The following is a 110,952-nucleotide window of genomic DNA, read 5'->3' as shown; positions in this document are numbered from 1 at the left end:
AGTGTCCGAGCGGGAAGCGATGCACGAACCACTCTTCGTGGCAGTAGAAGCGCACTTCGGCGGCGTCCGTTTCCGCGAGCCATGCCTGCATGAAGTCCGGTCGCCAGGCAGGTCAGAGTCACTTGACACACGTACGCCATCGCGTACCATAAAGCCTCTTTGGAGGTGCGCGAAATGAACACACTTACCGCCAGCGAAGCCCGGGCAAATCTTTACCGGCTCATTGATCAAACAGTTGAGTCTCATGAGCCAATCATCATTACCGGAAAACGCAACAGTGCCGTGCTTCTCTCCGCAGAAGACTGGAGCGCGATTCAGGAAACTCTGTACCTGCTAGCCGTACCTGGCATGCGTGGGTCCATCAAGGCTGGCATGGCCGAACCTCTCGCAAAAAGCTCGAAGGAGCTTAAGTGGTAAGTTGGGAAGTCGTTTATGCCAGGCAAGCACTGAAGGACGCAAAGAAACTTGCTGCAAGCGGTCTTAAACCAAAGGCGCTAGAACTGCTCGCGATTCTTGTTGACGACCCATTTAAAAATCCACCTCCCTTTGAAAAATTGGTCGGTGATCTTGCCGGCGCATACTCTCGTCGCATCAATATTCAACACCGCATCGTGTACGAAGTCTTTGCCAACGAGAAAACGGTTCGCGTTCTGCGCATGTGGACGCACTACGAATGAGCGGCCCAACCCAGCCATTCCACCGGCCCTGTCAAGTGGCTAGCCTGCGACAGCCCACCCATCATTCGAGCGAACCTACGCGAAAAGTCGCCCCGGCCGCTCAATTCAAACGCTATACCGCCGGCATCGGCAGCCCGCCCGCGACGAGGAACTGCCCGAGCGGGAAGCGATGCACGAGCCGCTCTTCCTGGCAGTAGAAGCGCACCTCGTCGGCATCCGTCTCGGCGAGCCACGCCTGCATGAAGTCCGGCCGCCGGGCGGCCAGCGCCATCGGGGTGAATAGCGCGACGTTGAGGCCGCCGGCGGGGTCGCGCGCCGAGACGTATTCGAAAGCTTCGACGCCGGCTTGCCGCATCGCCGTGCCGAGTCGCTGGGTCGCGGTGTAATCCACGCGGTCGGTGAGCTGCTCGCGCCAGTGGTCGAACGGCGGGGACTGCAGTTGCACGCCGCGGGCGCAGCGCCACGGCGCGCCGAACAGCGTGTGCTGGGACGCCAGCGGCGACGCCGGCGCGACCGCCATGCCATGCCAGAAGACGAAGCGGTAATAGGCCGATTCGGCCAGCACCGTTGCCGTGTCGAACGCCGCGTAGAACAGGCCCGGCTCGAAGTGCCCGCCGAAACGCGAGCCGTGACGCAGCGGCGGATAACGGAACGGGGTCGCGAGCAGGTAGTGCAGGCCGCGGGCCGCTTGCGGCAGCGGGGGCTTCGAGCTTTCCAGCAGGGATTCGAGGAGCGCCTGTTCCTCGAGCGTATCGACGAGGCGGTTCGTCGCGATCTGCTCCTGGCTCTCGACGAGCCGCACGAAGTCGCCGGCGAGCTCGACGACCGGCGCCTCTGCACCGACCGCCGCCCAGATGTCCGTCACAGCCGGCCGCGGATCGCGTCGAGGTATTCGACGACGCGCAGCAAACCCTGGACGGTGCGAATCTGCTCGGCCGGGATGCCGCCGACGTGGAGGTTGTCGGTGTGCATCCAGTGCTTCATCTGCGCGGCGTCGCCGCCGACGAGCGCGAACAGCGCGCGATACGCCCGGATCAGCAGCAGCGCGAGTTCTCCGGCCTTGCTGTCGGGGTCGACGCCGTTGCGGCTGATCGCGGTCCGGTCCTTGCCGATGACCACGCCCACCGCCGCCTGCGTCAGCCCCATTTCCTTGCCGGCGTTGAGCAGGGCCTTGGTGACGACCTGCGTCGCATCAGGTTTGCGAAGGGTGGCAACGCTCATGGCTGGTGATCCTCAACAAGGTGCGTAAGCTCATTTTGATATCACTTTGATGTGTTTGCAACATCAAAGTGATATCAAGCGGGGTCAGCCCGGATCGAGCCGAAGAATCCGTCCGTCGCTTTCGTCGAGCAGATATAGCTTACCGTCCGGCCCCTGCCGCACGTCCCGGATGCGCTTGCCCAGTCCGGTCAGCAAGCGTTCCTCGTGCGTGATGCGAGCGCCGTCCAATTCCAGTCGTGCCAACAGCTGCGCGCGCAGGGCGCCGACGAACAGACTCCCTTTCCACGCGGGAAAAGCGTCCCCGGTGTAAAAGGCCATCCCCGACGGCGCGATCGACGGGATCCAGTAATGCACCGGAGGTTCGATGTCGGCACGCTCGCTGCCTTCGCCGATCTTCGTGCCGGTACCGTAGTTGCGGCCATAAGTGATCACCGGCCAGCCGTAGTTGCGTCCCGGCTGGATGACGTTCACTTCGTCGCCGCCCTGCGGACCATGCTCGTGCGCCCACAGCACGCCGGTTTCCGGATGCAGTGCCGCGCCCTGCACGTTGCGATGGCCGTACGACCAGATCTCGGGCTGCGCGCCCGGCTTGCCAACGAAAGGGTTGTCTGGCGGCACGCTGCCATCGGGCCGGATGCGTACGATCTTGCCGAGATGGCTGTCGAGATCCTGCGCCTTGTCGCGATACGAAAAGCGTTCGCCGAGCGTGACGTAGAGCAGCCCGTCGCGGTCGAACACCAGCCGCGACCCCCAGTGATTGCGCCCCGAAGGGTCGTCGTTCTGCGCAAAGATCACTTTCACCCGGGAAAGGCTCAGACCTTCGACATCGAGCTCGGCACGGGCTACCGCGGTACGGGCCGCGCGCCGCGTCGGTTCGGCGTACGAGAAGAAGATCGTGCGGTCGTCGGCGAAGCGCGGACTCAGCACGACATCGAGCAGGCCGCCCTGCCCGCCGGCCTGGACTTCGGGCACGTTCTTCAGCGGCGCCGACAGCTTGCCGTCCGGGGATACGACGCGCATGCGCCCGGGCCGCTCCGTCACGAGCATCCGGCCGTCTGGCAGGAACGCCAGGCTCCACGGGAGCTCCAGCCCGCGCGCAACCTCGACGATTTTCACCGGTCCGGCTTCGCTGCGGACAGTTTCCTGCGCCAGCGCGGCATGGAAGTTCGCCGCGAGGCCGACGAACGCGACGAACGACGACACGGACGCGGAAATGACGAGCAGGCGACGGATCGGAAGCATCGGATTCTCCTCGTGGCTGGCCGGACAACGCCCCGCGTGGGGGTTTCCATCGGATCGGAAAGGGCGCTGGCTCGATAAATGACATCGTCGAGCTCGGGCGAGTTCAGAAATCCGTGCGTACGCGGCGGTCCGATCGCCGTGGCGGTGGGAACGCGACGGGCGCGTACTTGTCATGTTATTTGATCGAAGCAACAGTCGGATGGCGACGATTGATGCATATCAATGAGGGCAGCAGCGCGGACAGTGATGCTTGCCCAACTCCACAAAGGCGGAAAAACCGGTGAGGATGCGAACATGAAAGGACGTCTGGAAGACAAGGTCGCGGTCGTGACCGGGGCGAGCAGCGGCATTGGTCGCGCGATCGTCGAGCGCTACGTCGCCGAAGGGGCGAAAGTGGCCGCGTTCGGCCGCAACACCGATGCGCTCGACGCGCTCGCGGCCGCGCACCCGGGGAAAGTCGTCACCGTCAACGGTGACGCCACGTGCGCCGAGGACCTGCAGCGCCTCGTCGACGAGACGCTCAAGGCGTTCGGCGGCGTCGATATCGTCGTGCCGAACGCCGGCATCGCCCGGGTCGTGTCGTTCGAGAACAGCACGCGCGAAGCGTTCGAGACGCAGTTCTCGGTGAACCTCTTCGCCGCAGCCGAAACAGTGCGCCTCTTCCTGCCGCATACCCGCCGCGGCGGTTCGGTGCAGTTCATCACCACTTTCCTGACGCAGGTCGGTTTCCCCGGCCTCGCGATCTACAGCGCGAGCAAGGCAGCGCTGAAATCGTTCGCCCAGACGCTCGCGGCGGAGCTGGCGCCGAAAGGGATACGCGTCAACTCGATCGCGCCGGGACCGATCGCCACGCCGCTGTGGGGCACCGTCGGCCTGCCGCCGGACGTGCTCGGCGCAGTCGCCGGGCAGATCAACTCGCGACTGATGACGGGCGAGTTCGGCAAGCCGGAGGACATTGCCGAGACCTCGGTGTTCCTCGCGTCGGACGGCGCGAAGAACATCTACGGCCAGGACATTGTCGTCGACGGCGGCTACACCATCGGTTAGGAGACGTCATGGCAATTCCGCACGCCGCTTCCGGCGAACTGATCGACATCGCGCCCCTCGGCGAACGCGTCCGCGACACGGTCTCGTCGACGCTCATCAGGGCCGAGCACTTCGAGGTCTTCCGGCTGGTGCTGCCCGCCGGCAAGTCGACGCAGGAACACCGGGCCGCCGGCCTTATCACGATCCAGTGCCTCGAAGGTGTCGTCGAACTCGACGCGCACGGCCAGGCGCAAACGCTCACCCCCGGCACGCTGGTCTATCTCGCCGATGCCGAGCCACACGCGGTGACCGCGCTCGAGGACGCCTCGCTGCTGATCACGATGCTGCTGCATCGCGCTTGACGCGCCACCCATGATGCCCCACCCGTCGGCGGCCGGCCGAGCCGTGCCGCCGACGCCATTTTTCTCGAACCCACGATTCCCTGGAGCAGCAATGCAATTCCCCGATTTTTACCGCGCCGTGCCGCGACTCAAGGTGCGCGACGCGCTGGCCGCTTTCCTCGGCGCTGCCGAAGACGGCGTCATCGAATACGGTTACGAGGACGCCGTGAAGCTCGCCGGGCACTCGTGCCCGACGGTCGGCTCGGCCTATCTCCTCACCCGCCATGCGCTCACTGCGCTGTACCCCGACGGACTACCCGAACGCGGCGGAGTGCGCGTCGAGTTCCGCAACCGCCTCGAAGACGGCGTCACCGGCGTGATCGCGAGCGTCGTGACGCTGCTGAGCGGTGCGGCGCAGGACGGCGGTTTCAAGGGCCTCGCCGGGCGCCATGTACGTCGCGGGCTGCAGCAGTTCGCCGTCGACCTGCCGCTCGCACTGCGTTTCACGCGCCTCGACACCGGCGCGGCTGTCGACGCCGAAGCAGACCTGTCGACGGTTCCGGCCGATCCGGCGATGCCGTCGCTAATGGCGCGCTGCTTGATGGGCGAAGCGGATGCGGACGAGCAGCGGCAGTTCGGCTTATTGTGGCAGGACCGCGTGCGCCGCATCCTGCTCGATCACGGCAACGATCCGGAGGTGTTCCGCATCCGTCCTTCGTCGGCATAAGCTTTCGGGCAGCGGCCGACTTCCCATGGAGGCCGGCGCGGGTGTCCTGCCCGGAAAACCCGTGACGGAATTCCTGCTGAACTGCGAGTCGCCGAACGGTGGGCAGAGTCACCCGTCGACGATCACCGTCAGCGCCGGATCGAACCGCGGGTTCTCGTTCACGCCGTCCTTGCCGTAGCCACGCGGGTTGCACAGCACGCGCGTCACACCGATGCGGTAGTCGTGCGAATCATGGACATGACCGTGGATCCACAGCGCCGCGCCCGAGGCGGCGACGAGTTCGTCGAGATCGGAGACGAACGCCGGCGTGATCGGCGAATCGGCGTATTTGGGGTGCACGCTGCGCGTGCACGGCGCGTGATGGGTGACGACGACGGTCGTTCCGTCGTGGGGCGCCTGCAGCGTGGTGCGCAGCCACGCGGACGCGCGATCGAACAGCTCCGCGGACAGTGCCGGCGTGAACAGATCGGGCGCGTCGTCATCGATGCGGACGCGCGAAAAATCGTACATCAGCCGCGTCGCTTCGGCTCTCGATTGCTGCTGCCGTTCGGCCTCCGCGAACAGCCGGAAATCGCTCCACAGGGTGCAGCCGAGAATGCGCACTCGGCCGAACACCCCGCCGCTGCAGTCGAGGATGCGGACGTTGCTCCCTTCGGCCGCGGCCCGCAGCTTTTGCCCGACGCCCGACAGGCTACCGCCGTAGTACTCGTGGTTGCCGGGGATATAGACGACCGGCTGCGGAAATTGCCGCGCCCACGCGATCGCCCGCTCCGGGCGTGCGATGTCGCCCGCGAGGATCACGATGTCGGCATCGGTGAGCGGCGGCGCCATTTCGGCAACGTTCAGATGCAGGTCGGACAGGATCTGTATTTTCATCGCGCTCTTCCTCGATGCGGCCGCCTTCCCCGCACCCGGCGGGACGGCTGCCGCGGGTTCATGTTACGCGGCGAGCGGGTCCGCCGGCTGCGCGTCGGCCGACTCGAGCTCGGCACGCATGTCGCGGACGATGTGAATCGCCTGCGCCAGCACCCGGTCGGCTTCCTCGACGTCGAAATCGCTGCGATAGCGCTTTTTCACGCCGTGCTCGTGAAGCAGCACGTGGCGCGTCGGCACGACGCCGCGCTGCGCGAGGCTGTTCTTCACGCATTGCAGCGCGCAGCCGTCGAGCGCGAGGATCGGGCGACCCGAGCGGGCGGTGCGGACCAGCGGCCCGACATCCCCGCCGACGCCGGCGATGCACGACATTTCGGCCTCGTCGCGCCGGTCCAGCTTGACGGCGATGTAGTTCGCCATCTGGGCTGCGCTCGAGCAGCCCGAACATGAATAAACGAGCGGAAGATGCGGATCGCGACGGCTCATGGGAATACTCCTGAAACTCTGCAATGACGACGAATCGAGTGTAACCCTCTGGCCGAAAAGCACAATTCACTGAAGCAGAACAAGATTGTTTCCACTGGCGCTACAATCTTCCCATGGAACATCTTGTCAGCATGGCCGTGTTCGCCCGCGTCGTCGAAGCAAAGAGCTTTTCGGCCGCCGCCGTGCGTCTGGGCATGTCGAAGTCCGCGGTCAGCAAGCAGGTTGCGCGTCTCGAGGCGACACTCGGCGCTCGGTTGCTGAACCGCACGACGCGGCAGATGAGCCTCACCGAAGTCGGCGAAGCGTTCTATGTCCATTGCGCGCGCATGCTCGCCGAGGCGGAAAGTGCCGAGCAGATCGTCGGCCAGCTGCGCGCCGCACCTCGCGGGCAGCTGCGCGTGTCGTGCCCGGCCGCGTTCGGCCATCTGCACATTGCCCCGGCGATCCCCGCGTTTCTCGCACGCCACCACGATCTGAAGGTCGATCTCACGTTCACCGACCGGCCGGTGGACCTCGTCGAGGAAGGGATGGATTTGGCGATTCTCATCACCCGGGCACCGGCGCCGGGCGTCATCGCCCGTGCGCTCGCACCGCTGCGCTGGGTGGTGTGCGCGACGCGGCAGTATCTTGAGCGCAGGGGCGAACCTGCCCATCCGTCGGATCTCACGAGCCACAATTGCCTCTCGTACGCCTTCGAAGGCCATGACGATGCGTGGCATCTGCAGGACGAACACGGCGAGGTGAAAATCGCCGTCAGCGGCGACTTCCGCGTCAACAACGGGGAAGCGATCCGCGAGGCGGCGCTCGCACATCATGGCATCGCGCTGCTGCCGCGCTTCGTCGTGTGGCGCGACCTGCAGGCGGGGGCGCTGCGACAGGTGCTGCCGCAATACGAACCGCGCGGTGGCTCGGCGAGCAACATCTACGCGGTCTATCTGCCGAGCCGTTACATCCCGCTGAAAGTGCGTGCGTTCGTCGACTTCTACCGCGAGCAGATCGGTACGCCGGCATACTGGGACCGCTGATCGGCCGCCCGCTGCGCACGGAGATGCCATCCGTGAAGTCTGCGCGATGACGGCGGCCGGCGTGCGCGGAATATGCTAGCCTCGGCCGGTACGCGCCCTCGCGCGATGATCGACTGGCCCTCTTCCCGATGAACGACCAACCGCTTCCCGAACTCCTCGTCGCCTGCCTGTGTGCCGACTGGTGCGGCACCTGCCGCGACTATCGCGCCGGCTTCGAAGCCCTCGCGCGCGAGTGGCCGCAGGCCGGGTTCCACTGGGTCGACATCGAGGACGACGCCGACTGGCTCGGCGACCTGGACGTCGAGAACTTCCCGACGCTGCTGATCCAGCGCGGCGAGCTGGTGCTGTTCTTCGGCACGATGCTGCCACAGCACGTATTCCTGCAGCGCACCCTCGAAACTCTCGTAGCCTTCGACGACGACGAAGCGCGTGCGTATGCATTCGCGAACGAAGAGCGTCGCGCGTGGCAGCGTGACTGCAACTTCCGCGCAGCGCTGCAGCGCCGCAGCGCCGGGCACGACGCGTGACACGCGGCGCCGCAAACCGATGACCAGCCAGCCGCTCGACCGCAAACGCTGCCTGTCCTGCAAACGCTGGGGCGGCAGGCGCCGTCCCGGGAGCGAGCCCAGTAGCGTCGAATACGACGAGAACGACGACAAGGGGCCGTGCATCGAAGGACCGTGGCACGGCTCGCTGCGCGGCCCGCGCAATGCCTGCGGCCAGTGGGTAATGTGGGCCGAACTCGAAGCCGCCGAGCCAGCGCCCTGATCCTGCCTCCGCGACCCGTCAGTAGTGCGGCGGGATTTCGTCGCGCAGGTCGCGCGGGCGATCGCCCGGCGTTGCCGCGGCGAGTTGGCGGTGCAGTTCGAGGATCTGCTGCTGCAGCCGGTCGATCTGCTGCTGCTGGCGATAGACGGCGAGATTGAGCTCTTCGAGCAGGTCTTCGGACAGCGCGATCTTGGTCTCGATCTTCGTCAGGCGTTCTTCCATGCGTGTTCCTTCAGTTGCGCTGCGTCGCGGCATGCCGCAGCAGGATGAATCGGTGCGCATCAAGCGGCGCGGCGGCGCTCACACCCCGACCGGCGCGCCGAGCAGCGCAGTGGCGAGCGCTTCGGCGACGCGGATGCCGTCGACGCCGGCCGACAGGATGCCGCCCGCGTAGCCCGCCCCTTCGCCCGCCGGATAAAGACCTTTCACGTTCAGGCTTTGGCAGTCGGCGCCGCGCGTGATGCGCAGCGGCGACGAAGTGCGCGTCTCGACGCCGGTCAGCACCGCGTCGCGCATCGAGAACCCCTTGATCTGGCGCTCGAAAGCCGGCAGCGCTTCGCGCACCGCGTCGATCGCGTAGTCCGGCAGACTGGTCGCGAGGTCGCCGAGCTTCACGCCCGGCTTGTACGACGGCTCGACCGAACCGAGCACCGCCGACGGCTGGCGCGCAATGAAGTCGCCGACGAGCTGCGCCGGGGCGACGTAGCCGCCGCCGCCGAGCTCGAACGCGCGCGATTCCCAGCGACGCTGGAACTCGACGCCGGCGAGCGGCCCGCCCGGATAGTCGGCCGGCGTGATGCCGACGACGATGCCGGCGTTGGCGTTGCGCTCGTTGCGCGAATACTGGCTCATGCCGTTGGTGACGACGCGCTCCGGCTCGGAGGTCGCCGCGACCACAGTGCCCCCCGGGCACATGCAGAAGCTGTAGACGCTGCGGCCGTTCTTTGCGTGATGCACGAGCTTGTAGTCGGCGGCGCCGAGCAGCGGATGGCCGGCGTTCGGACCGAAGCGCGCGCGGTCGATCAGCGACTGCGGATGCTCGATGCGAAAGCCGATCGAGAACGGCTTCGGCTCCATGAACACGCCGCGCGCATGCAGCATCTCGAACGTGTCGCGCGCGCTGTGGCCGAGCGCGAGCACGACGTGGTCGCAACTGATCTCCTCACCGGACGCGAGCGTCAGTCCGCGCACGTGGCCGTCTTCGATCAGCACGTCGGCGACGCGCTGCTGGAAGCGGATCTCGCCGCCGAGCGCCTCGATGTCATGGCGCATCGCCTCGACCATGCCGACGAGCCGGAACGTGCCGATGTGCGGCTTCGCGACGTACAGGATCTCTTCCGGCGCGCCAGCCTTGACGAACTCGGTCAGCACCTTGCGACCGTAATGCTTCGGGTCCTTGATTTGGCTGTAGAGCTTGCCGTCCGAGAACGTCCCCGCGCCGCCCTCGCCGAACTGGACGTTCGATTCGGGGTTCAGCACGTTGTTGCGCCACAGCCCCCAGGTGTCCTTCGTGCGTTCGCGCACCGCCTTGCCGCGCTCGAGGATGATCGGCCGCAAACCCATCTGCGCAAGGATCAGCCCGGCGAAGATGCCGCACGGGCCGAAGCCGACGACGACCGGCCGGTTCGCGAAGCCTTCCGGCGCGCGGCCGACGAAACGGTAGTTCGTGTCCGGCGTCGGCACGACATGGCGGTCGCCGGCGAACTTGCGCAGCAGCGCGGCCTCGTCGCGCACGACGACATCGACGGTATAGATCATCGTCATCATTGCAGCCTTGCGGGCGTCGTAGCTGCGCCTGAAGACTGCAACCTGGCCGAGGTCGTCCGCGGCGATGCCGAGGCGCTCGACGATCGCAGCGCCCAGCGCCTCGGGCGGATGATCGAGCGGCAGCCTGAGTTCGGTGAGTCGCAGCATCGGGGATTCCAGTGTCCAGGTTGTATCGGGCCGGTGAAGGAGCCGGGATCACCACGCGGGGGGTCGCCGGGAGGGAGCGATTCTAAACGGGATCGCTGCGGGCCAGAACGTCGCGTGTTCCAGCCAGACCGAGCAGCACCCTCCCATGCGCATTCGCTGCTCTCGGGATTGGCGAACACGGCAGGTTTGGCATACAGTGCGCGGTCGGGGCACCTACCACTTTAGTCACATGGTTTCTGCCGGCTTGGCGCCCCCGGACTACAGTGATGACGACGTCTGCCCGCTCTGTCGCAGTCGTGTCGTGGAGGTTACGAGATGCGCCCTCAGGCTCCGCGCCGCCGCACGATCCGTTCGACGGTCGTACTCCTCGTCGTCGCCTGCATCCTGCCGGCCTGGCTGCTCGCTGCAATCGTCATCTACCTGTCCTACGAACGGGAACGAGCCGCCGTTCTCGACCAGACGCGCGAGGCCACCCACACCCTGCTGCGGCTCGTCGAACGGGACATCGCGGCAAACCAGGCTGCCCTGGAAACCCTCGCGGCGTCCGAGGACATCGACCGCAGCGACCACACCGAGTTCTACCGCCAGGCAAAGGAGGTTCTTCGCCACACCGCCGGGTTCACGATCGTGTTGACGGACGCTTCGGGACGGCAGCTCCTGAACCTCCTGCAGCCTCTGGGTTCGCCGTTGCCGCAGCATGCCAATCCGGCATTGCTGCGCCGCGTCTTCGAAACCGGCATGCCCATGGTGTCGGGCGTCTATGTCAGCAGGGTAACGCAAACGCCTGTCGTGAGCCTGGAAGTCCCGGTCATCCGCGACGAGAAAGTTCTCTACAGCCTGGGCCTGCGCATCGAGCTGAAACATCTCGGGGAGCTTATGCAGCAGCAGGGACTGCCCCCCGGACGGGTGGCAGTCCTCCTCGACAGCGAAGGCCGGCGACTCGCGCGAAGCCCCGCGGACGAGAAAGTGATCGGGCAGAAGACGTTTCCGGCCCTGCTCGAGGCGAGCCAGCGTCAAACGGAAGGCTCGATCGAGGCGGTCTCGCGGCTGGGCATACCTTTCGTGAGCTTCTTCTCGCGTTCCACCCCTTATGGGTGGACCGCCGCGGTCGGCGTTCGGCAGAGCGCGCTGACGGCGGGGCTGGGAGAATCGCTGCGCCAGTACGCCGTGGGCGCGCTCGTGCTGCTGCTCGGCGGACTTGCGCTCGCGGGTCTTCTCGGCCGCAGGATCGCCCGCCCGATGCAGGCCCTCGTCGCTCCGGCGCTGGCGATCGGCAGGGGCGAACCGGTTTCAGTCCCGCCGCTCGCGCTCGAAGAAGCCGACGAAGTGGGCCGCGCGCTGGCCCAGGCGCAGGAACTGCTGCACCAGCGCGAAGCAGACCGCGCGCAAGCGGAGGAGAAGCTCGCCCTCGCCGCGACGGCGCTCGACTCTGCGGTGGAGGGCGTGGTGATCGCGCGCGGCGGGCGAATTGCGACTGTCAATCGCGCGTTCACGTCGATCACCGGGTATCGGTCCGCGGAAGTGATCGGCCAGCCGCTCGCGATACTCCTCGCGGAAGCCGAAAAGACGCACCGCAACGACCGGCGCCGCGCGATGTGCGAAACCGGGCAGTGGCAGGGCGAAGTCCGCGGCCGGCGGAAAAACGGCGAGATGTATCCGGCGTGGAGCAGCATCAGCAGGGCCGCATACGGGTCGAGCGAGATGATCCTCGTCTGCGTTTTTTCCGACATCTCGGCCGCGAAGCAGTACGAGGCCCGCCTGCAGCACCTCGCGCATTACGACGCGCTGACGGAACTGCCGAACCGCCTGCTGTTTCGCGAGCGCCTCGCCGACATGCTGGTCCGCGCCGAGCGGCACGGGAACATGCTCGCGCTGCTGTTCATCGACCTCGACGGCTTCAAGCCGATCAACGACACTCTCGGGCACGAGGCTGGAGACGAACTGTTGCGGCGCGTGGCGGAACGCCTCGGCGGCTGCGTGCGCGCGAGCGACACGACGGCCCGCCTCGGTGGCGACGAATTCGCCGTCCTGCTCGACGAGCTGCGCTCCCCCGAGGAGGCCGGCATCATCGCCCGCAACATCCTCGATGCCCTCGAGCGGCCCTACATCCTGGCCGGGCAACCGCAGTGCCAGTACATCTCGGCGAGCATCGGCATCGGCTGTTATCCGTCTGACAGCCTCGACGCGGAAACGCTGCTGCGGCAAGCCGACATGGCGATGTACCGCGCCAAACAGGAAGGCAAGAACCGTTACCGCTTCTTTGCGCCAGAAATCAACGCCCAAGCGAGCGAACGGCTGTTCATGGCCAACAGTCTGCGCACGGCGCTCGACCGCGACGAACTCAAGCTGGTGTTCCAGCCCTGCATGGACCTCGCGACGCTCGAAGTCGCCGGCGTCGAAGCGCTGGTGCGCTGGGAGCATCCGCAAAAAGGGACGATTCTGCCGTCGCGCTTCATCTCGCTCGCCGAAGAGTCCGGGCTCATCGAGCCGATCGGCGAATGGGTGCTGCGGGAAGCGGCGCGCCGCGTGCGCGAATGGAAGAACGCGGGAATCTTCGCCGGCAGGGTCGCGGTGAACCTGTCGCCGCGGCAGTTCCGTCGCAGCGATCTTGCGAGCCGGCTGCTCGCGATGCTGGGCGAAGCCGGTCTCGCGCCCCGTGACCTCGAACTCGAGGTCACCGAAGGGATGATCATGGAACATCCCGAGCGCGCGGTCGTCGTGCTTACCGAACTCGTCGCAGCCGGGGTGAGCATCAGCATCGACGATTTCGGCACCGGCTACTCCTCGCTCGCCTATCTCAAGCGCTTCCCCGTCCACAGCCTCAAGATCGACCGCTCGTTCGTCAGCGGCCTGCCCGCCGACCGCAACGACCGATCACTGACCCGCGCGGTCGTGGCGCTTGCGAAAAGCCTCGGGCTGGCTGTCGTCGCCGAAGGCGTCGAGCACGCCGAACAAGCCGATTTCCTGCGTCGGATCGGATGCGATTTCGCGCAAGGTCACTATTTCTCCCGGCCGCTCGATACGGCCACGCTCGGGGCTTTCCTGCGCGAAGCGCGGACGCAGGAAGTGCATTCCTGACCCGTAGACTGACGAACTTCCCCCCTGCACCCTCCGCGCGGCTCGCCGGGCAACTCCGCGACATGCTCCTATACTGGAAAACCTGCCCATTCATTCCAGGAGGAGAAGACGATGCCAGATCAGAACCACGTCTACAAACTCGTTGAACTCGTCGGTACATCGCCCGTCGGCGTCGACGATGCGATCCGCAACGCGATCGAGCAGGCGAGCCAGTCGTTGCGGCACCTCGACTGGTTCGAAACCACCGAGATACGGGGGCACATCGCCGACGGCAAGATCGCGCACTTCCAGGTAAAGCTGAAAGTCGGGTTCCGCTTCGAATCCTGAACCGCGTACGGCCGCGCCACGTGCGGCCTGGCGATCCCGGATCATTCCGAAAACATCACGGCCGCACAGGATGCGGCCGTGATGTTTTCGGAGAACGACGGGCCTCAGGCGAACTGCATCGGCTTGGCCTGCAAATAGAACAAACCTATCGATTACATTCTCACATTCAATTTCTCCAATCGTCCCGCGCTGCGTAAGATGACTTCAACGCAACCAGCGAAGAAAGGAGAAAGAAGATGACAAACCCCTTCCACAACCCGCAATCGATCACGATCCAGAACCTCGAAGCGGCGTTCGCCGGCGAGTCGATGGCGCACATCAAGTACCGCTACTTCGCGAAGCTGTGCCGCGAAATGGGCGACGAGGAAACCGCGAAGGTTTTCGAGGCGACTGCCGACCAGGAAGTGATGCACGCGTTCGGCCACCTCGATCTGCTCTATCCGAAAGCGAAGATGACGCCGGCACGCGCGCTGCAGTTCGCGATCGAAGGCGAGACCTACGAATACACCGAGATGTACCCGGGCTTTCGCCACGCGGCCGTCGAGGAAGGCCATGCCGACGCGGTCAAGGAGATCGACGAGCAGATCGTCGAGTCGAAGGAACACGCCGAACAGTTCAAGGCAGTGCTCGAACGCGCCGCGAAACGCTTTGCCGCGCTTGCCAAGGTCGAAGAGCGTCACGCCAATCACTACCAGGAAGCGCTCGACCGGATCTCTGCCTGAGCCCGGTCGCGCCGAATCGACAAATCAAGCTTGAAAGGAAGAACATCATGAAGACTTGGCAATGTGTTGTCTGTGGTTTCACCTACGACGAAGCGGCCGGAATGCCGGATGAGGGCGTCGCCCCCGGCACCCGCTGGGAAGATATTCCCGACGACTGGTCCTGCCCCGACTGCGGCGTCGCGAAAGCCGACTTCGAGATGGTCATGATCTGACGCCGTATCGCCTGCTCCCGGCCCCGGGAGCAGGCTACCCGTTCGGCGACCCCGCCCCCCGCCGACAAGACGAACAACAGAGAGGCAACCCATGACTCCACCCCTCGTCATCATCGGCAGCGGTCTCGCCGGCTACACGCTGGCACGTGAACTGCGCAAGCTCGACCGCGACGCGCCACTCGTCATCCTGAGCCGCGACGCGGCCGGCTTCTATTCGAAGCCGATGCTGTCGAACGCGTTTTCGGCGAACCGCAGCGCCGCGAGCCTGGTGATGAAGCCGGCGGAACAAATGGCCGCCGAACTCGCTGCGACGATCCGCGCCCACGTCGAAGTCGCCGCGCTCCACCCGGCCCGCCGCGTCGTCGAACTCGCCGGCGGCGAAGAGATCCCCTATCGCGACCTCGTGCTCGCGCCCGGCGCCGATCCGATCCGCCTGCCGCTCGGCGGGGACGCGGCCCACGACGTGCTGTCGGTCAATGACCTCGACGACTTCGCCCGCTTCGCCACGCGGCTCGACGGCGCGAAGCGCGTCGCGGTGCTCGGCGGCGGGCTGATCGGCTGCGAATTCGCCAACGACCTGCTCGCCCGCGGCATCACCCCGACAGTCATCGACATCGCCCGCTGGCCGCTCGGCAGGCTGTTGCCGGAAGACGCCGGACAGTGGTTCCGGCAGCGGCTCGAAGCGGCCGGCGTGAGCTTTCACCTCGGCGTCTCCGCCGCGTCGGTATCGCGCCACGCCGGCGGCTACCGACTCGCGCTCAGCGACGGCTCGACGCTCGACGCCAACGTCGTGCTGTCGGCAGTCGGCCTGCGACCGCGCACTGCGCTCGCCGCCGCAGCGGGGCTTGCCGTCAACCGCGGCGTGCTGACGGACCGCCGGCTGACAAGCTCCGATCCGAATATCCACGCGCTTGGCGACTGCGCCGAAGTCGACGGCCTGACGCTGCCGTACGTGATGCCGATCATGCACCAGGCGCGCGCGCTGGCGGCGACGCTCGCCGGCACGCCAACCGCGGTCAGCTATCCGGCGATGCCGGTCGTCGTCAAGACGCCGGCCTGCCCCGCGGTCGTCTGCCCGCCGGCGATCGACGCGCAGGGCAGCTGGCAGATCGTCGCCAGCGACGAGGCCGGCGGCGGCATCGAGGCGCAGTGTCTCGACGCAAACGACAAACTCCTCGGCTTCGTCCTGCTCGGCGGCGCGACGGCGCGCAAGCAGGCGCTCGCCAGCCGCGCGCCCGCGACGCTCGGCTGAATCCGCGGAAGGCCGCGGCGGCGGCGGTTTCCGGCTCGCCGCGGCCCCGCCCCACCCTCGTCCGGAGGACGCCGGAAGCGCTCACCCGCCCGCCGCGCGCAGCGTTACAATGCGCCCTCCCTGCTGCACTGCGGAGAAGCGCGTAATGCCACTGGCTCAAACCGAAAACCTCAATATCGTCGCCGTCGACCCGATGCCCTCGCCCGAGGAGATCAAGGCCCGCGTGCCGCTGACCGAGCGCGCCGCGACGTCCGTCGTCGCCGGCCGCCGCGCGCTCCACGACATCCTCGACCGCAAGGACAGGCGCCTCTTCATCGTCGTCGGCCCCTGTTCGATCCACGACCCGGTCGCCGGCCTCGATTATGCGAAGCGCCTGAAGGCGCTGGCCGACGAAGTGGCCGGGACGATGGTGCTGGTAATGCGCGTGTATTTCGAGAAGCCGCGCACCTCCACCGGCTGGAAAGGCTTCATCAACGATCCGTACATGGACGACTCGTTCCACATCGAGGAAGGCATGGAGAAAGCCCGGCGCTTCCTGCTCGACGTGAACGAAATCGGCCTGCCGGCCGCGACCGAAGCGCTCGACCCGATCGCCCCGCAGTACTACGGCGACCTCATCGCGTGGACGGCGATCGGCGCGCGCACGTCCGAGTCGCAGACGCACCGCGAGATGTCGTCAGGCCTGTCGACGCCGGTCGGCTTCAAGAACGCCACCGACGGCGACCTCGACGTCGCGATCAACGCGATCGTCTCCGCATCGCATCCGCACAGCTTCCTCGGCATCAACGGCAAAGGACAGTCCGCCATCCTGCGCACGCGCGGCAACCGCTACGGCCACGTCGTGCTGCGCGGCGGCGGCGGACGGCCGAACTACGACACGGTGTCGATCTCGCTCGCCGAACAGGCACTCGCGAAGACGAAGCTGCCGCTGAACATCGTCGTCGACTGCTCGCACGCGAACTCGTGGAAAAAACCCGAGCTCCAGCCGCTGGTCATGAAAGACGTGGTGCATCAGATCCGCGAGGGCAACCGCTCGGTGGTCGGGCTGATGATCGAGAGCTTCCTCGAAGCCGGTAACCAGCCGATTCCGGCCGACCTGTCGCAACTGAAATACGGCTGTTCGGTCACCGATGCGTGCATCGACTGGGCGAGCACCGAGGACACGATCCGCAAGGCCGACAGCGTGCTGCGCGAAGCATTGCAGCAGCGGAGCGAGGCCGCATGAATCTTGTCCTGCAGGGCGAGGATGTCGATTCGGTCGCCCTGAAGAATCTCGCCAAAATCACCGGCGCGAGCGCCATCGAGCAGATCACTCCCCAGGCTTTCCGGCTCGTGGGGGGGCACGACCGCGAAGACGTCGACCGCCTGTGCGCCGAGGCCGGGCTCGATTGGGCTTGGGTGCCGACCGGGCGCAAACTCGCCGACTTCGGCCTGTTCGTCACCGACATGGACTCGACGCTGATCAACATCGAGTGCATCGACGAAATCGCCGACATGCAGGGCCTGAAGCCGCAAGTCTCAGCAATCACCGAAGCGGCGATGCGCGGCGAAATCGACTTCCGCGAATCCCTGACCCGCCGCGTGAGCCTCCTCGCCGGCCTGCCCGAAGCGGCGCTCGCCGAAGTCTACGAGCAGCGGCTGCAGTTGAATCCGGGCGCCGAACGCCTGATGCGCGGGCTGAAGGCCGCGGGCCTCCACACCGTGCTGGTATCGGGCGGTTTCACGTATTTCACCGAGCGCCTCAAGGCGAGGCTCAGCTTCGACGAAGCCCACGCGAACGAACTGGAAACGCACGACGGTCACCTGACAGGCCGGGTCCGCGGCCCGATCGTCGACGGCGCCGCGAAAGCCGCCCATCTGCGTCACGCGCGCGAGCGCCTCGGCCTGAAAGCCGACCAGGTCATCGCCGCCGGCGACGGCGCCAACGACATCCCGATGCTGACCGAAGCGGGCTTCGCCGTCGCCTACCGTGCAAAACCCGTGCTGCGCACCGTCGCCGACTGCCGCCTTGATCACGTTGGGCTGGACGGGCTGCTGAACCTCTTTGCGTAAGGCCGACGGGGCCGCCGAGGGCGAAGAACAAACGTTTGCTGATGAAGATGCCTGATCCCTTCCCGGAGAAGCTCTACGGTAACGATTTTTTCCCATGCGCAACTCATGTCCAAATCCATTCGATTGCCGGCTACTAGAGGGCACCTCGAATAACCCGAGGTTTTCAATGAACCCCGGTGCGACACGATGACCGCGACCGAATTCGGTTCAGTTCCTTCGGCAAATCACCGCTTCTTCCCGCGGTGTCGCTCAGTTTTTGCCTCGAATCGCCTCGGACATCGGCGATGCGGCCCATTTCGGGCGTCAGAAGGCCTCGATTCCGGCCTTCCTGAAATAGACCAGCCGCTTCAGGTTGTAGCAGGCAGCCATCATCGTCATCGCAAAGTTCGCCCGCGCCTGACCGATGGTGCGCAGCAGCTTGCCGCCCATCTGCTCGATGGCCCCGAACACGTGCTCGACCCGCGCACGCGTCTTGGCGATGCGTTTGTTGCGTCGCTGCTGGCACTCGGACAGCGGCTTGTTGCGCTTGCCCTTCCGCTGGATCTGGTTGCGAAAGCCGTTCTCCTTGAGCCTGGCTTCACGCTGCTCGGACGGGTAGCCCCGATCGGCATAGACATCGCGGCTCGTGTTGCGCGTGTCGAAGACGTTGTCAAAGTGCTGGCTGTCGTGCGTGCTGGCAGTATCGGTCTCGATTCGGCGGATGATCTTGTACTTCTTGTCGATGTTGATCGACAGCTTGTAGCCGAAGTAGCTCTTGCCGTGCTTCCTGGTCCAGGTCGCCTCAGTATCCTTCTGGCGCCGCTTCGCCGGGCGCCACGAGGCGGGCATTGCGCCTTGCTCGATCAGTTCCTTCTCGCCGCGGCGGTTGTGCTGCTTGGGCGCCGGCACCAGCGTCGCGTCGATGATCTGACCGCCGCGCGCGATGAACCCCTTCTTGAGCAGCTGCGTCGAGACCCCGTCGAACAAGGCCTTCGCCCCCGCTTCACCAATCCGGTTCTCGAAGGTCCACACCGTGGTGCGATCCGGAACGTTCGTCGCATTCGCCAGTCCGCAGAAGCGCTTGTAGCTCATGCGGTCGAGCAACTGGTACTCCATCTGCTCATCGGACAGGTTGTACAGACGCTTCAACACCAGGATGCGCACCATCGTCTCGGTCGGGTATGGCGGGCGCCCGCCCTGCGCACTCACGAGTCGCGGCGCAATCATATCGACCTCGGCCGCCAGCGCGGGAAAATCGATATGCGATTCGATCTCGACCAGCGGGTCACCCAGCGTGTCGATCTTCTTGCAGTGGGCATCAAAGGCAAACAGGTCGGTCTTGATGGCGCTGCGCGGTTTCATCGATGTCGGCTGTGGCGAGATTGAGGACGCTGTAATTTTACCAAGGGTGGGCGAGTCGAGGTTTTTCGAGGCGCCCTAGACTCAGAACACTGGACACCCGGGTGTAAAACCCCGGCTTCCATCCGAATAGAAGTACTTCAGGCAAGTAGAAACTTCGCCATCTTCACTATGGCTTCTCCAAACACTAATCCCACCTCCCGTCAGAGAAACAATTTCTCCTGAAACATAGGAATCTTCGGGAAGGTCGAATTTTTTGTAGCTATTGTCCACCAATTCAGGCAAAGAAAAGTCAAGCTTCAAATCCGGGCCGTTGGCCCGTCTGAGCAATAGCCCTGCAGTTCCTGGATTAACACGAACGTGCGTCCCGAACATGACTCCCAGACCCACCAATTTCTTACCATAAGATTCACGGCCTTGCGGAGCCTCGGAAAACCTCAAGCTAATGGAATCCTCCTTGTCGAGCGGCAAGCTGGGAATCATTTTCCTATCAGGATAATCTTTAAGAAAATCCTCCGAACGATCAACCAGATCTTTGCGAACATAATAAGGCCTTCCCGGAACCTGGAAGTAATTATCATCAACGAGGCCCTGCACGCATCCAGCATAACTATCCCAAGAATATCTATCCCAGACCATCCATTTATCGATGAGCATGACTTTTGGTTTCGATTCTCTTATTTGCTCGCATGCATCAATAACCACGCCAAATTTTGGATTCTTATTGTATTTTTCCTGCCAAGGAAGATAGAAGAAATGACCAGAAGCAGGCAATCTATTAGAAGCTAAATACTGGAAATTCTGAAATGAAAAGGCAATAATTCTGTCGTCTTTGGTTGTAAACTCCTGGACAAACCGAGAAAACTCCGTTTCATTAGGTATCGTTTGCGACAATATTTTCTGCTTATCCCCAGGAATGAGCAAGGATATCTTGAGAATTGAAAGCAAAACAAAACCCATCGCTACGTATTTTGATTGCGATAATAGCGTCTCAATCCCGATAAAAGCAGGAATAAATAATGCAAAAACAGAATAAAAATACGGCATGCCCTGAAAACCCGCGCCACGCATGAGCAGGCTACAGATCCCCGCCACCAGCAGCAACGTTCTCCACGGCAAACCCTTCTCTTTCACAGCCAGAACAGCTGCGCTCAGGAACAGAATTATCAAGGAAAAAAAGTGCGCGACATCCGATGTAGCTACTTTCAATGCATTGATAATTAACTCTCCACCGGGCTGCAAACCTACATATAGAGGGAGAATTGTAGCGTTAAGGTATATATGGAAAGCAAAGAACCCAGGAAACGAGCCATAAACACCAAGGAAAATAGAATTTAATGCAAGACCCAAGAAACTCCCGATAACCGCAAACCTGAAATATCTGGCCCTCAGAGAGCAAAAAAACAGTAGAACTGTAATTGGCAAGTAAGTTACAGCCAAGAACGGAAGAGATGCGATTAAAGCATTGCAGAAAGCAACCCTGGAAGAAGTCAAGACTTCCGGGCTAAAAATCGCCGGGAGCGCATACTGGGACAATATTATCACCAGTAAAAGCCCGGCAATCGTCTGGTATTTGTACATATGCCCGAACAAATCCGGCATGAATACCAGTATCATGGTTGCAGCAGCAACAGAAACAACAATTCTGCGCACAGTCGTGCTTATTATCGGTGTTTTATATATTGAAATTACGGCAATTATCTGAAGCAAGGCGATCGGGACCCGATGCCCATTTACCCCGTAATTTCCAATTTTCTCGACTATTATTCCCGGAAGAAATGTTAGAGGTCCATGATGATTGAAGACCTCAGAATAGAGCCTCATCCCTGCTGCCATCATTTTGGCGGCAACAATTGTTTCGGATTCGTCACCCCACTCTCTGTAGCTTAGGAGCAAAGCTTGATAGCGGAAGCCCAGCAAGGCAAAAATAAAGAACAGTGCGTAAATCGCGTAGTTCAAAAACCGATCTTGCACCGTGACAACCTCTTCATTTCCCCTATTAATCTGCTTAACCATTGTATTTTCCTGCGCAAGCTCGCAGCAAGGTCGCCAGCACGGAAAAATTTCCTTTTAGACCGCTGATTTTTGTCGGCACCTCACCCACCGGATACCGTCTTATTGTTGGCAATTCTTTACATACATAGCCTAATTGAGGTGCACGACATGATAAATAAGCAAGCAGTTCATAAGTGACGAACACATCCCTGAATGGTGCAATTCTCGGATCAAGCAACATTTTCCGGCTATAAGCTCTGAAGCCCTGTGTCGTATCTGTCCACTTAAATCCCGATGCAAGACTAAGGCAGGGCGCATGAATGTACCGAATGGCAAAATCTCGAGACTTCGGGGTGTTTTCCGCAATCCCACCCGGAAGGAACCGCGACGCTTGCACGAAATCGGTTCCTTCGTTTAGTGCTTCGATGAATCGCGGTATAGCTTCAGGATCGTCCTTGTCATTTCCATCAATGGTGACGATTCCCTGATAACCTTGGTCAAGAGCAAACGCATAAGCACACCTAAGCTGAGCGCTCAGCTTCCCAGGGGCTGTCTTTACGATAAGGCCTCGCACGTTCATCTGTTTAAGCGCCTCAGTCGCTAGCGAACCGTCTGTACTCCCACCATCGACGATGATAATGTCAGCTATTGCTGATATCCTGTTTGCCTCCATACGCTGGAGCAAATTCCCGATTCGCTCACCTTCGTTTATAACAGGAATCACAACGCAGTACGGATGCTGTTTTCCCTGCCACAACGGCGCCTCCATGTCAGGAACTTGCCACTCCGCCCGGTCTATCGGGCATTTTTTTTCGGTTGTTTTCATCTGATTCACGCAACGCGCGCTGTGATGAGGACTACCCCGGCAATTACAAGCGATATGCCGGCGATTGTTGTCCAGTGGAATGGTTCACGAAAAATGAAAATTGAAAATAGTGCGACAGTGGCGACCGCCCCGGAGGTCAAAATCGGGTGTGCGACGTTCAAGGGCAATCGCGCGAGTGCGGCGGCATAGAGTAGAAACGCCATCCCATACAATCCCAGCCCAAGCCAAAAAGGCCAATTGACAAGCGCTGTCAGTGGATCAGCAAGGGACGGAAACTTCCTAGGCGGGATCATCGAGATCTTGACCAGAACGCTGGCGGAGGCGTTGGCAGCGATACCAAGTATCAAGATGAGCCACTTCATTCCGCGGCCCCAGGTATCGAGCGGTAATACTTAACCGCGCGGGAAAGAGCTCGCTCGATGGAAGCAAGGTGCGGTTCGTTTTTTGTTGCCACCATTTCGATAGAGACCACATGATGTGGAACGTACCTCAACAGTGCCTCATGTAGCAGTCGATGGTCCGTTCCACAATCACCGAGGGGAACGAGGTCTGGCTCACTCGCATGGACATGACCTATGAGATGCGCGCTGTCAGCCAGCACAGCCTCAGCCGATTCTCGGTTTATCGTTAATGCTCCGGTATCTAATTGCATACGAATAGCTCCGTGGCCAACGGAATTAACAACGTGAGCTGTTTCCGTACTCGACGTCATGAAGTTGGCTCCATAGCACGGAGGGTTAGGCTCCAAGCACATAACAACCCCTTGTGCCAGAGCAACATCACCCAAACGTTGGAAGAAGCCTACTGCTTCGTCTAGCGCCTGCTCATCGCTTAAGCCTGAACGATCACGGTTTTTCGGTGACCCAAATACTAATCGACTAGCCCCAAGGCCCGCGGCAATACGGCAAACTGCCGCCAGATGTTCGAGCAGGGCGTCTTTAACCTCAGGGGCGCCGAATACGTTCAGCCCGGCCCGCCCGAACAGCAGTGCCTGCATCCCGGTAATTTCGATCCCGCGCTCGGCCCACCAGCGCTTCACTGTTACTATTTCCGCCTCAGTAGCCTTTCCGGGATCTGGAAAGTACTTGCCCGGAGCAATATCGATCGCATCGATATGAAATCTGTTCAGCAGCTTTACGACATCTTCGTTCTCTGAAACGTCCCAAGCGATGTTCGATATGGCAAGCCTCACGGCACCGCTCCCGACTCGGGCTTCAAAGTAACCGGTTCCGACTGAGCATATGCCCGAATCGCCTGGATTGTTTCACGCGCACTATATTGATGCCGACCTTGAGACCCGAAATATTCGGCGTAACGTGTCTGCATATCGTAATGAGGATGCTCATTCGCAATTACTTGCGTGAAAGGCCTTCCGAAACCGCGAAGAGAGACATCTGCAACACTGATGGGTTCGGCAGTAAGATGTACTAGTCGAAGTTTTTCCTGCACAGCCGTCTGGATGTCGTACCAAAAATTCACCATCGGGTAAAATTGGAATATCCCTCGACTCTCGATTGCGTGAACGTTATTTGAGTTATGAAAATCGAAGATCACGTTCTTGCGTAAACCCGGGCCGACCAGTCCTGGCAAACGAACAATCAGGTGGTCGGAAATTTTATCCTGGACAAACTTTTCGAGAAGTCTCCGATGAAATCCGTAGGGATGAAGGCCAGCCTCATCGACTGGCGTCGCTTCGTCTACCCCGATTGGTGTCTTGAAAACATCGACCGTGCTTATCAATATGAACGTCCTGCACCGGATGGTTTTCAGGTGCTCGACAAGTCGATCTATCTTTTGCCGATCATCACCAGGATTACGATTGGCGATCCACTTCTGCGCCGGGGCCCCCGCGCAAACAACGAGATCGAACTCGCGGTTATCAATTTCATGGATGTTGGTCGAGCGGAAAAGTGCATTAAAACGGGTTTGCTTGAGAAGGGTGCTACCCACGAAACCTGAAAATCCAATCAGTGCGTTTTCCATCATTACTCCAACGTACTCCTGAACTCTTCAGTTTCGAGTTTTTCAAGAACATCGTATATGTTGTCGATTTTCCCGCCCAGTATGGAATAGCACCCAGGCAACTCGGCATGCTTCTCGAACAGGATAGGACGTCCATCGTCTCCCTCGTTCTTGACTAGCACAGTTTTAACCTCGAAGAGTGATTCAATATAGTTGGCCTCAAGAACAGAGGGAAGGTATCGCGCTACGTCTCTAACCATACGATCTGCCCGGCTTGCCCGGTCGTATTCGCTCAGCTTTCTGTATGGGTCGGTCCCCGGTTCGTCCTTCCAGCTAAAGTGTGGCGTATAACGGACGTGTGAAAGAGTATGCAAGTCGCGCGCGGGAAACGGCATAATCGAAAAGAATGGACCATCCATGACCGTAACCCCAACGTCTTGAAGTGCTTCCGGCATTCGCATTAAGGCCATCTCGGTCACTTCCTGCTTAAGTCCGGTCTGAGTGCCGGGAAATTCACCCAAAAACTGATTAAGTCCGCTATAGGTGCAATTGAAAACATAGCGGCAGTTTAATGATTCCGTATGCCCGTTCTGATCCATAACTGTCACAAGCAATTCATTTCTGAGTGATCGTGAGATTGCCGTTGCCCTAGTTGAAACCCGCAGTACAACGCCGTTGTCACGCAGCTCTTCTTCCGCCCATTGGGCGAGCCGCGTCGCATCAAATACATATTCCTCGACTAAAAATACATCTTCGATCAGCCCGGGGTCAAACAGTCTCTTTAAGCCTGTTTCTGCTGGATTGACCCTTGCCCCGATGTCGTGACAAAAACGTTCAAACTGCCTCGCAGTCACTTTTGAATTTCGTTTTGCAATCGCATAGAGTTTCATGAAATCCTGCGTGACTGCCTGCGGCCAGTCACGCAGGAACTTCGGCAAGTTGACTCGACTACGAAAGGCGGTGGTGAAGCTTCGAGGGTAGTGATAGCCGTTATGCACACGCGCCTGGTTGTGATATGAAGCGCGACGGAGAAGTTTGGGCTCTCTTTCAACAAGGGTGATTCGGCGTAATCCGCGCTGCTTGGCCAAATAGATGGCTATGGTCGCCCCGTAGAAGCCGCCGCCGATGATTAGTGCATCTACGACATCATTACTCCCGGTCATGCATTGATTCGCTCAGAGATATTGGAGACCCTCTCGGATTGAGAGGTGACAACCTCAATGTTCAGTTTTTCTTTTCGGATCATGCGCGCGCTCGTAAACTCTTGACCGACGTGGTAAAGCGGACCCTCATTTGTCAAGCTGGCCATGTGCAAGATGTACTCACCGAGCACCAAGAGCACGAGCGAGATGAGGAAAAACATTCCTGACTGCTGGAGTGACATGCTTACCCAGCCCGGTGCGACATCGGACTTGAATATTCCAACGGCTACCACGTAGATCGAATAAAGCAAGTTCGCTGCAGCCCCGAACAACGACAGACTGGTAACCACTCGCATCGGTGCTTGAGTTGTGGAAACAAGAAGGCGCATCCCCCGATCGATGCTTTCTCCCAGTTTTTTGACATTTTCTGCAGTTGGCGTAGCGCTGTATTCCATGTTCACACGAGCAAATCCGCCCGTTGCGGGTAAGTGCCGATAGGTTATCGAGGGTTGCGGATGGTGAAGGATGAAGTTAATTACGCGCTTGCTAAGTAGCCTGTAACTCGGCGCATCCTTCGCAAGGTGAATTCCGTTAAATATCTTATAAATGTAATTAAAAACTCCGCCCGCCACTCGATAGGCATAGCTTTGTTGGGGTTTCTGCTCATTGTTGGCGAAAACAACATCTGCCCCGTTTACCGCCTTATCGAGCATTTGTGACAGGAAGGCAATGTCGTCGACAAGGGGATCGATGACAACAACAAAATCGCCTAAGGCATTTTCAAGGCCGGCCCATGCCGCCGTGTCGCCGCCAACCTCTTTTGTAAGCGCATATATTTGAAGATTAGGTAGGCCGTTTGGGGCGGTGAGCGTCTTCAGAACCTTGACGCTATCATCATTAGAGGCGTTATCGACAATGATCAGCTCATAATCACTGACGTAGGAAGATATCTGTGAAGATGCATTTCTAAGGATCCCTTCTAATTGGGAGCCTTGGTTGCGCACGACAAACACAACCGACAGAAAGACAGGAAAGAAAGTCATAGTCGATTTCTCCGAATACTTATGTCACGGCGAGCACCAGCCGTGGTGGCGAAAAATCTGTTTATTTAGTCCGCTGGAGGCACGTCACCCTCTTTGTCCTATTGTTGGCGCCCTCTTCTCACAAAGTTCCGCCCCTAAAACCGTTTCGTCACGCAACTCGGGTGGTGATCGTCCCGCTTATTTGAATCCTGCCGTGAGGTCCATGACGTACTGAAGGTCAGTCCGGATCGTCTTCACGGTGCGCTCGCGATCGCCCTTGCACGCGAGAAAACCGCCGAGCATCACTGCCAGCCATCCGGATTGCTGTGTTGAGCGTCGGGGTCTCGGGCGGCCGGAGCGTTCTGAAGATGGAGGCCGTCTCCGGCTCGTCGCGTTCCGGCAGCAACCCAGCTTCCAGTTCGGGGCGGGTACGCGACTGCTCAGCAGCCGCCACTTATTCAGTCAGACGTGAGGTGCGCCGTTCAAAGTATGACACGGCTCGCCCGCGGCGGTCTCGCCCCCCGTTCAACGTCACGTGCCGACCCGCACTGCTGTCGCGCCGCCCGCGCCTTCTGTCCGGTGCGAGAAGGGATCGGGAAGCGGATTTCACGGGGCGGCTCCGAGGCCCAACGCGGGGCCGCAGGTTGTCGCCGCCGGGCAGCGCGCAGTCGTGCTTCCGACGCAACAGCCTGTCGGCCGAACAGTCCCGGTCGCGGCACGGACCCTCGAAGCGACGACATCCGGTATCGTCAAATTGGAAATATCTGGAGCTTACGCAAGGACGTTTGCGTTATGTGTAAGGGAATGATTCCTGCTTCCTCCGGCAACCCGGGTCCGGAGCGGCGACAGATTCATATTCACGCGTAGCTTCATGCGGAGGCCGGCATGACCTCGCGTCTTTCGGCCCATTCTGCCGCCTGACGAAGCCTCTGCTTGATGTCAGTTCAAAAATGTCTTGAACCATTCAAGAGAACGACAAAACCTGGGTCGCAATCGATTCGATCACCTCGGTCAGCCCTCCAGATGCGCAAGGATCGCGTTCAGCATCGCGCCGCCCAGTCGCTTGCTGCGCGCGCCGCTCCAGCCGGTGAGGCCGTCGGGGACGTTGGCGTTGTCCTTGAACGGCATCTCGAGCGTCAGCGACACGCAGCCGAAGCGGTGCGCGACCCACTTGCTTGCGAGCGTCAGCAGTTCGTCGCCGAACCGGCCGGACTTGTAGCCGTGCCGCGTCTGGAAATCCGGGCTCGCCGCGGCCAGCGCGGCAATGAGGCGCGCCTGCTGCTGCGCCATCTCGGCGGTGAAGCCGGGCACTTCCTCGGCGGTCGAGAAGAACACATAGGGCAGCGACTCGTCGCCGTGGATGTCGAGGAACAGGTCGCAACCGCTCGCTTCCATCGCTTCGCGCACGCAGAACACTTCGGGACTCGCGACCGGGTCGGGAGCGCGCCATTCGCGGTTCAGGTTGCGCCCGGCGGCGTTGGTACGCAGGTTGCCGTGGACGGCACCATCCGGATTCATGTTGGGGACGACGTGCAGTACGGCCTGTTCGCGGATCCTGCGCGCGACCGGGTCGGCGGCGTCGAGCAGGCGTTCGAGCAGGCCTTCGACGAACCATTCGGCCATCGTCTCCCCGGGATGCTGCCTGGCGATGATCCACACCGGCCGGTGTCCGGGGCTCGGGCGCCCGACGACGACGCGGTCGATGTCGCGCCCTTCGACGGTCGTGCCGAGCGTGTCGACCTGCGCGAACGCGGACATCTCGGCCCAGCCGAGCAGATCGAGGTGGCGTTCGAGCGAGTACGGCTCGAAATACGCGTAGTAAATGCTGTTGCGCTCGGGCGTGTGCTCGACCATCAGCTGGCCGTTTTCGTACGACGTGCCTGCGACGCGGAACCAGTTGCGCCGGTCGTACGACGCGACGCAGCGATAGCCCGGCCAGCCTTCGGCGAATGCCGCGCCGGCCGCGTTCTCGAACGTCATGCGAAGGGGCAGGCCCGCGGCGCCGTGCAGACGGAAATAGAACCACTGGTGCAGGTCCGCGGCATTGTCGGCGCGCAGGCGCAGGCGGATGTCCTGCGGGTTGGCGATGCTGACGACCTCGATCGCCCCGGCGTCAAAGTTGTGACTGATTTTCATGCTGTCCCCCACGAATCGCGGTGTGGTGAGCGTCAGTCGGTGCGGCGCCGGAACACGAGCGTGTCGGCGTCCGAAACTTCCGGCGCGAAGCCGTAGCCTTCGGCGTCGAAGCCCTTGAGCCCTTCGACGTCCTCGACCCGGTTGCGGATCGCGTAGCGGCTCATCAGGCCGCGTGCTCGCTTCGCGTAGAAAGTGATGATGCGGTAGCGCCCGCCTTTCCAGTCCTCGAACACCGGCGTGATCACCTGCGCGGCGAGCTTCGCCCGCGCGGCTGCCTTGAAGTACTCCTGCGACGCGAGGTTCACGAGCACCGCGCTGCCGCCGGTGTCGCGCTCGGCGGCGAGCAGCCGGTTCAGCGCTTCGGCGAGCGTGTCGCCCCAGTAAGCGTAGAGGTTCGCCCCGCGCGGATTCCCGAGCCGGGTGCCCATTTCCAGCCGGTACGGCTGCATCAGGTCGAGCGGGCGCAACATCCCGTACAACCCGGACAGGATGCGCAGGTGCTGCTGCGCCCAGGCGAAGTCGTCTTCCGACAGGGTCGGCGCGTCGAGCCCGCCGTACACGTCGCCATTGAACGCGAGCAGCGCCTGCTTCGCGTTGTCGCGGGTGAAAGGTCGATGCCAGCTCTCGAAGCGCGCGACGTTCAGCGCCGCGAGCGGGTCCGACAGGTGCATCAGCTCCGCGACCTCGGCCGGGGTCTTCTGCCGCAGGATGCCGATCAGTTCCTCGGCTTCGCGCAGATAATCCGGCTGGCTGGCCGCAGCGGTGACCGGCGGGGTTTCGAAATCCAGCGCCTTGGCCGGAGAGATCACGAAAATCATGGATTGCGCTTGTTGTCGTTGCCGGGCCGACGCATGGTAACAAAACGCCATGCCTCGCGTCGCGCGGGGGCGAGGCGTGGCGGGGCGTTTGACATGAACAGCCCGATTGCGCGACATTCCCCGGTCCCACCCGGCCGGAATCCCCCGATGCACGCCCCATCACTGCTCGAACGATCCCTCAGGAGCGTCTGGCACCCCTGCACGCAGATGAAGCAGCACGAAGCGCTGCCGCTGGTGCCGATCGTGCGCGGCGAAGGCCCGTGGCTCATCGATGCCGAAGGGCGGCGGCTGCTCGACGGCATCAGTTCGTGGTGGGTGAATCTGTTCGGGCACTGCAACCCGCGCATCAACGCCGCGCTGCGCGCGCAGCTCGACACGCTCGAACACGTCATGCTCGCCGGCTTCACGCACGAGCCGGTGGTCGAGCTCTCCGAACGGCTCGCGGCGCTGACCGGCCATCGCCTCGGGCATGCGTTCTACGCGTCCGACGGCGCGTCCGCGACCGAGATCGCACTGAAGATGAGCGCGCATTACTGGCGCAACGTCGGCCTCGTGGAAAAATCCCGCTTCGTCAGCCTCGCCGGCAGCTATCACGGCGAAACCGTCGGCGCGCTGGCGGTCACCGACGTCGCGATTTTCCGCGACGCGTACGCGCCGCTCGTCCGCGCCGGCACGACCGTGCCGACGCCCGATGCCCGCCTCGCCCTGCCCGGTGAATCGGCCGCCGACGTTGCGCGCCGCGCCGCCGCCGCGCTCGAAGCGCATCTCGCCGAGCACCACGCGCAGACCGCCGCGCTGATCGTCGAGCCGCTCGTGCAGGGCGCCTCCGGCATGGTCATGTACGACCCGGAATACCTGCGCCTCGCCCGCGCGTTGTGCGACCGCTACCGGGTGCATCTCATCGCCGACGAGATCGCGGTCGGGTGTGGGCGCACCGGCAGCTTTTTCGCATGCGAGCAGGCCGGCATCTGGCCCGATTTTCTGTGCCTGTCGAAAGGCATTTCGGGCGGCTACCTGCCGCTGTCGCTGGTGCTCGCGACCGACACCGTCTATGCGGCGTTCTACGACGACTCCGCGACCCGCGCGTTCCTCCATTCGCACTCGTACACCGGCAACCCGCTCGCGTGCCGCGCCGCGCTGGCGACGCTGGACATCTTCGAACAGGACGACGTGCTGGCCATGAACCGCGTGCTCGCCGGGCAACTCGGCGACGCCGTCCGGGCGCGTTTCGGCGCGCATCCGGCGGTGCGGCAGCTGCGCCAGCGCGGCATGATCGTCGCGTTCGACGTGGCGACCGAGTGCCCCGACTTCGCGCGCAACTTCTTCCGCACGGGGCTCGATCATGGCGTGCTGCTGCGCCCGATCGGCAACACCGTGTATTTCATGCCGCCGTACATCCTCGATGCCGGTCACGTTGCGCATCTCGTCGACGGCGCCGCTGCGGCGCTCGCCGAAGCGCTGGATCCGGCATCGAACTGACCGCGATGCTGCTTGACCGCCTCAAGGCCGATCTCGCCGAACTCGATACCCGCGCGCTCCGCCGCACGCGCCGCAGCGTCGCGACCCCGTGCGCCCCGCATGTCCGCGTCGACGGGCGCGACATGCTTGCGTTCTGCAGCAACGACTATCTCGGACTTGCCGCCGACCCTGCCCTCGCGCACGCGCTGCAGGTCGGCGCCGCGTACTGGGGCGCAGGGTCGGGCGCGTCGCACCTCGTGAGCGGCCACTACGCCGTTCATGATGAGCTCGAAGCGCGGCTCGCGACGTTCGTCGGCTGCGAACGCGCCCTGTATTTCTCGACCGGCTACATGGCGAACACGGGGACGATTCCGGCGCTCGTCGGACGCGGCGACGCGATCTTCGCCGACCGCCTGAACCACGCGTCGCTCGTCGATGGCGCGCTGCTGTCGCGCGCCGAGCTGCACCGTTATGCGCACGGCGATCCGGCGGCGCTCGAGCGTGCGCTGGCAACGAGTTCGGCCAAGCGCAAGCTGATCGTCACGGACGCAGTCTTCAGCATGGACGGCGACGTCGCGCCGCTCGCGACCTTGCTGGAACTGGCCGAACGCTTCGACGCGTGGCTGATGATTGATGACGCGCACGGCTTCGGCGTGCTCGGCGCGGGCGGGCGCGGCGCGGTTGCCGAAGCCGGTCTCGCGTCGTGGCGGCTGATCTACGTCGGCACGCTCGGCAAGGCCGCCGGGGTGTCGGGGGCGTTCGTCGCCGGCAATGCCGACGTCGTCGAGTGGCTGATGCAAAAAGCCCGCACCTACATCTTCACGACCGGCGCCCCGCCCGCGCTCGCCGAAGCGCTGCTCGCGAGCCTCGGCCTGATCGAGCACGGCGACGAGCGCCGGGAGCACCTCGCCGCACTGGTCGCGCTGCTGCGGCGCGAACTCGCCCTCGCCCGCTGGCAGCTGCTGCCGTCGCGCACGCCGATCCAGCCGGTGCTGATCGGCGACAACGCCGAGGCGCTCGCCGTCGCCCGCGCGCTGTGGGACGAAGGCCTGTGGGTGCCGGCGATCCGCCCGCCGACGGTGCCACAGGGCACCGCGCGCCTGCGCATCTCGCTGACCGCTGCGCATTGCGCCGACGACGTACGCTGTCTCGCGCACGCGCTCAACCGGCTCGAGGCGCGGCAATGAAGGGCCGGGTTCTCGTCCTGCTGCATGGCTGGGGACTCGGGCCGCAGGTATGGGCTCCGCTGATGCCGCACCTGCCGGCCGGACTGTGCGTCCGCACGCCGGCGCTGCCCGGTCACGGCGGCACGCTCGCGTGCAGCCCGACCCTCGAAGCCTGGGGCGACGCGCTGCTGCCCGAACTGCCCGACGGCGCGGTCGTATGCGGCTGGTCGCTCGGCGGCCTCATCGCGCTCGATCTCGCGCAGCGTTATCCGCGCAAGGTCGCGCGGCTGGTGCTGATCGACACTTCCCCGTGTTTCGTCACCCGCCCGGAAAATATCGCCGCGCCTTGGCCGCACGGGCTCGCCGCCTTGACCGTCACCGGCTTCATCGACGATTTCGCGCACGATCCGGCCGCGACGCTGCGCCGCTTCGTCGCCCTGCAGGCACTCGGCGACGCACGGCGGCGCACGGTCTCGAACGCGTTGAACGCCGCGCTCGTGAATCTCGAACAGTGCGATCGCAACATGCTCGCCAGCGGCCTCGAACTGCTCGCGGACACCGATCGGCGCGCCGCGCTCGACGACGTCCGCCAGCCGGTGCAGCTGATCCACGGTGCCGGCGACGCGCTGATGCCGCTCACCGCCGCCGAATGGCTCGCGACGCGACTGCCCGACGCCCGCCTCGCACGATTCGACGATTGTGGCCACGCGCCTTTCCTGTCGCGCCCGGAAGACTGCGCCGCGCTCATCGAGGACCTCGTCCGTGGTTAGCCGCACCGTGCCGAAACACGTGGTGCGACGCGCGTTCGATCGCGCCGCGGCGACTTATGACAGCGCCGCCGCGGTGCAGCGCGAGATCGGCGACCGGCTCGCGGAGTTCGTCGCACCCCGGCTGGCGTCGGCACCGCCGCTGCAGCGCATCGTCGATGCCGGTTGCGGCACCGGCTACGGCCTCGATCTCCTCGCCCGGCTCTGTCCGCAAGCGACGCTGATCGCGCTCGATTTCGCACCGGCGATGCTCGCGCGGCTCGCTATCGCCGGGCCGGGCCACCCGCAGCCGGTGCCGCTTTGCGCCGACCTCGAAGCGCTGCCGCTCGCCGGCGGCTCGATCGACGCCGTCTGGTCGAGCCTCGCGCTGCAGTGGTGCGAGCCGGCGCTCGCGCTCGGCGAGTTTGCGCGCGTCCTGCGCCCCGGCGGCGAAGCGTGGATCGCGACGCTCGGCCCGCGCACGCTGTGGGAACTGCGCGACGCATTCACCGCCGTCGACGATGCCGAACACGCGATCCGCTTTCACCCGCGCGAACGCTGGCTTGCAGAAGCCGTCGGGGCCGGCTTCGAGCCGATTGCCGCCGACAATTTTCCCATCTTCGCCGTCGCCCCCGACCTGCGCCAGCTGCTGCGCGACATCAAGTCGATCGGCGCGCACAGCGTCGGCGCGCAGCGGCGCCGCGAGCCGCTCGGCCGCGCCGCCTGGAAAGTGCTCGAAACCCGCTACGAGACGCATCGCCGCGACGACGGCCTGCTGCCCGCGACCTACGACCTGATCCTGCTTGCGCTGAAAAAACCCGCGCAAGCGGCGAGTTGCGGCGCGGGCAGCGCGGCGGCCCCTGAAGGAACGACAAATGACTGAACCCCGCGCCTGGTTCCTCGCCGGAACCGATACCGAGATCGGCAAGACTTTCGTCGCCTGCGCGCTGCTGCACGCGGCACGGGGCAACGGCCACCGCGCGCTCGGCATGAAGCCGGTTGCGGCCGGCGCCGAGCGCGTCGCCGGCGAATGGCTCAACGAGGACGCCGCGCAGTTGCGCGCGGCTTCGAGCTTCGACCCCGGCCTCGACCGGCTGAACCCGTACTGCCTGAAGATGCCGATCGCGCCGCACATCGCCGCCGCCGAGGAAGGCGTCGAAATCGATCCTGCGCGCATCCGCGCAGCGTTCGAGAGCCTGCGCGCGCAGGCGGATGTCGTCATCGTCGAAGGCGTCGGCGGGTTCCGCGTGCCGCTCGGCGACCGTTACGACACGGCGGACCTGGCACGCGAACTCGGGCTGCCGGTGATCCTCGTCGTCGGCATGCGGCTGGGCTGCATCAACCACGCGCTGCTGACCGTCGAGGCGATCGCGGCGCGCGGCCTGACGCTCGCCGGCTGGATCGCGAACCGCATCGACCCGGCGATGCTGCGGGCGGACGAGAACATCGAAGCGCTGCGAAACCGTATCGATGCGCCGCTGCTCGGCGTCGTCCCGCACGTCGCGGGCGCCGACCCGGCGCAGGTCGCCGCGGCGCTGCGACTGCCCTCCTGCTAAGGCGCCAATCAAATACAACCGTTCGCCCTGAGCTTGTCGAAGGGGATTGGCAGGGCTTCGACGGGCTCAGCCCGAACGGTATTTGGCTGCCGGGTTAATAACTTTGCCGCGCTCCGGCGTCGCGCTATCCCGCGCGGCGCTGGCGCACCTGCTCGAACAGGCACACTGCGGCCGCTGCTGCGACGTTCAGCGACTCGACCGCCCCCGGCATCGGAATGACGACCGTGTCGGTCGCGAGCGCCGCAACGGCCATGGACAGCCCCCGGCCTTCCGCGCCGAACAGCCACGCGACCGCTCCGCGCAAGTCCATTTCGTACAGCCCGCACGCTTCGGCGCCAAGCCCCGTCGCGAGGATCTGTCCCGGGTAGCCCTGCAGCAGCTCCGCGACGTCGGCATGCTCGTGGAGCCGCAGGCAGAAGTGCCCGCCCATGCCGGCGCGCAACACGCGGGGCGACCACGCCTGCGCGCAGCCCGGCGTCAGCAGCACGTCGCGCACGCCCGCGGCCGCCGCAGTGCGCAGGATCGTGCCGAGGTTGCCGGCGTCCTGCACGCCGTCGAGCACCAGCAGCGATTCGGTGAATACCTGTGTCGACGGGGGTGCCGGCAGGTCGATGATGGCGAGCAGGCCCGACGGCGTGTCGACCGGGCTCACGTGCGCGAACAGCGCATCAGTGAGGTGGATCGCCGGCACGCCAGCGCAGCGATCGAGCAGGTCCGCAATCTCGGCGCGGCCGAGCCCCTGGTCGCTCGCGACGAGTTCGCGGAGCGCCCAGCCGGCGTCGAGCGCTGCCCGCACGAGATGCGCGCCGTCGAGCAGCGTGCGGCCTTCGCTGCGTCGCTCGCGCGCCGAACGCGCGAGCGCGTGCAGGCGCTTGACGGCTGGGTTGTCGCGGGAAGTGATCGTTTTCACGGCGAACGGCGCGCCCGACTCTTACAGCCCGAGCCCCAGCGTCGCGATCGCGATCGTGACGAAGCCGAGCGCGAGATTGAACGCGACGCGCTGGCGGATGCGGTTCAGCGCGACCGCGCCGCCCGCCCAGTTCTCGCCCGCCACCGCCGACTGCAGCGCGCGCCATGGCCCTGCCCAGATCCACACGAACACTGCGATCATTACGAAGCCGGTGGCGAGCATCAGGTGCCACGCAACCGGCGCCCGCGCGAAACCGGTGTCGACCAGCCTCACGACGCCGCTCGCGGCGATCAGCGCGACGCTCGCCCACACCAGCGGGAAAAAGCGCGCGAACACCCCGGCCCACAACGGCAGCCGCTGCGCCGGAGGCAGCGCGGTCGCGGCGGGGCGCAGGCACAGGTACGCAAACGCCATCCCCCCGACCCAAACGACGACGCCGACGAGGTGCAGGAACAGCATCAGGTGAGAAAACGTCATGTCAGCGTCCCCGCAGGCCAGAGTTCGGGATTGTCGAGCAGCTCGCGCACCGGCGCGAAACTGCGGCGGTGGCACGCGACGACGCCGTGGCGGCGCAGCGCGAGGAAATGTTCGGGCGTCGGGTAACCCTTGTGGCTCGCGAAACCGTATGCGGGATACTCACCGTCGAGCGCGACCATCTGCCCGTCGCGCACCGTCTTCGCGAGGATCGACGCCGCGGCGATCGCCGGCACCTTTGCATCGCCCTGGACGACCCCTTCGGCCGGCACTGCGAGCGGCGGGCAGCGGTTGCCGTCAATCCGCACGAGGTCCGGCACGCAGCCGAGCGCGGCCACCGCGCGCTGCATCGCCAGCATCGTCGCGTGCAGGATGTTCAGGCGGTCGATCTCCTCGACGCTCGCTTCGGCGACCGCCCACGCGATCGCCCGCTCACGGATCAGCGGCGCGAGCCGTTCGCGCGTCCGCTCTGTGAGCTTCTTCGAGTCGTTCAGGCCGTCGATCGGGCGGGCCGGGTCGAGGATCACCGCGGCGGCAACGACCGAACCCGCGAGCGGTCCGCGCCCGGCTTCGTCGACGCCGCAGATCAGGCCGGTTGCCGGGATGGCTTCCATTCGGAACTCCGGTTCAGGTAAGGAAGGATCGCGGCGGCGGCGCGCCCGGCAGTGTCCTGGCGCAACTCGCGGTGCAGCGCGTCGAAGCGCAGCGCGAGCTCGGCACACGCGTCCGGGTCGTTGAGCCAGCGGTCGAGCGCGTCGGCCAGTGCCTGCGGCGTCGCGTCGTCCTGCAGCAGCTCGGGCACGACGCTGTCGTTGCACAGGATGTTCGGCAAGCCGACCCACGGCAGGTAGGCCATGCGTTTCATTAGCCGGTACTGCCACTTGCCGATGCGGTAGCTGATCACCATCGGGCGCTTCAGCAGCGCCGCTTCGAGGCTCGCGGTGCCGCTCGCGACGAGCACGACGTCGGCTGCCGTCATCGCCTCGACCGCGTGGCCGAACAGCAGGCGGATCGGCAGCTCACCGGCGTCGGCCGCGTGCAGCGCCTGCTCGAACAGCGCGCGCGTCTCGCGCGTCGCCAGCGGAACGACGAAGCCGATGTCCGGGTGGCGCTCGGCGAGGAGGCGCGCCGTCTCGATGTAGGTCGCGGCGAGATTGCGCACTTCGGACTGGCGGCTTCCCGGCAGCAGCGCGACGATCCGGCAGTCGGTCGGGAGGTTCAGGAGTTCGCGCGCCGCGGCGCGGTCCGGCGCGAGCGGGAACACGTCGGCGAGCGGATGGCCGACGTAGCTCACCGGGATGCCGGCTTTTTCGTACAGCGCCGGCTCGAACGGAAACAGGCACAGCATGTGCGACACCGAGCGCGCGATGCCCTTGATGCGCCCGCCGCGCCACGCCCAGATCGACGGGCTGACGAAATGGATCGCCGGAATGCCCGACGAACGGATCCTGCCTTCGAGCCACAGGTTGAAGTCGGGCGCGTCGACGCCGATGAACGCGTCCGGCCGATCGGCGCGCACGCGCCGCAGCAGCGCCTTGCGAATGCCGGCCAGCTCGCGATAGCGCTTCAGCGCATCGACATAACCATGCACGGCGAGGCGCTCGCACGGCCACAGCGCATCGAAGCCCTCGGCCTGCATCTTTGGCCCGCCGATGCCGTAGAACTTGGCCTCGGGGATTTCCTGGCGGATCGCGCGGATCAGGTGGCTCGCGAGCAGATCCCCCGAGGCCTCGCCCGCGACCATCGCGATGCGCGTCGCCATCGGTTCAGCGCACGACGCCGCGCGGGGAAGCCGAAAGGAAGGCGCCGAACGGAGCGACTTCGGAGTGGTCGGCTGCGATCTCGGCAATGCGCGTGCGGGCTTCGTCGAAGCTCAGTCCGGAGCGGTACAGGGCGCGGTACGCGCGCTTGATCGCCGCGATGCCTTCGGCCGAAAAACCGCGCCGCCGCAGGCCTTCGCTGTTGATGCCGTGCGGCTTCGCCGGATTGCCGGCGACGGTCACGAACGGCGGCAGATCCTGCAGCAGCACGGTGCCGACGCCACAGAAACTGTGCGCGCCGACGCGCACGAACTGATGCACGCCGGTGAAGCCGCCGAGGATCGCCCAGTCGCCGACGTGCACATGTCCGGCGAGCGTCGCGTTGTTGGCGAAGATCGTGTGGTCGCCGACCACGCAGTCGTGCGCAACATGGACGTACGCCATGACCCAGTTGTTGCTGCCGACGCGGGTCACGCCGGCGTCCTGACTGGTGCCGACATTGAACGAACAGAACTCGCGGATCATGTTGCGGTCGCCGATCTCGAGCCGAGTCGGTTCGTCGTCGTATTTCTTGTCCTGCGGCGCCGCACCGATCGAGCAGAACTGGAAGATCTCGTTGTCGCGCCCGATCCGCGTACGGCCTTCGATGACGACGTGCGGCCCGATGCGCGTGTTGTCACCGATCTCGACGTGCTCGCCGATGATCGAATACGCGCCGACAGTGACGTTGGCTCCGAGCACAGCGCCCGGGTGGACGATGGCGGTCGGATGGATCATGACAGCGTCTTGAGCGCGCAGGTCAGCTCGGCTTCGGTCGCGAGCTCGCCGCCGACGCGGGCGACGCCTTTGTACTTGTAGATGTTGCGCTTGCTCTGCGTGATGACGACATCGAACAGCAGCTGGTCGCCGGGGACCACCGGGCGCTTGAAGCGCACGTTGTCGATGCCGGCGAAATAGACCACCGAGTTCTCGTCGGGCTTGACGCCCATGCTCTTGAACGACAGCAGCGCGGCGGCCTGCGCCATCGCCTCGACGATCAAGACGCCCGGCATCACCGGGTGATGCGGGAAGTGGCCGGGAAAGAACGGCTCGTTCATCGTCACGTTCTTCAACGCGAGGATGCGCTTGCCTTCTTCGATCTCCAGCACGCGGTCCACGAGCAGAAAAGGATAGCGGTGCGGAAGGTACTGGAGAATTTCGTTGATATCCATGGCGCTCACCGGGCTTTGCGTTCTTTGCGTTCTTCGAGGGCGCGTATTCTATCGACCAGCGCATCCAGATGGCGCAGGTGGGCGAAGTTTTTCACCCATTCGGCGTGGCCCTGCACCGGCAGGTTCGCCGTGTAGACACCGCGCCGGCGGATGGATTTGGTCACCAGCGTGCCCGCGGACACCACGACGTCATCGACGATCTCGAGGTGGCCGATGATGCCGGCCTGGCCGCCGATCATGCAGCGCGCGCCGATCGTCGTGCTGCCGGCGATGCCGACGCAGCCCGCGATCGCGGTGCGCTCGCCGATCTTCACGTTGTGACCGATCTGGATCTGGTTGTCGAGCTTGACGCCGTCGCCGATGACCGTGTCGTCGAGCGCGCCGCGGTCGATCGTCGTGTTGGCACCGATCTCGACGTCATCGCCGATGACGACGCGGCCAACCTGCGGAATCTTGACCCAGCTGCCGTCGCGCTCGCGCGCGAAGCCGAACCCGTCCGCGCCGATGACTGCGCCGGCATGCACGATGCAGTCCCGCCCGACTACGCAGTCATGATAGATCGTGACATTGGCATTGAGCCGCGAGCCCGCGCCGATGCGGGCGCCGCGCCCGATGCGGCAGCCCGGGCCAATGACGACGCGTTCGCCGAGCTCGACGTCGACGTCGATCGACGCCCCGGCCGCGACGGTCACCGAAGCCGGAATGGGACTCGCGACGCTCGCGGCGGGATGCACGCCCGGCACGAACGCTTCAGGCGGATTGAACAGCTGTGCGACGCGCGCGAAATAGATGTACGGATCGGCGGTGACGATGCGCGGCAGGACGGTCAGGTCGCGCGCAGCGGGCGCGAGAATGACCGCGGACGCGCCGCACGCGGCGAGGCGCGACTGGTATTTCGGATTCGCGAGGAACGCGAGATCGCCTTCGCCGGCCTGCTCGAGTGTCGCGACGCGGCGCACCGCCGTTGCCGGGTCACCCAGCAGTTCACCGCCGAGGCGCTCGACGAGTTCATCCAGGCGGAACATGGAACGCTGCGGTTACTTACTGTCCGCCAGCGCCTTGATCACCTTGTCGGTGATGTCGATGCGCGGGCTCGCGTACACGGCTTCCTGCAGGATCACGTCGTATTTCTCGGCTTCGGCGATCTGTTTGACGGCGCGGTTGGCGCGGTCGAGCACCGACGCGAGCTCCTCGTTGCGGCGCTGGTTCAGGTCTTCGCGGAACTCGCGCTGCTTGCGCTGGAAGTCGCGGTTCAGGTCGTTGAACGATCGTTCCTTGTTGCGCCGGTCGGCCTCGGCCATCGTCACGCCGTTGCGTTCGAGATCCTCCTGCAGCGCCTGCAGTTCCTTGCCGAGACGTTGAAGCTCCTGGTCACGCTTCTCGAACTCCTTCTCGAGACGCTGCTGCGCCCGCACTGCCGGCGCGGCCTCGCGCATCACCCGATCGGAATTGACGAAACCGAGCCTGGACTCGGCCAGGGCGGCGGGCGCGGCAACGCTCAGCAGCGCAGCAGCAAGAACGGTCAGGGTCGTAACTTTCACATCTTTCTCCAACGCAATCCGGTAGATCGGTTTCTCTCGAGAAAACGCCGGGCCGCCCCGGGTTTTCCTGTCCCCTTGGGGGCGAAAACGGCAAGCCGTTTCCCGGGGGCGCTCAGAAGACCGAACCCAACTGGAACTGGAATTTCTGCAGTTCGTCCGTTTCCTTCTTCTTCAGCGGAAGACCGAAACTGAACTTGAGCGGGCCGATCGGCGAACTCCATGAGAACGCCAGCCCCGTACTGTAGCGCAGGTCGGCGGTCTTCACCTTGTCGCCCTCGCTCCACACCGAGCCGACATCGAAGAAGGCCGACATGCGGAACGAGCGGTCCCTGCCGGTGCCCGGCAGCGGGAAATAGAATTCCGCGTTGCCGATCACGCGCCGGTTGCCGCCGAGGGCGTCTTCGCTGATCGGATCCTTCGGCCCGATCGAACTCTGGTCGAAGCCGCGCACCGAGCCGATGCCGCCTGCGTAGAAGTTCTTGTAGAACGGCAGCGGCTTGCCGCCGTACCCCTTGCCCCAGCCCAGATCGGTGTTGAGCATCAGCGCGTAGTCGCGACCGAACGGGAACCAGTGCTGGTACTGGTAATTGAGCTTGTAGTAGCGGAGCGCACCAGGCGGGATGCTCAGCTCGCCGAAGACGCGCTGATAACTGCCCATGCGCGGATAGAACGTGCTGTCGCGCGTGTCGCGGGACCAGCCGGCCGTGGCGACCAGGCTGGTCACCGAGTCGCAGTCGAAGTCGTCCTTGTTCGGATCGCAGAAGTCGAGGTACTGCTGCGGGCTCTCGTCGAACGTCGTGATGACGGTGCGATCGACGGCGAGGCCGAAGTTGATCGAGTCGTCTTCCGCGATCGGATAGCCCATGCGTAGGCCGGCGCCGGACGACACGGTCTTGTACGGCGCCACCGACAGCGATTCGGACGGATCGTAAGTGCGGTGATAGACGTCCCAGCCGAGGCTCAGGCCGTCCTGCGTGAAATACGGGTTCGTGAAGGACAGCGCGTAGGTGCGGCTCGATTCGCTGGTATTGAGCGCGAGCGTCAACGCGTTGCCGCTGCCGAAAAGGTTCTGCTGCGACACCGACGCGGAGAGCACGACGTTTTCCGAGCTCGAGAAGCCGACGCCGAGTGTCAGGTTGCCGGTCGGGCGCTCCTTGACGTTGAAATTCACGTCGACCTGGTCGGTCGTCCCGGTCACCGCCGGCGTCTCGACGGTCACCTCCTCGAAATGCCCGAGGCGGTCGATGCGGGTGCGCGAACGGTTGATCTCTTCGGCGTCGTACCAGGACCCTTCCATCTGGCGCATCTCGCGCCGCACCACTTCGTCGCGAGTCTTGGTGTTGCCGCCGACGTTGATGCGCCGGACATACACGCGACGGCCCGGATCGACAAAGATCGTGAACGCGACTTCGCGCTTTTCCTTGTCGACTTCCGGCGAGGCATTGACGTTGGCAAAAGCGTAGCCTTCGTTGCCGAGGCGGTCCGCGACCGCTTTCGTCGTCTCCGTCAGCTTTTCGCGCGAAAAGATCTCGCCCGGCTTGATCGCCGCCAGCTTGCGGTATTCCTCTTCGGGCAGGATCAGGTCGCCGGCGAAGCGCACCGCCGAGACGGTGTAGCGCTCGCCTTCGGTGACGCTCACCGAGATGTAGATGTCCTTCTTGTCGGGCGTGATCGAAACCTGCGTGGAATCGATGTTGAAGTCGAGATAGCCGCGATTGAGATAATACGAACGCAAGTTCTCGAGGTCGGCGGCGAGCTTCTGGCGCGAATACTGGTCGTTCTTCGTGTACCAGGTGAGCCACCCCGGGGTGGTCAGCTGGAAAAGGCCGAGCAGCTCGGAATCCTTGAACGCCTTGTTGCCGATGATCTCGATCTGGCGGATTTTCGCCACCTCGCCCTCATCGACCTTGAAGTTCAGCCCGACGCGGTTGCGCTCGAGCGGCGTGACCGTCGTCTCGATCACTGCGGCATATTTGCCGCGGCTCAGGTACTGCCGCTTGAGCTCCTGCTCCGCGCGTTCGAGCAGCGAGCGGTCGAAGATCCGCGATTCGGCGAGACCGACTTCGCGCAGCCCCTTCTTCAGCGCTTCCTTGTCGAACTCCTTGACCCCGACGAAGTCGATCTGGGCGATCGCCGGACGCTCATCGACGAGCACCACCAGCACGTCCCCTTCGACCTCGATCCGCACGTCCTTGAAAAACCCGGTGGCGAACAGGCCGCGAATCGCCTCGGCGGCCTGCGCCTCGGTGAAGGTCTCTCCGACCCGCACCGGAAGGTAGTTGAATACGGTTCCGGCTTCGGTTCGCTGGATGCCTTCGACCCGGATGTCCTTGACGACGAAAGGCTCGAACGCATGCACCGGCGCAACGGCGAACAGGGCCGTCAGCAGCCCGGTGAGAAACTTGTGTTTCATTAGGGATTCAGCCAGAAATGAGACGAGTTATGTCGTTGTAAAAGGCGAATGCCATCAGCATTGCAAGCGCAACCAGGCCGATTTGCTGGCCGATCTCCATCACGCGCTCGGGAATTGGGCCGCCCTTGATAATTTCGATCACATAATACAGCAAATGCCCCCCATCCAGCACCGGGATGGGCAGCAGGTTCAGCACCCCCAGGCTGATGCTGATCAGCGCGATGAACTTCAGGTAATGGTTCCATCCAAGCTTCGCCGACTGCCCGGCATAGTCCGCGATCGTCACCGGTCCCGACAGGTTTTTCCACGACACTTCGCCGGTCAGCATGCGGCCCATCATCTTGAGGCTCAACACGCTGGTTTCCCAGGTCTGGGCCATCGCCTTCGACAATCCGTCGACCAGGCCGTAGCGCACGACCGCGAACATCTCCTCGCGTCCGCCCGGCGGTTCGGCCACCGCCACACCGATCTTCCCGACGCGCTCGCCCCTGTCCTCCGACACCTCGGGCACGAGCGTCGTGTCGACCGGTGTGTCGCCGCGCATCAGCCGCACCGGCAGCGATTCACCGGGCGAGCTGCGTACCCGCTCGACGAAGTCCACCCACGACGTGACCGGCTCGCCGGCGAGCGACACGAAACGGTCGCCTTCCCTGATGCCTGCCGCCGCCGCAGCACCGTCCGGGATGATCCGCCCGACCACCGGCGGAATCAGCGGGCGCCACGGGCGCAGGCCGATTTCGGCGATCAGGTCGCTCTCGCCGTCGTCGACCTCGACGCCGGACAGGTCGAGCGTGCGCAACGCGTCGCCACCTTCGGCAGTGCGGACCTGCAACGTCACTTCGCGCGCGTCGAGCGCGTGGCGCAACAGCACCCAACGCAGCTCCGGCCAGCTGCGCACCGGTTCGTCATCGACCGCGGCGACGAGATCGCCCTCGCGCACGCCCGCCGACGCGGCGATGCTCGGCCCGTCGGTCAGCGCGAGCCGCGGCTTGAGCTCCTCGGTGCCGGTCGCGAACAGCCCCCAGTAGAGCACGATCGCAAGCAGGAAGTTGGCGAGCGGCCCGGCTGCGACGATCGCGAAGCGCCGCCATACCGACTGCCGGTTGAACGAGCGGTGCAGCTCGGCCGGCGGGACTTCGCCTTCGCGCTCGTCGAGCATCTTGACGTAGCCGCCGAGCGGGAACACCGCGATCACCCATTCGGTCCGGTCGGCGCCGGCCGTCCAGCGCAGCAGCGGGCGTCCGAAGCCGATCGAGAAACGCAGCACTTTCACGCCGCACGCGCGCGCGATCAGGTAATGGCCCAGCTCGTGAGCGAGGATCAGCAGGCCGAGCGCGAGAACGAACGGGATCAGGTATTCGAGAATGTTCATGGAGTCGTCTGTCGGGCGAGGATTTCACTTCGCGCGACTTCACGTGCGCGCGCATCGGCATCGAGGATTGCCTCGATGCAATCGACCGACAGATCGCGCGCGCGTTCGAGCGTCGCCGCGATGATGTCGGGGATGCGCGTGAATCCCACGCGCCGCTCGAGGAACGCGGCGACGGCTTCCTCGTTCGCGGCGTTGAGCACGGCCGCCGCCGCCCCGCCTTCGCGCAACGCGTCGTATGCGAGCGCCAGGCACGGAAACCGGACGAAGTCCGGGCGCTCGAAGTTCAGCCGGCCGATCTCGAACAAATCGAGCGGGCGCACGCCGGCGTCGATGCGTTCGGGATAGGCGAGCGCGTGCGCGATCGGCGTGCGCATGTCCGGGTTGCCGAGCTGCGCGAGCACCGAGCCGTCGGCATATTCGACCATCGAATGGATGACGCTCTGCGGATGCACGACGACTTCGATCGCCTCCGGCGGCACCGCGAACAGCCAGTGGGCCTCGATGACTTCGAGCCCCTTGTTCATCATCGTCGCCGAATCGACCGAGATTTTTCGCCCCATCACCCAGTTCGGATGGGCGCAGGCTTCGTCCGGCGTGACGTCTGCGAGGCTCTCGAGCGAGCGCTCGCGAAACGGGCCGCCCGATGCGGTCAGCAGGATGCGTCGCACGCCGCAACGCTGCGGGTCGCGCCCGTAGCCCTGCGGCAAGGCCTGGAAGACGGCGTTGTGTTCACTGTCGATCGGCAGCAGCTGCGCCCCGCTCGCCGCCACCGCCTGCATGAAGAGCCGCCCGGACAGCACCAGCGCTTCCTTGTTCGCGAGCAGCACGCGCTTGCCGGCGCGCGCCGCGGCGAGCGCCGGCGCAAGGCCCGCAGCGCCGACGATCGCCGCCATCACCGCGTCCGCGTCGGGGTGCGCCGCGACATCGACGAGCGCTGCTGCGCCGGCGAGCACTTCCGTCTGCGAACCGGCGGCTTTCAGGCGCTGCCGCAGATCGGACGCCGCAGCCGAATCGACGAGCACCGCGAAGCGCGGCGAAAAGCGCAGGCACAGCTCGAACAGACGCTCGACCTGGATCTGCGCGGTCAGCGCGAACGCCTCGAAGCGGTCCGGATGCCGGGCGAGCACATCGAGCGTGCTCATGCCGATGGAACCGGTCGCGCCGAGCACCGTGACGCGTTGCAGACGGGGGGGAGTCGGGTCAGGCACGATCAAAGGGCCAGCCATAAAGCCGCCAGACCGGCCAGCGGAAGAGTTGAAGTCAGGCTGTCGATGCGGTCGAGGATGCCACCGTGCCCGGGCAGCATGCTGCCGCTGTCCTTGACGCCGGCCTGACGTTTGAGAAGCGACTCGAAAAGATCGCCGAGGACGCCGACCGCCGTGAATGCGGCAAGCAGCGGAACCACCAGCAGCACGGTCGGCGCGTCGAGCAGCGACGGCGCCCTCGAAGCCAGAACGATCAGCGCGAACACGAGCACGCCGGCGACCGCGCCGCCGGCGCCTTCCCAGGTCTTGCCCGGGCTGATCGCCGGCGCCAGCTTGTGGCGACCGAACGCGCGCCCGGTGAAATACGCCGCGATGTCCGACACGAATGTCGCCGCCATCACCGCGAGGAGCAGCCACGGACCGAGCATCCGCAGGTGCGCCAGCGCGAGCGCCGGCGGCAGCAGCACGACGAGGCCGACGAGGACAGTGCCGGCCGCGCCGGTGATGCGCCATTTTCTCGCCAGCCACAGCGGCACGACGGCAACCCAGAACATGCCGCTCGCGAGGTACAGCGCCGCGAGCCCGGCCGGCGGCGAGACGCCGTCTCCCGCGAGCCCGCTCATCGCGCCGGTCAGCAGGCAGGCGATGCCCATCAGCGCCGCGAACACGCCGCGCGGGCCGACGGCAAAGCCGCCGAGGCCGCCCCACTCCCACGCCGCCGCCGCGCAGATGATCGCGGCAAGCGTGAGCCAGCCCCACGGCGGCAGCAGGAAAATCCCCGCCAGCAGGCCCGCCAGCAACACCAGCGCCGTGATGACGCGCGTTCTAAGCATGGCCGCCGGACGGAGAGACCGCGCCTTCGACCTGTTTAAGCTGCTCGCTGGTCCGCCCGAAACGTCGCTCCCGTGCCTGGTACGAGCGGATTGCCTCGTCCAGCGCCGCGACGTCGAAATCGGGCCATAACGTATCGGTGAAATAAAGTTCGGAATAGGCGAGCTGCCACAGCAGGAAATTGCTGATGCGCTGCTCGCCGCCGGTGCGGATGAAGAGGTCCGGCTCCGGGCCGTAGTTCAGCGACAGCTCGCCGGACAGATCCTCTTCGGTGAAGCCTTCGCGCCGCTCGGGGTGCTTCGCCAGCATCCGCGTCATCGCCTGCAGGATGTCCCAGCGGCCGCCGTAGTTCGCGGCGATCGTCAGGGTCAGCTTTTCATTGGCGGCGGTGCGGGCTTCGGCACGGCGGATCATGTCGACGAGCTTCGGGTCGAAGCGCGACAGGTCGCCGATGACGCGAAAACGGATGCCGTTGTCGTGGAGCCGGTCGACTTCCTTCTGCAGCGAACGCATGAACAGCTGCATCAGGAACGACACCTCGTCGGCCGGCCGGCGCCAGTTCTCGGAACTGAACGCGAACAGCGTGAGGTAGGACACGCCGCGTTCCATGCACGCGCGGATCACGCTGCGCACCGATTCGACGCCGCGGCTGTGGCCGGCGACGCGCGGCATGAACCGCTTGCGCGCCCAGCGGCCATTGCCGTCCATGATGATCGCGATGTGCCGGGGAATGCCCGACACCGCGGGGACGTCGCGAGTCGAACTGATGAAGGATGATTCCGTCATGATGCGTCTCCCGCGGTTCGTCCGGACTGGAGATGATCCGGGAGGATCAGAGCTGCATCAGTTCCTGCTCTTTTTGCGCGAGCAGCTTGTCGATTTCGGCGATGTTTCGGTCGGTGAGCTTCTGGATGTCTTCCTGGGCGCGGCGATCGTCGTCTTCCGAGATCGTCTTGTCCTTGACCGCATCCTTGAGGTGCTGGTTGGCGTCGCGACGCAGGTTGCGGATCGCGACCTTCGCCGCCTCGCCCTCGTGGCGGACGACTTTCGTCAGGTCGCGGCGGCGCTCTTCGGTCAGCGCCGGCATCGGCACGCGGATGATGTCGCCCTGGTTCGCGGGATTGAGACCGAGGTCGGAGTCGCGGATCGCCCGCTCGACCTTCTGCACCATCGGCTTTTCCCACACCTGCACGCCGATCGTCCGTGCGTCGATCAGCGTCACGTTCGACACCTGGTTGATCGGCACCATGCTGCCGTAGTACTCGACCATGACGTGGTCGAGCAACCCGGTGTGGGCGCGGCCGGTACGCACCTTCGCCAGGTCGGCCTTGAGCACCTCGATCGACTTCTGCATCTTCTGCTCGGTCGTCTTCTTGAGTTCGGGGATCATCGTCGAGTCCTCACGAATGGACCAGCGTGCCTTCGTCCTCGCCGAGCACGACGCGCTTGAGCGCGCCTGGCTTGAAGATCGAGAACACGTTGATCGGCAGTTTCTGGTCGCGGCACAACGCAAACGCGGTGGCGTCGAGAACGGCCAGATTGCGGCCGATTGCCTCGTCGAAGCTGATGCGGTGATAGCGCTGCGCCTGCGGGTCCTTCTTCGGGTCGGCGGTATACACGCCGTCCACTTTCGTTGCCTTCAACACGATCTGCGCGGCCATCTCCGACCCGCGCAGCGCCGCCGCGGTGTCGGTCGTGAAGAAAGGGTTGCCGGTGCCGGCCGCGAAGATCACGACGCGGCCTTCTTCCATGTGGCGGATCGCCCGGCCGCGGATGTACGGCTCGACGACCTGGTCGATGCGCAGCGCCGACTGCACGCGCGCCTCGACCCCGGCGCGACGGAACGCGTCGGCGAGCGCCATCGCGTTCATCACCGTCGCCAGCATGCCCATGTAGTCCGCGGTCGCGCGGTCCATGCCGGAAGCGGCGCCCTTCATGCCGCGAAAGATGTTGCCGCCGCCGATCACCACGCCGATCTGCACGCCGAGGCGACTGACCTCGGCGATCTCGGCAACGATGCGGCTGACCACATCCTCGTTGATGCCATACGAGTCGTCCCCCATCAGGGCCTCGCCGGACAGCTTCAACATGATGCGCTTGTAGGCGGCGACACTCATCTTGCAGCCCTTACTTCTGTGCCGCGGCGGCGGCTTGCGCAGCCACTTCGGCAGCGAAGTCGGACACTTTCTTCTCGATGCCTTCGCCGACGACGTACAGCACGAAGCTCGCCACCGACGCGTTGCGCGACTTCAGCAGCGCTTCGATCGTCAGCTTGTCGTCCTTGACGAACGGCTGACCGAGCAGCGTGACTTCCTTGAGGAACTTCTGCACCGTCCCTTCGGCGATCTTGTCGAGCATCGCTTCCGGCTTGCCGGCTTCGCGCGCTTTCTCGATCGCGATGCGGCGCTCGGTGTCGATCAGCTCGGCCGGGATTTCGGACGCCATCAGCGCCTTCGGCTTGGCCGCGGCGATGTGCATCGCGAGGTCCTTGCCGAGTGCTTCGTCGCCGCCGACGAGGTCGACCAGCACGCCGATCTTGGCGCCGGCGTGGATGTAGCTCGCCACTGCGCCCTGCGCGTCGATCCGCGTGAAGCGGCGGATCGTGATGTTCTCGCCGATCTTGCCGACGAGCGCAGTGCGCACCTGCTCGACCGTCTGGCCGTCGAGGTCGAGCGCGCCGATCGCGGTCACATCGGCCGGATTGCGCGTCGCGACCAGTTCAGCCACCGCAGCGGCGAACGCGAGGAAGTCGTCGTTCTTCGCGACGAAGTCGGTCTCGCAGTTCACTTCGACCAGCGCGGCCAGCTTGCCGTCGGCCGACTGCCACGTCGCGACGATGCCTTCGGCGGTCACGCGCGACGCTGCCTTGCTCGCCTTGCTGCCGAGCTTGACGCGCAGGATTTCCTCGGCCTTGGCCATGTCGCCTGCGGCTTCGGTCAGCGCCTTCTTGCACTCCATCATCGGCGCGTCGGTCTTCTCGCGCAGTTCCTTGACCATGCTTGCGGTAATTTCCGCCATGCTAACTCCTGTATTCCGTATTCAATTCGACGCGATCAAAGGCCGGCAGGGCTCAGGCCTGCTCGTCCGAGCCGTCTTCCTCGACTTCGACGAACTCGTCCGAGCCCGCTGCGACGACGTCCTGCAGCGCCTGGCTGCGGCCTTCGAGCACCGCGTCAGCAACGCCACGGGCGTACAGGCGGATCGCGCGCGAGGAGTCGTCGTTGCCGGGGATCACGTAGTCGATTCCGTCCGGCGAATGGTTGGTATCGACGACGGCGACGACCGGGATGCCGAGCTTCTGCGCTTCGGTGATCGCGATCTTGTGGTAGCCGACGTCGATAACGAACAGCGCGTCGGGCAGGCCGCCCATGTCCTTGATGCCGCCGATGCTCTTCTTCAGCTTGTCCATTTCGCGCGTCGCCATCAGCGCTTCCTTCTTGGACAGGCGCTCGATCGAGCCGTCCTCGACCATCGCTTCCATTTCCTTGAGGCGCTTGATCGACTGCTTGACCGTCTTGAAGTTGGTCAGCATGCCGCCGAGCCAGCGCTCGTCGACGAACGGCATGCCGGCGCGGCGGGCTTCCTCGGAGACGATCTCGCGCGCCTGGCGCTTGGTGCCGACGAGCAGGATCGTGCCGCGATTGGCCGCGAGCTTGCGCACGTAGTTCATCGCTTCGTTGTACTTGCCCATCGTCTTCTCGAGGTTGACGATGTGGATCTTGTTGCGCTGGCCGAAGATGTACGGGGCCATGCGCGGATTCCAGAATCGGGTCTGGTGGCCAAAGTGGACGCCCGCTTCGAGCATCTGACGCATCGTGACAGTCATTTGAAACTCCGGATTTTCAGGGTTGAACCGCCGCCCGGCACGGTCGCCGCTCACAATATTCGCAAGCATTCGCGGACTTCTCCGCGATCTTTCGGCAACCTAAAACCGCCACGGGGCATTTGCCCCGATCCGGCGGACCCTTTCGGTACGATACCGGGCGTGTGGATTTTGCCAGCCTCGGTCGGCAGACAAGCCCAAGATGATAGCAGCTATGCCATTCTCCACTCAAGGTGACTTCGCGCTTGCCTCGCGCCCGCGCTCCTCCGGCAGGGCAGCATGAATTTGCCGCGCGTTCGCGCATGCGCTAGCCTTTCTCATTTGCACGCGACCCCACGGAAATGAGCATCACAATAAAGACGCCGGAAGAAATCGGGAAAATGCGCGTCGCCGGCCGGCTCGGCGCGGAAGTCCTGGACTACATCACGCCCTACGTCCAGCCGGGCGTGACGACCGGAGAGCTCGACCGCCTGTGCCACGACTACATGGTCAACGTGCAGCACACGATCCCCGCACCGCTCAACTACGCGCCGCCCGGCTACCCGCCCTACCCCAAGTCGATCTGCACGTCGGTCAATCACCAGATCTGCCACGGCGTGCCGGGAGACAAGGCACTGAAGAAAGGCGACATCGTCAACCTCGACATTACCGTCATCAAGGACGGCTACCATGGCGACACGAGCCGGATGTTCATCGTCGGCGGCGAGGGGTCGATCCTCGCCAAGCGCCTGTGCCAGGTGACGCTCGAATGCCTGTGGCTCGGCATCTCCGTCGTGCGCCCCGGCGCGCGGCTCGGCGACATCGGCCACATCATCCAGAAGCACGCCGAGAGCAACGGCTTTTCGGTGGTGCGCGAATTCTGCGGTCACGGCATCGGCCTGAAGTTCCATGAAGAACCGCAGGTGCTGCACTACGGCAAGGCCGGCACCGGCGTCGAGCTGCGCCCCGGCATGACTTTCACGATCGAGCCGATGATCAACGCCGGCAAGGCCGCGATCTCCGAGCTTCCCGACGGCTGGACGATCGTCACGAAAGACCGCAGCCTGTCCGCGCAGTGGGAGCACATGGTGCTGGTCACCGACACCGGCGTCGAAGTGCTGACGCTCTCGGCGGGCTGTCCGCCACCGCCGGCGCTCGTCGCGCCGCTGTTTCCGGCGCTTGCCTGAGGCGCGATGAGCACCGCGGCGATCCCCACGGACGCAGCGGTTCAGGCCGCGATTGTCGACGCCCGTGCCCGCCTCGCCGACGGCAGCATGCGCATCCGCATGGCCTACGAGGCCCATCCGGCGACTTCCACTGTACTGAAGGGCCGCGCGCACCTCGTCGACGAGACGATCCACCGCTTGTGGCGCGGCTGCGCAATGCCTGCCGACGTGGCGTTGGTGGCAGTCGGCGGCTACGGCCGCGGCGAGCTCTTCCCGTGCTCCGACGTCGACCTGATGGTGCTGCTGCCCGACACCGCCGACGACGCGATGCAGGCGCGCCTGTCCGTGCTGCTCGGCGCGCTGTGGGATGTCGGGCTCGAGATCGGTCACAGCGCGCGCACCGTCGCTGAAGCGATCGACGCCGCCGAACAGGACATCACCGTCCAGACGAACCTGCTCGAATCGCGCCTGCTCGAAGGCAGCCGACCGCTGTTCGAGGAATTCTGCCGGCGCTATCGCGCGCTGCTCGACGTGCGCGTGTTCTTCAAGGCCAAGCAGCTCGAACAGGAAAAGCGCTACGCGCGCTACAACGACACCCCTTACGCGCTCGAACCGAACTGCAAGGAGAGCCCCGGCGGGCTGCGCGACCTGCAGATGCTCGGCTGGATCGCTCGGGCTGCCGGGCTCGGGCGCAACTGGCGCGACCTCGCGCGGCGGCGGCTGATCACCGGCGCCGAAGCGCGCGACCTGCGCAGCATCGAGCGTTTCCTCCAGCACGTACGCATCCGCCTGCACTACCTCACCGGACGCGGCGAAGACCGGCTGCTGTTCGACTACCAGGAAAGGCTCGCCAGCGCCCTCGGCATCGAAGCGACCACCGCCAAGCGCGCCTCCGAAGTGTTCATGCAGCGTTACTACGTCAACGCGAAGAAGGTCACTCAGACCAACACGATCCTGCTGCAGAACTACGGCGTCGAGATCTTTCCGCGGCGCGCCGGCGCGGCGATCGTCATCAACGACCGCTTCCAGGCGGTGCGCGAGCTGCTCGACATGCGCGAAGACGACACCTTCGCCCGGCACCCGTCGGCGCTGCTCGAGTGTTTCCTGATCCTCCAGCAGCGCTCCGAGCTCAAGGGCATGACGGCCCGCACGCTGCGCGCCCTGTGGCTCAACCGCAAGCGCATCAACGCCGCATTTCGCGCCGATCCGCACAACCGCGAGCTTTTCGTCACGATGCTGCAGCAAAAGCGCGGCATCGTGCATGAGTTCCGCCGCATGAACCAGTACGGCATCCTCAGCGGCTACCTGCCCGCGTGGCGGCGCATCGTCGGGCAGATGCAGCACGACCTGTTCCACGTCTACACCGTCGACCAGCACATCATGATGGTGCTGCGCAACGTGCGCCGCTTCACGATGGGCGAGCACGCGCACGAATACCCGCTGATGACGCAGCTCATCATGGCTTTCGACCGGCACTGGCTGCTGTACGTCGCTGCGCTGTTCCACGACATCGCGAAGGGCCGCGGCGGCGACCATTCGAAGCTCGGCACGGCCGACGCGCGCGAATTCTGCGAGCATCACCACCTCGCCCGCGAAGACGCGGATCTCGTCGTGTGGCTCGTCGGCCATCACCTGACGATGTCCCACTTCGCGCAGAAGGAAGACACCTCCGACCCCGCCGTCATCGGGCGCTTCGCCGACATCGTCGGCACCGAGCGGCGGCTGAGCGCGCTGTATCTGCTCACTCACGCCGACATCCGCGGCACCAGCCCGAAAGTCTGGAACGGCTGGAAAGGCAAGCTCCTCGAAGACCTCTTCTTCGCCACCCGCCGCCTGCTGCGCGGCGCGACGCCGCAGGAGGCGCTCGGGCTCGACGACCGCCAGCAGGACGCGCGCGCCGTGCTGCGCTATCACGGACTGCGGCCCGGTGTCGAAGACGCGCTGTGGGCCCAGCTCGACCCCGTGTATTTCATGCGCCATTCGGCCGAAGAGATCGCGTGGCACAGCCGCACGCTGTATTACCGCCCGGCCACGCTCGAGCCGGTCGTCAAGGCACGCGTCTCCGATCCCGACCAAGGCGTGCAGGTGATGGTGTTCACGCGCGACCAGAAGGATCTTTTCGTCCGCCTGACGGGGTTTTTCGGCCGCCTCGGCTTCTCGATCGTCGACGCCAAGGTGCACACCACGCGCCACGGCTACGCGCTCGACAGCTTCATGCTGCAGGACCCGGGCAACGCCGAGCACTACCGCGACGTCATCACGCTGATCGAGCACGAGCTCACCGAACGCCTGAAAAAATCCGCCCCGCCCGATCGCCCGTCCGCGGGCCGGCTGTCACGCCAGGTGAAGCATTTCCCGATCACGCCGCGCGTCAGCATCCTGCCGGACGAGTCCGGCAAGCACTACATCCTGTCGCTGACCGCGGCCGACCGCCGCGGGCTGCTGTTCGCAGTCGCCGAAGTGCTCGCGCAGAACGGCATCGTGCTGCACACCGCGAAGATCGCGACGCTCGGCGAACGCGTCGAAGACACGTTCCTACTCAGCGGAAACGGGCTGTCGCAGGATGCCCGGGTCGTCAAGATCGAACGCGAACTGCTGCAGCGGCTGCACATCTAGCAGCGCAGACGAGCCGCAAGGCGTTCGCGCCGGATCCCCCGAGCGTTACGACTGTCAGTGCCCCTTGCCCTGCAGCCGGTCCATCAGCGCATACAGCAGGCCCGACAGCACGAAAGTCAGGTGGATGCCGACCATCCACGCCAGGTGGCGGTCCGAAAGGTTGCCGACGTTCATGAACGCCTTCAGCAGCTCGATCCCCGAGATCGCGACGATCGACCCGATCAGCTTGATCTTCAGGTCGGAAAAGCCGATATGCCCCATCCATTCCGGCCGATCGGTGTGGGCGTGCAGATCCTCCATCTTCGAGACGAAGTTCTCGTAGCCGCTCAGCATGATGATGATCAGCAGGCTCATGATCAGCGAGATATCCACCAGCGACAGCACGCCGATGATCACCTCGCTGCCGCTCGCCGTCATGACATGGCTCGACAGCTGCCAGACTTCCTTGCCGAACTTCACGAGCAGCGCAAGCAGCGCGAAGATCAATCCGGCATATACCGGCGCCATCAGCCAGCGGCTGCCGAAGAGGAAGTGTTCGAAGGCCGATTCGAGGCGTTTCATGCATTCACTCGCGAAAGACCAGGGCAGCAAATTTTAGCAGCCCGCGGCTTCGCGAGGCGGCGCGGATACCGCTTTGCATAGAGGCGCCCCGGAAGGGCGGATCAAGGCAGCACGCGTCGCAGTCTACGGATTTTCTGCCACAACTCTGCTTTCGGCATCGTCATCGCCATTGCCTCCATACAGCGCTCCAGCCATCCCCGTCGAGTCTGCATGCGGTCGATTGCCTTCTCCAGATCGAGCAAGATCGATTCGCCATAAGCTCCTTCGGCCTTGGTGATGGCCTGTCGGAGCAATCCAAGAGCGGGGGTCATCATGGCCAGATCGATCAGATCCCGGCTAAAAACTCCGTCATCCATCCATCTGTCGGAGTTTGCGAGCAATTTGCTTGTCATCATGTCGAGCGGCGTCAATAGGGCGATACCGCAGACTTCATCGTCCACGCCGGGCGCCGCCAACAAGATGCGCCCTTCCAGCACGATCTCAAACTTGATCCGCTGATCGGCCACGGCAAGCTGAGTTCGTATCCCATACTGGTCAGCTCTCACATCCCCGACCTGCTCGAAGGCAACCGCCCCCTCTGGTGCGAGCGCCAGAACACCGCGGGGACCGGTCAGCAATGATCGCAGGTTGCGATAGCCCGGGAGATCCGAAACGAGAAAGTCGATGTCGACCGATTCACGGAACTCACCATAGCGCAGTGCAATCGCCGTGCCACCCCCGAACAGACATTGGTTTTCCTTGAGAAGCGGCCCGTCGAGCGATTCAAGGACCTGCGCGATATGTCGATGGTGAAGGCGTTCAAACATCACTCGACGGCCCTCCCTTCGGTGAACGCGACACGAAGCGAATCGATCAGATCCCGCTCGCGTTGCGCCATGCGCGCGAAGTCCAGATGGCGCCGATTACGCTCGTAGATCCCGAATGCTTCGCTTGGCGTCAGGTAGTCCGTCCCGTGCACCTGCCAGGCAACTTGCTTCAACTGCGGGTAGTCGTCAAGACAGACACGTGCTGGCAACCACCCTTTGCCGCCCGTCGTCTGCTCCGCAAGCACGGCAGCGTTCGTGGGCGTCACGATATCGACATCAAGACCGAGGGCCGACAGCGCGTTCATGTAGGCCCCCATGGTTACCGACGGTTCGCCCTTTTCAATCCTGTGCAATGTCACGCGAGACATTCCGGCCGCCTCCGCAGCGGCGGTGGCGCTCACGCGTATCGACTTGCGATGTTCGCGAATCTTTTGACCAACTCGCCTGAGCCTCTCGGCCGCAACGATTGAGGGTGCAGGGGGTTTTGCAGGCATAGTGTTTCTCATTGTTATCAATCCGCCTGTTTTGTCAACAATGAGAAATAGATTTCACCGAGTTGGCGGTGAGACTCAGTTCGACGCTCAATCCGCAAACGGATTACGCCCCACTCCCGCGCTGGCCTCCCCCGCCCGGGTTTCCGGCGGCACGACCGGGTCCGCTCTCGCCTGCGCCGCCACAGGTTCCGCAACCGCTGCCGGCCGACGACGCTCCTCCCGGCGACGACGTTCCCGTTCCCGCTCGCCGGGGTGGAAGAACACTGCGGCGAGGAACGCGAAGTACATCGCATTCGCGGGGATGCGCAGGTTGTAGTCGGTGAGCCCGAACAGCAGGATCAGCAGCACGCCCAGCCCCGCGCCGACCTGCATCATGTGCAACGGCCGCCAGTTGCGCACCGCCCACACTGCGCGCCAGCGCAGCAGGTAGATCGCCGCCAGCATCAGCATCAGCACCAGCGCCGGCACACCGCCTTCCATCCACCACTCGGCGAAATCGTTGTGCGCGTGGTTGATGTAGGCTTCGCCGCCGATTTCGGCCGGATGGAACGCGCGGATCACCGCCGGGAACGTCCCGATGCCGCTGCCGAACGGGAAGAACGCCGATGCCGCTTCCAGCGTCGCATCGAGGATCGGCCAGCGCGCATCCGCCGTCGCGTCCTGCGCGAAACGCGCGAACACTGGAGCGAGCCCGACCGCCACCGCCAGCGCGACCCCCAGCGCCGACACTGCCCCGACCATGCGCGTCGCAAAACCGGCGCCGAAATTGCGCATCAGCACGACCGCCGACAACACCACGCCGACCATGCCGAGCGCGATCCCGCTGCGCGAGCGTGCGAACACGATGCCGAGCAGGAGCGCGACGCACACCGCCGCATACACGGCCGTGCGGTTCATCTCACCCTCGCCGGCGACGAGCGCCTTCAGCCGGTGCAGCGCCCCGCCCCGCCGCTGGCGACGGCTCGCCGATTCGTCCAGCGAAAAGATCGTCGATGCGAGCAGCGCCAGGCCGATCGGCAGCGCCATCAGCAGCAGACCCGCGAGGTGGCCGCGGTTCGCATAGGTGCCGATCGCGCTGTCGCCGGACGATTCGTAACCGAAGCGCAGCGCCGACTCCGGCCCCGCGCCGTATTGCATCAGGCCCATCACCGCCTGGAACACCGCGACCGAGACAAACACCATCACCAGCCGCCGCACCCGCGTGTCGTCGAGCCCGACCACGACCAGGAACACCGCCAGCGGCGGCAGCAGCGCCCACAGCGCCTGCTCGGTGAGATAAGGCACCGTCGACAGCGCCAGCCACTCCGGCGCCGCCCCCGCTTCCAGTTGCGCGACGGCATACGCTCCGTGCCCCGGCAGCGTCGCCCCGAGTTCGAACGGCAGCGGCGCGAGCTGCAGCAACGGCACCGCGACCATCATCGCCAGCGCCAGCAGCAACGGCTGCGACAGCCGCTCGACGAACACCGGCTGCGCCACCGCGCCCGCGAGCAGCAACAGCGCCAGCAGTTCCAGCGCCAGCAACGCGAGCGGCCGGCTCGCCTGCGCACCAGCGGCGCGAACACCAGCATCAGCCCCGCGACCCACACCCCAGCCCGCCGACCGCTCCCCGCCCCGTCCATCGTCAAACCATTCATCCGATCACAACCTTCCACACGTCATTCGTTGCCGGACGCACCTGCCTGCTGCACCAGATCCCCTCAGCGAGGAGCGGATGAAGGGTTGCAAGAGCTCGGCTCGGCATCATTTTTACAAATCCAAACTTTCAACTTCGATTTGTACAGCTCGCCCGATGGCGCCACCACAACCATGTCAGCACCAGCGCCACCCCGACCAAGTCCGCCACCCAATCCCCGACGCTCGGATCGCGTCCCGGCAAGGTGGTCTGATGCAGTTCGTCGGCGACCCCGAACAGCGCCGCCGTGAGGCCCACCCAGACGAGCGGCAGCGAAAAGCCGCGCACCAGCGACAGCGCCAGCACGCCGAAGGTTGTCGCATGCATCAGCTTGTCCCACGGCAATGCGATCAGCCCGGCGACCGCAGGGGTGTGCCTGCCCCCGGCGAAGAGCGCGACCACAATCGCCAGGGCGACGAACCTCCATACCAGTTCCCCGCCCGCGGCTGCCCTCCCCGAAGTCCCGGCTCCGGGTTTCATTGCAGGATTTCCTGATACGTGCCCATTCCACCTGCTCCGTTTGTCTTGTTCTCGAATTTTCGACCCGCGCGAGCATATCCCACCATGACAGCCAAGGGTTCTGGCGCGGTCAGGCTGACCGCTTGTCCCATGGCGCCGGTGTCTGCAAAGTCTTTTTCAGTCGAGGATTGAGTGCAGGGGATCGATCCAGACGCTCGACAAAGTCCGCATAGGTCTCTTCACTGACCAGGAACGAAGCCTGATCCAGCACGGCCTCTTCGGCTGCATTGCGTGCCGCGTCCAGGATGAAGTCGGTGCGGTTCTTGCCCCTGAATAACGTCAGCTTTTTCATCTTCACCTGCAAAAAATAAAAACCGCACCACGCTCCACGACATGACGCGGTTATCGGGCCGTACCATCAGCCCCGGGTTCGGAAGGCGTCACACCTTTGTCAACATGTGCTCAAGATGCCGTTGCTTCAGACGCTCGGGTAATTCCTTTTGAACGTAGTCGGCAATCGATTTCTTGCTCTGCTGCAGCAAGGCGATTTCGGATGGCGTCAATCGATTTGAAGCCAACCAGGTACTCTGCCTCGTTGGCCGTGAGGGCGTCTGGCTCGAAGCCGAAGACCTTTGTGAATTCCTCGTCAAACCGCTCCTTGATCAGCCACACAAACTTTTTGCCGGGCACAAGCGCCGGGTTGCGACCTGCATTGACCAGCACCGACCTGGTCGGATTGGACGATTTCCGTATCTACCCGTCCCTGAAAAATCGCGGCGCACACCGCAGCCAATGTTTGCGGAATCGCATTATCCCCTGTCGCTTCCTAGTGGGGTGGTACCCCGCATCAAACGACTATTGAAAGTGCGGAATCGAAGCGCTGCGCGCTGCTGCGAACCGGTGCGAACTCGATCGAAAAGCCTGCCGGTACGCCCTTGGGTGGATGATCAAGCAGGTTTTTCGCCCTGATTGGTCGCCGATATGCGGCCTCAACCTCGTCTGCTTTCCGGGGCCAGTTCAATTCCTGAAACGGGAATCGAACGCGCGTCCCTCAGATCGCTACCTTCCACTCGCGCAACTGACCGACGGTCTGTGTCAATCCCTGCTTGAGCAGCGTGTCCAGGTATTCGTCGGCTGTCTTGGGCGGGTTCTTCAGCGATCGGCGATGGTTGGCAGCAGCCTCGCACACTCGGGCGGCGTGCAGATCCAGTAGATCAAAGATGAAGTCGTCCGGGTGCTGGGCGCTCAGGTTGTAGGGTTTGAGCCGTTCCGGCGGGAAGTCCTTCAGGTTGAAGGTCACGATCAGGCTGGCGCCACCGTGAATGGCGGCGGCAACTACATGCCGGTCATCGGGATCCGGGAGTTCGACAGACGGGATCAGATGCTCGAAGCCAGTGACCAGGCTGTCGCGGATGTGGGCATTCATCAGCGACCGCGTCCGCTCCAGGTCTTCTGCCTTCAGGTCTGGCCGTTGCTTCAGAACGTTACGCGTCCACTCGTCGTGGATCATGTCCGTCCAACGCGCCCGGTACAGATCGGTCAGCGCCAGGCGCATCAGCAGGTCGCGCAACGGTGCCGGATAGAGCACGCACGCGTCGTAGATGACGGTGAAGTTCGAACTCATTCATTCGTATCCCATCTTGAGCGCCTGGGCTTGCTCGGCCAGTGCATCGAGGGCCTTGCTGCGCTCAGCGTCGATCCGCTCCTTGTACGCGATCACGTCCTGGTAGCGGACACGACGGTGCGTGCCGATCTTGTGGAACGGGATCTCGCCGCGCTCCAGTAACTGCACGAGGAACGGCCGCGAGACGTTGAGTACGTCTGCTGCGTCCTGAGTCGTCAGTTCGGCGTGGATGGGGATGATGCTGACCGCGTTGCCCTCACCGATTTCGGTCAGGACGTCGACGAGCAGCCGCAGCGCCGACACCGGGACGCGCACCGGGTGCGACGCGCCCTTGTCGTCGAAGATCTCGATCTGCTGGGTTTCCGCACGGGTCTGCAGGAAGGCGGACAGCGCCCGGCCGCTCTCGCGGGCGATGGCAACTTCTTCGGCCGTCGGCAACGAATGGGTGGGAAAGAGTGTGGTCATGGCAGCCTCCTCGGAGCTTCAAACAGCATCATGGGAGGGATTATAATCGAAATAAACGAATAATCGCAATATTCGAAACGGGATTGCCTTGCTTGGCTGGCAATCAAAAGGACGCCCATTTACACCCATTCCGCCGCCAGGGCGCGTTGCGCCTTGGCTCGTGGGCGGAACAGCGCCTTCATGACTCCTGCCAACTCATTCGGAAGGAGACCAAGATGGAAGTCGCTCACCTTAACCAAAAACAACTGGCCGCCTGCTCCATTCATGTTGCTCTCAAGTTTTCGACCCGCTCAGCCTGAGTTCTTCTGTCGCGATGGCGCGCTGCATCGGGGGGTCCTCCGCGAGTTGAAATTGTCATGGAACGTCGCACAAGAGCGACAAAAGAAGGCCCAAACATAATGCCGGACGAGCCGACATCAGAGGTTTGGGCGCTGTTGCCACCCAGCATAGCCTCGCTCATCCAGAAAACCAACAGGTACCCGCCGAGCGCGACTAGTAGTCCGTTCCAGCAAACCAGTTACCGTTCGCGGTGAGCCTGTCGAACCGCAATTGCCTTGCCGCAACTGGCCTTCGACAAGCTCAGGCCGAACGGATTCATTGGAATGATTTTTCTGGAACGGATTACTAGAACATCCTACGAGGAGGCCGCATCGACCCGCTCGACCTCGAACCCCACCACACTGCGGCTGTCGCGACTGAACTCCACCCCAATCAGGTGGATCGGCTCACCGCGGGCGCGGTACTTGTCGGCGTAGGCGCGGTCGCGCAGCTTCTGCAGCGCCTTGCCTTCGGGCACCAGCTCCACCACCTTGAACTCGAACAGATAGACGTTGCGGTTGAACAGCACCGCCATGTCGATCCGACCGCGATTCGTCACATCCTCCAGCCGAATATCCAGCCCCAGCGCGGCGAAGTGGCTGTAGAACACGCTGGCGTAGTAGCCCTCGTACTGGGCGATCGGGTTGTTGCGGTACCAGTCGTGCGGAATGGTGGCAAAGAAGGCGGTAAACAGCTGCTGCAGGCCGGGGAAATCGTTTGCCGTTAACAGGTCGTAGAGCTGGGGCAGGTGCACGCCGTGTCGCGCCGGGTCGTCGGAGAGCACCTCCAGCAAGGCATTGTTGAGGCTGCTGCGCACCTCCAGGTTCGGGTAGCGCAGCGTCAGCTGCATCAGGCCGGGCAGATAGCGCACCGAATCGATGGTCAGATAGCCCGCTTGGAACATCAGCGCCTCGGTCGGAATCCGGTCGACATCGAAGCTCGACAGCAGCGACTCGAGCGCCACCACCCTTTCCAAGTCCGGCGTAAAGGTACGCCGCACCGTCAGCAAATCGACCAGAAAAGTCGGCGTCCCCGTCTCGAACCAGAACGGCCGGAACTGCCGCTTCTGGAACAGCAACAACAGATCGAACGGGTTATAGACCGATGTCCCCGTCCAGTTGTAGCCGTTGTACCAGGCACGGATCTCGTCCCGATCCAACCCGGGCAGCTCGGGGGCGAACACCGTGTCGACGTCCTCGTCGGTATAGCCACAGAGGGCCGAGTAGCGTTCATCCAGGGTGATGTCGTTGAGGTTGTTCAGCCCCGAGAACAAACTCACCTTGCTGAACTTCGACACCCCGGTGAGCATCGCGAAGCGGATGTGGGCATCCTGGCCCTTGATCACCGAATACAGGTTGCGCAACCCGTCGCGCATCTCGCGCGCGATCTCGGGCCGGGTCAGATTGTCCAGGATCGGCTTGTCGTACTCATCGACCAGCACCACCACCCGCTGGCCATGCACCTGCTCGGCCTGGCGAATCAGCGCCCCGAAGCGGCCGGCAACGCTGGCGCGCTCGACGGTCAAACCCAGTCGCTGCTCGTTTTCCGTCAAGAGCTCGTCGATCCGCTCATCCAGCGCCGCGCGGCTTTGCAACATCCCATCGCCAAAGCTGATCCGCAGCACCGGAAACCGCCGGGTCCAGTCCCATTTCCCATGCGCCGCCAGCCCGCGAAACAGCGGCTCATTCCCCTCGAACAGCTCGGCCAGCGTGTCGAGCAGCAAGCTCTTGCCAAAGCGCCGCGGACGCGACAGGAAGTAATAGTTGCCTTCCTCGATCAGCTGCAGCGCGAAGCCCGTCTTGTCGACGTAATAACAGCCATCCTCGCGAATGCGCGCGAAAGTCTGAATACCGATGGGCAGCTTCTTGCGGGACATGAGGGCCGGCTCCGGAACAGCGAAGCTCCGATTGTAGCCGCTACGCCACGCCCATCCTTCCCCGCACCACCCTGGTGGGCAAAGCACGCGGAAGCGTCTTGGTATTTGGTCGTGTCGCTTCCCAGCCGAGGCAGGCCAGCCAGATCGCACGCGGGATGGCTTTGTGCGCCGTGCGGTAGTAGCTGACCATGCGGCGGCTGATGGTAATCCCCCCGAACGGGGTGGTAGCGCTTTCCTCTTCAATTGCGATGCTTCGCATGGTCTTGCCGATCTGCTCCTGATAGGTGGCAAATCGGGTCGTGAAGGCGGAGACCGTCTCGCGCTCGTCAGGCGTCATTCCGGCAATATCGCCCAGCTGTATCTTCCGGAGCGGAGAAGCCATCTTTCCAGTGGAGTGCTGCAGTAGGCGCTGCCCTCGTCCTTATGCACGTACACGGGATACAACATGTTCCTCACCTCCAATCCCATCCGGCCTGCCGGTAGATGTTGCGCAGCGTGCCGATCGCCACGTCCTTGCGCGGGTGTGGCACCACCACGTGGCCGGGCTTGCCGGGATGCTTGAACTTTATGTGGTCGCCCTTCCTCAGGATGAAGCTGGTATCCAGCAGGATACTTAACGCCACTCATCGCGCAACCGCTGCTGAATAACGTCGGGGGCCTCACTGAACGTCGTCGAATTCTCCAGCCCGCCGCACAGGTCGAGCAAATCGTGACCCACCGTCTGAGCCTCGATACTGGCGTGCCTGGCCCGCAAGAACTCGGCGAAATCGAGCACTTCGGCCAACAGTGGCTCCGGCAGGGAACGAGCGGTTTCCAACAACCGCTCTGTGATGGTAGCCATCGTGTGTTTCCTTGTTCGTGGAGTCTCTTGCGTAGACAGTGGCAAATGCCAACCACTCACAGCGCGCAAGCAAGACGCGATTCATCACAATTGCGCCCCTTCATCCGCGATCAGGAACGCCTCCTTCGCCTTGCCCGCATCCAGCTCGGCCTTCAGCCATTTCGGCATCACGCCGCGGCCGGACCAGCTCGCGCCGGTGGCCGGATTGCGGTATTTCGCCTTCACCACTCCGCGCTTGCCCGCTGCCGGTTTCTCGGCCCGCGCCGGCGCGCCGAAGCCCAGGTCGGCCGCGCTCAGGTTGTAGTCCGCGATCTTCTGCCGCATGTCGGCGATCACGCCGGCAACCTCGGCTTGTCGCATTTCTTCGGCCTGCTGCTTGAGCGCTTCGATCTGCGCGAGGATTTCCTGATACGTGCTCATTCCGCGTACTCCGTTTGTGTTGTTCTCGAATTTTTGGACCCGCGCGAGCATATCCCAACATCGCGGCAAAATCGGTGATCGGCCACGTTTTGCGACGGCTCGCACACCAAGCTTCAGGTGGCACCCGCGGGTTAGCCAGACTAGTAGTCCGTTCCAGCAAACCAGTTACCGTTCGCGGTGAGCCTGTCGAACCGCAATTGCCTTGCCGCAACTGGCCTTCGACAAGCTCAGCCCGAACGGTGTTTAGTTGCCGGGCTAATAGACTAATTTCGACTTTCAGGAGAACCCTGTGCGATCGGTCATCGGTCAAACGGAGCGACGACTGAATCCACCTCACAAACCGCCATGCCTTTTCCAGAACTCCGCGGGGGTGACGATTGGAAAACGTTCGGCCAAAACGAGCAGGTCCTTGTCGCCGGTCACTAGGTAATCGGCGCCCTCGTTCTCGCGTGCCGCAAGCAGGGTGCCCAGCACCGGGAGGTCATTGATATCTCGCAGTTCTGCTTCGGCCGCCGGCAAGGGGTCAATCACCACGGCGAGAATGGAGAGGATGTCCACCAGGTCGTCAATCTCGGTGGCCGACAATCCGTGTCGATTGGCGAGTCGAGGGAGAACCCGTCGCAACTCGTCGAGGATGAAGGACGACAGCACGACATCGACGGAGCCGTGGCGCCACGCAGCCATGATCTTGCCCGGCACGCTACCCGGGTAGGCAATGCCCGAGAGCAGCACATTCGTGTCGAGAACGACGCGCAGCGTGTGCGACGCCATCAGCGCGGCGTTGACGAGCGATGCTGCGCACGCTCGAGCGCAACTGCCGCGTCGATTTCGTCCAGGCCCTGCGCCTCGGGCACAGCAGCAAATCCCGCTTCGATGCGCTCGCACAAAGCCTCGAAACGCCCCTGCATGCGCCGAATACGCTCGAACAGGCGCGCGTCGACCAGGGCCGCCACCGGCTTCCCGTCCTTGTTGATCACCACGCTGTCGTGGCGGTACTGCACCTGATTGAGCATCTCGCCAAGGTTCTGCCTGAATGCCACTGCACTGGTCTGGGTAATCATTGCCCGCTCTCCTCTCTAACCATAATGATCATAACGGTTAAAATGGGCAAATGGGGCAGATCTTTCATCATTACTATTCTGCCCCGGCGCGCTTCCCATCGTGGGTACCGCTCAGCCTGCAAGACACTCCCCATCCGTATGTCTTTGTCGTCCTGTTGCAGCGCAATAGTCCTCACCCCCGCCGGATTCCCATGCCGGAACCGCGTGTTTCAATGCCGCCACCAGTCCATCACGGTCCCGCACCTGCAGCGCGGCATGCAGCGCCTGCAGAGCGAATGCAAGTTGCTTGCGGTCGACGGGCAGCGTCTGGCGGGCGATGTGGATGCGCGGGTGGGGCGTGTCGGCGAAAATCTCCGCCGGGTAGAACAGATCCTCGTACAGCTTCTCGCCGGGGCGCAGGCCCGTGTATTCGATCCGGATGTCGCGCCCGGGCTGGCGACCGGACAGCAGGATCATCTGCTCGGCCAGGTAACGGATCTTCACCGGCTCGCCCATGTCGAGCACGAAGGTGTCCGCGTCGTCGCCGATCGCTGCCGCCTGCATGATCAACTGACAGGCTTCGGGAATCGTCATGAAAAAGCGCTCGATATCCGGATGCGTCACCGTCACCGGGCCGCCGCGCTCGATCTGCCGCTGAAAACGCGGCACCACGCTGCCGGCCGAGCCGAGCACGTTGCCGAAGCGCACCGTCATGAAGCGGCTGCCAGCGCGGCTATCCTGCGCCTGGCAGATCAGCTCGGCCAGCCGCTTGGTCGCGCCCATGACGTTGGTCGGGTTCACCGCCTTGTCGGTCGAAATCAGCACGAAGCGCTCGCACGCGCATGCCGCGGCCGCTTGTGCCATCACTTGCGTGCCGATCACGTTGTTCCGCACGGCCGCCTCCACCTGGTCTTCCAGCAAGGGCACGTGCTTGTACGCGGCGGCATGGAACACCACCTGCGGCCGGTAGCGCTCGAACACCTGCTGCACGCCCACCGCATCGGTCACGGAAAGCAGATGGCGCGCGATCGGTGGCGCGTCGGGCGACTCCAGCAGTTCGGTTTCGATGCTGTAAAGGTTGAACTCGCTGTGATCGATCAGAACCAGCAGGCGCGGATTGCATCGGCACAGTTGCCGGCACAGCTCCGCACCGATCGAACCTCCGGCCCCGCTCACCAGCACCACGTGGTCGCTCAGGCTGCGGCGGATCGCGTCCCAATCCAGCGACACCGGATCGCGCCCGAGCAAATCCTCGATCGAAACCTGCCGCAACTGCCCCGCCGCGACCCGCCCGGCGACCAGGTCCTTGGTCGGCGGCACCGTGCGGAAAGGCTTGCCGGTGGCCTCGCACAGATCGACCATGTGCTGCATCTGCCTTGCCGTGGCGTTCGGCTTGGCGAGCAGAACCAGATCGATGCCGAAGACATCCACGACCTTCGGCAGTTCATCGATAGTGCCGCGAATCGGTACGCCATGTACGGTGCGGCCAAGGCGGTGGTGGTGATCATCGACGAAGGCGATCGGCAGGTAGCCGGCATCGCGGTCCTGCAGCAGATCCCGCACCAGCATCTCGCCATCCGACCCGGCGCCCACGATCAGCACGCGCTTGCCGGTGCCGGGGTCGATGCGCCGGTCCTTCACCCAGCGGTACATCAGGCGCGGGCCGGCCAGCAGCATGATCTGGTAGACCACGAACAGCATCGGCAGCGACCGTGGCACATAGGCCATGCGGTTGAATACGAACAGGATGGCGAGCAGCAGCGTGGTGCCGATCAGCACCGCCTGGACGATCTTCGCCAGGTCGGTCAGCGACGCGAACCGCCACACCCCGCGATAAAGCCCGAAGCCCCAATACACCGAGCCCACCACCAGCAACACCAGCGGCAACATCCGCCCGGCCTCAGCGATGAATTCGGCAGGTACGTGGGCCAGGTTGAAGCGCGTCCAATACGCCAGCGCCCACGCCAGCGCGAGCATGACGAGGTCGTAGGCGAGCACCAGTACGCGCGAGCGCATGCGCTGGAACCAACGACCCATGAACACCGATCCGCCGCCGCTCGCACCGTCGGCCCCGACGAGATCCGAGGCGTTCGACACGTTCGACAGCATGCAGCGCGCGCGCCGCCCAAGCTCACCCAATCCATGCAGCACTGACACACTACCCCGGCTCGGCAGTTGCGAAGGCCGTGATGCTAACAGAGTGGCACTCGAACGACTGCCTCAATGGCGGCCTACGAAATGCTCTCCCGTCGACATCTACATCGCAAAACAAAGCGTCATTGCCAAAGAAAAGCCAGCGATCAGTTATCGGGCCAAAGAACCGAATCGCGAGTACCTACTCGTTGAGCACGCTCACCTACGTAAATGCCCCAAGGCTCGGACGATTTTGCCACGGTCACCCCCGCCCCAACTACTGTACCCGGTTCGATCGTAACCCCGGGCAACAAGGTCGCGTTCGCTCCAATGAAGGCATCTTTCTTGATCCGCACCTTACCCCGAAAAACTTTCCGTTGATCAGCGCTTACCATTGGCCCGGAACATCGCGCGCCGTCTTTAAGCACCTCAGTTGAGGTGATGATATTTGAGTTGGTTGCGATGCAAGCGTAGTTCTCGATTTCAAAATCACCGCCACCACTGATAAAAACACGAGGCGCAATATGAACGCGCCTACCGACTTTCGCCGTCTTGCTCATCACAAGCACGTTCTTGTCGATATAGCTAAATTCCTTCAGCTCAACACCTCTCGGAAACGCAAAAAAAACACCTTGATCGATAAAAACATTGGGTTCCATCAAGCCGAGCTTTTCTCGATAGTATAAACCTCTGATATACATACCCCACATGTGGGGCAGCCCGCGCATGTTTGTCACCAATGCGTATACAACCGAGCTGTAGACCGGTATGGGCAGCGCCAGGAGGAATCCAATAATACGTTCAAAAAGCCACAAGGGCATTTTCACGAATGATCGTTGCAGCAATTTTTCCGCCAGCTGAAGCACGCGCGAAGAACGACCATGTTCTTTTTCCGAGGTTTCGATAACGTGTCGAATCAACCGATGGTCAAAAATTAATTGCATGGTGTCGGTTCAGTTTTCGAATTGGATGTGCGCTTCAAGCTCACGTGGGGGATATGGCAGCGGCGATAATACTTTCCACACTATTCGCGACGAAGGAAATAGCACCACCCACACGGTTATCACAATGCAGGCGAAATACGTCCGCAGCCCCTGGTTCGCCACGTACCATTCTTCCAGCTTGCCCTTGTACGGCATGATCACTTCATCGTAGAAGCGCTCGGGCGCGGCGCTGGCGTGCAGCATGTCCTCCTCGCCCCTGAAGACGATCGAGCCGATTCCCGACAGCCCGGGCCGCACCTTCACGATCTGCGCCTGCGACGCCGGCGGGAACGCATCGAAGCAGCGTTGCGTCTGCGGCCGCGGGCCGACGATGCTCATGTCGCCGAACAGGATGTTGAGCAGTTGCGGCAGCTCGTTGATCTTCGTCTTGCGCAGGAAACCGCCCAGCGGCAGCACGCGCGGGTCGTTCTTCAACGTCACCGTGCCGGTGCCGAGGCTGGGGCTGTTCTTCAGCATCGTCGCGAACTTGTACAGGCCGAACGACTTGCCGCCGCGGCCGACGCGCTGCTGCACGTAGAAGATCTCGCCTTCGCCGGTCAGCCGCAGCGCGATCATCACCGGCACCAACAGCGGCGACAACACCAGCAACGCCAGGCCCGAAAAAAGAATGTCCAGAATTCGCTGCATGTCACATCCTGTTGTCCAGATATTTGCCGGTTTCCTTGTGATCGAACTCCGGGATCATCTCGTTGAAAAGCGCGACGATCTCCGCCTTGTCCCAGGTCGGCTGGGCGCGGATCTCGTTAATGCGCGCAATGAATCGATCGAGGCGGGCGCCGTCGAACTCGGCCGCGTTCTTGATCACCCCGACAGTGTCGAACCGCGCCATGTCCAGCGTCTCGCGCTCGGTGAAGAACTCCTCGAAGTCCTTTTCGCCGGTGGTGTCGCTGGCGAAGAAATACACCGGCCACTTGCGCTTCGCGATCAGCTCCGCGCCGCGTTCGCGCGCCTCGTCCTCGCTGCCGCATTCGTGCGGCTCGTAACCCAGCGATTCGAGGTAGCGCACCGCTATGTCGGAAAAGCGCGTCAGATGCAGCGCCTCGCTCAGCTTCGGGAAGAAAATGTCGCGGTTGTCCCCGAGCAGGCACGACATCAGGCACAGCTCGCCCGATTCCTGCGGCGTTACGAAATAACGTCGCACGTCGTTCGGCGCCGAAATCGGCTGGTGCTTGGCAAAGCGCTGGTTGAAGCCGTGCAGCAACGACCCGTCGGAAAACGCGACGTTGGCAAATCGCGCAGTCGAAATCGGCAGGCTCAGGCTCTCGCGCATCAGGAACATCTCCATGATCCGCTTGCTCGCCCCCATCATGTTCACCGGGTTGGCCGCCTTGTCGGTCGACACGCAAAAGTACTTGCGCGCCCCCTTGGTACGCGCCTGGGCGATCGTCGCGATCGTGTTGAGCACGTTCACCTCGATCAAGCGCATCAGCGTGAACGGATCCTTCTCGCTGCGCACGTGCTTGAGTGCCGACAGGTTCAGCACATAGTCGTAACCGTCCCCGGCGTTCATCAGCGCGTCGAACTCCCGCCCGCCGCAGTCGATCGCGAAAGTGCGGAAGTCGCCGTCGATGTAGCCGAGCGTGCTGCGGATGTCGCGCACCAGTTCGACCATGTTGTTCTCGCTGATGTCGACCACATGCAGCACGCGCGGCCCGCGCTTGAAGATCTCTCGCGTGACCGCCTGGCCAATCGACCCCGCCCCGCCGATCACGAGAAAGCGGCTTCCTTTCACCAGCTCGGTCAAGCGCTTTTCCTCGCGCGCGAGGTCGGTATCGAACAACAGGCGCTCGCGCCCGATCAGTTGAAGCACATTCATTGCTGGAGTCTCCAGAATTCGCTTTCAGGCACGCTGGAAGGAAGATTCACGACGCGATCCTCGAGCCAGCGCGAGTTTTCCAGCCCATCGTGCTGGCAGTCCTTGAACATCTCCAGCGACGACATCAGCCGCCAGATCGGCCGTGTCATGACGCCCCGGCTGTTGGTGTATTCCAGGAGCGCATCACGCGCCTCACGCGAATCGAGCACGATCGCGTTCAGCCAGAAATTCGGCCGCGTGCCCGGCGGCGCGCCGACATAGCGGAGGCCATGCTGTTCGCAAAACGCCGCGTAGCGCTGCGCCACCTCGGCCTTGATCGCCAGCATCGCGGGCAGCTTTTCCATCTGCGCGCAGCCGAGCGCGGCATTGATGTTGGGTAGCCGGTAGTTGTAGCCGACTTCGTCGTGCTCGAACTCGTAGGGATGCGGAATCTTGGCCGTCGTGGTCAAGTGCTTGGCGCGTCGGGCCAGTTCCTCATCGTCGGTCACGATCATCCCGCCCCCTCCGGTGGTGATGATCTTGTTGCCGTTGAAGCTGAACGTTGCGAGCCGGCCGAATGTGCCCGTATGCCGTTCGCCGACGTAGCTGCCGAGCGACTCCGCGGCATCTTCCACGACGGGTATCCCGTATTCATCACAGAGCGCGACGATCTCTTCGATACGGCAGGGCAAGCCGAACGTGTGCATCGGCACACATGCCGCGATCCGCGCGCCGGTCGTCCGATTGAAGGCATGCCCGTCCCGCATTACCGCGTTGGCCGCAAGCCAGGTTCTCAGCGCCCGCGGGCTCAGGCCCAGGGTGTCCCGGTCAACGTCGACAAAGACCGGCCGGGCACCGGCGTAGGTCAGCGCATTGCAGGTCGCGATGAACGTGAGCGCCTGGCTGATCACCTCATCGCCCCGCTCCACGCCGGCCAGTTGCAGGGCGACGTGCAGCGCGGCCGTGCCGTTTACCGTGGCAACCGCAAACCGTGCGCCGGTGAAGGCGGCGATTCGCTCTTCGAACTCGGTCACGCGCGCGCCCACCGAGGACACGAAGTTTGAGTCGATGCAGTCGACCAGGTATTGCTTTTCGTTGCCTTCGAAAACGGGGCGATGCAAGGGCGTCGGGCCGCCGCCGTAGAGGGTGCCGACCAAATCGACGAGGGCGGCAAAGTGGGTGTTATCTGTCATGACAAGAAAGAGTTTGTGAGCAAGCAGGTACTTACGCTTGCTGCACGTACAAGGTTTAAAAAAGCAGGTGAGCCCAGTTTCTTGCGGATCTGCAACTCAGAGCGGCGCTCATCAGCGCCAACAAGAGCAGATCCAAAACCGTGCCACGATGTCGAATTCACGCTTGATCATGCGCGCGCGCCTTCCAGCCAATCGACCCAGCTGTCGGCGAGCTTCTGCCGGTCGAACTCGCGGATCGCCAGCTTTTTGCCGCGCTGTCCCATCTTCTTGAGCGCCTCACGGTCGTCCGCAGCCTTTTCGAGCGCGTCGGCAAATGCTTGAGGGTTATCCGGCGGTACCGCAAAGCCGCAGCGGTTCTCCTCGATCATTCCCGCCAACCAGCCTGGATAGTTGTTGAGCGCCGGCAGCCCGGCCGCGATGTAGTCGAAGAACTTATTGGGTGAAGTTCCGTAATAAAAGGCTGGCACGTTCGCCAGAATCTGCAGGCCGACATCCGTGCTCGCCATTAGCCCTGCGAGCTTCGCCTTGTTGACCGGGTCGTGGAACACCACGTTGTTCAGCCCTTCGCGTTCGGCACGTGCCTGCAGGACGGGCTTGAGCTTGCCCTGTCCGATCAGCAGGATCTTGATGTCGTCACGCCCACGCCGCTTCAACTCCGCGGCGGCGTCGAGCACCGCATCAAGCCCGTTGGCGACCCCGTGCGTGCCGGTGAAGGAGGCAAGTAGCTCGGTTGGCTTGACTGCATCCGGTCGCCATGCCTGCACATCCCCTCCGAAAATTTCCAAATCGCAGCCGTTGGGTACCAGCGCAATGCGTTCGCGTGTGACGCCACGATGTGCAATGCCCTCGACGATGCCTGGTGACAATCCCACCAATCGATGCGCCGAACGATAGCTAGCCCATTCAAGCGCGGACATGGCACTCAGAACCAGCGGGTTTTTGATTACGCCCATGGCCTTGGGCAGTTCCGGCCACAGGTCGCGCACCTCGAATACGAACGGCTTGCCCCGCAGCCAGCGTGCGAAGATGCCTGGAATACCGGCGGTCAGGGGTGTCGTGGTGGCGAATACCAAGTCGTAACGCTCGGTCAGCGCCAGCCCAACGCTGCGCACGGCGAACTTGACGAAGGTCATCGCGCGCTTAACGAAACCGTCGCTGTTCGAATACGCGAGGTCAAACTCGACGATGTCGATCCCATCCACCGTGCCCCGTCGCGTGCCGCCAACGAAAGGCGCGCTCAGCCCGGTCTCGCCCAAGCCGTAACTGCCGCACGCCATGGTCACCTGATGGCCGCGCGCGACCAGCCGCCGCGCCATTTCGTATGAGCGGATGCCTGCCGCACCCCGTGGGGTGGAAAAGTGCTGATGAAAATAAAGGACTCTCATGGTGCCCAGCAATACTCGCTAATCAAGGTTCCGGCCCGATTGACTTCCACTTCGAGCACGGGAACTTCGGTCTTTTCTAGGTAGTAACGCGACTCCCAGCCGGTGACGAGTGCGAAGCGCACCAGCCCTTCGCCGGCCTCGACCCGCAGGTAATGCTTACCGTTGCGCACGGTGTTGCCCTCGATCCACCAGTCGCCCGGCTCTAGTCGCCAACGCAACACAGCCTTGCGGGCAAAACCCTCTACACGGTCTTCTACCCGCAGCCAGTTTTCACGTAACGACACCCGCCGGCGGTGATATGCCCCCTTGCAGTCGCGGTAGGCCGCGCCGAATGCAACCGTAGTGCCGTCGTCCGTCACCGTGTCGCGCTCGCGTGTCTTGAGCCAGTCGCCGAACAGGAAGCGGCTCAGCCGTGGCATCTGATCACGGTCGTCAAACTGCACCGTGTTGTGGCCCGCCGTGCCGGGGAAGTAGTTCAGCCACTGCGCTTCGGTGTTGTAGCTGTAGGTGCCGGCATCGCGCAGCAGGTTACGTTTGCCAAGCCACAGGTCGAGATGCAGGGCGTCGGCCTGGCTGGGGCGATAACGGAAACGCGGATAGCGTAATAAGGCCATCGCATCGCTGTTGTGCAATACCGCAAAGCCGCCCTCGTCGAACGCATTGCTCCAGAGCGTGTCGAGCATTCGCGTCGGCACCTCCACTCCCAGCCAGCGCAGCGGCAAGTTCCATGGCCCGTCCTCCGCGTACGCGCAACCGTCCTCGAACAGCGCCGCGGCCAGTTGGACGCTCGGCCGAAAATCGCGGTAGTCGGTATCAGTCAGTTGAAGCAGCCGGGCGCCGTCGTTGGCGCCCACGTTCGGCGCGTCGCCGTTCTCGACACGCACCAACGTACGCAACCAGCGCGTCGCCGCGTGCGTACGCGCGCGCCAGCGCTCCGAAAACGCCGGCAAGCCGGCTCGCCGACGCCACACCTCGACCATGCAGAAGGTATCCAGCATCACCCGGTGATAGGTCACCGAATACTGGCTGAAGCTGCCATCGTCACCAATCAGCCGCGCCGCGCGGTTCTCCAGCCACTTGCGCCCCAGCGCCTCCCAGCGAACACCATCCCCAAGGCCATTCCGCGCCAGCCAGCTACCGCCGATGAACAACGCGGCAGCCTCCGACGTGCCGTGGTTGTTGTCCTGCGAAACGGCGTAGGCGATGGTGGGTTCGATCCGTTGCAGGTGCAGCCGCACCAGTTCCAGCAAACTCGGCAGCGGCGCCTCCGACTGCCCGAGCAACACCGTCGCCATGGCCAGATGCATTACCCGAATCGAGGCTTCCTGCCCGCACTTCCAGTTGGGCCCGCAATACGGCGGATTGCACCGACACCAATCCTCCAGCCAATCATTCAGCCGCGCAACCGCAGCGGCATCGCCGCCGCGCAAACGCTGCGCGTGGGCAATCACCCAATCGAAGCGAGAGGCCTCCCAAATGAGCTTGATGTCGCCCACCGCGGGGTCGAAATCCGGGATCCGCCACCATTCACGCTCGGGGGCTGCAATGCGCTTACCGGTAAGCAGGTTGCAATGCCAATCTGGCGGCGCATCGCTCACCGCGATCGGCCAATAGCTAAAGAGCCGTGCGTGCGTCTGCCAGGTTTCCGGCAGAGGAAGATCGCGCGCGACCGACGACGGCACAGCAAAAAAAGGGCCGCAAGGCGCCTCGCCCCGCAGGCGGCGCGCGGAAGTCAAGCCCGACTTCACCCGCAGGCGGTACGAGAACGCCCGCGCCAGATTCGGCACCCCGAGTGCGAGCGCGGTACGCGCCTGCGTTGCAAGGCTCACTTGCAAAGCAGCTTCTCGAGTCTAGCGACGATCCGCTCGGCGGTCTTGCCATCCCACAATGCCGGAATACCTCCCCGTTTCCACTCGCCAGCAAACAGCTTGTCGAGCGCGGGCGCCAGCGCGTCTGGGTTGGTGCCGATCAATTCGTTAGTGCCCACCGTCACCGTCTCTGGGCGTTCGGTGTTGTCGCGCAAGGTCATGCACGGTACGCCCATCACGGTCGTTTCTTCCGTAATGCCACCCGAATCGGTGATCACCGCCTTGGCGCTCTTCACCAGATAGTTGAACTCCAGATACGGCTGCGGATCGACCAGGCGGAAGTTCGCCGGCACCTCGTCCAGATCGCGCAGGGTTTTCGCGGTGCGTGGATGCACCGGGAACACCACCGGCAACCCGCGCGTACCCTCGCCGATCGCGGCGAGCAGGCGGGCGAAACCGTCGCCCTTGTCGACGTTAGTCGGGCGGTGCAATGTCACCACGAAGTATTCGCTCGCCTTTAGCCTCAGCTCGTCCCAGAAGCCTGGCTTCTGCAGGCGCGGCAGATTTACCAGCAGCGTGTCGATCATCGTGTTCCCGACAAAGAAAATCCGGTCGTCGCTCACACCGCTGCGGCGAAGGTTGTCGTTTGCGACTTCGCTGGTGGTGAAGAACCAGTTCGTGATTGCATCGGTCACCATCCGGTTGATCTCCTCGGGCATCGTCCAGTCCCCCGAGCGGATTCCGGCCTCCACGTGCGCCACCGGCACGTGCAGCTTTTGCGCGGCGATTGCGCAGGCCATCGTCGAAGTCACGTCGCCCACCACCAAGCACAGGTCGCTCTTGGCATCGAGCAGCAGGCGCTCGTAGCGCGTCATGATCGTAGCCGCCTGCTCGGCCTGCGTACCAGAGCCCACTTCCAGGTTCACGTCCGGCTCGGGAATTCCCAACTGGGTAAAAAAGTCGCCGGACATCCGGGCGTCGTAGTGCTGGCCGGTATGCACCAACCGATACCGCAGCGGCCCGCCTTCCGCCTCACGTGCCTTGAAGGCACGAATGATCGGCGCGATTTTCATGAAGTTCGGGCGAGCGCCCGCGATGATGTCAATGGTTTTCATATATTCCATGTCGTTTGAGTCGCTTCGATCGTTACGCGGCTGACTTCAAAAATTTCGCTCAGCGAGATTGGCGCAGAACGGATCTTCTACTTCTGCAAAGTAAAGAAGCCGCACACGCCACCTCTCGGGATCCTTTTCACTGGTTGCGCAACAGCTCGGCGACTTCGATGGTTATGCGGGCTACCTCGAAGATCTCGTCTGCGGCAATCGCCGGCTTGCCCTGCTCGATGCCTTGCAGGAAGGCGGCCGCGCAAGCGTTCTGACCCTTGTCCTGCTTCCACAGGTTGAGCTTGGAGAAGCCCGGCCAGCCGTAGGCCCTGAGCTTGCGGAAGTTGTCCAGCTGGAGCACACGGCCGGCAGCGAACACCTCGACGCGCTCCTTCGGGAAGCTGGCGGCGCCGTTGGCCAAGTAGAGGATGGTGCCGAACGAGCCGTCCTCGAAGCCGAGGGTGATGGACGCCTTGTCCTCGGTGACTGCCACGCCGGGCGCATCGCCCATGCGACGGGCCTGGATAGAAACGATCTTGCTGCCGGCCAGGAAGCGCATCAGGTCGATGAAGTGGCAAGCCTCGCCGATGATCCGCCCGCCGCCGACCTCATTGTCCTGAGTCCAGTGGTCGGCCGGGATGGCACCGGCGTTCATGGTCATAATGAATGACTTGGGCTCCTTCACCGGCTCCACCAAGGCCTTCATCTTCTGCACTTGAGTCGAAAAGCGGCGGTTGAAGCCTATCATCAGTTGCGGGCCTTTGCCGTTCGCATGAGCCGCGCTGTACGCGCTTTGCACCTCGTCCAGACCGGCAAAATCGATGGCTAGCGGCTTCTCGACGAAGACGTTCTTGCCGGCCCGCAGGGCCTGGGCGACGAAGCGGGCATGGCTATCGTGACGGGTGACGATGGCCACGGTATTGATCGCCGAATTGCCCAGCATGGCCCCCGTATCGGTAGAGGCTTCGGCAAAGCCGGCCTTCTCGCCGTGGATCACCCCGTTGATGCCGCCAGCGGTAACGATGGTGTGGAACTGCGCACCAGCGGCCTTGAAGGCCGGAATCAGCATGCGCGAGGCATAGTTGCCGGCGCCGATGAAACCCATCACCGGGCGTTGGGCGTTGAAGCTGACGGACGGGGTGAGAGTCACTTGACGAACCGCGCGCGCGGCCACGTCCGAAGTGTATTGCAGGAGGATGCCCAGGCCGGCCTTGTCATCGGTCAGGGCTTGGTAGGCCTGCGGCGCATCCTCGAAGGCGAAGCGATGGGTGACCAGCGGTTTCACGTCCAGCCGGCCGCTGGCCAGCATGTCCAGCACCGCCTCGAAGTTGCGTTGTTCGGTCCAGCGCACGAAGCCCAGCGGATAATCCTGGCCCTTGTCCTCGTAGGAGGGGTCGTAGCGACCGGGACCGTAGGAGCAGGACACCTGGAAGGTGAGCTCCTTTTCGTAAAAATCGGCGCGGTTCAGTTCCAGGCCGGTGACGCCGACCAGGACGATGCGCCCACGCTTGCGGCTCATGCGCGCCGCCTGGGTGACTGGATCGTTCGACTTGGTCGAAGCGGTGATGATCACGCCGTCGACGCCCTGGCCACGGCTGAAGGCCATGCCGGCAGCCACCGGGTCTTCGCCCTTGCCGGGGTTGCAGGTGGTCGCGCCATACTGCCGCGCCAGCTCCAGCTTGGCATCGTCGAAGTCGATGGCCAGTACGCGGCAACCCTGGGCGCGCAGCAGTTGCACGGTCAGCAGGCCGATCAGACCGACGCCGGTCACCACGAAGGCTTCGCCAAGGGTTGGTTGGGCCAGGCGGATACCCTGCAGACCGATGCTGGCCACGACCACGAAGGAGGCCGCCTCGTCGTCCACCTCGTCGGGGATGCGCGCGCAGAGGTTTTTCGGCACCTTCACCACGTCGGCATGAGGGCCATTGGACACTACCCGGTCACCGACCTTTAAACCCTCCACGCCTGCGCCAACCTCGACCACCACGCCGACATTGCAGTAACCCAGCGGCAGCGGCAGCGCCAGCTTGGACTGCACCGCCTCGATGGTGCTCATCAGCCCATCGGTGACGACCTTTTCCAGCACCATCTTCACCTTCTCGGGCTGCTGACGGGCCTTCTCCAGATAGGAAGCCTTGCCGAAGCCGACCAGCATGCGCTCAGTACCGGCGGAGATCAGTGAAACACGACTATTGATGATCACGCTTTCGCGGGAAACCTGCGGAGCGGGCGCCTGCGCGACGCTAGTGCCGCCCTTGGTCATGTCTTGGAGGATTTGTTTCATCCTACTCTCAATGTTGAAAATATTTAATTATGTCTTCGCGCCCCCTCCACTTTGAATCCTGGCGGCGCTCGTCGTGTCATTCCGTGCTTGGATATTCTTTCGAACAAATCCATAAAAAATAGTGAGGCGGTCCATTCTATTTTTTACTTAGCATAAAACTGTCCATATAAATATTCATAAGATTTCTTATGCTCGGCACGAATAAAATCAAGTCTAATTTGTGATGTCGATGCATGCTCTTTATCGAAAACTCGCAATCCTGGGACGTGTTCGATCTTTAAGCCATGAATTCTTAATTGCTCAGCAACAAAGACCTCTTCGCCAAAAAGAAATCTTGGGTAGAAAACGTGTGCACCCATGGCAAAGTAGTGTCGAGTAAAGACCATAAATGAACCATGCGCGCCGTACATTGGCTTATTCTGAATACGTTCGGCCGATGAAAATGACAGATACCTGCGCTTTTGACTGCGAGCGCGTGATTGTTCACGTATGGAGGCTAGCTTTTGATACCAGGTGAACAGTGTCGCGCTAGAACAAATCATGCGCATAAATTTCATCTTGCGAGCACTTGGTCGGTGAATAATCTTTGGATTTAGATCACGGCCATTTTTTTCCGATAAGATGCTTGGGGCAATCAAGCCCGTCTCACGCGCCAATGGATGTTTTGCTAAAATCAAAAAAAAATTCTCCGCAATCACCAGGTCAACATTACATACAATCACAAAATCATAACTCTCAACTTGCAATCTAGCCAGAGCATTATTGAACGCCGGAAAATATCCGACATTATTATTTTTTAGCCAATGAATGGCATATCCATACCGCCGCGATGATATATCTATATTCGATGGTATCGTAGAATTGTCAGCCAGAATAACGTCGAGCGTGAAACCAGAATAAATCTTCAAAGCGCGATCAACAGAGTCAAGAAGCCGCAAAGCGTCATCATGCGCATTGTAACACACCGGAATCATGCAGATTTTCATATTCAAATCTCAGCTAAACTCTGGTCTTCATTAAAAAGTGAAGCATGACCCACTGCACCAGAAAAGCAACCGGAATTGTAATCCATGTAAGTGAGCTTACAATATACGTTTGATAGCTTATTGCCACAAAATAGATAAAAAACAACGTTGAGAACGCACTGCTTCGGCTGCTTAGTAGTCGCCAATAAAAGAAATTACATAGCCCGCCAAGAATGAAGGCGACAAGCAGGCTTCCAGGAAGTGTAAAGTCACTAATTAGACCACGGAATGCAGTATAGAGATTTCCCTGAATCGTATCTCCATACGAATAATATTCGTCATAAATACCGGCCAGAACGGGCCGATCGTCACCCGCAAGTCGAAAAAACGACATGAAAGTATAGAACCCCATGCTAAGAAAATCCTGCCGATATCCCATCGATGATTCCCCGGTATATCGGTCAGAAAACCAGTCGGAAAATGCAGGAAGGTGCACAGAGGAATAGCTGATCAAATAATACCTGAGGCGACTAATTATTAGTACACTATCATTAAGTTGGTAAATTCCACGCGATAGGAATGACGCAATAACTACGGGAAGCGCAAAAAGCCCGTATGTCGCTAAGGTTCGAATCTCTGCACCATTAAACAGCGAAAATTTTTTATCATATATTTTTGTAACTAACACTCCGCCAATAAATAAGAACACAGAAAAGAAAAACAACCCCTTAGCACTTTGTAAAAACACCACCAGCAAAGACGGGAGAAATGAAATAATTATCAATTTTTTCCGACGTCTTGTTGTATCCCGCGAACCGTAGAGCAGCCCTCCTAATACAACCGTACAATAGCTGAACTGCAGACCAATTTGTGAGTAAACGCTCGACACAATCTCGCCCGAGTATCGTTTACTAGCATATGTTCCGCCGATAGAGAGAGGACTGTCTAGCAGCAGGGCGATTGAAAATCCCTGCTGTAGCATCCCAATGATGAGCATTAGGGTTGCAAAAGTGCAGGATGAATAAAGTGCGATCGTTATTAATGGTCTATCAAAATAGTGTGCCGCCGATAGCTTGTTTGCGTTTCGTATAAATCCGCGACGCCATCGAAAAAACAAAGCTGATAACGAGAAGAAAATGCAAAATGCTAGAATATATGCAATAGCTAGCGGGTTAACAGGCGCTTCAAATGCAACAAAAAGGGGGAATGCCGTAAAGAAAAACCAGAAAAGTGAAAATATTGAAACAGGATTCAACCAAACTCCAACCACATTTTTAGCAAGCCACGCAATCAGGAATAAGGCCGCTGAAAGAGAAAGGTTGATTATTTTAAGAAGAAAAATGTCCACGTGTAGTATTCCGGTGGTATTTCCAGATAAACAAGATTAATAATAACACTTCTGCGAAAATGTAAGCGGTTGCAGCACCATATGCTGAAAAAGCGTACGATGCGATTAATGAGTACAAAAAAGTTGCTACGCCCACAATGAATACAACGGCCGAAAAGTAGGACTGCGCGCCAATGAGGCTCAGTCCGACGACACCGAACATGGCATTGGCAGCACCAAAGATTACCGATGGAGCCATTAATGTTACAAGCGCAATTACGTCATCACTAAAGCCAGGTAAAAAGCCCAAAGCATGTCCGACATAGATCGAAAGCACGATAGCCGGCAATACCGCAAGCAGCAGGTAAACCTGAGTGCGCGTGTTCTTCCAGATCAGCGCTAACGCTGTAATGCTTGTTCTTTTGTCGACAGGTTGCGCTGACCAGCCCTTAACAGCCTTAGGCATGAAGAGCTGATTTAAAGGTCGCGCGAGCGCTTGAATGCTCTTAATTATTTTCTCAGCGAGGGCATACGTAGAAACTGAAGTGCTGCTCGATACTCCCGCCAAGATAAGAATATTTGTGTTTCGAAACAGCAAGACTGAAATGTTTCCCAAAAAAAGATGACGGCCATTGCGAAGCAAAGACACTATTTTTTTTGTGCTGACTAACCGCCATGAATCTAGTCCGAAGCGGTTGATGGCAACAACGAGGACAGCAAGGCCGGAAACAAGAAAGCTCCCCGAAAGGATTGCAGATGCTCGCAAAAGATCGTCTGGACTATTGATAAACAGATATGCTGCCAGTACGCCACAAAAGCGGGAAAGCAGAATAAAAAACGCAAGTTCATAATTATTTTCAATCGCCTGAAAATAGTAGTTCGACTGTAAAACTGTTCCGAGTGCAAAGCCTAGCCAAGCCAGCAAAACATTGAGGCTGCTATCAGAGAATATTCCGAATAATGTAGCCAGCAGTAGCGATGAAACGAGAAATAGAACTATACGTGCCGCAAGAATATTCATGAAAAAATCGGCTTCTTTAGCCAGTTTTCCACCTTTTCTAGCCTCGATTATGTACTGCACACCGCTAGTATCAAAACTATAGAGAGACACTGTTAGTACATAGAGCGCAAGGCTCTCTGCGACGACAAGTTCGGCAAAGGCACCCTCGCCAAGCACGCTGAGCAGAAAAGGAAATACTAATAATGGAAATAGCGCATTTGCTCCCTGTATCGTTATTAAAGACAAACCATTAATTAGATTCCCTTTAAGCTTCATGTGATCTCGCCTGTTGCAATTTCCGTGATCGTCAGAAACTTGATTGAATTCTCGAGCTACTAACTTTTCAATAAATAATGTCAATCGAGAACATATTCGTTGCAGGAGCCAAGGCCCACGCTGTGCCAACCCACAATCAACTTTCTACAGCCGCAAATCGGAGTCTTTGCGGGAAGGACGTACTAGAGGTCGTAGCGCACGTGGTCCGGCTTCCCCATCGCACGGATCTCCCTGGCACCCATGGTGCAGAAGCGGCTGTACCACGGCATCGCCGCCTGGATGCCGGCCTGGATCTCGTGGCTGGGGACGTAGCGGAGCAGACGTTCCGCCTTGCCAACATCGGCCTGTGAGTGGCGCACGTCGCCGGCGCGGAACTCGCGGTATATCGGCCTTTTGTCGTAGCGCACGCCGTTGTCGGCCAGCGCGTGGCGCAGCGCTTCGAATAGCTGGTTCAGGCTGGTGCGCCCGCCGGCGGCGACGTTGTAGACCTGGTTGCGCGCGGCCTCGTCAGCCGTGGTGGCTGCCAGCAGGTTGACCTGCACGGCGTTGTCGACAAAGCAGAAATCACGGCTGGTTTCGCCGTCGCCATTGATGAAGACGTCGTCGCCCTGGATCATCGCCGCAGTCCATTTGGGGATCACCGCGGCGTAGGCGCCGTTGGGGTCCTGACGCTTACCGAAAACGTTGAAGTAGCGCAGGCCGATGGTGGTGAAACCGTAGCTGCGCGCGAAAACGTCGGCGTAGAGTTCGTTGACGTATTTGGTGACGGCGTACGGCGACAGCGGCTTGCCGATGATGTCTTCCACCTTGGGCAGGCCGGGGTGGTCGCCGTAGGTGGAGCTGCTGGCGGCGTAGACGAAGCTGCTGACGTTGGCATCGCGCGCGGCGACCAGCATGTTGAGGAAGCCGTCAATGTTGGTGGCGTTGCTGGTGATCGGGTCATCCAGGCTGCGCGGCACCGAGCCGAGCGCAGCCTGGTGGAGGACGTAGTCGACGCCCTCGCAGGCGCGGTGGCAGTCGTCGAGCTTACGGATGTCGCCTTCGATGAACATGAAGCGCGCCCATTGCTCCGGGGTGACCAGCGTTTGCACTTCGTCGAGGTTGCGCGCGTAACCAGTGGCGAAGTTGTCCAACCCGACGACGTGCTGGTCGAGCCGGAGCAGGGTTTCGAGCAGGTTCGACCCGATGAAACCGGCGACGCCGGTGACGAGCCAGGTTTTGGGGGCGTCGCGGAGGATGGATTGCAGGGCTTGGTAGGCGATCATTGGGCTGGTGGGAGTGCCGGCGCTTCACCGGCAAGGGGTCGAGGGTATGGATGCTGTGTCGGCCTGCGAAACGCGGGCACTCGTGCAATGGACGCTTGTGTGGATGCTGCGCCTTAGTTGTCGACCGTCGCCGTGAGCTTGACCCCCAGCGCTTTGCACACGCGCTGGACGGTTTCGAGGCGCGGGTGGGCATTCGGCCGAAGCGCCTTGTAAAGCGCTTCGCGCTTGATGCCGGTAGCCTTGGCGATTTCGGTCATGCCGCGCGCTTTGGCGATGTGACCGAGCGCAGCCGCAAATTCGCCCGGCTCGCCGTCTTCGAGTACCTGGCGCAGGTATTCCGCAACATCGGCATCGGTCTTCAGGTGCTCTGCCATGTCGAACTCGGGCAGGTCGCTGATTTTCACTGGTTTGCTCATGGCTTATCCGTCCTTTAACGTCGCCGCCAAGGCCTTGGCGGAGGCGATGTCCGCTGCCTGGCTGCTCTTGTCACCGCCGCCCAGCATCACGATCAGCACCTCGCCGCGCTGGATGTAATACATGCGCCAGCCGGGACCAAAAAACTCGCGCATCTCGAAAACACCTTCGCCAACTGGAGCAACGTCGCCCAACAGTCCGCGTTGCGCCTTTTCGAGCCGGCGCAGCAGCCGGAAGCGCGTGGGGCGGTCCCGTAAGCTGTTGAGCCAGCTTTCGAATTCAGGCGTGTGTTTTACGCTGGGCATTTTACTTATGTAATCGTTCGAGGACAATCAAGCCGGGCGACGTAGTTCGGTGGATTGCGGGGTTTCCCAGGCGGTCCGGGCGTTACAGGCGCAGGTCGGCCGCTTGCCGCGGCAGCACGTACTTGAGGTCATACAGCACGTGTTCAGGCTTGCCGAGGGCGCGGATGCCCTGCGCGCTCATTGCCTTGAACTGGTCGTGGGCCACGGCGAGCAGCACCGCGTCGTACTGGCCGGGGGTCGGCAGCTCGATCGGCGTGATGCCGTATTCGTGCCGCGCTTCAGCGGCATCCACCCACGGGTCGAATACATCCACCTGAACGTTGTAGTCGGCGAGCTCCCGGACGATGTCGACGACGCGGGTGTTGCGCAGGTCGGGGCAGTTTTCCTTGAAGGCGAGGCCCATCACCAGCACGCGCGCGCCTTCGACCTGGATGCGGCGCTTGAGCATGGCTTTCACCAGCTGCGACACCACGTAGGCGCCCATGCCGTCGTTGAGCCGTCGGCCGGCGAGGATGATTTCCGGGTGGTAGCCGATGGCCTGCGCCTTATGCGTGAGGTAGTACGGATCGACGCCGATGCAGTGGCCGCCAACGAGACCGGGCCGGAACGGCAGGAAGTTCCACTTGGTGCCGGCGGCTTCGAGCACGGCTTCGGTGTCGATGCCGAGCTTGTTGAAAATGATCGCGAGTTCGTTGATGAGCGCGATGTTGAGGTCGCGCTGGGTGTTCTCGATGACCTTCGCGGCTTCGGCGACCTTGATGCTGGGGGCTTTGTGGGTGCCGGCGGTAATGATGCGGCCGTAGAGCGCATCGACGAGGTCGGCCACTTGCGGCGTGGAGCCGGAAGTGACTTTCTTGATCGTGCTGACGCGGTGCGCCTTGTCGCCGGGGTTGATGCGCTCGGGCGAATAGCCGGCGTAGAAGTCGTGGTTGAAGCGCAGGCCGGAGACGCGTTCGAGCACCGGCACGCACTCTTCCTCGGTGGCGCCGGGATAGACGGTGGATTCGAAAATGACGATGTCGCCGCGCTTGAGGACTTTGCCGATGGTCTCGCTGGCGCGGATCAGCGGCGTCAGGTCCGGTCGCTTGTGTTCGTCGATCGGCGTCGGCACGGTGACGATGAAGACATTGCACTCGGCCAGGTCGCCCGGGTCGGCCGTGAACCGCAGGTATTCGGCGGCGGCGAGCTCGCGGGCGTCGACTTCGAGCGTGCGGTCACGGCCGGCCTGCAGCTCGATGATGCGCTCGGCGTGGATGTCGAAGCCGGTGACGTGCTGCTTGCGGCCGAATTCGACGGCGAGCGGCAGCCCGACGTAGCCGAGGCCGATGATGGCGAGGTTGATGTCCGAAAGAGTGTGCATGCGAAAGGGCTGTGTTTTTACGTATTGGGAAAGGGCAAGTTTTGTCGTGGGCAGCGTACTGGGCGGTTTCAGGTTTCTTGACTGCCAGGCACCCGCACATTCGCCACGCCCCCTTCTTCCAGCTTGCGCTTGAGCGCCGCCTTCGCTTCGTCGTCGCCATGCACGATGCGGATCTCCGCGGGCAACTGCGGAATCCCGGTGACGAACCTCAACAGATCAGACTGCCCCGCATGCGCGGAATAGCCGCCCACTTGGTGGATCTGCGCGCGGATCGGGTGGCGCTCGCCGTCGAGCATGACCCAGCCGCCGCGCGGACCAAAGGTGAGGATGTCGCGGCCCGGCGTGCCGGCGGCCTGGTAGCCGACGAAGAGCACGTCGTTGCGCGCGTCGCCGAGCATCGCCTTGAGGTAGTTCACCACCCTGCCCCCGGCGCACATGCCCGAGCCGGCGATGACGACGGCGGGGCGGCCGGTGCGGGTGAGGTAGTCGACCGCTTTCAGGTGGTCTTCGTGGCGGTCGAGGACGAGCAGCTGGTCGAAGGACAGCGGGTGGCGGCCCTGGCGGACGCGTTCGATGGCCTCTTCGTCCCAGTACGGCTTGAGGTTACGGTAGAGACGGGTGAATTCGGCCGCGAGCGGCGAATCGACGACGATGTCGAGCTGCTTCCAGCGCGGGTCGTCGCCGGCTTCGAAGATGATGTCTTCGATTTCGTAGAGCAGTTCCTGCGTGCGGCCGATCGCGAAAGCCGGGATCAGCACGGTGCCGCCGTCGGCCAGCGCGTGTTCGAGCACGGCCTGCAGGCGGTGGCGGCGGGTGGCGCGGTCTTCGTGGTCGCGGTCGCCGTAAGTGGCTTCGATGACGAGGCGGTCGGCGCGCTCGGGCGGGCGCGGTTCGGGCAGCAAGGGCGAGTCGGGCGCGCCGAGGTCACCGGAAAAGACGATGCGTTCGCGTTCGGCAACGGTGGTGGCGTCGCACTCGACGTAGGCCGAGCCGAGGATGTGGCCGGCGCGCTGCAGGCGGATCGCGAGCCGGCCGGCGCCGTCGTTGAACACGGTATGCCACTGGTCGAAAGGCACCGGCACGATGCGGGCGCGGATGCGGTCGAGCACGCGCTCGATGAGGCGGGCGTCGCGGGTGAAGCCGATCTTGAGCGCGTCTTCGAGGATCTCGGGCAGCATCAACGCCGAAGGCGGCGAGCACAGGATCGGCCCGTCGAAGCCGGCCGCGAGGAGATGCGGGATGCGCCCGACGTGGTCGATATGGACGTGCGTGACGACCAGCGCGCGAACGTGCGCAAGCGGGAAGTCGACGGCCAGTTCATCGGCGTTGCTGCGCCCCGCGGCTTCGCTGCCCTGGAAAATGCCGCAATCGACCAGCATCCCCCCTTTTGCTCCCCCGGGGCCGTGCAGGGTGAGTTCGTGGCAGGAGCCGGTGACGCCGGTGACGGCGCCGTGGTGAGTGAGGGCGAGCATGGAAGTCAGCAGTCCGGGCCGCACCGATCGCAGCAGCGCACCTTGTTGGTCACGTCGGCGAGATTGCCGCGGAAGCGGTTAGCGGCGATGACGCCGACGTTGATGTCCGACAGGGTGTGCATGTCTTTGGGTGGCGCAGGGGTCGTGTCGCTGACGCGACTGGAATCAGACGTTTCTCGTTTTTGGCTTGTTTGCTTGCTGTCTGCTCCCCTCCCTCGCCGCGCCGACAAGTTTCGGATCGGCGGAGATGTCCCCGGAGGGCGCGGCCCTGCGGCTTATTCGAAGCATGGGGCGCGATGTTATCAACATAAACATGCCTTGCAAGCAAATAATTCACGGCAGAGTGCGGGTACTTATCGGTAAGGCATCTAAGGTAGTGTCATGAGCAGGGTTATGTACCGTAATAGCGGTATGACATCGAGGTCTGAATCTGGGCTATCCCCACGAGTTTCCCGCCCGCCTGGCCGCGAGGGCAGGCACGATGCCCAGTCGTGCTCGATTTCACGTGCGAGCCACGGGCTTGCGCGTGCATGGTGCACGTGGCTGCCGTCGAGCAGGGCGATGAGGACATTCACGTCCAGCAGCGCACGCGTCAGATTCCTTGGGCGTCGCGCAGACGGTCGATGAGCTCGTTGGTCACGATGACGTCACGTGCCGGAAAGGGCTCGAAGCCGGGGACTGCGGGTGTCTGGCGGACAACGGTTTGCGGGGCAGCGGCACCGATCAGGCTTTGGCGAACGAGCTGGGAGATGACTTTGCCGACACTGGTGTGTTGCTGGCGTGCGATTTCCTTGGCGGCGGCAAGGACGTCGCTTTCGATGTCGATCGTAGTGCGCATGGTGATCTCCTCAGTTACTCCCTTAGGGTCTGATCCTAATCAGCGGGATGGAGGCAGTCATGCCACTTGGCTGGTCTGAGTCTGTAGCAGCGCGAGCAGAAACTCGGGCGCGAAGTCGGCGCCGTTGGCCCAGACCACGGTGCCGAGCGTTTCATCCTGATGGGCGGTCCTGAAGAGCGTTTCGTCCTTGAGCGGCTCGAACATTTCCCCCCAAAGTTCATCGAACAGGGCGACTTCCCCGGCGGCGCCGTTGTTGAACTGTAGGTAGAGCCGATAGCCGGGGCGCACTTCAACGCGTGTGGTATGTAGGAACATGGTCTTACTCCAAAGGCGAAATCGGTTTGAGCGGCTTACGCAGCTGCGCAAGCTCCCAGTCTTATGCGAGTTCGGCCTTATGTTCGTCCAGCCAGTCAAGGACTGCACGAAGGGCGCGCTTGGGGAACTCGCCACCGCGCAGCCTGGCCCCATCGGCACCTCCAGCCCCAGCCCGCGCAACAAGGCGGCGTACCCCACCCAGCGCCGCGAGGCGTCGAGTGCGAGTGCGTGTGTGTCGAAGAAAGGCAGGTGGGCAGAAATTGGGCGGAATGCGGGATGGCGGTCGAAAAAGTGGCGCAGATGTCGAAAAGTTAGTGTTTGCTGGCTCGTCTGTCGAAAAATTTCATGCCGCTAACGTCTTTGGGTTCAGGTCAGGCCCCGATTTTCTGCGCGTTGTCGGTCACGGCGCGGAGACTGCCGGGGACGTTGATGTCCGACAGGGTGTGCATGTCTTTGGGCGGTGCCGCGGTTGCGTCGCTGCCGCGACTGGAAGCCGGGGCGCGATTATCACCGGAACGGGTGCAAAACGGTCAGGCGCGGTCGAGCGCTTCGGCGCTGTCCAGCGCGGCGGAGGCGGGAGACCACGGCCAGCGGAAACGCACCAGTCGCAGGTAGCACAGCAGGTAGGCCGCGAACGTCAGCAGGACCGCGGCCAAGCACTGGCTGCGGCTGTGCCAGCCGAACTGCGCGAAGCTCGCTGGGACGAGCGCAAACAGCCACAGCAGCGGCGAGACGCCTGCGTTGCGCAAGGTGGGGCGGTCTGCAGGGACAAAATGGCGCACGACGCGCGCATGCACGAGGCTGTGCAGATGCAGGCGGTCGGCCGCGCCCGGGTGGTGCTCGCGATGGCGCCGGCGCGCGATGCTGAAGACCAGTTCCATCACCGGGTACGCGCAGATCAGCAGGCTGACCCACGGCGAGACTTCGGTGTTGCGCTCGGGCAGCAGGATCGCGAGCCAGGCGAGCGCGAAGCCGCCGAGATAGGCGCCCCCATCGCCGAGGAAGATCTTGCCGGCGGGAAAGTTGATCGCGAGGAAGCCGGCGAACGCAGCGGCGAAAGTCCAGCATACCGACGCGAGGACGACGTCGCCGACCTGGAACGCCACGAGGCCGAGCGCGCCGAACATGATGACGAGCGCCCCGCCGGCGAGACCGTTGAAGCCGTCGATCATGTTGACCGCATTCGCGATTCCGCCCGCCGCGAACGCGGTGAGGATCACCGCCGCCGGCAGCCACTGCAGGATGAAATCGGCCGGCGCGAGGTCGAGGCGATCGAGCGCGATGCCGGTGAGCTGCCACGCCAGCACGCCGCTGCACAGCGTCGCGACCAGCCGCCGGGTGACGCTGACTTTCTTGGTGAGGTCTTCGGCAATGCCGAAAGCGAACGCCGGCACCGCAGCCAGCAGGAGGGGAAAGAGGATCGCCTGCTCGTCCGCGCCTGCCGTGAAAGCGCCAACGACGAGCGCCGCCACCACCGCGAGGCCTCCGACGCGCGGTGTCGGCGCGACGTGGAACTTCTGGATTCCATGGTCCGAATCCAGCGTGAAGCGACCGTGCAGATTCTTGGTGAGGACGATGACAAGGGCAACGAGGCAGGAGGTTGCTGCGATGGCGAAAAAACTTTCCGGAAAACTCATCAGACGTTTCTCGTTTTTGGCTTGTTTGCTTGTTGTCTGTGCCCTCGCCTTCCCGCCCCGGAAGTTTTCGGATCGGCGGGAATGCCCTCGGGGGCGGGGCCCTGCGGCTTCTTCCGAAGCACGGGGCGCGATGTTATCAACATAAACATGCCTTGCAAGCAAATATTTCACGACAGAATGCAGGTACTTATCGATAGGGTATCTAAGGTAGTGTCATGAGCAGGGTTATGTACCGTAATGACGGTACGAAACCGGGGTTTTACGAACTCGGGGCCGCGGCGGCACGTAGGCGCTCACCCTCTCGTTGAAGGCGACAGCGGTGACGTAGCTGCCGAGGCGGGCCACATTGGGAGGCGTTTCGGTGGTCATTGACGGGCCGGCGGGCGGCAGGGCAGCAAGAGCTATGTCGGGCAAGCTCGCGCAGATGAGCGACACCGTCGCTTACGCCTGAGTCACTTGACCGTATCGCAAAAGAGACACAGAATTTTAACGAACGGAGGATCTAACCATGGCTCGTTCCACGATGCTGCACATCCGGGTGGACGACGAAATCAAGACGCAAGCCAGCGAGGCACTGGCAGCGATGGGGCTGTCCATGTCGGATGCCGTGCGCATCCTGCTCAAGCGCGTGGTCAACGACCAGGCTTTTCCGCTGGAACTAAAGGTGCCCAACGCCGAAACCCGTGCGGCGATGGAAGAAGCCCGCGCAATGACGAAGGCCCGTGCCACCCGTTTTGGCTCTGCTGATGCCTTGGTCGATGACCTCGAAAAAGCCCGCCAGCAGTAAACGGGCGCCGCTGCCGAGGGCGTGTGACTACACCAGGACCTTCCTCAAAGACTGGGAACGCCTCTCCCGCTCGGGCCGCTACGACCTGAAGCGGTTGAAGGAGGCGATGCTGCTGCTAATCGCCAACGATGCGCCGCTGAGCCCCGAGTGGCTGGACCATCCGTTGAAGGGCGACTGGGCCGATCATCGCGAGTGTCACATCGGCGGCGACTTCCTGCTGATCTACCGGCTCGATGGCACCGCCATCATCTTTGTGCGCGCGGGCACGCACTCCGAATTGTTTGAGGAATGAGCCATCGGCGTTGAATCACTTCCGGACTTCACCTTGCCAACTCGCCCAACTGCTCTCAGTTGGGCTTTTTCGTATCTGCGTTTCCCCCCGCGAAAAAGCGGCAAGAGTGTCGAAGAACGTCCGGATCTCTTCTGGCCTGTTGTTTAAAGTGGGCCAATGGCCTACATTTCTTCGATGAATTTCGAGTGGGATGAAGTCAAGAGCGAAGCGTGCTTTCGCGAGCGCGGGTTCGATTTCGCCTACGCTGCGCGGGCGTTTTTCGATCCGGATCGCACGGTTCAGGCCGACACCCGTCACAGCTATGGCGAAGAACGGTACCAGTTGATGGGGAGGATCGAACAGCGTCTATTCGTTGTGGTCTATACGCTCCGTTATGACACGCTGCGCATCATCTCCGCACGCAAGGCCAACCAGCGAGAGGTTCGACACTATGAAGACAGTACGCGTGAAGATTGACCCTGCTGTTCCGGCTTCGCTGGCTGGCGGACGCATTGATTCTGCTCGCGTGGACGCTACCAGTGAAGAAGATATTGCCGCGCAGCAGGCTGCCGACGAAGCGATGGCGATGCAGGATGCCGCAAAATTCGCCCGCCGGGTCCGTAAACGTCTTGGCTTGAGCCAGGCGGAGTTTTCTGCGCGGATCGATGTTCCGCTCGACACCGTCCGCAACTGGGAACAGGGCAAGCGCTGCCCGACAGGGGCGGCGAAAGCCTTGCTCAAAATACTGGACAAGGCACCCGAGGCAGCCCTCGCCGCCCTCGGGTGATGGTCGACAGCCCGCGTAGGGTGGAAAAGCGCAGCGCCTTCCACCATGCCGGCGCCTGCACAGGCACCGCCGCGAGGCTTGGCGTATAACGCCTTCGGCTCATCGGCCCTATGCGGTATGCGGTGGCGCCGAACGGAGTCTCAGCTCCAAAATCGGTCGCTAAACGTGCGGCGGGTATACTCCGCCCCCATGTCAAAACGCCCACTCCCCTTCACGCATCCGCTCAACCTCGCCAAGTGGTTCGCTTTCGCGCTGTTCGCTGCACTCGCGGCGTGGCGGATCGTCACGCTGAACCTCGCCGACCACTACGCCGATGCCGGCGAAACGGTGGCCGCGACCGAAATGCCGGGCGTGGAACATCCGATCGCGCTGACCCGCGACGCGCGGCAGCTGCTCGACGCCGACCCGCAGCGGGCGGTGGCGCTGCTGCAGCGGGCGGTGCGCGCCGACCCGACTTACGGTTTGTCGTACGCGTTGCTCGGCGCGCTGTGGGAAAAGGCCGGCGACGCGCGGCGGGCGAGGAGCGCGATCGACGCGGCGGCGGCCTTCGCGCCGGCGAAAGTGGATGTACGCCTGATCGCGGCCGGGTTCGAGCTCGGGCGCAACGATCTCGCCGCGGCGCTGCGCCACTCGAGCGTCGCGCTGACGCGCCGTGGCAGCCTGCGCGCGGCAACGTTCCCGGAGCTGCTGCGCATCGCAGACGAACCCGCGAACCGGGCGGCGTTCTCCGCGCTGCTTACTGAGCCCGTCGCGTGGTGGCCGGCGTTCGTCGGATTCGCGGCGAACAAGGGCGAGCGGCTCGAAACGGTGATGGCGCTGTATGCGCTGTCGGAAGCGAGCGCGGCGAACTCGCTGCAGGGCCCCGGCCTCGCGGCGGTGCTGCGGCGCCTGCAGCGCGAAGGGCTGTGGCTCGATGCGCGGCTGGCGTGGATGAATGCGCTGCCGGTCGAGCAGCTCGAAGGAATGGGCAACGTGTTCAATGGCGGCTTCGAACAGCCGCTATCGGGCGTCGGCTTCGACTGGGTGAGCGCGAAAGCGGGTCACGTTCTGGTCGAGCCGCTGCCGACTTCCGGCGCAACCGGCGCCGCCGCGCTGAACGTCGTGTTTCGCGGCCCGCGCGTGCGCTACCGCCACCTGAGCCAGCATCTGATGCTGGAACCGGGGAGCTACGCGCTGCGCGGCCGGGTGCGCCCGGACGGGCTGGAAGCGGAACCGGGACTGGCGTGGGCGGTTTCGTGCGTCGGCGCGCGCGAGCGGCAGATCGGCGTCACGGAGCATTTTTCCGGCCGCTCGGCATGGCGCAAGTTCGAGACGACTTTCACCGTCCCCGCCACCGATTGTGCGGCACAGGTGCTGCGGCTGCAGCTCGGTGGCCGCGTCGCGCTGGACTTCGACGCCAGCGGGCCGATCTGGTTCGATGACATCGTGATCGAACGGCTTGACGCTCGCTGACCCGCCGTGTACCTTTCGTCCCAAAGTTTTGTTACATCGAATTCACCAAGAGGCCGAAAAATGAAGAAGATCACCGGAGTTGCCGCCGCAATCACCCTGGTCGGCACGATGGGCGCCGCCCACGCCGCCGAGCCGCTGCAGGTTGCAGCGCTGACGAACGTCGACGGGAAGGTGCTGATCCACAAGGGGAAGGACTACACGGTCGCCAAGGCCGGCTCGACGCTGGTCGAAGGCGACCGCGTCATCACGCTGAAGGGGTCGAAGGCCGACGTCGCGTTTTCCGAAGGTTGCGTGACCAGCCTGAAGGAAAACGCGGTGCTGGCGATTGGCGGCGTGGATGTCTGCGCGACGGGTCCGCTGTCGGCCAACCCTGAACCCGTGAAATATGCCGCCGCAATCGGCGCGCCGCAGCCGGCAGGCGGGACGGGGCTGTCGGGTGGCAGCCTCGCGGGTCTGAGTTCCGGCATGGGAGCGATCATCGGCGGCGGCGCAGTCTTGGCTGGGGCCACGGTCGGCATGAGCCGCGAGGGCAGGAAGCATAGCAGGGGCCGTGGCGGCGACAATCACAACGACGATCCGATCAGCGGGGAATAAGTCGGGCGGCCTCGCGCCGCGCCGCACCAGCTTCCAAAGGGCTCCGCACAATGCGGGGCCCTTTTCAATTATGCAGCGGGAAAGCGTGCGGCCGGCGTGCGGAAAGGTTCAGCCCCGCCCTGCTCCGCCGGTCAGTCGGAAGGTTTGTGGAACAGGCCGCTGATGAGCACGTCCTGGCCGCGCCGGGTGAGCTCCATGCGGATCGATCCGGCGAACACTTCCTCGCCGACGCCGTCCCCGCGCCGGATGCGCACCAGATAACCACCCTCGCCGCGCAACGAAGCGCTGTCCGGCGACCAGCGCATGTCGATGAGTTCGATGCGCCGCGCCTGGGTCGAGCTGAACAGCTGCTCGTAGTCCTTGCGGATCTGCGCCCTGCGGCCGGTTCCGGAGCGGGCATCTTCGGTGAACAGCTTCATGAAGCGCTCGATGTCGCCTAGCTGATACGACGACGAGAACTGGCCCAACACGCGCGCGGCGTCCGACGCCGTCAGGCCGGGGGGAACGGGTGCTTCGGCGGGCGGGGTCGCGGGAGCGGGCGCTTCCGCGGCACGTGCGGGTGCGAGTGCGGGTGCGGGAATGAGTTGGACTGGCGAGGGCTGCGTTTCCCCCTGCGCTTCTGCCTGCTTTTCCGCCTGCGTTTCCGGCTGCAGAAGCGGGCGCGGCGGCGGAAGTGCGACAGGCGCTGCGGCGACTTCGAGCGGTTTGTCGACGACGGCGGGCGGACGCGCGGTGCGAACGGCGGGGGCCGCTTCGGGCTCGGGCACGGGCTCGCGAGCCGAGAAGATGGCTGCGACGGGCGGCGTTTCTACCGGTGCCCGATCCGCAGTGACGGCGCTTGCAGGCGCCGGGATGTTGGCGGCACCGGGCGGTTTTTGCGCCGCCGCGGGCATCACCTTCGGCCGGGCAGCTTCTGGCACTTTCATGGGCGCGGCTTCTGCCGACTTGGCCAGCGGCGGAGCCACGAGAGCCGGCGTAACCGGGGCGGCACGTTCGGCGGGAGCGGCCGCGACCGGGGCTTTCGGGGATGGCCGGGATGCGCCGATGGCGCCGGCTGGGGCGCGATTGAGATAGACGGCGAGGACGGCGACGAAGCCGACGAGCGCGACGCTGCCGAGCACGTACTGCGGAAAATTCCGCCGCATGGTCAGCGGCAGTCTTTCGGTCAGGGTGGGGGCGGCGCCGGCAGCGCGTTTGCGTTCCGCCTGCGAGACGATCCTGATCGAGACCGACACCCGCGGGCGGGCTTGAGTCCGCTCAAGGTCGTACGCGGCGCGACGCTGATCGTCCCGCAGCACGTGGTGCGCGAGGTTGATCCGCGCGGACAGTTTTTCCCGGTCGCTGTCGGCCCATCCCTGACGGTCCGGATGGAAGATGCCCATCATGACGCGGTAGTGCTCGCGGATCTGGTCGGCCGTCGCGTCCCGGGTCAGGCCGAGAACGCGGTAATGGTCCGCTTCGTATGCCAGCAGCACGTGCTCGACGAAGAACAGCGCCGCGCGCCGGTGCTCGTCCAGCCCGTGCTGCCTGCCGTCGCGCACCGCTTCGGCTGCGGTGCGCATGACGACGAGGGTGTCCGCCGGCAGCGCTCCGCCGCCGCGCACCAGCTCGCCGAAACGCGTCGGCTCGGCGAACACCGCCTGCGCGAGGGCCGCCGCGCCTCCCCTGCCCGCCTCCCCGGCTGCGCTCATGCCGCGGAACGACTGCCTTCGGCTTCGCCGCCGTACTGGTAGTAGGAGTTGTAGTAGTAGCCCTGGGCACCGCTGCGGGATGCGATCTTCGTCAGCACGCCGCCGATAACGTGGGTGCGCGTGCTGCGCAGGCGCTTGAGCGCGCCGGCGAGGAAGTCCTTGCGCGTGCCGCCCGCTTCGACGACGACGACCGTCGCGTCGGTGATGCTGCCGAGCAGCGGCGCGTCGGCGAGCCCGAGCACCGGCGGGCCGTCGACGATGACGCAGTCGAAACGGTCCTTGGCGACGTCGAGCAGCGCGACCATCTTGGCGCTGCCGAGGAGTTCCGCCGGGTTCGGCGGCAGCGGCCCGGACGTGATTACGAAGAGCTTGTCATAGGGCGTCGGCTGCGTGACGTCGACCGGCCGGGAATCGCCCGCCAGGTAGTTCGTCAGCCCTGCCGTGTTGGGTATGCCGAGTTTGCGGTGCATCGAGGCCTTGCGCAGGTCGGCGTCCACGAGCAGCACTTTGAGGCCCATCTGCGACAGGTTGATCGCCAGCGCCAACGCGGTGGTGCTCTTGCCTTCGCCCATCGACGCGCTGGTAACCATCAGGACTTTCGGTATCCCGTCCTGCGTCGAGAACTGCATTGCGGTTCGCAGCGAACGATATGCTTCAGAGAAGCCCGAGCGCGAGTCGTCGAGCTGTTCGAGCACGAGCTCGCGCGCCGAGTCGCTGGCACGCTTGATCAGCGGCACCATGCCGAGCACCGGCAGGCCGAGCAGGCGTTCCATGCTTTCGCCGTCCTTGATCGTGTCGTCGAGGTGTTCGAACAGCAGCGCCAGGCCGATGCCGCCGAACAGCCCGAGCAGCGCAGCGATCAGCGCGTTGAGCAGCGTTTTCGGCTTGAACGGCTGGAGCGGGACTTCGGCCTTGTCGACGACCGACACGTTGTTCACGCCGACGCCGCCGGCGACGCCGACTTCCTTGTAGCGCTGCAGCAGGCCGTCGTACAGCTGGCGGTTGGTGTCGACTTCGCGCTTGAGGATGTTGTACTGGATGCTGCGATCCTGCACGCCGAGCACGGTGCGCTTGCTCTCGTCCATCTTCGCCTGCAGCATCGCCTCCTGCGCGCGCGCCGCCTGGTAGGCGCTGCTGATGCCGCTGCGCACGTGAGCGAGTTCCTCGGCGATCTTGGCCTGCATCTCGTCGATCTGGCTTTGCAGCTGAATCATTTTCGGATAGCCGGGCTTGTAGATCTTGAGGTTTTCCTGATACTCGGTTTCAAGCTTCGCCTTGTGGCCCTTGAACTCCTGGATCACCTTGTTTTCGAGCACCTGCGGGATGCCTTCGACGCTGCCGCTTTCGAGCTGCTGGTACATCGCTTCGGCGCGGATGCGCTCCTGCTGCGCCTTGGCCAGCGCAGTCGTGAATTCCTGCATCACCTGGGTGTCGACGCTCGCTTCCTGCTCGCCGCCGCGGACGATCTGTTCCTCGCGCGCGAACGCGACGAGTTCCTTCTCGGTTTCGCCGAGCTTCACCTTCAACTGCTGCAGCCGCTCTTCGAGGAATACCTTCGCGAACGACGACGCATCCATGCGCCGCTCGAGGTTGACGTTGATGAAAGCTTCGGAGATCGCGTTGACGATGCGGCTCGCGAGCACCGGGTCAGGGCTGTCGAAATGGATCTTGACGAGGCGCGAATTGCGCACCGGCTCGATCGTCAGGTTTGCGAGGAAAGCTTTCGTCAGCTTGAGCTTGCGGATCTGCTCGGCGTCGCCTTCGACCGCCTCTGCCTCCTCTTCCTCGCCTACGAAAAGCCCCTTGATGCTGGCGAGCAGCGACGGATTAGCTCCGGCGAAAACCGGGTGGTCGCCGAGGTTGAGCTGGTCGATGACGCGCTGCGCCAGCGAACGGCTCCGGAGCAGCTCGTACTGCGTCTCGTAGAAGTCCTTGGTGTCGCCCTGCATTTCATTGGGCGTGACGCCCTGGTAGTCGAGCACCTTGGCTTCCTGGCGCTCGATCTGCAACGTGAGGCTCGCGCGGTAGATCGGCGTCATCAGGAAAGTCGCGGTCAGCACCGACACCATGACGATGGCGAAGAACGTGATCACCGTCCATTTGCGCTTGACGATGGTGTCCCAGATCGCGCGCAGGTCGATCGTGTCGTCGTCGTCCTCCTCGACATGGGAACGCCATTCGGTGGGGTGCGCGAGCGCGGTGCTTTCGCGGCGCTCGACCAACGCGTTGCGGCGAGGAACTTCCTGCCGGCGCTCGTCGCCGGCGTCCGGCTTTTCTGTGTTGTCCATCATTTCCGGGGATTTTTTGCGAGTTTTTCGGAAGCTTGCGGAAGGCTAGCGGACGGTGCCGAAGCCGATGAAGCCGCGCAGGGTGCCCGTCACGCTTTTGACCATCGACCGAGCCGTCGAGCTGCCGACGACGACGACGTCGTTGCCCTGGATGAGCGGGTCATCGACTTTGCCGGCGCGCACCGCTTCGAGGTCGAACACCAGCTGCTCCTTGTTGCCGTCGGCCAGCGTGCGAAAGATGCTGACCTGGTTGACGTCGGCGATCTCGCTGACGCCGGCAGCGAGCGCGATCGTCTGCAACAGCGACGTGCGCCCGGACAGCGGGAAAATGCCCGGCTTGGTCACTTCGCCTTCGACGGTCACGCGCTGGCTGACGAACTCCTTGATGAAGATCGTGACCTGCGGGTCCTGCAGGCAGCACTCGGTGAGGCGCCGCGCGATCTCCTCTTCGACGACGCGCGCGCTCAGCCCCGCAGCCTGGATCTGCCCGATCAGCGGCAGCCCGATGAAGCCGCGCGCGTTGACGCGCACGGTGCGCGACAGGTCGTCGACCTGGAAGACGGTGATTTCGAGCAAGTCGTACGGGCCGATGTAGTAATCGTCGAACAGCGGGCCCGGGTCGTCGAGCGCGGTGCCTGCCGATGGCAGGACCGACGCCAGGGGCGCCGGCGCGGACGTCGCTTGGGCATGAACCGGGGACGACGAAATCATTGCGCAGGACAACATCACGCCTGCAAGGTAAACACGCATTTACAACTACTCCCCGGACGACGGAGCCGAAACTCTAGGGCAAGAGCCTGCTGCCGGCGCGGACAAATCTGACGTTTTCGACAAGGCAGGTTAACGCCGTCGAAACAGCCGGTTGAAGAAGCCGGCACGCCCACTCGCCGAAGAACGGCGGGTTTGCGGCAACGGCGGCAGTTTCTCGGGCGAAAGGTCGCGGAGTATACCCGCGGGCCGGACCTCGACCAAATTGCATGCTTCGTCGGTACCGACCCGGCGCTCGGCTGCCGCCCGGCCTTCCGCGAGCAACGGCGGACGGCGCCGCGCGCTGTGCGCGTCGGTCGCGAGAATATGCACGAGCCCTTCGTCGAGCATGCGCTCGCCCCAGTATTTCGCCTCTTTGCCGAAGCGCCCGGTGAGGCTGCCGGAAGTCACCTGCATCCACGCTCCCGAGCGGACCAGTTCGCCGAACATCGGGTAGTGGTTTTCGATCCACGTCAGCCGTTCCGGGTGGGTGACGACGGGCACATAGCCCGACGCGAGCAGGTTGAAGACGAACTCCTCGAAGCGCGGCGGCGCGACGTGGTGCGGCGGTTCGAGGAGAAAATAGCGACTGTCGCCAAGCCGCGGAACGCTGCCCGTCTTGAGCCGCGACAGCAGCTCCGGCGTGACGTGCGCGTCGGCGCCGCAGGTCAGCCGCAGGGGGATTCCGGCCGCGTCGATTTCCCGCTGCAGCGCGTCGATCGCCGCGGCGATGCCGGCGCTGTCGTTGTCGAACATGCCCGGATAGATGTGCGGCGTGCAGGCGACGACGGTGATGCCGTCGGCCGCGGCGATGCGCGCCATTTCGAGCGCAGTCGCAAGATCGGCCGCCCCGTCGTCGATGCCCGGGAGCATGTGGCAATGCAGGTCGATCATGCCGCGCGGATGCGAAAAAACCGGGTGGTGCGAGGGAAGAGACTCGAACTCTCACGCCTTGCGGCGCTGGAACCTAAATCCAGTGCGTCTACCAATTCCGCCACCCTCGCCCACGGGCATTCGAACGACGCCCGGAGCGCGGATTATACATAGAAGGGAGGATACCAAACGTTACATCGACGCTACATTTTCAGGCGCTCGCCATAGCCCGTCATTTCCAGGTAGCCGCGGCCGATCTCGCGGCCGTCTTCGACGAGGCGCACCGCACCTTCCCAGTAAACGGCACCGGTCGTGCCGCGGCTGTCGAGTTCCTGGTCGTCCATCAGCGGCTGCAGTGCCAGGCGGCGGCCATCGATGTCGAGCTGCCATTCGACCGGGTATTCGGTGCCGGTGCGCGGCGAGCGCCAGCGCCGCCCGGGGATGAACGCGACTTGCGCGGGAGCGAGTGCGCGCGGCGCGCCGTCGCCGCGGCGCAGCGTGCCGGCAGTCCACGTCGCTTCGCCGGTGGCGGTGCGCATGCGAAACGCCATCAGCGCGCCGCCGTCGGAGAGGTTGATGCCGATCCAGTCCCAACCACGCGCTTTTTCCGGCAGGTAGGCGCTCGACCATTCGTGGTCCAGCCACGCGCGGCCGGTGACGCGGTGGGTTTTGTCCCGCACGCGCAGGCTGCCGCTCACGCCGAGCTGGGGACGGCTGTAGTAATAGCTCGCGTGCTGCGGGTCGGGCGCTTTCTGGCTGAAGCCGTCCTGGCCGTTGGACAGCGGCGGGCCGGCGGGGTCGAAGCGCAGGTCGTACGCGAAATCGTCGGCGTCGACGATCGCGCGGTAATGGTCCTGCGACCATTCGAGCGCCCAGTTGCCGATCCACGCGCGGGTGTGCCCGGTCGCAGCGCCGGCAAGCGGATCGAGCGCGCGTTCGCCGCGTTCGGCGTGCAGCAGCCGGCCTTCGGCGGGATCGGCGACCGCGGCGTGCGCGAGAATCAGCTGGCGCGGCGCGAAGCGGCTCGGGCTGTCCTCACCGATGCGCGTGCGCACGCGAAAGAACGTGACTTGGAAGCCGCGTTCGACGCCGTCCTCGTCCGTGACCCAGCCGGTCACGTACCACCACTCGGTGCGGTAATCCGGGTGCGCGCCGTGGTCGGCGGGAAACTGCAGCGCGCGGCCGGCGACGACCGGGGGGTAGCCGGGCGGATCCCGCGCATCATTGCTCCCGCTCCCGGTTTGCGCTTGGGGCGCCGCCGACACGCCCGACGCGAGCCACAGCAGCGCCGCGGCAATATATGCGCGCATCAAAAGTCCTCCCGCACCGCGAGCACCGCCGCCTGGCGCATCGCCTGATAACCGGACAAGCGCGCGGCGACGGCGGCGAGCAGCACCAGCGCGACGGCGAACGCGGCGAGCGCCGCCAGCGGCACCCGGATGTCCATGCTCCAGTGAAAGCTCTGGCGATTGACGACTTCGACGAGCACCAACGCGACCGCGCCACCCGCCGCCAGCCCGACCGCGACGCCAACCGCCGCACCGAGCGCGCCTTCGAGCGCGAGCAGCCGGCCGATGTCGCGCCGCGTCAGCCCGAGGTGGCGCAGCATGCCGAATTCCTTACGGCGCGCGGTCGCGAGCGCGGCAAAACTGGTGCTGACGCCGAAAAGGCCGATCAGAATCGCGACGGCTTCCATCAGGTACGTGACGAGAAACGTACGGTCGAAAACCGCCAGCGTCTTCGACCGGATGTCGCCCGGCGCGGCGAGCTCGAAGTTCCGCCCGTCGAACTGCGCCTGCAGCGCCGCGGCGACCGCTTCCGCCTGCACGCCGGGCGCGACGCGGATCGCGACGTTGTTCGAACGGGAATCGTTGGTCAGCGCGCGGTAGTCGGCGAGCTCGACGAGCACGGCGCCGTGCTGCCGCGCATAGTCGCGCCACACGCCGGCGACGCGGAAGCGATGCGGCGCGCCGCCGAGCGGCAGCGACAGCGTGTCGCCGACGGCGACGCGGAAAAGATCGGCCATCGCTTCGGACACCCACGCCGGCGGCAGGCCGTCGGCTCCGCGCACGCTCTCGGCGTCGCCTTCGACGAGCGGCACCGCGGCACCCTCGGCGACGGGGCGGGCGATCAGCGTCACCGGGAACTGCGCTTCGTCGAGCCGCAGCGTGTCGTAACGCACCGGCTGCACCGACGACACGCCGGGCGTCGCGGCGACCCCGGCGATGACTTCGGGCGTCAGGAACGCGCTCGTGCCTGACGAGGACGCGCGCAGGTAGAGGTCCGCGGGCAGCACGTCGGACAGCCAGTCGTCGACCGAGGTGCGGAACGAACTCACCATGATCGCCATTGCCGCGGCGAGCGCGACGCTGGCGACGACGCCCGCGCCGGCGACCAGGACCTGCCCGGGTGCCGCGGCGAGCCGGGCGTGCGCGAGGCGCAGCAGGACGGAGCGCCCGCCGCCGACGCTGCCAACGCCACCGACGCAGCGCATCGCGAGCCGCACGACCGCGGGCAGGACCAGCACCGAGCCGACGAGGATCAGCGCGATCGCCGCGTAGCCGAACACCGGGACGCCGCCGAGCGGCGGCAGCAGGCACAGCAGCAGCGCGAGCCCGAGCGACGCGAGCGCGGCGGACCAGCGCGGGCGCGCCCGCCACACTTCGACGTCGTCACCGGCGCGCAAGGCCCGCGCCGGCGCGACGCGGCTCGCTTCGCGCGCCGGCAGCCACGCCCCGCCGACACCGGCGGCAACGCCGAGCACGAGATACGCTGCGGTCGCGAGCGGTTCGAAGCGCAGGCCGGGTTCGACGCCTTCGAAATAGCCGGCGCCGAGGTCCGCGCCGACGATCGAGAACGCGAGCCCGCTCAGCACGTAGCCGAGCGCGACGCCGACCAGCCCGCCGACAAGCCCGAGCACCGCCCCTTCGGCGAGCAGGCCGCGCAGCAACGTGCGGCGGTCGAGGCCGAGCGCGCGCAGGAACGCGAGCTCCTGGCGCCGGCGCACGACCGACAGCAGCTGCGTCGAGAACACGAGGAAACCGCCTGTCAGCAGCGCGATCGCGGCGAGCATCGTGAGGTTCACGCGATACGCGCGCGACAGCCCGGCGACCTGCGACGCGGCCGCTTCCGGGGCGAGCAGCTCGACGCCGGCCGGCAGCAGCGGACGCAGCCGCTCGATCGCCGCGTCCCGGTCGACGCCTTGCGCGAGGCGCAGGTCGATGCGCGTGATGCGCCCGACCTGGTCGAACAGCTGCTGCGCGGCGGCAATGTCCATGACCGCGAGGCGCTGGCCGCGGCCGGCGCCGGGGACGCTGCCGAGGATGCGCAGGTGTTCTTCGCGCGGACCGGCAAGCACTGCGAGCGTGCCGCCCGTGCCCACGTCGGTGTCCTCTCCGAGCGCGAGCGCGGCCTGCGCAGCGGGGCTGAGGAACACCGCGTCCGCGGCGAAAATGCCGAATTCGCCGCCCGCCTCCCCCTCGGGCACTGGCATCAGCGCGGGCTGGACGCGCCGCACGCGCAGCGCGTCGACGCCGAACACGCGCAAAATGTCGTCGCGCTGGGGCAGCGACGCTTCGACTTCGAGGATCGGGCTCGCATCGGCCACTTCGGGGCGCTGCGCGAGCACGACGTAGAGCGCGTCGTCGAATCCGGTGCGCGGGCCCATCACCTGCAGGTCCGCTTCGCCGGCGACGAGGCGCATGCCGCGGCCGAATTCGTCGAGCGCCGCGCCGTGGATCAGCTGCACCGCGAGGCCGAGCGCGACGCCGAGCGCGATCGCGAGCAGGGACAGCGCGGTCGCGAGCCGCCGCCGGGCGAGGCTCGCGAGGAACACGTGGCGCAGCCCGGCGTTCATTGGCGCTTCCTGGGGCGGCCCGGCGAAGCGCTCACGCGGCCGCCGCCTCCTCGGCGAGACCGGTCGCCGTCAGGCGCAGCACGCGGTCGGTGCGCGCGGCCGCGGCGCGGGAATGCGTGACGAGAATTCCGATCGCGCCGGCGCTGCGGAGGCTGCCGAGCAGCAGTTCGAGGACGTCGGCGGCGCGCTCGGCGTCGAGGTTGCCGGTCGGCTCGTCGGCGAGCACCAGCGTCGGCCGATGCACCAGCGCGCGGGCGATCGCGACGCGCTGCATCTCGCCGCCGGACAGGTGCCGCGGCCAGTCGTCGGCGCGGTCGGCGAGCCCGACCTGCGCGAGCATGGTTGTCGCCCGCTGCTGCGCCTCGGCGGCGGCGCAGTCGAGCAGCCACAGCGGCAACGCGACGTTCTGTGCGAGCGTCAGGTGCGGCAGCAGGTGAAACGCCTGGAACACGAAACCGTAGCTGCGCCGCCGCAGCCGCGCGAACGCGTCGTCGTCGAGCGCGACGAGCTCGGTGCCGTCGAGCCGGATGCTGCCCGCATCGACCGCTTCGAGCCCGGCGATGCAGTTCAGGAGCGTCGACTTGCCGACGCCGGATTCCCCCATGATCGCGACGCACTCGCCGGGCGCGAGCCGCAGCGACACGTGCGAGAAAAGCGCCCGTCCGGATTGGCCGTCGAAGCGTTTCGCCAGGCCGTCGAGTTCCAGCATCGGTTCAGCGTCTCCTCGGTGACGAAAAAATGCCGCCCGCGCGGCTCGCATGCAGCCTCGAACAATAATCCGAACGGCGGTGCTTGTCGCCCTGCTGTAGCGGTCGCTACGGCATGCATTGCGGGAGCGAATCGACGCCGAATCGGCCCCGAACCCGCGTCAAACATGCGGGCGCCGAACAAATGGCCGCCGAACACCGGAAGGCGCCGCGCCGATCGCGTATACTCCCGGCGCCCCGCCATGCCCGTCGATCACTACGAGAACTTTCCTGTCGCGTCGCTGCTGCTTCCGGCCCGTTTGCGCGAGCCGGTGGAGGCCATTTACGCGTTCGCGCGCAGCGCCGACGACATCGCCGACGAAGGCGACGCGCCGGCGGTTGCACGGCTGGCGCGGTTGAAGGATTACCGCCTCGAACTCGACGCGATCGGGCGCGGCGCACCACCGCGCGATGTCGGGCTCGCGCCGATGTTCGACCGCCTCGGCCGCAACATCCGCGCCCACGCACTGCCGCTGCCGCTGTTCCGCGACCTCCTCGACGCGTTCGGCCAGGACGTCGGCAAGACGCGCTACGCCGACTTCGCCGAGCTGGCCGATTATTGCCGCCGCTCGGCGAACCCGGTCGGGCGCCTGCTGCTGCATCTGTACGGCGCGGCAACGCCGGACAACCTGCGGCTGTCGGACAGGATCTGCACGAGCCTGCAGTTGATCAACTTCTGGCAGGACGTCGCGGTCGACTGGGCGAAGCGCCGCATCTACGTGCCGCAGGACGAGCTCGCGCGCTTCGGCGTCGGCGAGGCGGACATCGACGCCGGCCGCTGCGACGAGCGCTGGCGCGCGCTGATGGCGTTCGAGGTGCAGCGGGCGCGCGCGACGATGCTCGAAGGCGCGCCGCTCGCACGCCGCCTGCCGGGTCGCATCGGCTGGGAGCTGCGCCTGATGGTCGCCGGAGGCCTGCGCATCCTCGAACGGATCGAAGCGGCGGACTATGACGTGTTCCGCCGCCGCCCGACGCTCGGCCGCACCGACTGGCCGCGGCTCGCGTGGCGCGCCCTGCGATATCAAGGAATCGGATGACCCCTCACGAGTATTGCCAGGACAAGGCTGCAAAAAGCGGCTCCAGCTTCTATTACAGCTTCCTGTTCCTGCCGCCCGAACGGCGGCAGGCGATCACGGCGCTGTATGCGTTCTGCCGCGAGGTCGACGACGTCGTCGATGAATGCAACGACGTGCAGGTCGCGCACAACAAGCTCGACTGGTGGCGCCAGGAGATCGCGCGGGTATATGGCGGCAACCCGAGCCACCCGGTCGGCCTCGCGCTGAAGGACGTGCTGGCCCGCTTCAACCTGCCGCGCGAGCAGATGCTCGAAGTCATCGACGGCATGGAGATGGACTTGCGGCAGACGCGCTACCTCGATTTCAAGGCGCTGCAACTGTACTGCTACCGCGCGGCGAGCGTCGTCGGCCTGCTCGCGGCCGAGATCTTCGGCTACCGGGACCGCCAGACGCTGAAGTACGCGCACGATCTGGGCATCGCGCTGCAGCTCACGAACATCATCCGCGACGTCGGCGAGGACGCGCGGCGCGGGCGGATCTATCTGCCGATCGAGGACCTGCAGCGCTTCAAGGTGCCGGCGAGCCAGATCCTCGAAGGGCACGGCGGCGACAACTTCCGCGCGCTGATGGAGTTTCAGGCCGAACGCGCGCGCCAGTTCTACGAGCAGGCGTTCCAGCATCTGCCGGCAGTCGATCGCAAGGCTCAGCGGCCCGGCCTCGTGATGGCGGCGATCTATCGCACGCTGCTCGACGAGATCGCGCGCGACGGCTTCCAGGTGCTCGACCGGCGCACGTCGCTGACACCGGTGAGAAAGCTGTGGATCGCCGGCTCGACGTGGGTGCGGGCGTGACGCGCAGGCTGCGCGAACCCGCGATGGCCGCGGCGTGACGCAGCATCCCGTCGCAATCGTCGGCGCCGGCTACGCGGGCCTCGCGTGCGCAGTCGAGCTCGCGCGGCGGCGCGTGCCGGTGACGGTGTTCGAACGCTCGCACACGCTGGGCGGGCGGGCGCGAGTCGTCGCGAAGGACGGCTGGCGCGTCGATAACGGCCAGCACATCCTGATCGGCGCGTACACCGAACTGACGCGCCTGCTGCGCCTCACAGGCGGCTCGCCGAAGCTGCTCGAACACCTGCCACTGACGCTGCACACGCCCGGCCGCATGCATCTGCAGGCGGCCCGGCTGCCGGCGCCGCTGCATCTGGCGGTTGGCGTGCTGCGAGCGACCGGCTTGGGCTGGGCGGACCGGCTCGCGATGCTGCGGCTGATGCGCTTCCTCAAAAAACAGCGTTTCCGCGTCGACGCGCAGCTGACGGTCGAGCGGCTGCTGCGCGACACGCGCCAGCCGGAGCGGCTGTCGCGCCTGGTGTGGGAGCCGCTGTGCGTCGCGGCACTGAACACGCCGATCGCCGAAGCGTCGGCACAGGTCTTCGCGAGCGTCCTGCGCGACAGCCTCGCCGCGGGCGCTTCGGCGAGCGAGCTGCTGATCCCGCGCGTCGACCTGTCCGAACTCTTCCCGGTGCCGGCGGCGCGCTATCTCGCGGTGCGGCGCGGCAAGCTGCGCACCGGCACCGCGGTTGAGGCGATCCGCCCGGTAGCCGGCGTGTTCCGTCTCGAAGGCGATCCGGCCGACCAGCGCTACGCGCATGTCGTCATCGCCGCCGCGCCGCATCACGCCGGTGCGTTGCTCGCCCCGCTCGACGGCTGCAGCCGGCTCGCCGCGGAGATCGACGCGCTGCCGAGCGAGCCGATCACGACCGTGTACCTCGCGCTCGGCGAGCCGCTGCGGCTCGCGCACGCGATGATCGGCCTCGCCGACGGCCCGGCGCAGTGGGCGTTCGACCGCGGCCTGCTCGGCGGCCCGGCGGGTCTCGTCGCCTGCGTGATCAGCGCGCACGGCCCACACGAGGCGCTGTCCCGCGAAGCGCTCACGCTCGCGGTGCATGCGCAGCTCGAACGCCAGCTGCAACGCCGCCTGCCCGCGGCGGAATGGTCGCAGGTCATCACCGAGAAACGCGCGACTTTCGCATGCCGCCCGGGCCTCGCCCGTCCCGGCCCGCAGACGCCGCTCCCCGGGCTGTGGCTTGCCGGCGACTATCTCGACCCGGACTATCCGGCCACGCTCGAGTCCGCGGTGCGCTCGGGCGTCGCCACCGCGGCACGCGTGCTGCAGGCGCTCGAGCCGACAGCCCCCGAGGCGAACCGCTAGCTTGCCGTACCGAGCTCGATCGCCGGCTCGCTCAGCGCGCCGTTGTGCATCCGCAATATCCGCCCGCAGCGGCGCGCCAGCGATTCGTCATGGGTCACGAGGATCAGCGTCGTGCCCGCTTCGCGGTTCAGCGAAAAGATCAGCTCGATGACCGCCTCGCCGGTCGCGGCGTCGAGGTTGCCGGTCGGCTCGTCGGCGAGCAGCAGCCGCGGGCTCGGCGCGAACGCCCGGGCGAGCGCGACGCGCTGCTGTTCGCCGCCGGAAAGATGCTTCGGGTAATGGCGCACGCGGGCAGCGAGCCCCACCCGCCCGAGCCACTGGCGCGCGATGGCCTCGGCATCGTCGGCGCCGGCGAGCTCGAGCGGCAGCATGACGTTTTCGAGCGCGGTCAGCGCCGGCAGCAGCTGGAACGACTGGAACACGAAGCCGACCGATTCGCCGCGCAACGCCGCGCGCGCATCCTCGTCGAGCGAGAAAATGTCGGTGCCCTGGAGACGCACGGTCCCGGCGCTGGGAACATCGAGCCCGGCGAGCAATCCGAGCAGCGTGGATTTGCCGGAGCCGGACGCGCCGACGATCGCGACCGACTCACCTGCGCCCACGCTGAACGAAACCTCATGCAGAATGCGCAGGACTCCCGCGCCGTCGCCGAGCGGGACGCTTTTGCACAGGCCGGCGACTTCGATCACCGGAACGGAGAACTCCATGCTGCTGCGATCCATCGTGATCTTCTTCTTCGCAATAATGGTTTCAGGCGCCGCGCAGGCGGCAACGATACTGGTGTGGGGCGACAGCCTCTCGGCCGGCTACGGCCTGCGCCCGAAGCAGGACTGGCCTACCCTTTTGCAGACGCGCCTCGAACGCGAAGGGTTCCGCCACACGGTGATCAACGGCAGCGTCAGCGGCGAGACGTCGTCGGGCGGGCGCTCGCGCCTGCCCGCTGCGCTCGACCGCCACGAACCGGACCTGCTGATCCTCGAACTCGGCGCCAACGACGGCCTGCGCGGCCTGCCGCCGCGGCTGCTCGCGGAGAACCTCGCCGCGATGATCGACGCGGCGCGCAGCCGTGGCACCCGCGTGCTGCTGATCGGCATGCAGATGCCGCCGAATTACGGCCCCCCTTACAGGCAGCGCTTCGAGCAGACTTTCGCCGACGTCGCACGCGAGCACAAGGTGCCGCTGGTGCCGTTCCTGCTCGACGGCTTCGCCGAGCGTCACGAGATGTTCCAGTCCGACGGCATCCACCCGACGGCCGAAGCGCAGGAACTGATCGTCGACACCGTCTGGAGACAGCTCGTGTCGATGCTGAAGGGATAGCCGGGACTCGCCTGCGCCCGCCGTCAAACGATGCGCAGCAGCGGTTCGCCCGCCTCCATCTGGCCGATGACATGGCCGTCGCTGCCCTGCTCCGCGCGGATCGCCGCAAGCACTTCGTCCACGGCATCGGGCGTGCACGCGATCAGCAGCCCGCCGCTCGTCTGCGGATCGGTGACGAGCTTGCGCTGCCACTCGGGCGCTTCAGCCGCGAAGCGGATCGATTCGCCGTAGCTCGCCCAGTTGCGCGTCGAAGCCCCCGTCGCGATGCCGTCGCGCACGAGCTGCAACGCCGAGTCGATCGTCGGTAGCTCGTCGAACGCCACGCTCGCCGCGAGCGCCGAGGCGCGGCAGATTTCGAGCAGGTGCCCGGCCAGGCCGAAACCGGTGACATCGGTCACCGCATGCACGCCCGCCATGCCGGCAAGATGCATCCCGACCCGGTTCAGCAGCGTCGTCCAGTGCAGCATTGCGGCATAGTCGGCATCTTCGAGCAGGCCTTTCTTGAGCCCAGCCGACAGGATGCCGATGCCGAGCGGCTTGGTCAGGATCAGCACGTCGCCGGCCTGCGCGCCGGCGTTGGTCTTGACCTGGGCGGGGTCGACGACGCCCAGGCCGACGAGTCCGTAGATCGGTTCGAGTACGTCGATCGAATGCCCGCCGGCGATCGGGATGCCGGCGTCGCGGCACACCGACGCGCCGCCTTCGAGGATGCGGCCGATGACTTCGGGCGGCAGCTTGTCGATCGGCATGCCGACGATCGCGAGCGCCATGATCGGGCGCCCCCCCATCGCGTAGACGTCGGACAGCGCGTTGGTCGCGGCGATGCGGCCGAAATCGAACGGGTCGTCGACGATCGGTGTGAAGAAGTCGGTTGTCGCGACGATCGCCTGGCGGTCGTTGAGGCGATACACGGCAGCGTCGTCGGCGGTCTCGGTGCCGACCAGCAGATCCGGCGGGACCAGGCCCGCTGGGGCGTGCGCGAGCAGCTTCGACAGCACGGCGGGAGCGATTTTGCAGCCGCATCCGCCGCCGTGGGAGAATTGCGTGAGTTTGATCTGATCCATGGATTCCAGAGGGAGAAACGGTTGCCCGGCGCAGGCCGGAGCACCGCGACAACGCATGAAAAAAGGCATCGCGACCGTAGCACAGCTGTCCGCCTTTGACGAGATCATCGACGCCCGCAGCCCGGCGGAATTCGACGAAGACCGCATTCCCGGCGCGATCAGCTGCCCGGTGCTCGACAACGCGCAGCGTGTCGTCGTCGGCACGATCTACAAGCAGCAGTCCGCGTTCGAGGCACGGCGCGTCGGCGCGGCGATGGTCGCCGAGAACATCGCGCATCACCTGAAAACCCGCTTCCACGACAAGCCGAAGAACTGGCGGCCGCTGGTGTATTGCTGGCGCGGCGGCCAGCGCAGCGGCGCGTTCGTCACCTGGCTGCGGCTGATCGGCTGGGATGCGTGCCAGCTCGAAGGCGGCTACAAGACGTGGCGGCGGATGGTGGTCGCGGAACTCGAAGAGCTCCCGGCGCGCTTCGACCTGCGGGTGGTGTGCGGCGCGACCGGCAGCGCCAAGACGCGCGTCCTCGACGCGCTGGCAAAGCTCGGCGCGCAGGTGCTAGATCTCGAGCATCTCGCCGCGCACAAGGGCTCGGTGCTCGGCGCGTTGCCGGACCGCCCGCAGCCGACGCAGAAATCGTTCGAAACCGAACTGTTCCGCACGCTGCATGCGCTCGACTCGGCCCGGCCAGTGTTCGTCGAAGCCGAAAGCCGCAAGATCGGCCGCATCCAGGTGCCCGAGGCGCTGATCCGGCACATGCGCGCGAGCCCCTGCGTCGCGATCGAGGCCAGCCGCGAAGCGCGCCTCGAGTTCCTCGTGCGCGACTACGCGTACCTCGGCGACGACATCGCCGACCTGCAGAAGAAAATCGACTTCCTCAAGGGCCTGCAGAGCAACGAGACGCTGGAACGCTGGAAGACCCTTGCCGCGGCGCACGACCTGCCGACGCTTTTCGCCGAGTTCATCGAGCTGCACTACGATCCGCTCTACCACCGCTCGCAGAACAGGAATTTCACCCGTTTTCCGAGCGCGCCGATCTTCACGAGCGACGATCTGTCGCCGGCCGGCATCGAGGCGCTGGCACGGCGCATACTCGCTGCCGCCGCGGCGCTGCCCGAAGCGCTTACTCGGGTGGCCGATCCGGCAACACCGTGATGCCCTGCCCCTTGACGGCGCACACGCGCTGCACGACCGCCGGGCGCGGCCGGGCGACTTCGCCCTGCTCGAACGCGACGATCGTGTAATCACCGGCGAGGCGTTCGAGCAGTTCGCCGGGGCGCAGCAGAAACTCCGGGTTGCCGGGCCGGCCGAAGCGCTCGTTGCCGAGCATGAAGGTTTCGTAGATCAGCACGCCGTCGGCAGCGAGGCAGTCGAGCAGCAGTTCGAGACGCGGCCGGTAGAGATAATTGGTCACGACGATCGCGTCGAAGCACGCGGTCCCGTAAGGCCAGTCCCCGTTTTCGAGGTCCACCTGCGCGACGCTGACGCGCGGCTCGCCGGCGAACGTCGCCAGCGCCGCCGCATCCCGGTCCACTGCCTCGACCTCCCAGCCGTGGCGGGCCAGCCAGCGCGCATGCCGACCGCGTCCGCACGCGAAGTCGAGCACTCGCCCACCGGCGGGGATCAGCGTCGCGAAGCGCGCAACCCACGCTGAAGGATCGGCAACGGCTGAATCAGGGGGAGCGGTCATCGGGTTTCCTTTCTGTCGTTTTCCGGTGCGGGCGGCATCGATTCTAGCCGGCCCCCCGCGGCATGACGAGGCCTCTTCGGCGGCGCCGCCGCTAGCGCGTTCACAACCCGATTCGGGCAGTCGACTCGGCCGCCCGTCCGGCTTATGCGTAACAATTCAGGGCAATAGCGCGCCCCGCCCCCGCCCCGGCAGGTAAGATTCCCCTGACGAGCGCGGGCCATCCGTAGTTTTCGATCCCGACTCACTCCGACGAAAACACTGTGAAAACGTCTCATGAGTCTTTTCCGTCGTGGGCGCGTCGACTTGCCGGTGCGGCACTCGCGGCGGCGCTGATGACTTCCTCCCCACTGCTGGCCCACCCGCCACTGTTCGCCTCCGCGTTGCCGCTGGCCGCGCCGCTCGCAGGCCTGCTCCTGGTTCTCGTCGCCCTGTTCGCCTGGCATGTTTTCCGGCGCCCGCCGCCTGCCGTCGAAGCGCTCGGCGTCGCCGGCTTCGATTCCGCCGAACTCGTCGAACTGCTCGACCTGTCGTCGGACTGGCAATGGAAGACTGACGCCCAGCACCGCTATGTCCACATTACCCCCGGCCTGCAGGAGCGCTCGCGAATCGACCCGATGGAGTTTATCGGGCACACGCCGTGGGAGCTCGACTGCGGGGACACGGCAGCGCAAAGCCGCGAGGCTTGGCGTGAGAGCCTCGTGCAGCAGGCGCCGCTGAGCCTGACGCTATGCCGGCGCGACAGCACCGGGAGGCGCCGCTATCTCGAACTGGTCGGGCGCCCGCTCCACCGCGACGGAAGCTTCGCGGGTTACCACGGCATCGGGCGGGACATCACGGAGCGGGTCGAGTCCGAACAGTCGCTGCGCGAGAACCAGGTGCGCTATCGCGAGCTGATCGACTCGGTCAACGAGATCATTTTCCGTACCGACGAAAACGGCCGGCTGACGTTCCTGAACCGGGGCTGGGAATCGATCACCGGCTACACGCTGACGGAGAGCCTCGACACCGCGCTGGTCGATCACTTCCACCCGGACGACCGCGTCGCGGCGGAGCACCAGATATCGCTGGTCCACCGGCTGGAACTCCCGGCGTGGACCGCCCAATTGCGGCTGCTGACGCGAAACGGCGAGATACGCTGGGTCGAGGCGACCGCGCGTCGCGTCGACCACGGCAACGAAGAAGACACGGCGCCGCGCGGCCTGGCGGGAACGCTGTTCGACATCTCGGCGCGCAAGATCGCCGAGATGACACTGCGCAATCTCAATCGCGAGCTCGAGTCGCGGGTGCGCGTCCGCACCGCGGAACTGGAAGCGGCGAACCGCGAGCTCGAAGCGTTTTCGTATTCGGTGTCCCACGACCTGCGCGCGCCGCTGCGCGCGATCGACGGGTTCGCCCGCATCCTCGAGGAAGAACTCGGCGACCGCGTCGAGCCGAACGCGCGGGACCATATCGTACGGATCCGCAAGGCCGGCATGCGCATGTCCCACCTCATCGACGACCTGATCAAGCTCGCGCACCTGGCGCGCCATTCGCTGCAGAAGGAAACTTTCGATCTGTCGGAACTCGCGATCCAGATCATCGACGAGCTGCGCCGGAACGAGCCGGAGCGGCGCGTCGAGGTGGAGATAACAAGGGACCTGATCGTGAGGGCCGACCGCGGACTGATGCAGCTCGCGCTGCAGAATCTGCTCGGCAACGCGTGGAAG

Annotated in this window: 116 protein-coding genes and 1 tRNA gene (2 of these 117 only partly in view); 34 read left to right on the top strand and 83 right to left on the bottom strand. The window is 64.0% G+C overall.

Annotated elements, in window-relative coordinates; translation table 11 throughout:
- Nucleotides 1–91 carry the 5' portion of a hypothetical protein gene (locus tag GO608_RS19550; protein ID WP_281505759.1) on the bottom strand. The gene continues 38 nt to the left of window position 1, outside the view, so only the first 91 of its 129 coding nucleotides appear in the window; its start codon is at nt 89–91; the stop codon falls past the left edge of the window.
- Between the two features lie 83 nt (nt 92–174).
- Here GO608_RS19550 and GO608_RS17105 point away from each other — a divergent pair, with 83 nt between their 5' ends.
- Nucleotides 175–417 (top strand): type II toxin-antitoxin system Phd/YefM family antitoxin, encoded by a 243-nt coding sequence (locus tag GO608_RS17105; protein WP_169200358.1) that lies wholly within the window; start codon nt 175–177, stop codon nt 415–417.
- Nucleotides 411–677 (top strand): Txe/YoeB family addiction module toxin, encoded by a 267-nt coding sequence (locus tag GO608_RS17100; protein WP_169200357.1) that lies wholly within the window; start codon nt 411–413, stop codon nt 675–677. Before GO608_RS17105 ends, GO608_RS17100 begins: the two co-directional genes overlap by 7 nt.
- Before the next feature lie 112 nt (nt 678–789).
- Here the strand turns inward: GO608_RS17100 and GO608_RS17095 are convergent, their stop codons facing one another.
- The 3 genes from GO608_RS17095 to GO608_RS17085 all read right to left on the bottom strand — a co-directional run bounded on the left by GO608_RS17095 (nt 790) and on the right by GO608_RS17085 (nt 3,140).
- The gene (locus GO608_RS17095; protein WP_247003256.1) at nt 790–1,542 is read right to left on the bottom strand and encodes an RES family NAD+ phosphorylase; all 753 of its coding nucleotides are present in this window, start codon (nt 1,540–1,542) and stop codon (nt 790–792) included.
- A complete protein-coding gene (locus GO608_RS17090) occupies nt 1,539–1,898 on the bottom strand; it encodes an MbcA/ParS/Xre antitoxin family protein (protein ID WP_169200356.1) in 360 nt (119 codons plus the stop codon). Before GO608_RS17090 ends, GO608_RS17095 begins: the two co-directional genes overlap by 4 nt.
- A gap of 84 nt (nt 1,899–1,982) precedes the next feature.
- Complete coding sequence (locus GO608_RS17085) at nt 1,983–3,140, bottom strand: PQQ-dependent sugar dehydrogenase (protein WP_211159609.1); 1,158 nt, start codon at nt 3,138–3,140, stop codon at nt 1,983–1,985.
- 294 nt (nt 3,141–3,434) lie between these two features.
- Between GO608_RS17085 and GO608_RS17080 the strand changes: the two genes are divergently transcribed.
- The 3 genes from GO608_RS17080 to GO608_RS17070 all read left to right on the top strand — a co-directional run bounded on the left by GO608_RS17080 (nt 3,435) and on the right by GO608_RS17070 (nt 5,234).
- Nucleotides 3,435–4,187, top strand: a complete 753-nt coding sequence (locus GO608_RS17080) for an SDR family NAD(P)-dependent oxidoreductase (RefSeq protein WP_169200355.1) — start codon at nt 3,435–3,437, stop codon at nt 4,185–4,187.
- A gap of 8 nt (nt 4,188–4,195) precedes the next feature.
- Nucleotides 4,196–4,528: a cupin domain-containing protein gene (locus GO608_RS17075; protein WP_169200354.1), complete on the top strand. Its 333-nt coding sequence runs from the start codon at nt 4,196–4,198 to the stop codon at nt 4,526–4,528.
- Between the two features lie 91 nt (nt 4,529–4,619).
- Nucleotides 4,620–5,234 (top strand): hypothetical protein, encoded by a 615-nt coding sequence (locus GO608_RS17070; protein ID WP_169200353.1) that lies wholly within the window; start codon nt 4,620–4,622, stop codon nt 5,232–5,234.
- A gap of 108 nt (nt 5,235–5,342) precedes the next feature.
- On the opposite strand, the gene GO608_RS17065 is transcribed toward GO608_RS17070, so the two are convergent.
- Both GO608_RS17065 and GO608_RS17060 read right to left on the bottom strand, forming a co-directional pair.
- A complete protein-coding gene (locus tag GO608_RS17065) occupies nt 5,343–6,110 on the bottom strand; it encodes a metallophosphoesterase family protein (protein WP_169200352.1) in 768 nt (255 codons plus the stop codon).
- 63 nt (nt 6,111–6,173) lie between these two features.
- Complete coding sequence (locus tag GO608_RS17060) at nt 6,174–6,593, bottom strand: putative zinc-binding protein (protein WP_169200351.1); 420 nt, start codon at nt 6,591–6,593, stop codon at nt 6,174–6,176.
- 113 nt (nt 6,594–6,706) lie between these two features.
- Here GO608_RS17060 and GO608_RS17055 point away from each other — a divergent pair, with 113 nt between their 5' ends.
- The 3 genes from GO608_RS17055 to GO608_RS17045 all read left to right on the top strand — a co-directional run bounded on the left by GO608_RS17055 (nt 6,707) and on the right by GO608_RS17045 (nt 8,386).
- Nucleotides 6,707–7,618: a LysR family transcriptional regulator gene (locus GO608_RS17055; RefSeq protein ID WP_169200350.1), complete on the top strand. Its 912-nt coding sequence runs from the start codon at nt 6,707–6,709 to the stop codon at nt 7,616–7,618.
- A gap of 128 nt (nt 7,619–7,746) precedes the next feature.
- Nucleotides 7,747–8,145 carry a thioredoxin family protein gene (locus tag GO608_RS17050; protein WP_169200349.1) on the top strand — a complete coding sequence of 133 codons (399 nt, stop codon included), beginning with the start codon at nt 7,747–7,749 and terminating at the stop codon, nt 8,143–8,145.
- A 19-nt stretch (nt 8,146–8,164) separates the two neighbouring features.
- Complete coding sequence (locus GO608_RS17045) at nt 8,165–8,386, top strand: hypothetical protein (protein WP_169200348.1); 222 nt, start codon at nt 8,165–8,167, stop codon at nt 8,384–8,386.
- Between the two features lie 18 nt (nt 8,387–8,404).
- Here GO608_RS17045 and GO608_RS17040 read toward each other — a convergent pair whose 3' ends face one another.
- Nucleotides 8,405–8,608 (bottom strand): SlyX family protein, encoded by a 204-nt coding sequence (locus GO608_RS17040; RefSeq protein ID WP_169200347.1) that lies wholly within the window; start codon nt 8,606–8,608, stop codon nt 8,405–8,407.
- 78 nt (nt 8,609–8,686) lie between these two features.
- Nucleotides 8,687–10,300, bottom strand: coding sequence for an NAD(P)/FAD-dependent oxidoreductase (locus GO608_RS17035; RefSeq protein ID WP_169200346.1), 1,614 nt, complete (start codon nt 10,298–10,300; stop codon nt 8,687–8,689).
- Nucleotides 10,301–10,615: 315 nt separating this feature from the next.
- Between GO608_RS17035 and GO608_RS17030 the strand changes: the two genes are divergently transcribed.
- The 7 genes from GO608_RS17030 to serB all read left to right on the top strand — a co-directional run bounded on the left by GO608_RS17030 (nt 10,616) and on the right by serB (nt 17,943).
- Nucleotides 10,616–13,378 carry a bifunctional diguanylate cyclase/phosphodiesterase gene (locus GO608_RS17030; RefSeq protein ID WP_169200345.1) on the top strand — a complete coding sequence of 921 codons (2,763 nt, stop codon included), beginning with the start codon at nt 10,616–10,618 and terminating at the stop codon, nt 13,376–13,378.
- 111 nt (nt 13,379–13,489) lie between these two features.
- Nucleotides 13,490–13,705, top strand: a complete 216-nt coding sequence (locus tag GO608_RS17025) for a dodecin (RefSeq protein WP_169200344.1) — start codon at nt 13,490–13,492, stop codon at nt 13,703–13,705.
- Between the two features lie 236 nt (nt 13,706–13,941).
- The gene (locus GO608_RS17020; RefSeq protein ID WP_169200343.1) at nt 13,942–14,427 is read left to right on the top strand and encodes a rubrerythrin family protein; all 486 of its coding nucleotides are present in this window, start codon (nt 13,942–13,944) and stop codon (nt 14,425–14,427) included.
- A gap of 47 nt (nt 14,428–14,474) precedes the next feature.
- Nucleotides 14,475–14,639 carry a rubredoxin gene (locus tag GO608_RS17015; RefSeq protein ID WP_169200342.1) on the top strand — a complete coding sequence of 55 codons (165 nt, stop codon included), beginning with the start codon at nt 14,475–14,477 and terminating at the stop codon, nt 14,637–14,639.
- Nucleotides 14,640–14,730: 91 nt separating this feature from the next.
- Nucleotides 14,731–15,891, top strand: coding sequence for an NAD(P)/FAD-dependent oxidoreductase (locus GO608_RS17010; protein ID WP_169200341.1), 1,161 nt, complete (start codon nt 14,731–14,733; stop codon nt 15,889–15,891).
- 145 nt (nt 15,892–16,036) lie between these two features.
- Nucleotides 16,037–17,116 carry a 3-deoxy-7-phosphoheptulonate synthase gene (locus GO608_RS17005; protein ID WP_169200340.1) on the top strand — a complete coding sequence of 360 codons (1,080 nt, stop codon included), beginning with the start codon at nt 16,037–16,039 and terminating at the stop codon, nt 17,114–17,116.
- Complete coding sequence (gene serB / locus GO608_RS17000; RefSeq protein WP_169200339.1) at nt 17,113–17,943, top strand: phosphoserine phosphatase SerB; 831 nt, start codon at nt 17,113–17,115, stop codon at nt 17,941–17,943. The genes GO608_RS17005 and serB overlap by 4 nt, the downstream gene beginning before the upstream one ends.
- Nucleotides 17,944–18,246: 303 nt before the next feature.
- Here serB and GO608_RS16995 read toward each other — a convergent pair whose 3' ends face one another.
- The 10 genes from GO608_RS16995 to yaaA form a co-directional block, all read right to left on the bottom strand.
- Nucleotides 18,247–19,284 carry an IS5 family transposase gene (locus tag GO608_RS16995; protein WP_247002679.1) on the bottom strand — a complete coding sequence of 346 codons (1,038 nt, stop codon included), beginning with the start codon at nt 19,282–19,284 and terminating at the stop codon, nt 18,247–18,249.
- An 81-nt stretch (nt 19,285–19,365) separates the two neighbouring features.
- Nucleotides 19,366–21,297: a hypothetical protein gene (locus tag GO608_RS16990; protein ID WP_169200140.1), complete on the bottom strand. Its 1,932-nt coding sequence runs from the start codon at nt 21,295–21,297 to the stop codon at nt 19,366–19,368.
- A complete protein-coding gene (locus tag GO608_RS16985; protein ID WP_169200139.1) occupies nt 21,290–22,102 on the bottom strand; it encodes a glycosyltransferase family 2 protein in 813 nt (270 codons plus the stop codon). Before GO608_RS16985 ends, GO608_RS16990 begins: the two co-directional genes overlap by 8 nt.
- A gap of 5 nt (nt 22,103–22,107) precedes the next feature.
- Nucleotides 22,108–22,464, bottom strand: coding sequence for an EamA family transporter (locus GO608_RS16980; protein ID WP_169200138.1), 357 nt, complete (start codon nt 22,462–22,464; stop codon nt 22,108–22,110).
- On the bottom strand, nt 22,461–23,294 hold the full coding sequence (locus GO608_RS16975) for a sugar phosphate isomerase/epimerase family protein (RefSeq protein WP_169200137.1): 834 nt from the start codon (nt 23,292–23,294) through the stop codon (nt 22,461–22,463). The genes GO608_RS16980 and GO608_RS16975 overlap by 4 nt, the downstream gene beginning before the upstream one ends.
- Nucleotides 23,291–24,088, bottom strand: a complete 798-nt coding sequence (locus GO608_RS16970; RefSeq protein WP_247003253.1) for an NAD-dependent epimerase/dehydratase family protein — start codon at nt 24,086–24,088, stop codon at nt 23,291–23,293. Before GO608_RS16970 ends, GO608_RS16975 begins: the two co-directional genes overlap by 4 nt.
- Nucleotides 24,088–25,227, bottom strand: a complete 1,140-nt coding sequence (locus GO608_RS16965) for an FAD-dependent oxidoreductase (RefSeq protein ID WP_169200135.1) — start codon at nt 25,225–25,227, stop codon at nt 24,088–24,090. Before GO608_RS16965 ends, GO608_RS16970 begins: the two co-directional genes overlap by 1 nt.
- Nucleotides 25,224–26,249, bottom strand: a complete 1,026-nt coding sequence (locus tag GO608_RS16960) for a glycosyltransferase (RefSeq protein WP_169200134.1) — start codon at nt 26,247–26,249, stop codon at nt 25,224–25,226. The genes GO608_RS16965 and GO608_RS16960 overlap by 4 nt, the downstream gene beginning before the upstream one ends.
- A 990-nt stretch (nt 26,250–27,239) precedes the next feature.
- Nucleotides 27,240–28,364, bottom strand: coding sequence for a M14 family metallopeptidase (locus tag GO608_RS16955; protein ID WP_169200133.1), 1,125 nt, complete (start codon nt 28,362–28,364; stop codon nt 27,240–27,242).
- Between the two features lie 32 nt (nt 28,365–28,396).
- On the bottom strand, nt 28,397–29,182 hold the full coding sequence (gene yaaA, locus GO608_RS16950) for a peroxide stress protein YaaA (protein ID WP_169200132.1): 786 nt from the start codon (nt 29,180–29,182) through the stop codon (nt 28,397–28,399).
- A gap of 147 nt (nt 29,183–29,329) precedes the next feature.
- Between yaaA and GO608_RS16945 the strand changes: the two genes are divergently transcribed.
- The 5 genes from GO608_RS16945 to bioD are packed head-to-tail and all read left to right on the top strand — an operon-like array spanning nt 29,330 to nt 34,108.
- The gene (locus tag GO608_RS16945) at nt 29,330–30,661 is read left to right on the top strand and encodes an adenosylmethionine--8-amino-7-oxononanoate transaminase (protein ID WP_169200131.1); all 1,332 of its coding nucleotides are present in this window, start codon (nt 29,330–29,332) and stop codon (nt 30,659–30,661) included.
- A gap of 5 nt (nt 30,662–30,666) precedes the next feature.
- Entirely contained in the window at nt 30,667–31,827 is a 1,161-nt protein-coding gene (gene bioF / locus GO608_RS16940; protein ID WP_169200130.1) for an 8-amino-7-oxononanoate synthase, read from the top strand.
- Nucleotides 31,824–32,576, top strand: a complete 753-nt coding sequence (locus tag GO608_RS16935; protein ID WP_169200129.1) for an alpha/beta fold hydrolase — start codon at nt 31,824–31,826, stop codon at nt 32,574–32,576. Before bioF ends, GO608_RS16935 begins: the two co-directional genes overlap by 4 nt.
- On the top strand, nt 32,569–33,435 hold the full coding sequence (locus tag GO608_RS16930; RefSeq protein WP_169200128.1) for a methyltransferase domain-containing protein: 867 nt from the start codon (nt 32,569–32,571) through the stop codon (nt 33,433–33,435). Before GO608_RS16935 ends, GO608_RS16930 begins: the two co-directional genes overlap by 8 nt.
- Nucleotides 33,428–34,108 (top strand): dethiobiotin synthase, encoded by a 681-nt coding sequence (bioD, locus tag GO608_RS16925; RefSeq protein WP_169200127.1) that lies wholly within the window; start codon nt 33,428–33,430, stop codon nt 34,106–34,108. The genes GO608_RS16930 and bioD overlap by 8 nt, the downstream gene beginning before the upstream one ends.
- Nucleotides 34,109–34,232: 124 nt before the next feature.
- Here bioD and GO608_RS16920 read toward each other — a convergent pair whose 3' ends face one another.
- From GO608_RS16920 to rpsB, 17 genes are all read right to left on the bottom strand, one after another.
- A complete protein-coding gene (locus tag GO608_RS16920; RefSeq protein ID WP_169200126.1) occupies nt 34,233–35,018 on the bottom strand; it encodes a TrmH family RNA methyltransferase in 786 nt (261 codons plus the stop codon).
- Between the two features lie 21 nt (nt 35,019–35,039).
- Complete coding sequence (locus GO608_RS16915) at nt 35,040–35,495, bottom strand: CopD family protein (protein WP_169200125.1); 456 nt, start codon at nt 35,493–35,495, stop codon at nt 35,040–35,042.
- Nucleotides 35,492–36,106, bottom strand: coding sequence for a ribonuclease HII (gene rnhB / locus GO608_RS16910; protein WP_169200124.1), 615 nt, complete (start codon nt 36,104–36,106; stop codon nt 35,492–35,494). The genes GO608_RS16915 and rnhB overlap by 4 nt, the downstream gene beginning before the upstream one ends.
- Nucleotides 36,079–37,254 (bottom strand): lipid-A-disaccharide synthase, encoded by a 1,176-nt coding sequence (gene lpxB / locus GO608_RS16905; RefSeq protein WP_169200123.1) that lies wholly within the window; start codon nt 37,252–37,254, stop codon nt 36,079–36,081. The genes rnhB and lpxB overlap by 28 nt, the downstream gene beginning before the upstream one ends.
- A 4-nt stretch (nt 37,255–37,258) precedes the next feature.
- Nucleotides 37,259–38,029, bottom strand: a complete 771-nt coding sequence (gene lpxA / locus GO608_RS16900) for an acyl-ACP--UDP-N-acetylglucosamine O-acyltransferase (RefSeq protein WP_169200122.1) — start codon at nt 38,027–38,029, stop codon at nt 37,259–37,261.
- The gene (gene fabZ, locus GO608_RS16895; RefSeq protein WP_169118709.1) at nt 38,026–38,463 is read right to left on the bottom strand and encodes a 3-hydroxyacyl-ACP dehydratase FabZ; all 438 of its coding nucleotides are present in this window, start codon (nt 38,461–38,463) and stop codon (nt 38,026–38,028) included. The genes lpxA and fabZ overlap by 4 nt, the downstream gene beginning before the upstream one ends.
- Before the next feature lie 5 nt (nt 38,464–38,468).
- Complete coding sequence (gene lpxD / locus GO608_RS16890; RefSeq protein ID WP_169200121.1) at nt 38,469–39,488, bottom strand: UDP-3-O-(3-hydroxymyristoyl)glucosamine N-acyltransferase; 1,020 nt, start codon at nt 39,486–39,488, stop codon at nt 38,469–38,471.
- Nucleotides 39,489–39,500: 12 nt separating this feature from the next.
- On the bottom strand, nt 39,501–40,004 hold the full coding sequence (locus GO608_RS16885; protein ID WP_011239208.1) for an OmpH/Skp family outer membrane protein: 504 nt from the start codon (nt 40,002–40,004) through the stop codon (nt 39,501–39,503).
- Nucleotides 40,005–40,116: 112 nt separating this feature from the next.
- Nucleotides 40,117–42,417 carry an outer membrane protein assembly factor BamA gene (gene bamA / locus GO608_RS16880; protein ID WP_169200120.1) on the bottom strand — a complete coding sequence of 767 codons (2,301 nt, stop codon included), beginning with the start codon at nt 42,415–42,417 and terminating at the stop codon, nt 40,117–40,119.
- A 7-nt stretch (nt 42,418–42,424) separates the two neighbouring features.
- Entirely contained in the window at nt 42,425–43,789 is a 1,365-nt protein-coding gene (gene rseP, locus GO608_RS16875) for an RIP metalloprotease RseP (protein ID WP_169200119.1), read from the bottom strand.
- Nucleotides 43,786–45,015 (bottom strand): 1-deoxy-D-xylulose-5-phosphate reductoisomerase, encoded by a 1,230-nt coding sequence (ispC, locus tag GO608_RS16870; RefSeq protein WP_211159566.1) that lies wholly within the window; start codon nt 45,013–45,015, stop codon nt 43,786–43,788. Before ispC ends, rseP begins: the two co-directional genes overlap by 4 nt.
- Entirely contained in the window at nt 45,000–45,827 is an 828-nt protein-coding gene (locus GO608_RS16865) for a phosphatidate cytidylyltransferase (RefSeq protein ID WP_169200118.1), read from the bottom strand. Before GO608_RS16865 ends, ispC begins: the two co-directional genes overlap by 16 nt.
- Nucleotides 45,820–46,611: a polyprenyl diphosphate synthase gene (gene uppS / locus GO608_RS16860; protein ID WP_169200117.1), complete on the bottom strand. Its 792-nt coding sequence runs from the start codon at nt 46,609–46,611 to the stop codon at nt 45,820–45,822. Before uppS ends, GO608_RS16865 begins: the two co-directional genes overlap by 8 nt.
- 46 nt (nt 46,612–46,657) lie before the next feature.
- Nucleotides 46,658–47,215, bottom strand: a complete 558-nt coding sequence (frr, locus tag GO608_RS16855) for a ribosome recycling factor (protein ID WP_169200116.1) — start codon at nt 47,213–47,215, stop codon at nt 46,658–46,660.
- A gap of 10 nt (nt 47,216–47,225) precedes the next feature.
- The gene (gene pyrH, locus GO608_RS16850) at nt 47,226–47,942 is read right to left on the bottom strand and encodes a UMP kinase (protein WP_169200115.1); all 717 of its coding nucleotides are present in this window, start codon (nt 47,940–47,942) and stop codon (nt 47,226–47,228) included.
- A gap of 10 nt (nt 47,943–47,952) precedes the next feature.
- Nucleotides 47,953–48,843 carry a translation elongation factor Ts gene (tsf, locus tag GO608_RS16845; protein WP_169200114.1) on the bottom strand — a complete coding sequence of 297 codons (891 nt, stop codon included), beginning with the start codon at nt 48,841–48,843 and terminating at the stop codon, nt 47,953–47,955.
- 52 nt (nt 48,844–48,895) lie between these two features.
- Nucleotides 48,896–49,651, bottom strand: a complete 756-nt coding sequence (gene rpsB, locus GO608_RS16840) for a 30S ribosomal protein S2 (protein WP_169200113.1) — start codon at nt 49,649–49,651, stop codon at nt 48,896–48,898.
- Between the two features lie 338 nt (nt 49,652–49,989).
- Here rpsB and map point away from each other — a divergent pair, with 338 nt between their 5' ends.
- Both map and GO608_RS16830 read left to right on the top strand, forming a co-directional pair.
- On the top strand, nt 49,990–50,814 hold the full coding sequence (map, locus tag GO608_RS16835) for a type I methionyl aminopeptidase (RefSeq protein WP_169200112.1): 825 nt from the start codon (nt 49,990–49,992) through the stop codon (nt 50,812–50,814).
- 6 nt (nt 50,815–50,820) lie between these two features.
- Nucleotides 50,821–53,409 carry a [protein-PII] uridylyltransferase gene (locus GO608_RS16830; protein ID WP_169200111.1) on the top strand — a complete coding sequence of 863 codons (2,589 nt, stop codon included), beginning with the start codon at nt 50,821–50,823 and terminating at the stop codon, nt 53,407–53,409.
- A gap of 54 nt (nt 53,410–53,463) precedes the next feature.
- Here the strand turns inward: GO608_RS16830 and GO608_RS16825 are convergent, their stop codons facing one another.
- The 37 genes from GO608_RS16825 to GO608_RS16645 all read right to left on the bottom strand — a co-directional run bounded on the left by GO608_RS16825 (nt 53,464) and on the right by GO608_RS16645 (nt 87,864).
- A complete protein-coding gene (locus GO608_RS16825; RefSeq protein WP_169200110.1) occupies nt 53,464–53,970 on the bottom strand; it encodes a TIGR00645 family protein in 507 nt (168 codons plus the stop codon).
- 101 nt (nt 53,971–54,071) lie between these two features.
- The gene (locus GO608_RS16820; protein ID WP_169200141.1) at nt 54,072–54,776 is read right to left on the bottom strand and encodes a nucleotidyl transferase AbiEii/AbiGii toxin family protein; all 705 of its coding nucleotides are present in this window, start codon (nt 54,774–54,776) and stop codon (nt 54,072–54,074) included.
- Nucleotides 54,776–55,270: a helix-turn-helix domain-containing protein gene (locus GO608_RS16815; protein WP_169200109.1), complete on the bottom strand. Its 495-nt coding sequence runs from the start codon at nt 55,268–55,270 to the stop codon at nt 54,776–54,778. Before GO608_RS16815 ends, GO608_RS16820 begins: the two co-directional genes overlap by 1 nt.
- A gap of 87 nt (nt 55,271–55,357) precedes the next feature.
- Complete coding sequence (locus GO608_RS16810) at nt 55,358–56,854, bottom strand: O-antigen ligase family protein (RefSeq protein WP_247003251.1); 1,497 nt, start codon at nt 56,852–56,854, stop codon at nt 55,358–55,360.
- Nucleotides 56,855–57,032: 178 nt separating this feature from the next.
- Complete coding sequence (locus GO608_RS16805; protein ID WP_169200494.1) at nt 57,033–57,422, bottom strand: VanZ family protein; 390 nt, start codon at nt 57,420–57,422, stop codon at nt 57,033–57,035.
- A 109-nt stretch (nt 57,423–57,531) separates the two neighbouring features.
- On the bottom strand, nt 57,532–57,753 hold the full coding sequence (locus GO608_RS16800; protein ID WP_169200493.1) for a type II toxin-antitoxin system TacA family antitoxin: 222 nt from the start codon (nt 57,751–57,753) through the stop codon (nt 57,532–57,534).
- A 110-nt stretch (nt 57,754–57,863) separates the two neighbouring features.
- The gene (locus tag GO608_RS16795; RefSeq protein WP_169200492.1) at nt 57,864–58,124 is read right to left on the bottom strand and encodes a hypothetical protein; all 261 of its coding nucleotides are present in this window, start codon (nt 58,122–58,124) and stop codon (nt 57,864–57,866) included.
- 328 nt (nt 58,125–58,452) lie between these two features.
- Entirely contained in the window at nt 58,453–59,025 is a 573-nt protein-coding gene (locus GO608_RS16790) for a PIN domain-containing protein (protein ID WP_169200491.1), read from the bottom strand.
- Nucleotides 59,026–59,490 carry a helix-turn-helix domain-containing protein gene (locus tag GO608_RS16785; protein WP_169200490.1) on the bottom strand — a complete coding sequence of 155 codons (465 nt, stop codon included), beginning with the start codon at nt 59,488–59,490 and terminating at the stop codon, nt 59,026–59,028.
- Between the two features lie 119 nt (nt 59,491–59,609).
- Nucleotides 59,610–59,756: a hypothetical protein gene (locus tag GO608_RS16780; protein WP_169200489.1), complete on the bottom strand. Its 147-nt coding sequence runs from the start codon at nt 59,754–59,756 to the stop codon at nt 59,610–59,612.
- Between the two features lie 368 nt (nt 59,757–60,124).
- On the bottom strand, nt 60,125–61,684 hold the full coding sequence (locus GO608_RS16775) for an ATP-binding protein (RefSeq protein ID WP_169200488.1): 1,560 nt from the start codon (nt 61,682–61,684) through the stop codon (nt 60,125–60,127).
- A gap of 40 nt (nt 61,685–61,724) precedes the next feature.
- Entirely contained in the window at nt 61,725–62,066 is a 342-nt protein-coding gene (locus GO608_RS16770; RefSeq protein WP_211159630.1) for a hypothetical protein, read from the bottom strand.
- Nucleotides 62,067–62,136: 70 nt separating this feature from the next.
- The gene (locus GO608_RS16765) at nt 62,137–62,307 is read right to left on the bottom strand and encodes a type II toxin-antitoxin system HicA family toxin (RefSeq protein WP_169200487.1); all 171 of its coding nucleotides are present in this window, start codon (nt 62,305–62,307) and stop codon (nt 62,137–62,139) included.
- Nucleotides 62,298–62,525: a DUF2281 domain-containing protein gene (locus GO608_RS16760; protein WP_169200486.1), complete on the bottom strand. Its 228-nt coding sequence runs from the start codon at nt 62,523–62,525 to the stop codon at nt 62,298–62,300. The genes GO608_RS16765 and GO608_RS16760 overlap by 10 nt, the downstream gene beginning before the upstream one ends.
- An 84-nt stretch (nt 62,526–62,609) precedes the next feature.
- A complete protein-coding gene (locus GO608_RS16755; protein ID WP_169200485.1) occupies nt 62,610–62,945 on the bottom strand; it encodes an H-NS histone family protein in 336 nt (111 codons plus the stop codon).
- A 333-nt stretch (nt 62,946–63,278) separates the two neighbouring features.
- On the bottom strand, nt 63,279–63,716 hold the full coding sequence (locus GO608_RS16750; protein WP_169200484.1) for a putative toxin-antitoxin system toxin component, PIN family: 438 nt from the start codon (nt 63,714–63,716) through the stop codon (nt 63,279–63,281).
- The gene (locus tag GO608_RS16745) at nt 63,716–64,006 is read right to left on the bottom strand and encodes a type II toxin-antitoxin system Phd/YefM family antitoxin (RefSeq protein ID WP_169118927.1); all 291 of its coding nucleotides are present in this window, start codon (nt 64,004–64,006) and stop codon (nt 63,716–63,718) included. Before GO608_RS16745 ends, GO608_RS16750 begins: the two co-directional genes overlap by 1 nt.
- 111 nt (nt 64,007–64,117) lie before the next feature.
- On the bottom strand, nt 64,118–65,962 hold the full coding sequence (locus GO608_RS16740; RefSeq protein ID WP_247003249.1) for a nucleoside-diphosphate sugar epimerase/dehydratase: 1,845 nt from the start codon (nt 65,960–65,962) through the stop codon (nt 64,118–64,120).
- 323 nt (nt 65,963–66,285) lie between these two features.
- Nucleotides 66,286–67,062 carry an acyltransferase gene (locus GO608_RS16735; RefSeq protein ID WP_247003247.1) on the bottom strand — a complete coding sequence of 259 codons (777 nt, stop codon included), beginning with the start codon at nt 67,060–67,062 and terminating at the stop codon, nt 66,286–66,288.
- Between the two features lie 9 nt (nt 67,063–67,071).
- Entirely contained in the window at nt 67,072–67,749 is a 678-nt protein-coding gene (locus tag GO608_RS16730) for a sugar transferase (RefSeq protein WP_169199810.1), read from the bottom strand.
- A 1-nt stretch (nt 67,750) separates the two neighbouring features.
- Complete coding sequence (locus GO608_RS16725) at nt 67,751–68,938, bottom strand: UDP-N-acetylglucosamine 4,6-dehydratase (protein ID WP_169199809.1); 1,188 nt, start codon at nt 68,936–68,938, stop codon at nt 67,751–67,753.
- Entirely contained in the window at nt 68,935–70,110 is a 1,176-nt protein-coding gene (locus tag GO608_RS16720; protein WP_211159522.1) for a LegC family aminotransferase, read from the bottom strand. Before GO608_RS16720 ends, GO608_RS16725 begins: the two co-directional genes overlap by 4 nt.
- A 167-nt stretch (nt 70,111–70,277) precedes the next feature.
- The gene (locus GO608_RS16715) at nt 70,278–71,495 is read right to left on the bottom strand and encodes a glycosyltransferase family 4 protein (RefSeq protein WP_169199808.1); all 1,218 of its coding nucleotides are present in this window, start codon (nt 71,493–71,495) and stop codon (nt 70,278–70,280) included.
- Nucleotides 71,492–73,324: a heparinase II/III family protein gene (locus GO608_RS16710; RefSeq protein ID WP_169199814.1), complete on the bottom strand. Its 1,833-nt coding sequence runs from the start codon at nt 73,322–73,324 to the stop codon at nt 71,492–71,494. Before GO608_RS16710 ends, GO608_RS16715 begins: the two co-directional genes overlap by 4 nt.
- Nucleotides 73,321–74,418, bottom strand: coding sequence for a non-hydrolyzing UDP-N-acetylglucosamine 2-epimerase (gene wecB, locus GO608_RS16705; protein WP_169199807.1), 1,098 nt, complete (start codon nt 74,416–74,418; stop codon nt 73,321–73,323). Before wecB ends, GO608_RS16710 begins: the two co-directional genes overlap by 4 nt.
- Nucleotides 74,419–74,554: 136 nt before the next feature.
- Nucleotides 74,555–76,690 carry a bi-domain-containing oxidoreductase gene (locus tag GO608_RS16700; protein ID WP_169199806.1) on the bottom strand — a complete coding sequence of 712 codons (2,136 nt, stop codon included), beginning with the start codon at nt 76,688–76,690 and terminating at the stop codon, nt 74,555–74,557.
- Nucleotides 76,691–76,833: 143 nt separating this feature from the next.
- Nucleotides 76,834–77,676, bottom strand: a complete 843-nt coding sequence (locus GO608_RS16695; protein ID WP_169199805.1) for a glycosyltransferase family 2 protein — start codon at nt 77,674–77,676, stop codon at nt 76,834–76,836.
- Nucleotides 77,677–77,689: 13 nt separating this feature from the next.
- Nucleotides 77,690–79,003, bottom strand: coding sequence for an O-antigen polymerase (locus GO608_RS16690; protein ID WP_169199804.1), 1,314 nt, complete (start codon nt 79,001–79,003; stop codon nt 77,690–77,692).
- Entirely contained in the window at nt 78,984–80,258 is a 1,275-nt protein-coding gene (locus GO608_RS16685) for an oligosaccharide flippase family protein (protein ID WP_169199803.1), read from the bottom strand. Before GO608_RS16685 ends, GO608_RS16690 begins: the two co-directional genes overlap by 20 nt.
- Before the next feature lie 182 nt (nt 80,259–80,440).
- Complete coding sequence (locus GO608_RS16680; RefSeq protein WP_169199802.1) at nt 80,441–81,523, bottom strand: NAD-dependent epimerase/dehydratase family protein; 1,083 nt, start codon at nt 81,521–81,523, stop codon at nt 80,441–80,443.
- Between the two features lie 113 nt (nt 81,524–81,636).
- Nucleotides 81,637–81,939 (bottom strand): addiction module antidote protein, encoded by a 303-nt coding sequence (locus tag GO608_RS16675; protein ID WP_169199801.1) that lies wholly within the window; start codon nt 81,937–81,939, stop codon nt 81,637–81,639.
- A gap of 3 nt (nt 81,940–81,942) precedes the next feature.
- Entirely contained in the window at nt 81,943–82,242 is a 300-nt protein-coding gene (locus GO608_RS16670; protein ID WP_169199800.1) for a type II toxin-antitoxin system RelE/ParE family toxin, read from the bottom strand.
- An 82-nt stretch (nt 82,243–82,324) separates the two neighbouring features.
- A complete protein-coding gene (gene tviB / locus GO608_RS16665; protein ID WP_169199799.1) occupies nt 82,325–83,602 on the bottom strand; it encodes a Vi polysaccharide biosynthesis UDP-N-acetylglucosamine C-6 dehydrogenase TviB in 1,278 nt (425 codons plus the stop codon).
- A 68-nt stretch (nt 83,603–83,670) separates the two neighbouring features.
- The gene (locus GO608_RS16660) at nt 83,671–85,074 is read right to left on the bottom strand and encodes an MBL fold metallo-hydrolase RNA specificity domain-containing protein (protein ID WP_169199798.1); all 1,404 of its coding nucleotides are present in this window, start codon (nt 85,072–85,074) and stop codon (nt 83,671–83,673) included.
- Between the two features lie 592 nt (nt 85,075–85,666).
- Nucleotides 85,667–85,912, bottom strand: coding sequence for a DUF6364 family protein (locus GO608_RS16655; RefSeq protein ID WP_169199797.1), 246 nt, complete (start codon nt 85,910–85,912; stop codon nt 85,667–85,669).
- 57 nt (nt 85,913–85,969) lie between these two features.
- Entirely contained in the window at nt 85,970–86,227 is a 258-nt protein-coding gene (locus GO608_RS16650; protein WP_169199796.1) for a DUF2442 domain-containing protein, read from the bottom strand.
- Nucleotides 86,228–86,757: 530 nt separating this feature from the next.
- Nucleotides 86,758–87,864, bottom strand: coding sequence for an MraY family glycosyltransferase (locus tag GO608_RS16645; RefSeq protein ID WP_169199795.1), 1,107 nt, complete (start codon nt 87,862–87,864; stop codon nt 86,758–86,760).
- 508 nt (nt 87,865–88,372) lie between these two features.
- On the opposite strand from GO608_RS16645, the gene GO608_RS16640 reads away from it, so the two are divergent.
- The 6 genes from GO608_RS16640 to GO608_RS16615 all read left to right on the top strand — a co-directional run bounded on the left by GO608_RS16640 (nt 88,373) and on the right by GO608_RS16615 (nt 91,755).
- On the top strand, nt 88,373–88,651 hold the full coding sequence (locus tag GO608_RS16640) for a type II toxin-antitoxin system RelB/DinJ family antitoxin (RefSeq protein ID WP_169199794.1): 279 nt from the start codon (nt 88,373–88,375) through the stop codon (nt 88,649–88,651).
- Nucleotides 88,623–88,943: a type II toxin-antitoxin system YafQ family toxin gene (locus GO608_RS16635; protein ID WP_211159519.1), complete on the top strand. Its 321-nt coding sequence runs from the start codon at nt 88,623–88,625 to the stop codon at nt 88,941–88,943. Before GO608_RS16640 ends, GO608_RS16635 begins: the two co-directional genes overlap by 29 nt.
- 156 nt (nt 88,944–89,099) lie before the next feature.
- Nucleotides 89,100–89,399: a BrnT family toxin gene (locus GO608_RS16630; RefSeq protein WP_247003245.1), complete on the top strand. Its 300-nt coding sequence runs from the start codon at nt 89,100–89,102 to the stop codon at nt 89,397–89,399.
- Entirely contained in the window at nt 89,374–89,709 is a 336-nt protein-coding gene (locus tag GO608_RS16625) for a helix-turn-helix domain-containing protein (protein WP_169199792.1), read from the top strand. Before GO608_RS16630 ends, GO608_RS16625 begins: the two co-directional genes overlap by 26 nt.
- Nucleotides 89,710–89,898: 189 nt before the next feature.
- Nucleotides 89,899–91,161 (top strand): hypothetical protein, encoded by a 1,263-nt coding sequence (locus tag GO608_RS16620; protein ID WP_169199791.1) that lies wholly within the window; start codon nt 89,899–89,901, stop codon nt 91,159–91,161.
- 60 nt (nt 91,162–91,221) lie between these two features.
- Complete coding sequence (locus tag GO608_RS16615; protein WP_169199790.1) at nt 91,222–91,755, top strand: hypothetical protein; 534 nt, start codon at nt 91,222–91,224, stop codon at nt 91,753–91,755.
- A 131-nt stretch (nt 91,756–91,886) separates the two neighbouring features.
- On the opposite strand, the gene GO608_RS16610 is transcribed toward GO608_RS16615, so the two are convergent.
- The 8 genes from GO608_RS16610 to GO608_RS16575 form a co-directional block, all read right to left on the bottom strand.
- The gene (locus GO608_RS16610) at nt 91,887–93,446 is read right to left on the bottom strand and encodes a J domain-containing protein (protein ID WP_169199789.1); all 1,560 of its coding nucleotides are present in this window, start codon (nt 93,444–93,446) and stop codon (nt 91,887–91,889) included.
- Nucleotides 93,443–95,737: a GumC family protein gene (locus GO608_RS16605; protein ID WP_247003243.1), complete on the bottom strand. Its 2,295-nt coding sequence runs from the start codon at nt 95,735–95,737 to the stop codon at nt 93,443–93,445. Before GO608_RS16605 ends, GO608_RS16610 begins: the two co-directional genes overlap by 4 nt.
- Nucleotides 95,738–95,779: 42 nt before the next feature.
- The gene (locus GO608_RS16600) at nt 95,780–96,484 is read right to left on the bottom strand and encodes a polysaccharide biosynthesis/export family protein (protein ID WP_169199787.1); all 705 of its coding nucleotides are present in this window, start codon (nt 96,482–96,484) and stop codon (nt 95,780–95,782) included.
- A 90-nt stretch (nt 96,485–96,574) separates the two neighbouring features.
- Nucleotides 96,575–97,375, bottom strand: a complete 801-nt coding sequence (locus tag GO608_RS16595) for a tyrosine-protein phosphatase (protein ID WP_169199786.1) — start codon at nt 97,373–97,375, stop codon at nt 96,575–96,577.
- 25 nt (nt 97,376–97,400) lie between these two features.
- Nucleotides 97,401–97,485 (bottom strand) — tRNA-Leu (locus GO608_RS16590).
- A gap of 72 nt (nt 97,486–97,557) precedes the next feature.
- Nucleotides 97,558–98,664, bottom strand: a complete 1,107-nt coding sequence (locus GO608_RS16585) for a lipocalin-like domain-containing protein (protein ID WP_169199785.1) — start codon at nt 98,662–98,664, stop codon at nt 97,558–97,560.
- Nucleotides 98,664–101,210, bottom strand: coding sequence for an ABC transporter permease (locus GO608_RS16580; RefSeq protein ID WP_169199784.1), 2,547 nt, complete (start codon nt 101,208–101,210; stop codon nt 98,664–98,666). The genes GO608_RS16585 and GO608_RS16580 overlap by 1 nt, the downstream gene beginning before the upstream one ends.
- Nucleotides 101,211–101,241: 31 nt before the next feature.
- Entirely contained in the window at nt 101,242–101,919 is a 678-nt protein-coding gene (locus tag GO608_RS16575; protein ID WP_169199783.1) for an ABC transporter ATP-binding protein, read from the bottom strand.
- 240 nt (nt 101,920–102,159) lie between these two features.
- Between GO608_RS16575 and hpnC the strand changes: the two genes are divergently transcribed.
- Genes hpnC through hpnE form a run of 3 tightly spaced genes read left to right on the top strand, consistent with a single transcriptional unit; the run spans nt 102,160 to nt 105,180 of the window.
- Nucleotides 102,160–102,993, top strand: a complete 834-nt coding sequence (hpnC, locus tag GO608_RS16570) for a squalene synthase HpnC (protein ID WP_169199782.1) — start codon at nt 102,160–102,162, stop codon at nt 102,991–102,993.
- Nucleotides 102,990–103,823 (top strand): presqualene diphosphate synthase HpnD, encoded by an 834-nt coding sequence (hpnD, locus tag GO608_RS16565; protein ID WP_169199781.1) that lies wholly within the window; start codon nt 102,990–102,992, stop codon nt 103,821–103,823. Before hpnC ends, hpnD begins: the two co-directional genes overlap by 4 nt.
- Nucleotides 103,824–103,857: 34 nt before the next feature.
- On the top strand, nt 103,858–105,180 hold the full coding sequence (gene hpnE, locus GO608_RS16560; protein ID WP_169199780.1) for a hydroxysqualene dehydroxylase HpnE: 1,323 nt from the start codon (nt 103,858–103,860) through the stop codon (nt 105,178–105,180).
- Here the strand turns inward: hpnE and GO608_RS16555 are convergent.
- Complete coding sequence (locus GO608_RS16555; RefSeq protein WP_169199779.1) at nt 105,177–105,902, bottom strand: ABC transporter ATP-binding protein; 726 nt, start codon at nt 105,900–105,902, stop codon at nt 105,177–105,179. The genes hpnE and GO608_RS16555 overlap by 4 nt on opposite strands.
- Here GO608_RS16555 and GO608_RS16550 point away from each other — a divergent pair.
- Nucleotides 105,886–106,497, top strand: a complete 612-nt coding sequence (locus GO608_RS16550) for an arylesterase (protein WP_169199778.1) — start codon at nt 105,886–105,888, stop codon at nt 106,495–106,497. The two genes, GO608_RS16555 and GO608_RS16550, sit on opposite strands and share 17 nt — an antisense overlap.
- Before the next feature lie 23 nt (nt 106,498–106,520).
- Here GO608_RS16550 and selD read toward each other — a convergent pair whose 3' ends face one another.
- On the bottom strand, nt 106,521–107,561 hold the full coding sequence (selD, locus tag GO608_RS16545) for a selenide, water dikinase SelD (RefSeq protein WP_169199777.1): 1,041 nt from the start codon (nt 107,559–107,561) through the stop codon (nt 106,521–106,523).
- Nucleotides 107,562–107,616: 55 nt separating this feature from the next.
- Here selD and mnmH point away from each other — a divergent pair, with 55 nt between their 5' ends.
- The gene (gene mnmH, locus GO608_RS16540; RefSeq protein ID WP_169199776.1) at nt 107,617–108,711 is read left to right on the top strand and encodes a tRNA 2-selenouridine(34) synthase MnmH; all 1,095 of its coding nucleotides are present in this window, start codon (nt 107,617–107,619) and stop codon (nt 108,709–108,711) included.
- On the opposite strand, the gene GO608_RS16535 is transcribed toward mnmH, so the two are convergent.
- Nucleotides 108,680–109,246 carry a class I SAM-dependent methyltransferase gene (locus GO608_RS16535; RefSeq protein WP_169199775.1) on the bottom strand — a complete coding sequence of 189 codons (567 nt, stop codon included), beginning with the start codon at nt 109,244–109,246 and terminating at the stop codon, nt 108,680–108,682. The genes mnmH and GO608_RS16535 overlap by 32 nt on opposite strands.
- 332 nt (nt 109,247–109,578) lie before the next feature.
- Between GO608_RS16535 and GO608_RS16530 the strand changes: the two genes are divergently transcribed.
- A protein-coding gene (locus GO608_RS16530) for a sensor histidine kinase (RefSeq protein ID WP_247003241.1) crosses the window boundary here: on the top strand, nt 109,579–110,952 show its 5' portion. Its footprint extends 279 nt past the window's final position; 1,374 of the gene's 1,653 nt are visible here — the first part of the coding sequence; the start codon lies at nt 109,579–109,581; the stop codon falls past the right edge of the window.

It is taken from the genome of Aromatoleum buckelii, from assembly GCF_012910785.2.
Classification (GTDB): domain Bacteria; phylum Pseudomonadota; class Gammaproteobacteria; order Burkholderiales; family Rhodocyclaceae; genus Aromatoleum; species Aromatoleum buckelii.
The sequence above is the reverse complement of the archived record's forward strand: the minus strand, read 5'-3'. Positions and strand labels throughout refer to the sequence as shown.

What these genes read in the sequence shown, in the direction of transcription:
- GO608_RS17105 (WP_169200358.1), top strand. Translation starts at nt 175, where the DNA reads ATGAACACACTTACCGCCAGCGAAGCCCGGGCAAATCTTTACCGGCTC.
- GO608_RS17090 (WP_169200356.1), bottom strand. Translation starts at nt 1,898, where the DNA reads ATGAGCGTTGCCACCCTTCGCAAACCTGATGCGACGCAGGTCGTCACC.
- GO608_RS17085 (WP_211159609.1), bottom strand. Translation starts at nt 3,140, where the DNA reads ATGCTTCCGATCCGTCGCCTGCTCGTCATTTCCGCGTCCGTGTCGTCG.
- GO608_RS17080 (WP_169200355.1), top strand. Translation starts at nt 3,435, where the DNA reads ATGAAAGGACGTCTGGAAGACAAGGTCGCGGTCGTGACCGGGGCGAGC.
- GO608_RS17075 (WP_169200354.1), top strand. Translation starts at nt 4,196, where the DNA reads ATGGCAATTCCGCACGCCGCTTCCGGCGAACTGATCGACATCGCGCCC.
- GO608_RS17070 (WP_169200353.1), top strand. Translation starts at nt 4,620, where the DNA reads ATGCAATTCCCCGATTTTTACCGCGCCGTGCCGCGACTCAAGGTGCGC.
- GO608_RS17065 (WP_169200352.1), bottom strand. Translation starts at nt 6,110, where the DNA reads ATGAAAATACAGATCCTGTCCGACCTGCATCTGAACGTTGCCGAAATG.
- GO608_RS17060 (WP_169200351.1), bottom strand. Translation starts at nt 6,593, where the DNA reads ATGAGCCGTCGCGATCCGCATCTTCCGCTCGTTTATTCATGTTCGGGC.
- GO608_RS17055 (WP_169200350.1), top strand. Translation starts at nt 6,707, where the DNA reads ATGGAACATCTTGTCAGCATGGCCGTGTTCGCCCGCGTCGTCGAAGCA.
- GO608_RS17050 (WP_169200349.1), top strand. Translation starts at nt 7,747, where the DNA reads ATGAACGACCAACCGCTTCCCGAACTCCTCGTCGCCTGCCTGTGTGCC.
- GO608_RS17045 (WP_169200348.1), top strand. Translation starts at nt 8,165, where the DNA reads ATGACCAGCCAGCCGCTCGACCGCAAACGCTGCCTGTCCTGCAAACGC.
- GO608_RS17040 (WP_169200347.1), bottom strand. Translation starts at nt 8,608, where the DNA reads ATGGAAGAACGCCTGACGAAGATCGAGACCAAGATCGCGCTGTCCGAA.
- GO608_RS17035 (WP_169200346.1), bottom strand. Translation starts at nt 10,300, where the DNA reads ATGCTGCGACTCACCGAACTCAGGCTGCCGCTCGATCATCCGCCCGAG.
- GO608_RS17030 (WP_169200345.1), top strand. Translation starts at nt 10,616, where the DNA reads ATGCGCCCTCAGGCTCCGCGCCGCCGCACGATCCGTTCGACGGTCGTA.
- GO608_RS17025 (WP_169200344.1), top strand. Translation starts at nt 13,490, where the DNA reads ATGCCAGATCAGAACCACGTCTACAAACTCGTTGAACTCGTCGGTACA.
- GO608_RS17020 (WP_169200343.1), top strand. Translation starts at nt 13,942, where the DNA reads ATGACAAACCCCTTCCACAACCCGCAATCGATCACGATCCAGAACCTC.
- GO608_RS17015 (WP_169200342.1), top strand. Translation starts at nt 14,475, where the DNA reads ATGAAGACTTGGCAATGTGTTGTCTGTGGTTTCACCTACGACGAAGCG.
- GO608_RS17010 (WP_169200341.1), top strand. Translation starts at nt 14,731, where the DNA reads ATGACTCCACCCCTCGTCATCATCGGCAGCGGTCTCGCCGGCTACACG.
- GO608_RS17005 (WP_169200340.1), top strand. Translation starts at nt 16,037, where the DNA reads ATGCCACTGGCTCAAACCGAAAACCTCAATATCGTCGCCGTCGACCCG.
- serB (WP_169200339.1), top strand. Translation starts at nt 17,113, where the DNA reads ATGAATCTTGTCCTGCAGGGCGAGGATGTCGATTCGGTCGCCCTGAAG.
- GO608_RS16995 (WP_247002679.1), bottom strand. Translation starts at nt 19,284, where the DNA reads ATGAAACCGCGCAGCGCCATCAAGACCGACCTGTTTGCCTTTGATGCC.
- GO608_RS16990 (WP_169200140.1), bottom strand. Translation starts at nt 21,297, where the DNA reads ATGGTTAAGCAGATTAATAGGGGAAATGAAGAGGTTGTCACGGTGCAA.
- GO608_RS16985 (WP_169200139.1), bottom strand. Translation starts at nt 22,102, where the DNA reads ATGAAAACAACCGAAAAAAAATGCCCGATAGACCGGGCGGAGTGGCAA.
- GO608_RS16980 (WP_169200138.1), bottom strand. Translation starts at nt 22,464, where the DNA reads ATGAAGTGGCTCATCTTGATACTTGGTATCGCTGCCAACGCCTCCGCC.
- GO608_RS16970 (WP_247003253.1), bottom strand. Translation starts at nt 24,088, where the DNA reads ATGATGGAAAACGCACTGATTGGATTTTCAGGTTTCGTGGGTAGCACC.
- GO608_RS16965 (WP_169200135.1), bottom strand. Translation starts at nt 25,227, where the DNA reads ATGACCGGGAGTAATGATGTCGTAGATGCACTAATCATCGGCGGCGGC.
- GO608_RS16960 (WP_169200134.1), bottom strand. Translation starts at nt 26,249, where the DNA reads ATGACTTTCTTTCCTGTCTTTCTGTCGGTTGTGTTTGTCGTGCGCAAC.
- GO608_RS16955 (WP_169200133.1), bottom strand. Translation starts at nt 28,364, where the DNA reads ATGAAAATCAGTCACAACTTTGACGCCGGGGCGATCGAGGTCGTCAGC.
- yaaA (WP_169200132.1), bottom strand. Translation starts at nt 29,182, where the DNA reads ATGATTTTCGTGATCTCTCCGGCCAAGGCGCTGGATTTCGAAACCCCG.
- GO608_RS16945 (WP_169200131.1), top strand. Translation starts at nt 29,330, where the DNA reads ATGCACGCCCCATCACTGCTCGAACGATCCCTCAGGAGCGTCTGGCAC.
- bioF (WP_169200130.1), top strand. Translation starts at nt 30,667, where the DNA reads ATGCTGCTTGACCGCCTCAAGGCCGATCTCGCCGAACTCGATACCCGC.
- GO608_RS16935 (WP_169200129.1), top strand. Translation starts at nt 31,824, where the DNA reads ATGAAGGGCCGGGTTCTCGTCCTGCTGCATGGCTGGGGACTCGGGCCG.
- bioD (WP_169200127.1), top strand. Translation starts at nt 33,428, where the DNA reads ATGACTGAACCCCGCGCCTGGTTCCTCGCCGGAACCGATACCGAGATC.
- GO608_RS16915 (WP_169200125.1), bottom strand. Translation starts at nt 35,495, where the DNA reads ATGACGTTTTCTCACCTGATGCTGTTCCTGCACCTCGTCGGCGTCGTC.
- rnhB (WP_169200124.1), bottom strand. Translation starts at nt 36,106, where the DNA reads ATGGAAGCCATCCCGGCAACCGGCCTGATCTGCGGCGTCGACGAAGCC.
- lpxB (WP_169200123.1), bottom strand. Translation starts at nt 37,254, where the DNA reads ATGGCGACGCGCATCGCGATGGTCGCGGGCGAGGCCTCGGGGGATCTG.
- lpxA (WP_169200122.1), bottom strand. Translation starts at nt 38,029, where the DNA reads ATGATCCATCCGACCGCCATCGTCCACCCGGGCGCTGTGCTCGGAGCC.
- fabZ (WP_169118709.1), bottom strand. Translation starts at nt 38,463, where the DNA reads ATGGATATCAACGAAATTCTCCAGTACCTTCCGCACCGCTATCCTTTT.
- lpxD (WP_169200121.1), bottom strand. Translation starts at nt 39,488, where the DNA reads ATGTTCCGCCTGGATGAACTCGTCGAGCGCCTCGGCGGTGAACTGCTG.
- bamA (WP_169200120.1), bottom strand. Translation starts at nt 42,417, where the DNA reads ATGAAACACAAGTTTCTCACCGGGCTGCTGACGGCCCTGTTCGCCGTT.
- rseP (WP_169200119.1), bottom strand. Translation starts at nt 43,789, where the DNA reads ATGAACATTCTCGAATACCTGATCCCGTTCGTTCTCGCGCTCGGCCTG.
- ispC (WP_211159566.1), bottom strand. Translation starts at nt 45,015, where the DNA reads ATGGCTGGCCCTTTGATCGTGCCTGACCCGACTCCCCCCCGTCTGCAA.
- GO608_RS16865 (WP_169200118.1), bottom strand. Translation starts at nt 45,827, where the DNA reads ATGCTTAGAACGCGCGTCATCACGGCGCTGGTGTTGCTGGCGGGCCTG.
- uppS (WP_169200117.1), bottom strand. Translation starts at nt 46,611, where the DNA reads ATGACGGAATCATCCTTCATCAGTTCGACTCGCGACGTCCCCGCGGTG.
- frr (WP_169200116.1), bottom strand. Translation starts at nt 47,215, where the DNA reads ATGATCCCCGAACTCAAGAAGACGACCGAGCAGAAGATGCAGAAGTCG.
- pyrH (WP_169200115.1), bottom strand. Translation starts at nt 47,942, where the DNA reads ATGAGTGTCGCCGCCTACAAGCGCATCATGTTGAAGCTGTCCGGCGAG.
- tsf (WP_169200114.1), bottom strand. Translation starts at nt 48,843, where the DNA reads ATGGCGGAAATTACCGCAAGCATGGTCAAGGAACTGCGCGAGAAGACC.
- rpsB (WP_169200113.1), bottom strand. Translation starts at nt 49,651, where the DNA reads ATGACTGTCACGATGCGTCAGATGCTCGAAGCGGGCGTCCACTTTGGC.
- map (WP_169200112.1), top strand. Translation starts at nt 49,990, where the DNA reads ATGAGCATCACAATAAAGACGCCGGAAGAAATCGGGAAAATGCGCGTC.
- GO608_RS16830 (WP_169200111.1), top strand. Translation starts at nt 50,821, where the DNA reads ATGAGCACCGCGGCGATCCCCACGGACGCAGCGGTTCAGGCCGCGATT.
- GO608_RS16825 (WP_169200110.1), bottom strand. Translation starts at nt 53,970, where the DNA reads ATGAAACGCCTCGAATCGGCCTTCGAACACTTCCTCTTCGGCAGCCGC.
- GO608_RS16820 (WP_169200141.1), bottom strand. Translation starts at nt 54,776, where the DNA reads ATGTTTGAACGCCTTCACCATCGACATATCGCGCAGGTCCTTGAATCG.
- GO608_RS16815 (WP_169200109.1), bottom strand. Translation starts at nt 55,270, where the DNA reads ATGCCTGCAAAACCCCCTGCACCCTCAATCGTTGCGGCCGAGAGGCTC.
- GO608_RS16805 (WP_169200494.1), bottom strand. Translation starts at nt 57,422, where the DNA reads ATGAAACCCGGAGCCGGGACTTCGGGGAGGGCAGCCGCGGGCGGGGAA.
- GO608_RS16800 (WP_169200493.1), bottom strand. Translation starts at nt 57,753, where the DNA reads ATGAAAAAGCTGACGTTATTCAGGGGCAAGAACCGCACCGACTTCATC.
- GO608_RS16790 (WP_169200491.1), bottom strand. Translation starts at nt 59,025, where the DNA reads ATGAGTTCGAACTTCACCGTCATCTACGACGCGTGCGTGCTCTATCCG.
- GO608_RS16785 (WP_169200490.1), bottom strand. Translation starts at nt 59,490, where the DNA reads ATGACCACACTCTTTCCCACCCATTCGTTGCCGACGGCCGAAGAAGTT.
- GO608_RS16780 (WP_169200489.1), bottom strand. Translation starts at nt 59,756, where the DNA reads ATGAATGGAGCAGGCGGCCAGTTGTTTTTGGTTAAGGTGAGCGACTTC.
- GO608_RS16775 (WP_169200488.1), bottom strand. Translation starts at nt 61,684, where the DNA reads ATGTCCCGCAAGAAGCTGCCCATCGGTATTCAGACTTTCGCGCGCATT.
- GO608_RS16770 (WP_211159630.1), bottom strand. Translation starts at nt 62,066, where the DNA reads ATGGCTTCTCCGCTCCGGAAGATACAGCTGGGCGATATTGCCGGAATG.
- GO608_RS16760 (WP_169200486.1), bottom strand. Translation starts at nt 62,525, where the DNA reads ATGGCTACCATCACAGAGCGGTTGTTGGAAACCGCTCGTTCCCTGCCG.
- GO608_RS16755 (WP_169200485.1), bottom strand. Translation starts at nt 62,945, where the DNA reads ATGAGCACGTATCAGGAAATCCTCGCGCAGATCGAAGCGCTCAAGCAG.
- GO608_RS16750 (WP_169200484.1), bottom strand. Translation starts at nt 63,716, where the DNA reads ATGGCGTCGCACACGCTGCGCGTCGTTCTCGACACGAATGTGCTGCTC.
- GO608_RS16745 (WP_169118927.1), bottom strand. Translation starts at nt 64,006, where the DNA reads ATGATTACCCAGACCAGTGCAGTGGCATTCAGGCAGAACCTTGGCGAG.
- GO608_RS16740 (WP_247003249.1), bottom strand. Translation starts at nt 65,962, where the DNA reads ATGCTCGCGCTGGCGTGGGCGCTGGCGTATTGGACGCGCTTCAACCTG.
- GO608_RS16735 (WP_247003247.1), bottom strand. Translation starts at nt 67,062, where the DNA reads ATGCAATTAATTTTTGACCATCGGTTGATTCGACACGTTATCGAAACC.
- GO608_RS16730 (WP_169199810.1), bottom strand. Translation starts at nt 67,749, where the DNA reads ATGCAGCGAATTCTGGACATTCTTTTTTCGGGCCTGGCGTTGCTGGTG.
- GO608_RS16725 (WP_169199809.1), bottom strand. Translation starts at nt 68,938, where the DNA reads ATGAATGTGCTTCAACTGATCGGGCGCGAGCGCCTGTTGTTCGATACC.
- GO608_RS16720 (WP_211159522.1), bottom strand. Translation starts at nt 70,110, where the DNA reads ATGACAGATAACACCCACTTTGCCGCCCTCGTCGATTTGGTCGGCACC.
- GO608_RS16715 (WP_169199808.1), bottom strand. Translation starts at nt 71,495, where the DNA reads ATGAGAGTCCTTTATTTTCATCAGCACTTTTCCACCCCACGGGGTGCG.
- wecB (WP_169199807.1), bottom strand. Translation starts at nt 74,418, where the DNA reads ATGAAAACCATTGACATCATCGCGGGCGCTCGCCCGAACTTCATGAAA.
- GO608_RS16700 (WP_169199806.1), bottom strand. Translation starts at nt 76,690, where the DNA reads ATGAAACAAATCCTCCAAGACATGACCAAGGGCGGCACTAGCGTCGCG.
- GO608_RS16695 (WP_169199805.1), bottom strand. Translation starts at nt 77,676, where the DNA reads ATGAAAATCTGCATGATTCCGGTGTGTTACAATGCGCATGATGACGCT.
- GO608_RS16685 (WP_169199803.1), bottom strand. Translation starts at nt 80,258, where the DNA reads ATGAAGCTTAAAGGGAATCTAATTAATGGTTTGTCTTTAATAACGATA.
- GO608_RS16680 (WP_169199802.1), bottom strand. Translation starts at nt 81,523, where the DNA reads ATGATCGCCTACCAAGCCCTGCAATCCATCCTCCGCGACGCCCCCAAA.
- GO608_RS16675 (WP_169199801.1), bottom strand. Translation starts at nt 81,939, where the DNA reads ATGAGCAAACCAGTGAAAATCAGCGACCTGCCCGAGTTCGACATGGCA.
- GO608_RS16670 (WP_169199800.1), bottom strand. Translation starts at nt 82,242, where the DNA reads ATGCCCAGCGTAAAACACACGCCTGAATTCGAAAGCTGGCTCAACAGC.
- tviB (WP_169199799.1), bottom strand. Translation starts at nt 83,602, where the DNA reads ATGCACACTCTTTCGGACATCAACCTCGCCATCATCGGCCTCGGCTAC.
- GO608_RS16660 (WP_169199798.1), bottom strand. Translation starts at nt 85,074, where the DNA reads ATGCTCGCCCTCACTCACCACGGCGCCGTCACCGGCGTCACCGGCTCC.
- GO608_RS16655 (WP_169199797.1), bottom strand. Translation starts at nt 85,912, where the DNA reads ATGCGCACTACGATCGACATCGAAAGCGACGTCCTTGCCGCCGCCAAG.
- GO608_RS16650 (WP_169199796.1), bottom strand. Translation starts at nt 86,227, where the DNA reads ATGTTCCTACATACCACACGCGTTGAAGTGCGCCCCGGCTATCGGCTC.
- GO608_RS16645 (WP_169199795.1), bottom strand. Translation starts at nt 87,864, where the DNA reads ATGAGTTTTCCGGAAAGTTTTTTCGCCATCGCAGCAACCTCCTGCCTC.
- GO608_RS16640 (WP_169199794.1), top strand. Translation starts at nt 88,373, where the DNA reads ATGGCTCGTTCCACGATGCTGCACATCCGGGTGGACGACGAAATCAAG.
- GO608_RS16635 (WP_211159519.1), top strand. Translation starts at nt 88,623, where the DNA reads ATGACCTCGAAAAAGCCCGCCAGCAGTAAACGGGCGCCGCTGCCGAGG.
- GO608_RS16630 (WP_247003245.1), top strand. Translation starts at nt 89,100, where the DNA reads ATGGCCTACATTTCTTCGATGAATTTCGAGTGGGATGAAGTCAAGAGC.
- GO608_RS16625 (WP_169199792.1), top strand. Translation starts at nt 89,374, where the DNA reads ATGAAGACAGTACGCGTGAAGATTGACCCTGCTGTTCCGGCTTCGCTG.
- GO608_RS16620 (WP_169199791.1), top strand. Translation starts at nt 89,899, where the DNA reads ATGTCAAAACGCCCACTCCCCTTCACGCATCCGCTCAACCTCGCCAAG.
- GO608_RS16615 (WP_169199790.1), top strand. Translation starts at nt 91,222, where the DNA reads ATGAAGAAGATCACCGGAGTTGCCGCCGCAATCACCCTGGTCGGCACG.
- GO608_RS16610 (WP_169199789.1), bottom strand. Translation starts at nt 93,446, where the DNA reads ATGAGCGCAGCCGGGGAGGCGGGCAGGGGAGGCGCGGCGGCCCTCGCG.
- GO608_RS16605 (WP_247003243.1), bottom strand. Translation starts at nt 95,737, where the DNA reads ATGATGGACAACACAGAAAAGCCGGACGCCGGCGACGAGCGCCGGCAG.
- GO608_RS16600 (WP_169199787.1), bottom strand. Translation starts at nt 96,484, where the DNA reads ATGCGTGTTTACCTTGCAGGCGTGATGTTGTCCTGCGCAATGATTTCG.
- GO608_RS16595 (WP_169199786.1), bottom strand. Translation starts at nt 97,375, where the DNA reads ATGATCGACCTGCATTGCCACATGCTCCCGGGCATCGACGACGGGGCG.
- GO608_RS16585 (WP_169199785.1), bottom strand. Translation starts at nt 98,664, where the DNA reads ATGCGCGCATATATTGCCGCGGCGCTGCTGTGGCTCGCGTCGGGCGTG.
- GO608_RS16580 (WP_169199784.1), bottom strand. Translation starts at nt 101,210, where the DNA reads ATGAACGCCGGGCTGCGCCACGTGTTCCTCGCGAGCCTCGCCCGGCGG.
- GO608_RS16575 (WP_169199783.1), bottom strand. Translation starts at nt 101,919, where the DNA reads ATGCTGGAACTCGACGGCCTGGCGAAACGCTTCGACGGCCAATCCGGA.
- hpnC (WP_169199782.1), top strand. Translation starts at nt 102,160, where the DNA reads ATGCCCGTCGATCACTACGAGAACTTTCCTGTCGCGTCGCTGCTGCTT.
- hpnD (WP_169199781.1), top strand. Translation starts at nt 102,990, where the DNA reads ATGACCCCTCACGAGTATTGCCAGGACAAGGCTGCAAAAAGCGGCTCC.
- GO608_RS16550 (WP_169199778.1), top strand. Translation starts at nt 105,886, where the DNA reads ATGCTGCTGCGATCCATCGTGATCTTCTTCTTCGCAATAATGGTTTCA.
- GO608_RS16555 (WP_169199779.1), bottom strand. Translation starts at nt 105,902, where the DNA reads ATGGATCGCAGCAGCATGGAGTTCTCCGTTCCGGTGATCGAAGTCGCC.
- selD (WP_169199777.1), bottom strand. Translation starts at nt 107,561, where the DNA reads ATGGATCAGATCAAACTCACGCAATTCTCCCACGGCGGCGGATGCGGC.
- mnmH (WP_169199776.1), top strand. Translation starts at nt 107,617, where the DNA reads ATGAAAAAAGGCATCGCGACCGTAGCACAGCTGTCCGCCTTTGACGAG.
- GO608_RS16535 (WP_169199775.1), bottom strand. Translation starts at nt 109,246, where the DNA reads ATGACCGCTCCCCCTGATTCAGCCGTTGCCGATCCTTCAGCGTGGGTT.